The sequence below is a fragment of the Streptomyces siamensis genome (assembly GCF_039543605.1).
Classification (GTDB): Bacteria; Actinomycetota; Actinomycetes; order Streptomycetales; family Streptomycetaceae; genus Streptomyces; species Streptomyces siamensis.
Genome location: NZ_BAABKB010000002.1, coordinates 170,378 through 282,984 on the forward strand (window position 1 = coordinate 170,378; position 112,607 = coordinate 282,984).

Consider the following 112,607-nt stretch of genomic DNA (forward strand, 5'->3'; position numbering starts at 1 on the left):
CCGCGCCCGCGGCGAGATCACCATCCGGCAGCGCAAGAGCATCGGCTTCGGCATCATCGCCAGGACCGTGTTCGCGCACTATCCCAAGCGTGCCGTCCTCAGCCTCGCCCTGTTCATCGGCCAGGCCTTCCTCTACAACGCGATCACCTTCGGCTTCGGCGCCATCCTCACCAAGTTCTTCGACGTGCCCACCGGCGGCACCGGCTACTACTTCGCCGTCATCGCGGCCGGCAACTTCCTCGGCCCGCTGCTGCTCGGCAAGCTCTTCGACACCGTCGGCCGCCGGATCATGATCTCCTCGACGTACCTGCTCTCGGGCTTGCTGCTGTTCGGCACGGCCTGGCTCTTCGACCGCGGCTCGCTGAGCGCGGCGACGCTCACGGCCTGCTGGTGCGCGGTCCTCTTCTTCGCGTCCGCGGGTGCCTCCAGCGCGTATCTCACGGTCTCCGAGATCTTCCCGATGGAGACCCGCGCCATGGCCATCGCCTTCTTCTACGCCATCGGCACCGCCGCGGGCGGCATCAGCGGCCCGCTGGTCTTCGCCGACCTCACGGAGTCCGGGGTGGTCGGCGACACCGTGCTCGCCTTCCGGATCGGCGCGGCCCTGATGTGCGCGGCGGGCCTGGTCGCCGCGTTCCTCGCGGTGAACGCCGAGCGCCGTTCGCTGGAGGACATCGCCACGCCACTGTCGGTGGAACCGACCGGGGCCGCCGCGTCGTCCGCGTCGACGAGGAGCTGACCCCCCGCACGGGCCCCGGGCCGCGGCTGGGCTCCCAGCCCCCGGGGCCCGCGGCGGGCCCCGGCTTTCGGGCACGGCCCGGCAGACGCCCCCGGGCACACGGAACTGAGTACGGGCACCTGAGTACGCGTACTCTGTCGGCCCGCCGCCCGGACGGGAACCCTCGTACGCATGACCGAGAAGCTGTTGAGCCCCCTGCGAACGTGCCCCGGGCCGGAACGCCGGCTGACGCGCCTGCTCGGCGCCGTGCTCTCCTGCACGGCGTATCTCCTGTGCCTGCCCTGGGACCTGGGCAACCGCCGGACGACGGAGGGCTCCCTCACGGAGACGAGCCCCGTGACCGGCGCCGGCGTCGTGACCCTCGCCGTGGTCCTGCTGCTCCTGGCCGCCTACTTCGGCCACCGGGACGCGCTGGCCTGGGCGTTGCTGCTGGTCGCGGTCGGACCGGCGACGCTGCTGTACGTGTCGCTGCGCACGCATCCCGGCCCCCCGGACGGGTTCGCGGGCGCATGGCCGCTGGTATGGGCGTTCTTCACGCTGCTGATGGCGACCGGGGTGCTCGTCGCGGCGGCGGTGGCACGGCAGTTCAGGGCAGACTTGGCGGACGACTTCAACGAGGAACTGAGCCTGGCCCGCCGCCCGTGACGCGCGAGGAGCCGTCGCCGACGGCCACGAGGAGCCGTAACCGGCGGCCACGAAGGCGTGAGGAGCCGTAACTGGCGGCCACGAGGCGCGAGGAGCCGTCACCGGCGGCCACGAAGGTGTGAGGAGCCCCGCATGACCGTGCGCAGGATCGTCCCGGACGTCCACGTCGGGTCGGAGAAGGACATGGCCACCAGCCGGGACTTCTACGGCCTGCTCGGCTTCGAGGAGGTCATGCACCTGGGCTGGGTCATGACACTGGCCTCCCCCTCCAACCCCACCGCCCAGATCAGCTTCTTCACCGAGGAGCGCACCGCCCCCGTCGTCCCCGACCTGAGCGTGGAGGTCGAGGACGTGGAGGCGGTCTACGAGCAGGTCCTCGCCTCGGGCGCCGAGGTCGTACGCGAACTGCGCGAGGAGGAGTGGGGCGTACGGCGCTTCTTCGTACGGGACCCGAACGGGCGGGTGGTCAACGTGCTGGAGCACCGGACGTGAGCCGCTCGCGCCGGACGCCCGGAACCCGGGGAGCCCGGAACCCCGGGCGCCCCGGGGGGCGGTCGGTCACTGCCCGTAGAAGTACCGCGAACCCTTCTCGATGAAGTACGAGGCGTAGACGCGGCCGAGGGCCGGCTTCCCGCGGTACATCCCCACGTGGTTGCGCGAGCTGTCGACCACGACGGGCCGCGTCATGCAGGCGAACTTGATGCGCTGCTGCGCCTCCGCCCACTGCACGGCGGCCGGATCGACCCGGTCGCTGACGAGCAGCGGGAAGGCGCCGATGCCGTTCTGCATCCCCACGGGCAGACCGCCCTTGGTGTCCTTGGCGTACTTCATCACCTGGTCCGTGAAGGCCGAGACGACGGGCACGGTTATCTCCGGGACCGCCGCGGCCACCGTGAACAGATGCAGCCTGGTCGCCATCCAGCGCATCTTGAAGTCGGCCCGCCGCCCCACGAGGACGGGCACCCCGGCCCAGTCCTCCCAGCGCGTCGCGCATCCGTCGGCCGTCAACTGGCGCTCCACGAAGGCCAGGTAGGCCCCCGGCGCCGACTGTTCCTGCTGTGGGTACATGGGCGGGATCCTAAGCCCCCGTGGTGGACCCCGGCCGCACGATCATCAGGACGGTGACGGTCGCCCACAGGAGGTTGAAGATCCCGGTGAACATGGCGAGCCGTACGGTCGTCCGCCGGTCGCCCGTGCCCTCCACGAGCGCGCTCTGACGGGGCAGGACCAGCGCGCCCAGGACCACCGCCGCCAGCGCGGTCAGCGCGATCGAGACGATCAGCCAGGTGTCACCGAGGACCCCCATGTCGCTCGCCGTGGCGAAGCCGAAGACGGGGACGGCGACGCCGACGACCGCGTACACCTGGCAGATGCGGTGCAGCAGGCGCGTGGTGGCGAGGGCACGCTCGTCGTCCGGCGCGGCGAGGGCTCTGCGCGCGGCGGGCGGGAACATGCTCGCGGCGACCGTCACGGGCCCGACGGCGACGATCGCGGCGATGACGTGGACGGCGAGGAGGAACTTCGTCACGGGGTGACGGTAGGGCGGGGGAGGATCTTGCAGAAGTGGCGGTTCTGCCAGGCCCCAACGGATTCTCGCCAGTGGGCCCCCTGGATCCCGTGGAGGCCTCTCACCCGGCCAGAATCCCGGAGTCACACCGGAGGGGCCGTCCCGGCCAAGCACGGACACCCAGGTCACGGGAGTGACCGGAAACCGTTGTCCACGTACGCTCTCGCCATGCACACCGTGGCCGTACTGGCGCTCGACCAGGTCATCCCGTTCGATCTCAGTGCCCCGATCGACGTCTTCGGCTGGGCCCGGCTGCCCGACGGCAGGGAGGCGTACCGGGTTCGGGTCTGCGCGGTCGAGGCGGGCAGAGAGGTGGGCGCCGGACCGTTCACCCTGCGCGCCCCGCACGGTCTGCGGGCCCTGGCCGAGGCGGACACGATCATCCTGCCGGGCGTCGCCGACCCCACCGCCCCGCTCCCGCCGGGCGTCGCGGAGGCGCTCCGTGCGGCGGCCGCGAACGGCACCCGCATCGCGTCGGTCTGCGTGGGCGCCTTCGTCCTCGCCGCCACCGGGCTGCTGGACGGACTGCGCGCGACCACCCACTGGATCGCGGCCCCCGACCTGGCCGCCCTGCACCCGGCCGTCACCGTCGACCCGAACGTCCTCTACGTCGACAACGGCCAGTTCCTCACCTCGGCGGGCGCGGCGGCCGCCCTCGACATGTGCCTGCACATGATCCGCAAGGACCACGGCTCGGCCGTCGCCGCGCACGCCGCCCGGATGTGCGTCATGCCGCTGGAACGCGAGGGCGGCCAGGCCCAGTTCATCGTCCACACCCAGCCGCCGGTGCCGACGGGGACGACGCTGGAACCGCTCCTGGACTGGCTGGAGGAGAACGCCGCCCGCGACCTGACCCTGGAGGACATCGCGGCCCATGCCGGCATGAGCACCCGCACCCTCAACCGCCGCTTCCGCGAACAGACCGGCACGACGCCCCTCCAGTGGCTGCACCGTGCCCGCGTGCGGCGCGCCCAGTACCTGCTGGAGACGACCACGTATCCGGTCGAACGCATCGCGGCCCAGGCCGGATTCGGCTCACCGACGGCATTCCGGGAACGCTTCAAGCGGGTGGCGGGGACGAGCCCGCACGCGTATCGACGGGCGTTTCGGGGGGAGGGGGCGGGGCGGGTGGGGTGAGCCCGCGCCCACGCTCGGTGTCCGGCGGGGTGAGCCCGCGCCCGGGGGTGGGCGGTCGGCGTCACCCCCCCGCTTACCTCAGGCCTTGCGGTCGGCGACGGCCCAGGAGGCGAGGGCCACGGCCCCGGCGACGCCGAACACGGCGGGCCAGGCGCCGACCTTCTTGGCCAGCGGGTGGGACCCGGCGAAGGCGGCGACGTAGGCGGCGGTCAGCGCACCGGCGGCCTTCCCGCCGGCGGCCTGCCGCCACTGCTGCGCGGCCGTGGCGCCCGCGGCGGCGAGCACGACCCCGCCCAGCTGCCGCTTCTTGGTCCAGCGCGCCACGCCGTAGCCGCCGATGAGCCCGCTCGCGGCCACCACCGCGGCCGGTACCTTCGCCATCACTGCCTCCCGCTGCTGCGTCAGTCGAACGAACCGAGGCTAACCCGGCCCTTCCGTCACCCGGCGCCCACCCTCACCAAACGTGCATCGAGGTCAATCGAGGCATCAGGGCAGGGGCCGGCGCGGGCATCATGCAGACTGCCGGCTGGCCCCTCGCTGTCACCCGGTGAGTACGTCCGCGAAGAAGCCAAGACGACGATCGTCGGGGGTACCGACGAGCAGCGCGGTCCAACAGGATGTTGTTGTGCTCGCAGCTCGTCTCGGGCAGCATCACGCAGGCGTGGCAGGCGGCGAGGTTGGTTCCGCCGGCACCGGAGGCCTCGGTCTCCATGCAGAGCGGATCCGAGGAGCACCACTCGGCGCGGTGGACCGCCGAACGCACCGTGCGGTCCAGGAGCTCCGGTTCGCCTTGAGCGACGAGGCCGCCGAGGCTGCCCGCCGAGTCGCTCGTCGCCGTGTAGACGAGCACCCCCGCCATGTCGACGGCGGCGTACAGACGCTCACGCAGGGCCGCGGCCGGGTAGCCCGCCTCCAGACTCCACTCGTCGATGAGAACGTGGGCCAGAGTGTGCAGCAGCACCATGCGAGGAGTGGCCGGGGAGGGGACGACCCGGCTCGGATCGTCGGCCCGCCGCTCCAGCACCCGTTGGTGAGCCGCGCGTATCCGCTCGGTCCTGGCCGCCACCGCCGTGGTCTTCTCCCAGGCGCCGAGTCGCTCCTCGTCCAGGCAGAGGAAGACCCCCTCGCCACGCACCTCCATGGCCGGGAGCCAGCGCAGTGGGCGTTCGGAGAGAGGCATCTCCTTGGCATCGGTCGTCGACTCGGCGTCGACGAGCCGGGTGAACGCCTTCAGAGCCCGCACCTCGCGGAGCTTCTTGACCAGCATCGGACCGGTGACACCGAGCGGATCGAGCACGCTCTTGTCACCCAGCGGGGACTCGCACACGAACTGCTCGTCGCGGGAGTGCTCGCTCTCGTCGTTGCCCGAGCGGAGACGCTCGTACTCCTTGTGCCGCAGGGCGCGGTAGCGGTGGTCGAAGGAGGGCGCCTCGTCGCCGGTGGGGTCTTCCTCCCGCTCGGCGTCGAGGAAGGCCATGACTTCGTCGATCGGAACCGGGCTCTCACCCTTGAAGACGAAGTCGAGGCACATCTCGACCTCTGCGCGGCTGTTCAGCTTGCGCAGCTGCTCCCAGTGTTCGGCGAGCGGATCTGCGCGGCCATTGCTCCAAGGGGGGATGGAGAGCGCCGACTTCAGTACCGGCTGCCACACCGCCGACGAACCGCGCTGCAGGGTGCGCAGGGGAAGCCCACACTCGCCCGTTGCTGTGAACGCACCGAGCCACGGACGCTGAACTGGCACGCCCGCACGCCGACCGGGCATGTCCCTGCCCGCGCGCGAGCGAGTTGTGAAGGAACAGTGGGTGCGGAATAGATGTGCTCGATATCCCTGGACGTGTTTCGGGGACGGATGCCGAGAGAACGGCGCCGCCGGACTCAAGCCGCCGTGATCCCGTGGCACGCGTTGTACTGCCGGTTCGAGCCGCACCAGCAAGCCGCCGCCCGCTGCGGCGGCCACGCCTCCGCGCGGCCTCGGGCTGCCAGGGTCGTCGCGTACTGGGGGAGGAGGGCCGGGTCGGCGGGGGACGTGGCCTCCGAGGCGGCGAAGGCCTCGTAGGAGGGGACCGTGCCGGTGACGATGCCCAGGTTCGGGGTGCCCGAGGCGGACAGTTCGCGCAGGGAGGCTTCTATCGTCGCGAGGTGCTCCTCGTGCGAGGGGTACTCGGCGGAGAGGTCCGGGTAGGCGCTCACGAGCTCCGTGAGCTCCGGCGCCGTCCAGTGCAGGACCGCCACCGGGAAGGGACGGGAGAGTGCCTCCCGGTACGTGCCGAGCTCGGCCCGCAGCCGGCTGATCTCCGCCTGGATGTCCGCCGGGTTGTCGGAGCCCAGGGACCAGACCCGCTTGGGGTCGTGGAGCTCGTCCAGGGAGACCGACGACGAGTGCAGGGTGTCCGCCAGGGTGTCCCAGTCGTCGTGCGCCGCGCCCAGCATCCTGCGCACCCGGTGCCGGCCGAAGAGCACGGGCAGCGTCGAGTACGGGGGCTCGGCCACGTCCGCGAGCAGCAGCGTGGCCGCCTCCGTGAACGTCTCCTGCGCCGCCTCCAGCTCGTCGTGGTGCTCCAGCGCCTCCGCGACGATCACCCAGGGGGCGGCGTCGCGCGGGGCCGCGGCACGGACGCCGTCGATGATCGCGCGCGCCTCGGCCTCGTGGCCGTACTCCCACAGGTTCGACGCCTTCAGGGCGCGTACGAGGGAAGGGTCGTCGAGGGGCGTCGAGGAAGCGAGCAGACTGTCGTAGAGCGACGTGGCGCGGGCGCGGTCGCCGGCCAGTTCGAGGTGGGCCGCGGCCTGCACGAGCAGGTGTTCGGCGTCCTCGGGGTAGAGCTCGGCAGTCCGCTCCAGGCGTGCTGCTTCGGCGTTGTGGTCGACGTTCTCGGCAGGCGTGTCGGGGCGCATGGGGGACACCGTACTGCCGTCACCGTACGAAAGTGAGATACGGGCAGGCCAGGGCATTGGCCGGGAGCCGTCGGCGGCGCACCCGGGAGCCCGCTGCCGCAGCTCGGTACCGGAACCTCCTACGTGGCCCTGGTACCGGAACCTCGGAGCCCGACCCTGGTACCGGAACCTCGGAGCCTGACGGCGGGTACCGGAACCCCGGAGCCTGACCGCGGGTACCGGAACCCCGGAGCCTGACCGCGGGTACCGGAACCCCGGAGCCTGACCCCGGTACCGGAACCCCGGTACCCGCCCCCGGCGCGGATCAGTAGCCGTACCCCTCGGGCAGCAGCGTCGCGATGCGGATCAGGACGGCGGTCAGCGTGCCCGCGCACAGCAGGACTCCCGCCCAGGCGCCGACGACCGCCGACCGGTAGCGGTCCGGAGCGTCCAGGGTGACCGAGTCGGGGGCGCCGGGGACACACAGGAGGCGGACCCGGCTGCCTTCGGGCAGGGCGTGGGCGCCGATCGTGTCGGGGACGGCGCGCTCGTGCTCCACGCCGTCGTCGCCGGTCCAGCGGACCACCGGGTGCAGGGCGGCGTACGTCGCCTCGCGGGAGGCCAGATGCCCGGTGACCGTGCCCTCGACGCGGCGCGCGGTGCGGCGCACGACGCGCTCGGTCACGGCGACCATGCCCTGTTGGCCGGTCACCGCCACGCCCGCGAGGAAGGGGATCAGGGCCAGCAGCCAGTACGCGCTCATGGCCGGGGAGTCTATGGGGGTGAGCGGGCCTAGGGGGCCTGCGGGGCTGGGGAGTTGGGCATCCCCGAGTGCCGGGACGCGGGGCCGGGACATCACGCCCCGGCCCCGGCTCGGCCTCACCCTCGGCCCACCCCGGTCCCGACCCAATCCCGACCCCGCCCTCGGCCCACCCCGGTCCCGACCCAATCCCGACCCCGCCCCCTCAGACCGCCACCCCGTCCACCTCCAACGTCTGCACCGCTCCCGCCGCGAACGGCACGGCGACCGTCTTCCCGGTCAGGTACGTGTCCGTGTGGGCGGTGTAGCGGTCGCCGCCGCCTCCGGTGAGGGTGTTCCAGCGGCGCACCAGGCCGCCGGTGGAGCCGGTCACCGTGCCGAAGCGGGAGAGGTCGAAGGTGAGGGTCTGGGCGGAGGACGCCTTGTTGAGCGCGACGATCACCAGACGCCGGGCGCTCCGGTCCAGGGCCGCCACCGCGTGGTCCGCCCCCGTGTCGAGGATCGTCATGCCGGGCCGGATGTGGCGGCTGAACTGCGCCATGACGTAGTGCTTCGTCTGGACCGTGCCGGGGGTGAGGGTCCCGGCGTCGTACGCGATCATCGCCCAGCCCGCGGACGGGTCCATGACCTGCCAGTAGACCCAGGCGGTCGGGTGCAGCCAGCGGAAGTCCAGCAGGAGGTTGCTCGCGAGGGTGGCGCCGCTGCCGTCCGCGTCCCCGTACTCGGAGTTCCACAGGCTCTTGCGCGCGGTCGTCACGGCGTCCGTGTAGAGGAGGTCGCGGCGCCCGCCGGCCCCCTGGTAGCCGTGCACGTTGACGCGGTCGACCAGTGCCTTCGTCGTCGAGTCGAAGGAGTTCCACGTCGTACGGGCCAGGTCGTAGCCGGTCTCGTCGGACGCGGCGATCCGCGTGCCGGTCAGGCCCCGCTTGTCCAGCTCGCTCCTCAGGTGGGGCAGGACGGCGGCCTGGACGGAGGAATCCATGTGGCAGCCCTCCTGGGTGCCGGTGGCCGTCCACCAGTTGGAGGACGGTTCGTTGAAGGCCTCGACCGTCGCGAAGTCCACACCCCAGTCGTTCCTGGCGCGGAGGGCGACCGCGGCCAGGTGGGAGGCGTGCTGGCGGTAGTTCCAGGACTGGAGGTTGTTGCCGCCGCCGGACGCTCCGGACGGGTTGTGGTTCAGACACATCCACCACATGGGGGAGTTGGCGAACAGCTCGCTGATCGCGCCGCGCGCGGTCGCCTTGACGAGGGCGGCGCGCTGCGCGGCGTCGGCCGTCCACTTCCAGGCCGAGGAGGCGGGATCCTCGTCGTTCCAGTCCTGCCAGTAGCCCTCGATCTGCTTGAAGGCGGGGATGCCGGAGGAGGCGACCATGCTCTCGCCGTTCACGCTGTTCCAGCTGCACGCGCCCAGGTTGTAGCGGGCGATGTTCAGGCCGAGGCCCGGCAGTGAAGTGCCGCTGTACGTCGTCGACTTGGTGGTGAAGAAGATGTCGGCGAAGTCGTCCCGGGCGCCGAAGACGTTGGCCCACCAGGCCAGCGAGGTGCCCCAGCCCTCCCAAGTCCCGTACGTGGTGGCGGGGTTCACGGTGATCGTCGCGTCCGCGCGGGCGGTGCCCGTCGCCAGGGTGCCGGCGAGGGCGGTGCCGCCCGCGGCGGCCAGCAGTGTTCTGCGTCGGATCATGGCTTCTCCGTCCGGCCGACTCCCGGCCGTTCTCACGGGGTCGGCGTGTCGACTCGGCTGCCGGCCGTCCGCCGGCACTGGCCGTCGCGCTGCTGCCACAGGAAGGATCGGGTGTGGCGCGTGGGGTTGTCGAGAGTTGCGACAGCCCTTTCTAAAACCGGTGTACGAAGAGGAGTCCGGGGGCCGGGAGGCGCGGGTCTGGAGACTTGCGGGGGGATCGCCTACCGTGCGGGCCCGGCTGCCCGCCGGGCGGTGAAGGAGGCGTACGCATGCGGGCTCACCCAGGGGGCGTGCGCGGCCGGGGTCCCGGCGTCGTGCACCACGGCACCCGCAGACGGCGCGCACTGCTCCGCCGGGCCCTGTGGACCGGCGGCGAACTCCTCGTCACCGTCGGCCTCGTGCTGCTGCTCCTCGTCGTCCACCAGCTGTGGTGGACGAACCGACAGGCCCGGCACGACGCCGAGCGCAAGGTGCAGGCGCTGGAACGGGAATGGGGCGAACCCCGGGCGGACGCCTCCGCACCGGCCGGCGACCCCGGTGGCGGCGCGGCGGGCGACGGCGACTCCGCCGGCGGCCCGGACCCGGCCGAGGGCGCTTCCCCGGCCGGCGGCCGGCGGACCGCCACCGCCGGCGGCTCCGGGCAGCACCCCCGCTGGTCGCAGGCGTACGCCGTGCTCACCGTCCCCCGCCTCTCCCTGCGTGTCCCCGTCGCCGAGGGCGTCAGCAAGCCGGGCGTGCTCGACAAGGGATACGTCGGCCACTACAAGGGCACCCAACAGCCGGGCCAGGCAGGCAACTTCGCGCTCGCCGGGCACCGCAACACGCACGGTGAGCCGTTCCGGTACATCAACCGGCTGCGGCGCGGCGACACGATCACCGTCGAGACCAGGACCGCGCTGTACACGTACGTCGTCGACCGGACCCTGCCGCAGACCTCGCCGAGCGACGGCGGGGTCATCCGCAGCGTGCCGCGCAGCACCGTCCGGCCGTCGTACGGGTACAGCGAGCCCGGCTACTACATCACCCTCACCACCTGCACCCCCGAGTACACGTCCAGGTACCGGTTGGCGGTGTGGGGCGTACTGCGCTCCATGCGGCCCCGTTGAGGCTCTCGGGGAAGTCCGCGGCAGGGTCGTGACGAGAGGTCCGGGGCAGGGCCGCACGAGAGGTCCGGCCGGCCGGGCTGTGCCCGGGGAGCCGTCGGCTAGAGGCGGGGCGGCCCCGGCGGGGACACCGCCGGGCCCTTGCCCTGCGCGTGCAACAGCACCGCGAGTTCGTGCTGCGCCACCACGTCGCCCCCCTCCGCCTGCGGGCGGTACAGCTCCTCCGCCTCGGCGTACCGGCCCAGCGCCGCCAGGCAGGAGCCGAGGTCGCGCCAGGCGAAGCGGTGCCCGAGCGTGACGGCGAGGCGGTACCACTCCACGGCCGCCGTCAGGTCGCCGTCCAGCCGTCTCCAGTAGCCCAGTTGGCCCGCGGCCCGCGCGCTGCCCGCCCGCGCCATCCCGGCCACCAGCTCCTCGGCCTCGGCGACCCGGCCCGACGCCCACCGGCGCATCTCCTGGGCCATGGTCACCAGCCAGTCGGGGTCCCGGCGCACTTCCGCCTCACGGCGCAGCCAGTGCTCGGCCTCCGCCTCGTGAGCGGGGTCGGTGTGGGCGAGTCCGCTGGCCGTCCAGGCCAGTCGGCGTACCGCTTCGAGGTGGCCGGCTTCGGCGAGGGGCACGAGATACCGCTTCGCCTCCTCGTGACGCCCCTGGTCCATGAGGTCGCTGCCGAGCCGGTACTGGGCGGAGGCGTCGCCCTCCGCTGCCGAAGTCGCCATGACCGGCACCCTACGGGGGACCGCGGTCCCCCGGGCGTGCTCGGTCAGGTCCGTTCCCGCAGCACCAGCACGCCGGCCGCCGCCAGCAGGGACAGCCCCGCGGAGACGCCGATCGCGATGTCCGCGCCGTGTCCCGGCCCGCCGGTGGAGGTCACCAGGGCGATGGTGAGGGCGACCCCGGCGCAGGACCCGATGTAGCGGAACGTCTGCTGGGCTCCCGAGCCCATCGCGGCGCGCGCGGCCGGTACGGACTCCACCGCGAGCAGCGGCAGGGAGGCGTTGAGCAGACCGCTGCCCACGCCGGAGACGACGAAGCCGGGCAGCAGCCGGGTCCACGAACCGGCGTCGACCGCGCCGAGCATGGTCAGGACACCGGCCGCGTGCAGGGCGAAGCCCAGGACGAGCTGGTGGCGCGGGGAGACCCGGCCCGCGAGGCGCCGCGCCTGGAGGGCGACGGCGAAGGACAGTCCGGACCAGAGCAGGAACAGCCAGGCCGTGTCCATCGCGGACAGGCCGAGCGTCCGCTGGAGCAGTGCCGGCAGGAAGCTGAACAGGCCGATCACCGCGAGGCCCGTGAACATTCCGCCCGCGGACGAGGCGAGGAAGCGGCGGTGCCGCAGCAGGCCGAGGTCGATCATGGGAGTGGCGGTGCGGCGTTCGACGGCCACGAAGGCCGCCGTCAGGACGACGAAGGCGGCGAGCAGCAGGCCCACCGGTGCGCGCAGCCAGCCGTCGCGGCCCATCGTGAGCGCGGCGACGAGGGCCACCAGGGCGAGGCCGAACGTCAGGGCTCCGGCCAGGTCGGGTCGGCCGCCCCGGGGCGCGCGGGACTCGGTGAGGGCGCGGGTTCCCAGCAGGGCGACGACCAGTGCCGCCGCCCCCAGTACCGCGTAGGCCACCCGCCAGCTCAGCGTCGAGGCGATGCCGCCCGCGAGCAGCGGACCGACGGCGATGCCGCCGCTGACGAACGCGCCCCACACACCGGTCGCGTGCAGCCGGCCGCGCGGGGTGGGGAAGGCGTGGACGATCAGGCCCAGGCCGCTCGCGAGGACCGCCGCGCTCGCCGCGCCCTGCGCGATGCGGGTCAGCGTGAACAGCCAGGTCGAGTTCGCGAGCGCGCCCAGCGCCGTGGTGATGCCGAGGGCGACCGTGCCGGACAGGAAGATCCGGCGGCGCCCGTAGTCGTCCGCGAGGCTGCCGGCCACCAGGAGCAGCGCGGCCAGGCCGAGTGGGGTGCCGTTCAGCAGCCAGGCCTGGGCGGAGACCGAGGTGTGCAGCGCGGCGGCGGTGTCGGGCAGCGTGACCATCGGCGCCGTGTACGTCATCAGGGCCACCGCGGTGGCGGCGCTGGTGACGGCGAGGGTCGGGGCGGCGCGCGGGGTGGTGCCCGGCGGCGGGGGTGCGGGGGCCTCCCTTGATCTCGTGGAGTCCGAGGCCCGGGTGGTGTCGACGGCGATGGCGGCCCGGGCGGCCACGGTGGACCCGCCGGTCCCGGCGGCCCGGGTGGCCTCGGCGGTCGCGTCGGTGGAGGTGTCGGTCCGGTCGAGCCGGGTCATGGCCTGCCCCTTCGGAGCGTGAGTTCGTTCATTGAACCTTCGGATGTTCCGACCGTAGCACCCTAGGTTCGTTCACTGAACCAAGATGTCGGAAAGTGGCTACAGTGGGGGCATGGCTCTGGGCAAGGACTACGCGACGCAGGAGTGCTCGATCGCCCGCGCACTCGAAGTCGTGGGCGAGCGCTGGACGCTCCTCGTCATCCGCGACGCGCTCTACGGCGTGCGGCGCTACAACGACTTCCTCGTGCACCTCGGCATCCCGCGCGCCGTCCTGGCCGCCCGCCTCCAGACGCTCACCGCCGAGGGGATCCTCGAGAAGCGCCGCTACCAGCAGTCGCCGCCGCGCGACGAGTACGTCCTCACCGACCGCGGCATCGCGCTGTGGCCCACGCTGCGCGCACTCGGACTGTGGGGCCGTGAGCACTTCACCGAGACCCGACTGCGGACGTTCCGTCACGCGGACTGCGGCACTGAGCTCGGTCCGTACGGCGAATGCTCCGCCTGCGGAACCGTCGTGCCCGTCCCGGACGTCGAAATGGTGCCGGGACCCGGACTCGATCCGGACCCGGCGGATCCGGTCAGCCGGGCCCTGCTCAGGCCGAGAAGGCTGCTGCGGCCGATCGAGACGGATCCTGTATAACGGCAGGAACGTCAGACACGGCGGGAAGCCGTGGTGCGGGACGGCCGACGCGGGCCCGCCGCACCACGGGCACGAGCACGGGCACGTGTACCCGCACGGGTACGAGCACAGGCACGTGTACCCACACGGATACGAGCCCAGGCACGTGTACGCACGCGGGTATGAGCCCAGGCACGTGTACGCACGCGGGTACGAGCCCAGGCTCGCGTATCCGCACGGCCACAGGCATGCGTACGCGCACGAGCGGAGAGGGGAAGCGGTCCATGACACGGAGCTGGGCGAACGCGCGTCCCGTCGCCGTGCTGCTGGTGCTTCTCCTGGAGGTCGCGCTGCTCGACACGGGCAGCCTCTCCGCCGCCGTGGCCGTCGCGTTCACCGCGACCGCGGCGGCCGGCTCCGCACTCGCCGTCTGCGCCCTCACCGGCTCGCGCTGCGCGCCCGCCGTCCCCCGCACACGGGTCCGGACGGCCATCCGCGACCGTGAGCACCGTACGGCGTTCCTGCCCCAACGCGATCCCGACGCCGCCGGGCGCACCCGCCCGCGCGCACCCGGCCGTGCCCTCCTGACGGCCGCGTAGGGACGCACCGCGCCATCACGTCACCGGTCACGCCGACCGGCGCTCCGTGCACCCCGCGCGGGCCCGTCATGCCGCAACCCCGACACACGTCGCCCCCGACGCCGTCGAGGTGTCCGATTCCGGCACGACGAGACCCCCGGAGGGCTCACCCATGTCCACGTTCATGTCCGCCTTCGCCGACCTGGTCGAGCAGCTCGCCGACCTGCTCCGCCCGCTGTTCCACGACTCGGCGGCCGCCGCGGCGATCATCCTGTTCACCGCGCTCGTACGACTCCTCGTGCACCCCCTGTCCCGGGCGGCGGCGCGCGGGCAGCGGGCGCGCGCCGAACTCCAGCCGCGCATCGCGGAACTGCGCAAGAAGCACGGGAAGGACCGTGAGACGCTCCAGAAGGCGGTGCTGGAGCTGCACGCGCAGGAGAAGGTGTCGCCGCTCTCCGGATGCCTGCCCAGCCTGCTCCAGATGCCGGCCTTCTTCCTCCTCTACCACCTGTTCTCCAGCTCGACGATCGGCGGCGACGCCAACGCCCTGCTCGGTCACCGGCTGCTGGCCGCGCCGCTCGGCGGCCGGTGGGCGGACGCCCTGGGCGACGGCGGGCTCATCGGCGCCCCGGGACTCGTGTACCTCGGCCTGTTCGCGGTCGTCGCGGCCGTCGCCACCTTCAACTACCGGCGCACGAGGCGGACGATGGCGGCGGCCGCCCCGGCGGCCGGCGACGAGCAGCTGCCGGGACTCGCCTCGGTCAACCGGTTCATGCCGTTCCTGTCGTTCTTCACGCTCTTCACCGTGGCCGTGGTGCCGCTGGCCGCCGCGCTGTACGTGGTCACCAGCACGACGTGGAGCGCGGTCGAGCGGGCGGTGCTGTACCGCGACATGCCGGGCGCGGCACCCGCGGCGGCGGTCCTCACCTGAGCCCGGCCGCCGGGGTTACGGTCCAGTCCGTGAACGGGGTATTGCGGACTGGACGCCGAACTTGGAGGATCGACCAGTCCTCCGATGGCTGCACCCGTCGGTCGACAGCCCGCGATCGAGGGAGATTGTGATCATGAAGCTGCTGCGAGTCGGTACGGCGGGATCGGAGCGGCCCGCGCTGCTCGACGGCGAGGGGACCCTCCGGGATCTGTCGGGCATCGTCCCCGACATCGACGGGGCGCTGCTCTCCGACGACGCGGCGCTCGGCCGGATCCGGGCCGCCGCCGCGGCCGGGGAACTGCCCGCGCTGGACGCGGCCGGGCTGCGCGTCGGGCCGCCGCTCGCCCGCATCGGCAAGGTCGTGTGCATCGGGCTGAACTACCACGACCACGCCCGCGAGACCGGCGCCGAGCCGCCCGCCGAGCCGGTCGTCTTCTTCAAGGCGGCGGACACCGTCGTCGGCCCGAACGACACGGTGCTCGTGCCGCGCGGATCGGTGAAGACCGACTGGGAGGTGGAGCTGGCGGTCGTCATCGGCCGTACGGCCCGCTACCTGGAGACCGACGAGGAGGCGCTCGCGCACGTCGCGGGCTACGCGGTCGCGCACGACGTCTCCGAGCGCGAGTTCCAGATCGAGCGCGGCGGCACCTGGGACAAGGGCAAGAACTGCGAGACGTTCAACCCGCTGGGGCCGTGGCTGGTGACCGCCGACGAGGTCCCGGACCCGCAGAACCTGTCGCTGAAGCTTTGGGTCAACGGCGAACTCAAGCAGGACGGCACGACGGCCGAGCAGATCTTCCCCGTCGCCGAAGTCGTCCGCTACGTCAGCCGGTTCATGACGCTCTACCCCGGTGACGTCATCAACACCGGTACGCCCGCGGGCGTGGCCCTCGGGCAGCCCGAACCGAAGCCGTACCTGCGGGCCGGTGACGTCGTCGAGCTGGAGATCGAGGGGCTGGGGCGGCAGCGGCAGGCCCTCAAGAACGCGTAGGCGCTCCGCTCGGGCTGCGGTTTCTGAGGGCGGGGCCGGGGGCCGGGGTGCCGGGGGCTCTGGGGTGGGGTTTTTCGGGCGAGGGCCCGTGCGGGTCGAGTGTGGCTGGGCGCGCCGTTCCCCGCGCCCCTGGCGGGGCGCTCCCCGGTCCGGCGTTTCCTGCGGGGCGCTTCCGGCCCCGCCTGTCGGCGGGGCCGGGTGGGGTTGTTCAGGGGGTCCTGAGCTTTTCCAGGGCCTCCACGACCATGGCGTGGTCCTCGACCTGCGGCAGGCCCGACACCACCACCGTGCCGATGACTCCCGCGCCCTCGACGATGATCGGGAACGCGCCGCCGTGCGCCGCGTACGTGTCGGGGTCCAGGCGCGAGGACTCCTCGAACGTCGTGCCCTTGGCGCGGAAACGCGAGCCGACCAGGAGCGACGAGCAGCCGTAGCGCTCGACGACCCGGCGCTTGCGGTCGATCCAGGCGTCGTTGTCCGGGGTCGAGCCCGGCAGCGCCGCGTGGAAGAGCTGCTGCCCGCCGCGGCGGATGTCGACGGCGACGGGCGCACGGCGCTCGCGCGCGAGCTCCACGAGGAGCGTGCCCAGGGCCCACGCGTCGTCGTACGTGAAGTGCGGCAGCGTCAGACGGCGCTCCTGCTCCTCCAGCTCGGCGATCTCCGGCGCGTTCACAGGGACACCACCACGGACTCGCGGGCGGACCGGCGGGCCGCCTCCAGGACGTCGAGCGCGGCGGCCGCCTCGTACGCGGTGACCGGGTTGGGGCCGCCGTCGCGGAGGGCGGCGGCGACAGCCGCGTAGTACGCCGGGTAGGCGCCCGGGACCGTGGGCTCGGGGCGCCCGCCGCCGCTCAGCGGGGACTCCCCGGAACCGACGCGGCCCCACAGGGCCTCGGGCTCGACACCCCATTCCCTGCCCGCCGCGGGCCGCCTGCCCTCGCGCAGGTCCGCCTCCTGCGGGTCGAGGCCGTACTTCACGTAGCCGGCCTGCGAGCCCAGGACGCGGAAACGCGGGCCGAGCTGGGCGGTCGTCGCGGAGACGTAGAGGTGGGAGCGGACGCCGTTCGCGTGCGTGATCGCGATGAAGGTGTCGTCGTCGGCCGCGGCGCCGTCGCGGCGGACGTCCGACTCGGCGTACACCGAGGTCGCGGGGCCGAAGAGGACGAGCGCCTGGTCGACGACATGGCTGCCGAGGTCGTAGAGAAGACCTCCGATCTCTGCCGGGTCGCCGGACTCGCGCCAGCCGCCCTTGGGCTGCGGGCGCCAGCGCTCGAAGCGGGACTCGAAGCGCCAGACGTCGCCCAGTTCCCCCTCGGCCAGCAGCTTGCGCAGGGTCAGGAAGTCGTTGTCCCAGCGGCGGTTCTGGAAGACGGAGAGGAGCAGTCCGCGCTCGTCGGCCAGGGCCGCCAGCTCGCGGGCCTCGGCGGCCGTACCGGCGATGGGCTTGTCGACGACCACGGGCAGACCGGCCTTCAGCGCGGCCGTCGCGATCGGCACGTGGGTCTTGTTCGGCGAGGCGATGACGATCAGGTCCAGCTCGTCGGCGCGCGCCCACAGCTCGTCCGGCGTGGCGGCGATCCGGAGGCCGTCGCCGAACTCGGCGCGGGCCTGCTCCTGCCGCTCCGGGTTCGACGTGACGACCGTGTCGAGGGCGAGCCCTTCGGTCGCGGCGATCAGCGGGGCGTGGAAGACGGAGCCCGCGAGGCCGTAGCCGACGAGGCCCACACGGAGGGGAGTACGAGTCATGCCTCCCACTTTCGCAACGCTGTTGCCAAAGTGCAAGCGCGGGGGACAATGGCCGATGTGAACAGGACGAACGCGGGAGAGGCGGGACAGGCACCGGCGCCGACGGCGGCCGGGGGCCGCACACGGGCGGGCGCCGCCGGGTCGGCGGGCGGTGCGCACGGGGCTGCGGGGCCGGGCGGGGTCGGCGAGGCGGTCGGCTCGGGCGGCTCCTCGGGTGCGGGTGCGGGTGCGGGTGCGGGCGGGGCCGTGGGCATGGCAGGGCCCGCCGGGGCGAACCTGCTGGCGTTGCGCAGCCACAACGCCGCCCTCGTGCTCGACCTGCTGCGTGCCGCCGGGCCCGCCGGGATCAGCCGGCTCGAACTCGCCGAGCGGACGGGGCTGACCCCGCAGGCCGTCAGCAAGATCACCGCCCGGCTGCGGGCCGAGGGGCTCGCGGCGGAGGCGGGCCGCCGGGCCTCCACCGGCGGCAAGCCGCGCACGGTGCTGCGGCTCGTCCCCGAGGCCGGTCACGCCGTCGGACTCCATCTCGACCGGGACGAGCTGACGGCGGTGCTGTGCGACCTCACCGGAGCGGTGGTGGCGGAGCGCAGGGCCCCGCTGGACCTGGGCGCCGGGGGCGACGCGGTCGTCGAGGGCGCGGCAGGGGAGGTCGAGGCCCTGCTCGCCGGCGTGTCCGTGCTGGGCGTGGGCGTCGCCCTGCCCGGACCGCTCGACCACACGCGCGGGGTGCTGCACCGCGTCACCGGGTTCCCGCAGTGGGACGGGTTCCCGCTGCGGGACGCGCTGGCGGGACGGCTGGGCCTGCCGGTCGTGGTGGACAAGGACACCAACGCCGCCGCCCTGGGGGTCGCGGTGGCGGGGGGCGAGCCCGCCGGGTCCGCCGGCTTCGCCGCTCCGGCGGGCTCGGGCGGCGGGTCCTTCGCCTATCTGCATCTCGGTACGGGTCTGGGGGCCGGGCTCGTGATCGGCGGGGCCGTGCATCGCGGGGCCCGCACCGGGGCGGGCGAGTTCGGGCACCAGGTCATCCAGCTGGACGGACCGTTGTGCGGGTGCGGAAACCGGGGGTGCATCGAGGTGCTGTGCCTGGACGCGGTCAGGCGGGGAGCGCCGGAGGAGGCGGCCCGGGTGCTCGGAGCGGGGGCCGCGAACCTGGTGGGGCTGCTGGACATCGATCTCGTGCTGCTGGGCGGACGGACCGTCGCGGCGGCGGAGGACGTCTTCGTGCGCGGGGTCGGGGCGGTGCTGGAGGAGCGGGCCCTGCGTGAAGGGGTTGCCGCGGGAGTGCCCGTGCGGGTGGCTCCGGGCGGGGCGCGGGGCGTCGCCGAGGGGGCGGCCCAGCTGCTGCTGGCTCCGCTGTTCGGACGGGGGGAGGGGTAGGGGCGGGGCTCGCTCTGCCGTACCTGGACGGGCAGGGGTGGCAGCGCCGGGGACCCACCGGCCCGTCCGGCGCTTGAGGACGAGGCCGTCCAGGCCGATCCGGGGGTCTGCGGGCGGAGCCCCCGGAAACAAGGGACGGGCAGGGGTGGCGGGGGGCGAAACCTGTCCGGCGCACACCCGGCACACCCAGCGCACGCGGCACACCCAGCGCACCCGGCGCACCCGGCGCACCCGGCACACCGGGCACCGGCTCCAAACCCGCCTCCCGCCTCCCGCCTCCCGCCTCCCGCCCCCAGGCCGGAAGGACTTCGGAGTGCAGGCCGACGCCGTACGGACTGAGCGTCCCCTGGTGCCGAAAGGACTCGGCGAGCCGGCGCCGGCGTCGGACGGGTGCTGCGTTCCCCGGTGGAGAAAGGCCTCTGTCAACGGGAGCCGGCGCCCGGCGGCCGGATGGCCCCCGGCACTCGAAAGGGGCCGCCGTTCGGGCTATTTGTGCGACTTGTCCGGCGTGGTGGGGTGCCACGGGCGGAGCCGCATGGAACGGTCGGGGAGGCCGTTGCCCGGTACCCCTGCCGCCTTCGATCCCGCTCCCAGCCGCCCCCGATCGGCAAAGGCCCCTCATGCGACTGCGTTCCCTGCTTCCGTTCACCCTGACCGCCGCCGCCCCCGCCGCTCTGGGGAGTCTCGCCCCGGCGGCCTTCGCGTCGACCCCGGCCCCGGCGCTCACCGCCTCGGAGCCCCGTCCCGCCTGCGCCGCGCCCGACACCCGGGACTTCCCCATCAAGACCCGTATCCACGGTGGTCCGGCCGTGTACGACGTCGGCGGCGGCTTCTCGACCTGGTACATCGACCTCACCAACACCACCGCGCACGCCTGCGGCGGCATCCACCCGATCGTCGTGCTCGTGGACGAGAAGCGGGCGTTGCGGCCGGAGCAGGCGCGGCTGGAGTTCTACGAGGGAGAGAAGTCGCACGCGGTGACGTTCGACAAGAGCGACGAGGCCGAGAACGTGGGTGCGTTCGACGACGGGTTCCCGGGGTTCACCGTGGGCGCGGGCCGGACCCTCACCGTGAAGGTGCGGCTGTCGCTGACGTCGGACGCGCCCGTGCCGAACGAGGTCGTCGCCAACGCGGCCGTCGTGCAGCGGCAGGACGACGACGGCGACTGGGTGGGGGAGTCGAACGACTACCGCTTCCGCGTCGAGGACCAGGGCGAGGACCCGCAGGAGGACGAGGAGCGGGGCGAGGAGTCGCCGGGAGAGGAGCAGCAGGGGGAAGGGCGGGATCCGGAGCAGGGCGTCGGTGACGGCGAGAGCGCCGGGGCCGACCCCGGCGTCGGGGCCACCGCGAGTGCCGGGGACGGGACCGCCACCGGGGGCGCGAGCCGCGACGCCACCGGCACGGACGAGAACGCGAACCCGTCCGCGGACGTGCTGGCCAGTACGGGACCGGGCGCGCCGAACGCCGTCGGGGTGGCGGCGGGCCTGCTGCTGTCGGCCGCCGGGGCCGCCCTCTTCGTGGTCTTCCGCCGGGAGCGCCCGGGCCGGCACCGCTGACACCCGTACCGCGGGGCCCCGACGCCGTCTGCGACGATCCCCTCGTGGACCTGTACGTCACCCACGACCAGATCGAGGCACTCACGCTGGCCGACCGGATCGCGGTCATGGACAGGCCCGGCTCAGGGACGTCGGCACGCCCCGGCAGTTGTACCGGGGCCCGCGGACCGAGTTCACGGCGTCCTTCGTCGGCAACGCGAACCTGCTGCCGGTGACGGTGGGGGCGGACGGGGTCGTCTTCGCCGGGACCGAGCTGAAGGTGCCGACCGGGGGCGCCGCCCGGGGCGCGACCGCGACGCTGTGCGTACGGCCGCACCTCGTCGGTCTCGGTGCCGGGCCCAACGCCCTGACCGGGTCGGCCGCCGAGGTGCGGTGGCGGGGGCCACGCATCGGCTGTCCGTCGACGTGGGAGGCCACCGGGTCAAGGCGGACCTGCGGGAACTGCAGCGGCCGCCCGCCCTCGGGGACGAGATCACCGCCACCGACGCCGACGCCATCGCCCTGGCCAAGCTCATGGACGGCGTCGGGGTCTTCGAGCCCGACTGGGCGGACATCGACAAGAACCTGACCTCGTACGTCGAGGACTGGAAGTCCGCCACCGGCAGCTGAACCCCGCCCCACCCGCGACGCCCCTGGAACCACCGGGGCCGGGACCACGCCGTCGTGACCAGGGATGCCGTTCGGATCCGGGCTCGAACAGATCCGAACGGCACCCCCTAGGCTGGGGGCGCCGGCACAACGTCGTTCCGGCGCCCCCGGATCGAGTGCGTGCAGGTACGCCAGGACGGCAGGAGACCCAGCAGATGGCAGAGCGCAAGCCCATCGAATCGTGGCTCACCGACATGGACGGTGTGCTCATCCACGAGGGCGTGCCGATCCCCGGCGCCGACGCCTTCGTCAAGAAGCTGCGTGAGTCCGGGAAGCCGTTCCTGGTGCTCACCAACAACTCCATCTACACCGCCCGCGACCTGCACGCCAGACTCCGGCGCATGGGCCTCGACGTGCCGGTCGAGAACATCTGGACCTCGGCCCTGGCCACCGCCGAGTTCCTGGACGACCAGCGGCCGGGCGGCACCGCGTACGTCATCGGCGAGGCGGGCCTGACGACGGCGCTGCACGACATCGGATACGTCCTCACCGACCACGACCCGGACTACGTGGTCCTCGGCGAGACGCGCACCTACTCCTTCGAGGCCATGACGAAGGCGGTCCGGCTGATCAAGGAAGGTGCCCGTTTCATCGCCACCAACCCGGACGAGACGGGTCCGTCCACCGAGGGACCGCTGCCCGCCACCGGCGCGGTCGCGGCACTGATCACCAAGGCGACCGGCAAGCAGCCGTACTTCGCGGGCAAGCCGAACCCGCTGATGATGCGCACCGGCCTGAACGCGATCGGGGCGCACTCCGAGACCAGCGCGATGATCGGCGACCGCATGGACACCGACGTGCTGGCGGGGCTGGAGGCCGGGATGCAGACCTTCCTGGTCCTCACGGGCCTGACCACGCCCGAGGAGATCGAGCAGTATCCGTACCGGCCGTCGAAGGTCGTGGACTCGATCGCCGACCTCGTCGACCTGGTCTGATACCCACCGGACCGTTCGAAACCCGCACGAAGGCACACGGACTCGGACGGAGCAACCGGACCGCTCTGAAGATGCGCCCCGGCGCCGCTGGAGGGAACCTCCTGTTGTCTGGAGGTTCACGATGCGTTCCAAGAGAATCACTCTCTGCGCCGGGGCGGCGGTCGTGGCCGCGTTCGCACCCACAGCGTGGCTCGCCCCCCTCGCCTTCGCGGCCGACCCGGGTACGGGCGTGCTGCTGACGCCCGCGGCCCCCGCGCCCGGCACCGACGTCCGGCTTCGGGCGACCGGCTGCTCGGGCAGGACGGGCACCGCCACGTCCTCCGCGTTCGTCTCGGACGCGCGGCTCACCGCCGCCGGCGGGGGTGTCCTGACCGGCGACACCCGGGTGACCAGCGGGCTGGCGCCCGGCACGTACGCCGTCGAGGTCGACTGCGACGGCCGGGACGGCAAGGTCACGGGAGTCGCGCAGATCGTGCCGCGGAGCTCCGCCACCCAGGGCGCCGTGCCCGACCTCCTGCCGAACGACATCGTGCAGCACCTGCTGCCGCAGGACATCGGGCCGACCATCCGGGTGCCGCAGGGCATCCTCCCGACGGGCATCGTGCCGACCGGCATCGTGCCTACAGGCATCATCCCGACGGCTCTCCTGCCGCAGGACAGGCCGGACGCCGAGCCCGGGAGGGACTCCGACCCCGACGAGGACTCCGGCACCGACCACGGCTCCGGCTTCGCGTCCGCACCGGCCGACGTCCCGGCCTCGCCGGTCGCGCCCGTGCACGCGGGCGGCGGCGGCACCGTGCTCCTCGCCACCCCGGACGCGCGAGCGGCCGGCCCCGGCACCCGGCAGGCCGTGATCGGCCTCGTCCTGGCCGGCGTGGCCGCCGTCGCCGTCGCGATCCTCCCCCGGGTCCGGGGCTCCGCCCGGACCGTCACGCGCCGGGGGGACGACCGCGACTGACATGTCCGAGCACGAGCGTTCTTCCGGCACAGGGCGGCTGCTGACCGCGGTGGCCTGGCTGGTGCTGCTGTTCGGGCTGTGGTTGTGGGGCCGCGACGTGACCGATGTGCGGCAGGGCCTCACGACGCCCACCACCGGGGACATCGCAGCCGTCGGGCGCCCGGACGTCCCGCTGCCGCCCGCGCTGGAACCGCTCGGCAACGCGCGCCCGCAGCGCCTCGACATCCCGTCGATGGGGGTGCAGGCCCCCGTCGTGGCCCGCGGGCTCGACCGGCAGGGCGCGATCGAGCCGCCGCCCTTCGAGCAGCCCGGAGTGGTCGGCTGGTACGCAGCCGGCGTGCGGCCGGGAGCGGCCGGCGCCGCCCTGTTCGTCGGGCACGTCGACACCGACACCAAGCCCGCGGTCTTCTACAAGCTCAGCGCGGTGCGGCCCGGAGCGACGGTCCGTGTCGTCCGCGACGACGGGAAGGTCGCCGAGTTCACCGTGGACGAGGTCCAGGTGATCCCGCGCGATCACTTCGACGCCCAGCAGGCCTACGGTGCCCACGAGCCGGGGCGGGCCGAGCTGCGGCTCGTCACCTGCGGCGGCACCTTCGACCGTGCGAGCCGCACCTACACGGCGAACGTGGTGGTGTCGGCGTACCTCACCGGAAGCGGTTGACGAGCGGTACCGGGCCCGGTCGACGACACGCTCCCCCGGGAGCCGCCGACCGGGCTGGTCCTCGACCGCGCGCGCACGGGCTGCGGGAGTAACCCGGCGACCGGCGCGGGAGGTTCTGGATCCGTCCGCGCGGGTACGCGGGCGGAGGCAACCGGCTCGGGGCCGTGGCCATTTGTGGCAACTCTAGAACGGATGAGCGTTCCGGCCTAGAGGTCGTTTGACGCCAAGTCCACGACCCGTGGCTCTGTGTGATGGGCGCAGGTGGGCATGGCCACGGGAGGGGCCGGGGTGGCCCGGCGCCCGGAGCGTGCGCTGCGCGCGCCCGGGGCGGATGTCTCCGGGTCCCGGAAGGTCCGGGGCTGTAACAGCTCTCCGACAAGGGGTGGGCGACCTCGTGAGCCGCGCGACACCTATGTCAGGATTGAGACTTAGGACGGTGCACCCAAGGGGGAGTTGGATGTACGGCAGCAGGGGGGCCGGGGCACGGGCGTCCGTGGCGGTGGTGGGGGCGGCACTGCTTCTCGCGGGATGTTCCTCCTCCGGGGGAGACGGCAAGAGCGACGGCTCGGGTGCCAAGGTCACGCAACAGCCCAAGAATTCGGACCCGTTCTGGGTCAATCCGGACGGGAACGCGGCCGAGCAGGTCGCCGCCTACCTGAAGGCGGACAAGAAGGACGAGGCCGAGCAGATCCGCAAGATAGCGGAGCAGCCGACCGGCGAGTGGATCGGCCCGGAGAACCCGGAGTCGGAGGCACGCGGCTTCACGGAGGCGGCCGAGAAGGCGGACCGGGCCGCGATCCTGGTCCTCTACAACATCCCGCACCGCGACTGCGGACAGTTCTCGCAGGGCGGCGCCGCCGACGGCGATGCCTACCGGACCTGGATCGACGGGGTCGCCCAGGGCATCGGCGACCGGCCCGCCACGGTGATCCTGGAGCCGGACGCGGTCCTGCACCTGGTCAACCAGTGCACCCCGGACGAGTACCACGAGGAGCGCTACGACCTCCTCAAGGGCGCCATCGGCAAGCTCAAGTCGCTGAAGAACACGAAGGTGTACCTGGACGCGGGCAACGCCGGCTGGGGACACCCCGACCAGATCTTCCAGCCCCTCCAGTGGGCGGGCATCGACCAGGCCGACGGCTTCTCCGTCAACGTCTCCAACTTCTACTCGACCGAGGACTCCATCGCGTACGGCAAGCAGCTGTCCGCGAAGGTCGGCAACAAGCACTTCGTCGTCGACACCAGCCGCAACGGCAAGGGCCCGTACACGGGCGGCAAGGCGGACGAGAACTGGTGCAACCCGCCGGGCCGCGCGCTCGGTGAGACTCCGACGACGAAGACGGCCGACCCGCTCGTCGACGCCTATCTGTGGGTCAAGCGGCCGGGCGAGTCCGACGGCACGTGCAAGGGCGGGCCGAAGGCCGGCCAGTGGTGGCCGGAGTACGCGCTGAAGCTCGCACGGGCCACCGAGTAGCGCGTGGGCCGCCGGGCACCGACGGCCGAACACGAGGAAAAGGGGGCGCCCTCCGCTCGAAGCGGAGGGCGCCCCCTTCGTCCGTGGTCCTCGCCCTCCGGGGCGAGGCGCACCCGGTGCCGGGCGGCCGGGATCAGGGCACCCTGACCCACTGGGCCTTGCTCGGCGTTCCCTGGTCGTCCGTCACGAACAGCATGTACCAGCCGGACTCCACGAGATTCCGGCTCTTGGGAACCGTCACCGTGATGCCGTCCTTCGTCTTCGTGAAGTCCAGCGCGATGGAGCGCTGGTCGACGTCGGTGACGTGCGTGGAGGCGCTCGGCCTGATCAGCCGGGCCGTCTTGATCGACGACGTGTGCTGCGAGGAGAACGTGGCCGAGCCGCCGCGCGCGATCGTCTTCGGCCCGCCCGAGAGCGAGGGCCGCGAGTCCCGGTACAGGTACGGCGGCGTGTAGATCTCGATGCGCTGCTCGAACACGCCCGGCTTGGTGTCGGCCTTGTCGGCGTAGAGCGAGTCGGACCCGAAGAACATCACGCGGCCGTCGGGCAGCAGGAGCGAGCCCGAGTGGTAGTTGCGGCCCACCAGCGGGTCGGCCACCCGGTCGAAGGTGTTCGACTTCGGGTCGTAGATCCGCGCCTGGAGGATGTTGGAGTCACCGCGCCCGCGGTAGTCCTCGGAGCCGCCGGACACCAGCACGGTGTCGTCGGGCAGGATCGAGGACTGCGGGTAGCGGGTGCCCTTCTCCAGCTCGGGACCGTCCACGAACCTCGGGTTCTTGTCCAAGAGGTCGATGAGCCGGGTCTTCTTGCTGGACAGCTGGGACTCGCCGACCCCGCCGCCGCCGATCACCATGTACTTCTCGTCCTGGGCGGGCGGCAGCAGCACCGTGCCCGAGGTCTCCATCATGTTCGCGTCGCTCAGGCCCTTGAGCTTGGTGAACTTGTTGGTCTCCACGTCCCAGACACCGGGCTTGCGGCCCACGTCGTCGGGGCCGTACCCGGCGTTCGAGCCCGAGTAGAAGAGCTTGCCGTTCTGCATCAGGGAGATCGCCGGATAGGTCGGGAACTGCCGGATGCCCTTGGTGTAGGTCCACTTCTTGGTCTTGGGGTCGAACACCTCGTTCTTGCCCGGGACCAGCTGTCCGATCTCGTCGAGACCGGACAGGCTGAGCACCTTGCCGTCGGACAGGGTGGTCAGCGTCGGGTACCAGCGGGCCTCGTTCATCGGGTCGACCTTGATGTACTTCTCGGCGACCGGATCGAACTCGTAGGCGTCCCTGATCCCCTGGAAGTCCTTCTTGTCCAGGGCGAGTTTCTGCGCGATGCCGTACGTGTTGCGGGCGTCGGTGCCCGTCAGGCCCTGGACGCGGTAGTTGTCCTGGGTGCCGGTCTCGTGCTTCTGGCCGCTGCGCTGCGACTCGACGTAGATGCGGCCGAGGCCCGGGTCGTTGCGCAGGAACACGCCGGTCGCCGGGTCGAAGACCTTCTTGGCGCGCGGTACGAGCACCGGGTCCTTGGAGACGAACGTCTTGCCGTTCTTCTTGCCGGTGAACTTGGTGCCCGCGGGCAGGGTGATCGGCTTGTCCGGGTTCTCGTTGTGCACGATCATCAGGCCGCCGGCCTTGGTGACGTCGCCCTTGAGCTTCTCGTACCGCTTGGTGCCGCCCGCGATCAGCAGGTTGCCGTTGGACAGCTGGGTGTGGCCCGTGCAGAACAGGTCGCTCGGCGTGGGGATCTTCTTGATGGTGCCCTTGACCGGGTCCCAGATCCGCGTGTCGAACCTCTTCGCGTCGAAGTTGTTCTGGTTGTTGCCCGAGCCCGCGACGAGCAGGACCTTGCCGGTGTGCAGCAGGGCGGCGTGGATGGTGTTCTGCCGGTACTCCTTGGGGAACTGGACTATGTCCCAGTGGCCGTTGTCGGCTTTGTACTCGGGCTTGTTGATCGTGTACTGGTGGTACTTGTCCGTCCCGAAGCGATACAGCCAGGGCCCGTTCATCCCGGCCAGAGCGAGCACCACCACCCCGGTTATGCCGAGGCGGCGGGCACGGCGGCGGCGGGCACCGTCTTTCATTTCTTACGTCCCCCAAGGGCGATCTGCATGGTCTGGTCGTTGCCCCCGGCCGAGGCCCAGGTGGGCCGCTGCTGCGGCGCGTGCGGGGCGTGCTGCTCCTGCTGCGGCACGGAGGCCTGCGGCGGGACGCTGGCGGCCTCGGGCGGCGTCGGCGGCTTCTTCCGCTCCTGGCGCATGGTCCAGCGCCAGGCGAAGATCGGCGAGGCGGTGATCAGCAGGGCGAAGGTGGCCCAGGTGATCATCGCGGGGTGGGAGTGCCCGAGCACGAAGCCGGCGGTGATCGAGCCGGCGAAGACCAGGATGAAGAACAGGTGGATCCGGAAGGTCCCGAACAGTGTGTCGGGGCTGGCCGAATCGCCCTTGGGCGTCACCACGAACTTGCTCTTGCGGCGCAGCACCGCGTCCATCAGCGAGCGGGCGTAGATCGGCGCGGACAGCGCCGACATCACCATGCCCGCGACACCGCCGGAACCCTCGGGCTCGTGCGGCGAGACGTTGTGGCGCCGGTTCCAGATGTACAGGCCGATCTGCAGCGCGGACGCGTTGCCGTAGAGCATCAGCCAGACCGTCGGGTCGATGTTCACGCCGGAGGCGCCCAGGCCCAGGAAGAGGGCGCAGCTCAGTGCCGCGAGGATCCAGTTCAGCGCCGACATCGGGTAGAAGATGATCATCATCGTGTAGTTGAAGAGCTTGCCCGGAGGCATGGAGAAGAAGCCCTTCCAGTACTGCTTGAGGATCGTCTCGTAGGTGCCCCGGGACCAGCGCAGCTGCTGGGTGAAGAAGTCCGTCCAGGCGTTCGGCCCCTCGCCGACGGCGAGCACGTCCGGGGTGTAGACCGACTTCCACTTCCGGCCGGTGGCGGGGTTCTTCGCGCGGTGGATCTCGAAGCCGGTCGCCATGTCCTCGGTGATCGAGTCGTACAGGCCGCCGATCTGCTTCAGCGCCTTGATGCGTACGGCGTTCGAGGTGCCCACGAACATCGGGGCGCCGTAGAAGTTGCCGGCGCGCTGGATGAGGGCGTGGAAGAGGAACTGCTGGGACTCGGCGGCCTTGGTGACGAACGCGTCGTAGTTGCCGTACACCTGCGGGCCGATGACGAAGCCGACGTCCGGGTCACGGAAGAAGCCGAGCATCCGCTCCAGGTAGTTGGGCAGCGGCACGTGGTCGGTGTCGACCGAGGCGAAGTAGTCGTAGTCGTCGCCGTGCGCCTCCAGCCAGGCGTTGTAGTTGCCGTGCTTGGTCTTGGCGCGGTGCGGGCCCTTGGCCCGGTTCCACTTGGAGACACCCTTGCGGGAGAAGTGGTGCACGCCCAGACGCGCGCACACCTCCTTCACCTCGGGGTCGTCGCCCTCGTCGAGGAGCCAGACGTGCATCAGGCCCCGGTGGCGCAGCTTGACCGCCGCCTCCAGGGTCTTCGTCACCATGGCGAGGGGCTCCTTGCCGGGCACGAAGGAGGTGAGGAAGGCGACTCTGGTGCCGGTCTGCGGCACCACCGGGATCGGGTCGCGGGCGACCAGGGTGGCGTGCGCGTTCGACAGCACGTTCATGCAGCGGAAGAACTCGATCAGACCGATCGAGACCAGCATGACGATGTCGAGCGCGGGCAGGAAGTCGTAGGCCGGGTAGTCGCGTTCGGTCCAGTGCTCGGGCTGGAGCAGCCAGCCCAGCAGGATCAGCGAGAGCAGCGGCGCCGCGCCCAGCATGAGGGCCGCCCGTATGCGGTGCGGCTCCTGCGACAGCAGCGAGCGGTACTGCACTTTGTAGGGCTTGCCCGGGTCCGGCTGAGTGAGGGGCCCCGCGAGCCGGCTGTAGTGCTCGTAGTCGTACCTCGGAAGCGACTTCTTGATTCTCCGGAAGCCGCCCGTCCGGTGCGACGGCACACGGAGCTGGGTCGTCTCGGACGGGTCGAAATTCTGCCGGGCGCCCGTCGGCGTCGACGTCATGAGTCATCCCCCCGCACGCACGGTCACGTGCGTGTTCGTCGGTTCTTGGCGCCCGCTCAGGTCCCCCTCGACCTTCCCGGACGCATCACTGGCAGGCCGCAGTCACCACATCTTCCACACCCTATAGACATGGAACGACGACCTTCCGGTTGCATGATGCCCCCCTCGGCATCCGTTCATGAACGGGGCCCCCAACCCCCCATGCCCGCAACCGGCCCTGCCCCCAACTGTCATGTATCGACAGTCCCTTGAAGCCCAGGGTTCTACGCCGTTCATCATGATCGCAAGATGCGAAACGATGTGTTAACCGGTCATACGCGCTCATTGGGACGCGTGTACGACGGCGGGGGTGATGTGGCGTACGACGAAGGGCCCCCTCGCGGTGGCGAGAGGGCCCGTCGGTCGGTGCGCCGCCAGGGACTCGAACCCCGGACCCGCTGATTAAGAGTCAGCTGCTCTAACCAACTGAGCTAGCGGCGCCTGCTGACGGCAGAACTCTACCCGACCCGGGAGGGTGCTCCGGACCGCCGGACCGCCGGACCGCCCGGGCTGCAGGGTGGGCGAGGGGTGGGCCGGACGCATGCGGAGGGCTCCGGGGGGAGCGGCCGCGGGCCGGGCGGGCGTGGTCGGCGCCGGGGGAGGGGGCTCGGGCTCCGGCGGTCGCGGCCGGCTCCGGGTGAGGCGGGGGCCCCGGGTGGCGTACATCATTCGGACCGTCAACATGCGACACCGGGGCACAGTTGCCAGACTGGCGAATGTGCAGAAATGCGGACAATTTGACGGGGAGTGTGAGGGGAGTCGCATGGATGCTCCGGTGTTCGAGGAGATCGATCCCGCGAGCGACTGCGACTGTCCCGGATGCGTGCACTGGCGGCGTGTGATGCCCGCTTCCGTGCTGCCCGGACCCGTGGGCCATCCGGCGGCACGCAGGGCGCTCGTCCTGGCCGCCGCGGCGGGCACCGTCCTCGGCGCCGGCCAGTCGGTGCCGGCGCTCGCGGTCGCGCACGGACCCGCACGGCCGGGCGCCCCCGCGGCTGACGAGCCCGGTACCCCGCAGGGCGGCCGGGCTCCGCTGCACGGTCCGGCGGGCAGACCCGCGAAGCCGGCCAGGCCCGGGGCCGCGGTGCCCACCACCACCCGGGCCGCCATCATCAACCGGGCGAAGGCCTGGGTCTCCGGCAAGGTGCCGTACAGCATGAGCGCGTACTGGTCGGACGGGTACCGGCAGGACTGCTCCGGCTTCGTCTCGATGGCCTGGAACCTGCCCGGCAACGAATGGACGGGCAGCCTCGCGGGTTTCGGGGTGCGCGTCTCCCGCGACCAGCTCCAGCCCGGCGACATCCTGCTGTTCCACAATCCCGCCGACCCGCAGAACGGCTCGCACGTCGTCCTGTTCGGCGGCTGGACCGACTACACGCACACCTATTACATCGCCTACGAGCAGACCCGCCCGCACGCTCGCAAGCAGTCCACGCCGTACGCCTACTGGACGCACTCCACCGGCTATCTGGCCTACCGGTACAAGGGGCTCGCGGAAACCACGACCGGTGCGGGCGCGTCCTCCCCGGGCACCGCGACGGCACGCTATCCGGGCTCGGCGTACTTCGGACCCGGCGCGGACAACGCCTACGTCACCCAGTTGGGCCGCCTCCTCGTCGACCGGGGTGCGGCCCGCTTCTACGCCTCGGGGCCGGGGCCGCGCTGGTCGGACGCGGACCGGCGGGCGACCCAGGCGTTCCAGCGGGCGCAGGGCTGGACCGGGACGGCCGCGGACGGGCTGCCGGGGCCGCAGACCTGGTCGTACCTGGTGGGAAGCAAGGGCAAGGACATCCCCGGTGCGGCGGCGGGGGGTTCGGGGTCCACGGGGTCCTCCGGCGGCAAGGAGGGCACCGGACAGGACGGCGGCCGGGCGCCGGGCGGATCCTCGCACGGCGTGCCCGGCTATCCGGGGCGCGGCATGTTCCGCCCCGGGGCCGACAACGCCCATGTCACCCGGCTCGGGCGGCAGCTGGTCATAAAGGGGTTCGGCAAGTACTACACCTCGGGGCCCGGTCCGCGCTGGGGTGAGGCGGACCGGCGCAACGTGGAGGCGTTCCAGCGGTCCCAGGGCTGGCGCGGCGGCGCCGCGGACGGCTATCCGGGGCCGGAGACGTGGCGGCGGCTCTTCTCCTGAGCACCGTTCGGGGCTCGTGAACATCTGGTTCGTCCGTCGGTTCCGGGTCCGTCCGTCACGGCCCGGCGATTCCCGGGCCCGTCCCGGGTTCTCACGAAACTTCCAGGCGCGGAGGCATGGAGGCAGCTATGAGCACGACGACGTCACACACCCCGGAGTCGGAGGGGGCGTCCTCCCCGGCCTGCGGGTCCGATGCGGCCGCGGAGGGCGCCGGCGGTCCCCGGTCCGGGCGCCTCATCCAGAACGAGGTGACCACCGAGATCCCCGTCCACCTGCTCTTCCGGGACGACCCGGAGCCCGTCTCCGTGCCGCTCGCGCCCGCCGTCGTGGGCCGCAGGCGCGGCACCGGTGAACAGCCGAGGGTCAGACGGCCCGTTCCCGGGCGGGCGCCTCGCCCGGTGCCGGAGGTCGAGCCCGAGCTGGTGGAGCGGCCCGCCCGGGTGCTGCCCGGAGCGGCGGGGGTGCTGGCCGGGGCCTGCGGGGTGGCCGGGTGCGTGCTCACCTCGTGGTGGTCGGGTGCGCTGCCGCCGTCCGTGACCGGGGCGCTGGAGCTGCCGGCCGCCGCGGGCGCCGGGCTCGGGCCCGCGCAGTGGGCGGCGTACGCGGGGGCCGGTGCGCTCGGCCTGTTCGGCTTCGGCGGCCTCGCCCGCGGCCGGACCGGGCGGGCCTGGGTGCTCGGCCTGTTCGGGCGCTACCGCGGCACGGTCCGGCGCACCGGACTGATGTGGATCAACCCGCTGGTGCTGCGCCGCCGGGTGGACGTGCGGCTGCGGCACTGGCGCAGCGAGCCGATGTCGGTGGTCGACGCGAACGGGGTCGCGCTGCGCGTGGTGGTGCTCGTCGTCTGGCGGGTGAAGGACACCGCGCGGGCCACGCTCGGCATCGAGGACCACGAGGAGTATCTGCGGGCGTGTGTGGAGGCGGCGCTCACCCGGCTGCTGTCACAGCTTCCGGCGGAACTGCCGCCCGCCGTCGTGAAGGACGTGACCCTGCGCAACACGGACGCGGTCGGTGAGGCGCTGACCCGGCTGGTGGCCGCCGACACGACCCCGGTGGGCCTCGAGGTGTTCTCGGTGCAGCCGATCCGGATCGAGTACGCGCCCGAGGTCGCGGCCGTGATGCAGCGCCGCCGCGTCGCCGCCCTGGACGCCCAGCACCGCGACACCGTGCTGAGCTCCGTCGTCGACTCGGTCGAGGACACGGTGACCCGGCTGACCATGCGAGGGCTCGTGGAGCTCGACGACTACGAACGCAAGGCGTTGGTGAAGGACCTGACGGTGGCCTTCTACACCGGGCGCAGGGAGGCGTCCTCGTAGGCGTGGACCGGCCGGCCCTCCGGGATCCCGTGCGGCCGGGCCGAGGGAGGCGGCGCCGCGGCCGGGTCCCGGCGCGCGTGGCGGAGAGCTTCGCGATTGGTATGGACATGTTCAACTACCGGCAATAATCTGGGACTTGGTCTAGACCTGAAAATCGCGCGCACGGCTCACCGAGAACCTCCCCCACGTCCTCCAGGAGCGGCAGCATGCGCATACGGACGACCGAGATCCGTACCACCAGGAAAGCCAAGCTGTACGCGGCCGTGCTCGGCCTCGCCACCGCGGGCACCTTCGTGCTCTCGACCGGCGGCGCCGACGCCCACGGCTACACCGACCAGCCCCTCAGCCGGCAGAAGATGTGCGCCGCGAACGGCGGCACCGTCGCCAACTGCGGTGACATCCAGTGGGAGCCCCAGAGCGTCGAGGGCCCGAAGGGCTTCCCGGCCGCCGGCCCGGCCGACGGCCGGATCTGTTCCGCGAACCACACCAACTTCAGTCAGCTGGACCAGCCCAAGACCCCAGCGGGCACGGCCTGGCCGACGACAAAGGTGACCGCGGGTCAGAGCTACGGCTTCCGCTGGCAGTTCACCGCGGTGCACGCCACGACCGACTTCAAGTACTTCATCACCAAGAACGGCTGGAACCAGAACCACGCGCTGACCCGCGCGGACCTGGAGACCACACCGTTCCTGACCGTTCCCTACAACGGACAGCGCCCCCCGTCCACGTTCTCGCACACCGGCACGCTGCCGGGCGGCAAGAGCGGGCACCACATCATCCTCGGCGTGTGGACGATCAACGACACGGCGAACGCGTTCTACTCGTGCGCGGACGTCACGTTCTAGTCCGGCCCGCCAAGGGGCGGCTCGCGCGACGCCCGCATTCTGAGGCTTCCTTGAGCTGCCCCTCCTTCCCCGGAGGGTATGTTCCCCGCACGCCGACGGACCGCGGCGGCGTGCGGGGAACCGCACCGGACACCGGGGGAACGAGATGGACGCGCTGTTCTACGCCATTCCTGCACTGATCATGGCCGTGACGATGCTCATGGCCGTCAAGGTGGTCCGCCGCTCACTGGAGCTGAGGAGCGCCTGGAGCAGTGGACTGACCGCCGAGGCGCGCTGCCTGCGCTCGTACACGACCACCAGCGGCGGGGGCAGCACCTCGGTCACCACGACGCTGCACCACGTCTACGAGTACACGACGCGTGAGGGGCGCACGGTCCGCTTCGACGAGGCGGGTGGCCCCTCCACCGTCGTCGAGGGCGACATCGTCACCGTGCACTACGCGGCCGGACGCCCCGAGAAGGCCACGGCCCGGCCGCCGCACCCGGGCAGGGCCGCTGCCGGCACCGTCGGCTTCCTGGTGTTCTTCGGCGTGATCATCGCCTTCTGCATCGGCTTCATGGTCACGTATCACGAGGTCTTCGCGGCGAACGACGCCCTCGGCGGATTCTGAGGCGGCCGCCCGGGCTACGGCGTCGCACCCCTCCTCATCTGACGGTGCGTCAATTAAGGTGCGCGCCCATGGGGTCCATGAAGCGCACCGTCGCGGAGCTCGTGCGGGAACGGTGGGGCGACCACCGGCCGGGACTGTGGTTCGAGGGCCGGTTCCTGAGCCACCACCAGGTGGCCTCGGGCGCCGCCGCCCGGGCGGCGCTCCTCGCCGACCTGCTGCCGCCCGGTGCCGAACCGCACCTCGGCGTACTGCTCGACAACACCCCCGAGTACCCGCTGTGGCTGAGCGCGGCCGCCCTCGCCGGCGCGGCCGTCGCCGGAATCAACCCGACCCGGCGGGGCCCCGAACTGGCCCGCGACATCCTGCACACCGAGTGCCGGGTACTGGTCACCGAGCGGGCCCATCTGCCACTGCTCGACGGCCTCCACCTGCCCGGGGTACGCGTCCTGGTCACCGACACGGACGCCTACGCCGGTCTCCTGGCGCCCTACGCGGACGCCGGGCCCGACACCGGCACCGCCCGCGCCGACGACCGCCTCCTGCTCTACTTCACCTCCGGCTCGACCGGCGCCCCCAAGGCCGCGATCTGCACCCAGGGCAGGCTCGCCGCCGCGGGGCAGTCGCTCGTGGACCACTTCGGGGTGCGCCCGGACGACACGCACTACATCTGCATGCCGATGTTCCACGGCAACGCGGTGATCGCCGACTGGGCGCCCGCGCTCGCGGCGGGCGCGACCGTCGCGCTGCGGCGCCGATTCTCCGCCTCCGGGTTCCTCGCCGACGTACGCGCCTCGGGGGCCACGTACTTCACCTACGTGGGCCGCGCCGTCCAGTACCTGCTGGCCACGCCCGCCCGTCCCGACGACCGGGACAACCCGCTGCGGACCGGCTTCGGCACGGAGGCCGGCGCCGTGGACGCCGCCGCCTTCGAGGAGCGCTTCGGGGTGCGGCTGGTGGAGGGGTACGGCTCCTCGGAGGGCGGCGCGGCCATCCAGCGCGCCCCCGGCACACCCCCCGGCGCGATCGGACGGGCCGCGCCCGGCGACGACCTCGCGGTGGTCGACCCCGGCACCCGGCAGGAGTGCCCGCCCGCCGTCCTCACCGGCGACGGCCGGCTGCTCAACGGCACCGAGGCGATAGGCGAGTTGGTCAATCGCGGACCCAACCCCTTCGAGGGCTACTGGCGCAACCCGGACGCCGATGCCGCACGCCGCCGCGACGGCTGGTACTGGACCGGCGATCTCTTCTACCGCGACGCCGACGGCTTCCTCTACTTCGCCGGACGCACCGACGACCGGCTCCGCGTCGACAGCGAGAACCTCGCCGCGGCGATGATCGAGAACATCCTCTCCCGGTACGCGGACGCCGCCGCCGTGGCGGTGTACGCGGTGCCCGACCAGGCGGCCGGGGACCAGGTGATGGCGGCGCTGGCCCTGCGGTCCGGAGCCGCCTTCGACCCGCTGTCCTTCGGTGAGTTCCTGCTCTCCCAGCCGGACCTGGGGACCAAGATGGCCCCCCGCTACCTGCGGATCGTGGAGCGGATGCCCGTCACCGCCACCAGCAAGATCCACCGGGTGGGCCTGCGGCGGGAGGGCTTCCGCTGCCCGGACCCGGTGTGGTGGCGGCCTCCGGGCGAGCCGGCCTACCGGCCGCTGGACACGGCCGACGTCGACGCGCTGCTCGCCCAGTACCGGGCCCGGGGACGCGAGGAACTGCTCGCGGGGTAGGGCCGGCCCCACCCCGGGGACACCCGCTGCGCATATGGTCCGGGGCGCCCGCAGCCGCCTACCGTGACCGCATGATCAGCAGAGCCGGGCCGTGGCGTGCGGCCGGATACCTCGTCACCGGTGTGCTCGTCGGCGCCCCGCTCCTCGTGGCCCTGCTCGTGCTCGCGGTCGCGGGCGCGGCACTGACCCCGCTGCTCGTCGGGCTCCCGCTCCTCGCGCTCCTCGCGCTGGCCGGCGTGCCGGTGGGGGCCATGGAGCGGTGGCGGCTGCGGCTGGTCGACCCGGCTCCGGTGCCGGCCCCGCACCGCACCCCGGACGAGCCCGGCCTCGCCGCCTGGGCCGGGCTCCGGTTCACCGAGCGGGCGACCTGGCGCGAACTCGGGTACACGGTGCTGCTCGCGGCCGTGCTGTGGCCGCTGGACCTGCTGGTGCTGACGGGAGCGGCCGGGATACCCGGCGCCATGATCGGGGCGCCGGCACAGCTCGCCCTCGCCGGCGACGACACCCGCGTCGCCAAGCTCTGGCTGATCGACTCCTACGCCCAGGCGTGCCTGTGCGCGGCGGGCGGAGCCGTCCTCCTGCTCGTCCTGCTGCGGCCGCTCGCACGGTACGCCCGCGCCCGCGCCGCCGTGGCCCGGCTGCTGCTGGCACCCCGCGAGACCGAGCAGCAACTCGCCGAGGTGACCCGGTCCCGGGCCCGCCTGGTGGCCGCCTTCGAGGCCGAACGGCGGCGCATCGAACGGGACCTGCACGACGGCGCACAGCAGCGTCTGGTGGCGCTGAGCATGCAGCTGGGCCTGGCCCGCCTGGACGCCCCGCCCGAGCTGGCGCAGCGGCTCGCGGCCGCCCACCGCGAGGCCGACCAAGTGCTGGGAGAGCTCAGGGAATTGATCCATGGCATCCATCCGCAGGTGCTCGCCGACTACGGGCTCGGGGACGCCATAGCCGACGCCGCCGACCGCTCCGCCGTGCCGGTCGAGCTGGACGTGGAGCTGCCGCGGCTCGCCGAACCCGTCGAGTCCGCCGCGTACTTCGCGGTGCGTGAGGCGCTCGCCAACGTGGGCAGGCACAGCGGGGCGCGGCGGGTGTGGATCAGCGGACGGTACGCGGGGCGAGGGCCGGGGGAGGGCCGGCTGCGGATCGAGGTGCGCGACGACGGGTGCGGTGGCGCCGACGCGCGGGGCGGCACCGGCCTCACCGGACTCACGGACCGGCTCGCCGTCCTCGATGGCACACTGACCGTCGACAGCCCGTCCGGTGGGCCCACCGTGCTGCACATGGAGATCCCTTGCTGAGAGTGGTGCTCGCCGAGGACAGCGTGCTGCTGCGGGAGGGGCTGGTGGGACTCCTGGGCCGCTTCGGGCACGAGGTGGTGGCGGCGGTCGGGGACGCGCGGGCGCTGCGGGACGCGGTGGCGGCACACACGCCCGACCTCGTCCTCACCGACGTACGGATGCCGCCCGGATTCCAGGACGAGGGGCTGCGCGCGGCCCTCGCCCTGCGCGCCGCGGATCCCCGCCTGCCGGTCCTGGTCCTCAGCCAGTACGTCCAGCGGGCCTACGCCGCCGAACTCCTCGACACCGGGGACGGCACCGGCGTCGGCTACCTCCTCAAGGACCGTGTCGGGCAGGTCGAGCAGTTCGCCGAGGCGGTGGAGCGGGTCGGCGCGGGCGGGACGGTCGTGGACCCGGAAGTCGTACGGCAGTTGCTGCGCCGCAGACGTGATCCGCTGGAGGCGCTGACCCCGCGCGAACGTGAGGTGCTCGGTCTGGTCGCCGAAGGCAGGTCCAACAGCGCGATCGCCCGGGAGCTGGTCGTCACCGAGGCGGCCGTCGGCAAGCACATCGGGAACATCCTGGGAAAGCTGGACCTGCCCCCGGCGCAGGACACCCACCGGCGCGTGCTCGCCGTGCTCGCCTATCTGCGCGGCTAGGCCCAGTCCCGGTCCCCGCGGCGGGACCCGCTCTCGAAGGGGGGTGCGGGAGAGGAATTCCCACCGCTCCTCGGGGGGAGTATGCACCCGTACACCTGTGCGGAGGAGCCGAGGGAAGAGGGGGAACATGCGTCGCCTGATCCGGGTCGCGGACGTCGAAGCCATTCATGCCGGCGTGGTGCGGGGGCGTCGGAGCCTGCCGCTCCGGCTCGGGACGCCGTCCTCCCGGGCGCCGCTCGCGACGCACCGCCTTTGGGCACGGCTCGCGGTGCGCTCCGTGCGGGGGCGGCTCGTGGCGTGTTGCCGGTGACGGGCGACGGGCGTTACCGCGTCCTGGTCGCCGGGTACTCCGTCTCGTCGTACGGCACCTTCCTCAACATGGTGGCGCTCAACCTGTTCGTCTACGCCACCACCGGCAGCGCGCTCGCCATGGGCCTGTTCATGGCGGTCCGGCTCGGGGCGGGGTTCCTGGCCGGCACGGTCGCGGGGCGGCTGCTGGCCCGGTACGCGGTCAAGCCCGTGATGCTGTGGTCCACCGTCGCCCAGGCGCTTGTCATGCTCCTGCTGGTCGTGACGCCGGACGGCGGACTGCGCACCGGCGTGCTGTTCGCGGTGTCCGCGGCGGTCGGCGCGTGCGGCACCGTCTTCATGGTCGCGCTGCGCAGCTCCGTCCCGGACCTGGTCGGCGCGGACCGGCGCAGCTGGGCCAACTCCCTGATGGTCGGCGGCCGTTCACTGGCCATGGTGGCGGGCTTCGCCTCGTCCGGCGTCGTGGTGCCCTGGCTGGGATTCACCGCGGCCTTCCTGGTGGACGCGGCCAGCTTCCTGGTCTGTGCGGCCGCGGTGGGATGGCTCCCGGCGCCGGAACGGGACACGACGAAGGGCGCCCGGTCCGCCGCCGAGAAGTCGCCGGGCCGCGAACACCGGCGCGGCGAGGGCGTGTTCGGTGCGGCGACGGCCCTGACCGCCGCACCCGCACTGGGGCTGATGGTCCTGCTGCGCGGTGTCGACGCGCTGGGTTCCTCGTCGCACAACGCCGCCCTGCCCGTCTATTCGAGCGCGCTGGACCCGGACGACCCGGCCGCGTTCGTCAGCCGCTTCTGGCTGTTCTGGGCGCTGGGCAACGTCCTGGCGCAGCAGGTGATCCAGCGCTGGGCGCGGCGCACCGGCCGGTCCGTCGGAGCGCTCGGCTTCGGCCTGGGCACCACGGTGATGTCCTCCGCGTTCATCCTCGGATTCGCCGGGTTCCCCGTGGCCGTGACGATCGGGGTCGCGCTGGTCGCCGGGGCCGCGGACGGGCTCACCGAGGTGTCCTACACCTCGCACCTCCAGACCCTTCCGGAGACACTGCGCGGTCATGCCTTCGGTCTCTCGGCCACCGTCGAGAACCTCGGCTTCGGACTCGGCATGATCGCCGTGTCCGCGGCCCTCGAACGGTTCTCGGCGCTCACCGTCGTGGCCTGGTCCCACGGGGTCGCCGTCGTGGTCGCGGGCGTCTACCTGCTGCGGTTGTACGCCGTCCGAGGAGCCGACGCGGAGGGGGCGCCGAGTGCGTACAGCGAACGCCGGGACGACGCCGGGGTGCCCGGGCGCTGACCCGCCGGCCGGACACGGCCGGACACCACCGTGCCGTCCGTGGCGCGGGCCCGGACTCATCGCCCGGGCCCCGCCGTGCGTCCTTCCCGTCACCGGACACCGTCCGCACACGACGTTCAGGAGATTCCCGACGACCGGACCGCCGTACCGGCCGACCCGTGCACCCGGCCCGGCGCCCCGCTGCCGCACCACCTCGACCCTCGACAGCACCCGGAAGGCACCCATGTCCCCCACGCGTGACCGCAGTCACAGCGACGACCTGCTCTCCTTCGTCTCGGCCTGCCCCTCGCCGTACCACGCGGTCGCGAGCGCCGCGCAGCGCCTGGAGAAGGCGGGCTTCGCGGAGCTGCGCGAGACGGACGACTGGACGGCCGGTGCCGAAGGCGGCAGATATGTCGTACGGGGAGGGGCGTTGATCGCCTGGTACGTCCCCGTGGGCGCGCCGGCCCGTACCCCGTTCCGGATCATCGGCGCCCACACCGACTCGCCGAACCTGCGGGTCAAACCCACGCCCGACACCGGCGCCGCGGGCTGGCGGCAGATCGCCGTGGAGATCTACGGCGGCGTGCCGCTGAACACCTGGCTCGACCGCGACCTGGGGGTCTCGGGCCGGCTGGCACTGCGGGACGGATCGACCCGGCTCGTCCGCGTCGACAAGCCGCTGCTGCGCGTGCCGCAGCTGGCGATCCACCTCGACCGCAACGTCAACGAGGGCCTCGCCCTGGACCGGCAGCGCCACATGACCCCGCTGTGGGGGCTCGGCGACGTCGCACCGGGCGCGCTGCTCGGCCGGATCGCCGCCGAGGCCGACGCCGACGTCGCCGAGGTCCTCGGCTGGGACCTGATGCTGCACGACCTCCAGCCACCGGGCTACCTGGGCATGGACGAGGAGTTCATCGTCTCGCCGCGTCTGGACAACCTGATCTCGGTCCACGCCGGCGTCACCGCCCTGGTCGCCGCCGCCACCTCCCGGCCGCCCGCGTACGTCCCCGTGCTCGCCGCCTTCGACCACGAGGAGGTCGGCAGCGGCTCGGAGTCGGGCGCCCAGGGCCCTCTTCTGGAGCGGGTGCTGGGCCGGGGCGTCGCCGCGCGGGGCGGCGGCGGGGAGGACGTCAGCCGGGCCCTCGCGGGTGCCTTCTGCATCTCCGCCGACATGTCCCACGCCGTCCACCCGAACTATCCGGAACGCCACGACCCGGACCACCGGCCGTTGCCCAACGCCGGACCCGTGGTCAAGGTCAACGCCAACCAGCGGTACGCCACCGACGGCGCCGGGGTCGCCGCGTTCGCCGCGGCCTGCGAACGGGCGGACGTGCCGTGGCAGCCGTTCGTCTCGAACAACGTCATGCCGTGCGGCACGTCGATCGGCCCGATCACCGCGGCCCGCCTCGGGGTCGCCACGGTGGACGTGGGCGTGCCGGGTCTGTCGATGCACTCGGCGCGTGAGCTGTGCGGGGCGCGGGACCCGGGGCTGCTGGCCCGGGCGCTGACGGAGTTCGTGACGGCGCGCTGAGGGGCGGCGCACGGTAGGACCGGGACATGCGTGAAGGCCCCCCACTCGCGTGGAGGGCCTTCACCGATGTGCGCCGCCAGGGACTCGAACCCCGGACCCGCTGATTAAGAGTCAGCTGCTCTAACCAACTGAGCTAGCGGCGCATGACTCCCGCCTCCCGCTCCCGCGGTCGGCGACAAAAGAAATACTACCTGGTCCGAAGGGGTGCTCCCGACCACCCGTCCAGACCCTAGATCGCCAGGGAGAGCAGGACGGGTGCCGCGCCGCGGTTCAGCGTGTCCGCGGCCTGCCGGAGCCGGTGCGCGTGCTCGACCGGCAGCGACAGCGCGAGGCAGCCGACGGAGGAGCCGGCCGTGATGGGCACGGCCGCGCAGACCGTGCCGACCGCGTACTCCTGGAGATCGAGGACGGGCACGGTCGGCGCCTGCGCCTCCAGGCGGGACAGCAGCAGCCGCTCGTCGGTGATGGTCCGCGAGGTGAGGCGGGCCATCTTGTGGCGGGCCAGATGGTCGCGCCGGCCGTTGTGGTCGAGCTGGCCGAGCAGGCTCTTGCCGACCGCGCTGGCATGGGCGGAGGAGCGGAAGTCGACCCATTCGTTGACCGCCGGTGCCGCGGGGCTGTCGGCGTACTGGGTGACGTGCACCTCGCCGTCGATGTAGCGGCTGATGTAGATCGCCGCGCCCACCGAGTCCCGCAGCCGGTCGAGGGTGCGCTGGAGCTTCTCGCGCAGGGCCCGGTCACGCTGCTGGGAGGAGCCGAGGCGGCTGAGCGACGCACCGGTGACGTACGCGCCGTCGGCGATCTGCTCGACGTATCCCTCCCGGCGCAGCATCCGCAGGAGTGCGGTCAGGCGTTCGATGCCGAGGCGGGTCTGGCGGGCGAGGTCGGTGTCGGTGACACCGGCGGAGTGCCGTGCCACCGTCTCCAGGACGCGCAGGGCGTCCTGGGCCGAGTGGTACGGCGCGGTCGGCTCGTTCTTCAGCGCCACGGTTTCCCCCTGCGCTTCATGGGACCGGCTCAAAAACGACACGGCCCGGACGGCCGGGCTCACTCCACGATAACCGTCAAAGAGCGGGCTGTGAGCGTCCGTTGACGAGATTGATGCCGTACCCGGACGCCCTCAGCAGCGGCGCGACACCCTGGCATATGCCCCGGTCACGACACGCGGGGCATGACCCGACTGCCGGACCTCGGGCCTTGCCCCGCGCGCTCCCCGCCCGCCCCTCGTTCACTCCCGGTAATCAAAGAACCGCGCTGAGGAATTCGCGGGTGCGGTCCTGCTCCGGATCGCTGAAGATCTTCTCCGGCGGGCCGGACTCGATGACGTGGCCGGAATCGAACATCAGGACCTGGTCCGAGATGTCCCGGGCGAAATTCATCTCGTGGGTCACACAGAGCATCGTGATGTCGGTGGTGTGGGCGATGTCACGGAGGACGTCGAGGACACCGGCGACCAGTTCGGGGTCGAGCGCGGACGTCACCTCGTCCAGGAGCAGCACCTGCGGCCGCATCGCCAGCGCCCGCGCGATCGCGACGCGCTGCTGCTGGCCGCCGGACAGCCGGCTCGGACGCTCGTCGCACTTGTCGGCGAGCCCCACCAGGTCGAGCAGTTCACGGGCCCGCGTCTCGGCCTCGTCCTTGGACATCCCGAGGACGGTGACGGGCGCCTCGGTGACGTTCCTGAGGACGCTCATGTTCGGGAACAGGTTGAACTGCTGGAAGACCATCCCGATCTTCTTGCGGACCTCCCGGACCTCCTTCTCGCCCGCCGGGAAGAGCCGGTCCCCGGCGACCGTGATCGTGCCGGCGTCCGGCTTGGCCAGCGTCATCAGCAGACGCAGGATCGTCGTCTTGCCGGAACCGGACGGGCCGATCAGGGTGACGTGCTTCCCGGAGTCGACGCGGAAGTCCAGCTCGTCGAGGACGGTGTTGTCGCCGAAGCGCTTGGTGACCTTCTCGAAGCGGATCAGCTCGGCACCGTCCACCGGCGGATTGGCGTTCAGTTCGTTCGCGGGTACGGGATTGGTGTCAGCGGACAAGACGTCGCTCCAGGGCTCGCAGCAGCAGGGAAGCCGGATAGGAAATGAGGATGAAGGCCACGCCGATGACCGTGAGGGGCTCGGTGAACTGGAAGTGCTGCTGCGAGTACAGCCGCGCCTCGCCGAGCATCTCCAGCACGGTGATCGTCATCAGCATCGGGGTGTCCTTCAGCATCGCGATGACGTAGTTGCCGAGCGCGGGCACCACGCGGCGGATCGCCTGCGGCAGGATCACCGCGGTCCAGGTGCGCCGCACGGGCAGGCTGAGCGCCGTGGCCGCTTCCCACTGGCCGACCGGCACGCCCTCGATGCCGGCCCGGTAGACCTGCATCGTGTACGTCGAGTAGTGCAGCCCGATCGCGACGACACCCGTGGTCAGCGCGGAGAACGTGATGTTCCACTCGGGCAGCACGTAGAAGAGGAAGAACAGCTGCACCAGCAGCGGGGTGTTCCTGACGAACTCGGTGACGACACCGACCGGCCAGCGCACCCACCGCGTCGGCGTCCGCATCAGCAGCGCCCACACCAGACCGAGGGCGAAAGCGATCAGCGAGCCGAGCGCCAGCGCCTGCAGGGTGACCAGCAGGCCGTCCCAGAAGTGCGGCATGAAGTCACCGACCGCGCTCCAGTCCCAGTTCATGCGCCACCTCCCGCCGCGCCCGCACCGGCGCCCACGCCGGTGCTCTCCGCCCGGCGCAGCTCACGCCGGTTCGCGCCGCGCTCCGGTTCCTTGCCTATGCCGGCCTTCAGCCGCTTCTCCAGACCGCGCATGACCCGGGTGAGCAGGAAGGCGATGACGAAGTAGATGAGCAGCACGTACATGTAGACCTCCGCGCTCTGCTGGAGCGCCAGCCGCACCAGGTTGGCGCTGAAGGTCAGATCACCCATCCCCATGACGGAGACCAGCGCCGTGCCCTTGAGCAGCTCGATCAGCAGGTTGCAGAAGGAGGGGATCATCTCGGGCACCGCCTGCGGCAGCAGGATCAGCCGCATCCGCTGCCAGGGCGTGAAGCTGAGCGCGATACCGCCCTCACGCTGTGCCGGATCGACCGCGTTGAGCGCGCCGCGCACGATCTCCGAGCCGTACGCGCCGTACGTCAGCCCCAGCGCCAGCGTGCCCGCCCACATCGGGACGAGCTGCCAGCCGAAGGCGAGCGGCAGCACGAAGTACACCCAGAAGATCATGATCAGCGCGGAGGTGCCGCGGAACACCTCGGTGTAGAAGCCCGCGAGGAAGCGGACGATCCACAGCCGCGAGGTGCGCGCGATCCCGACCGCGAAGGAGACGGCGCCGGCCAGCAGGGCGCTGAAGAACAGCAGCTGGACGGTGACCCATATGCCTTCGAGTACGAGTTCCCAGAGTCCCGATGTCATCCGCGGCAGAGCTCCTTCGCGGTCATGTCGGTCATCTCCGCCTTGGTGAATCCGAACGGCTGGAGGATGCGGAACAGTTCGCCGCTCGCCTTCATCTTCCGCAGCTCCACGTTGAAGGCGTCCCGCAGCCGCGTCTCGCTCGACCGGAAGGCGAAGCCACCGCCGTCGACGTGCGGTTTGCCCTTGACCAGGGGCGCGAAGGGTTTGGTGCTCTCCGTCTTGCGGGACTTCTTGACCACCTCACGCGTGGTCAGCGCGGTCCCCGCGAACACGTCGGCCCGCCCCGCCTCGACGGCGTTCAGCCCGGCGACCTGGTCGGGCACGATCAGGATGTCGCTCTCCTTGTACCCGGCCTCCACCGCGTACTGGATCTCGGCATAGCCCGTGCCGGTCGCGAACTTCGCCTTCTTCGCCACGACGTCCTTGTAGTCGTGCAGATCCATGGGATTGCCCTTGCGCACGATGAAAGCGTCGAGCATCTGGTAGTCCGGGTCGGCGAAGATGACCTGTTCGCAGCGCTCGGGGTTGATGTACATCCCGGCCGACACGACGTCGAACTGCTGCGAGTTGAGTCCGGGGATGAGCGAGCCGAACTCGGTGGGGACCGGCTGGACGCGGTCGATTCCGAGCCGCTCGAAGACGGCCTTCGCGAGCTGCGGCGCCTCCCCTGTCAGCTCGCCGTTCCTGTCGATGTAACCGAAGGGGATCTCGCCCGCGATGCCGAGCCGTACGACGCCCTGCGCCTTCAGCCGGTCGAGGAGATCACCACCGTCCGTGCCGGACGCCGTGGCGACCCGGCTGCAACCGGCGGCGCCCAGCGCGCCGACGGCACCGAGCGCGGAGACACCCGCGAGCAGCGACCGCCGGCTCGGGCCTTCGCCGGGGGCCCTGAACGGGCCTCGTTTCTCCGCGCCATAACCGTCCTTGCCAAGTGGTGGAGCCATGGCCGCGCGGCTACCCGATGCCATGCGATCCATGCGGATCGATTTGCGCCCGTACACGCCGCCGGATGTCCGGGGCCCTCTTGACTCCCGCGGGACCATGGAATGCATGGCTGATCGCTACATCGAAGTCTCCCTGGTCAAAAGGGGAGTCGACTGCACGGCGAAACTGCTCGACGACCGGGCGCCGATCACCTGCGCGGCGGTGTGGGACGCGCTTCCGCTGAGCGGAGACGTCTACCACGCGAAATACGCGCGCAATGAGATCTACGCCCTTTTCCCGCCTTTCGCGAAATCGGAGCCACCTCTGGAAAATCCGACAGTTACCCCTATTCCGGGAGACCTTTGTTATTTCTCCTTCGCGGGCGCGGAACTGGGCACGCAGGCCTACGGATACGACCGTGAGGTCCGCGCCGGGACGACGGTGGTGGACCTGGCCCTGTTCTACGAGCGCAACAACCTGCTCCTGAACGGGGACGTCGGCTGGGTGCCGGGGATCGTCTGGGGCCAGGTGGTCGAGGGCCTCGACGCGATGGCCGAGGCCTGCAACGACCTGTGGCGCACCGGCGCGCAGGGCGAGGCGCTCCGGTTCCGCCGGGCGTGACCGTCCCGGCGCGGCGGTCGCGGCCGGCCGGGCGCCGAAGCACCGGGGGAGTGCCCCCGGTGCGGTACCGGAAGCGCCGGTAGGCGTCCCACGGCCCGGTGGCAGAGCGCCGGCGGGCGTCCCCGGCCGGCTGTCAGAGCACCGGGGCGGCGACCCCGGCGACACCCGCCTCGTACAGCGTCTGCGCCGTCCGCAGGACGAGGTCGTCACGGTGCCGCGCCGCCACGATCTGCAGGCCCACCGGCAGGCCGTCCCCGTCCACCCCGACGGGCACGGTCGCCGCGGGCTGCTGCGTCATGTTGAACGGGTACGTGAACGGGGTCCAGCCCGTCCAGCGCCGGTGACCGGAGCGGGCGGGCACCTCCGCGCCCGCCTCGAAGGCCGTCAGCGGCAGCGTCGGCGTGACCAGGACGTCGTAGGACTGGTGGAACCGGCCCATGCGCCGGCCCAGTTCCATGCGGACGTCCACCGCGGCGAGGTAGTCCAGTGCGCCGAACCGCGCGCCGCGCGCGCAGATCTCGCGCAGGCCGGGGTCGAGCAACTCCCGCTGGTGGGGCCCCAGCCGCTGGGTCACCCGGGCGGCCCCGCTGAACCAGAGCGTGTGGAAGGCGTCCACCGGATCGGTGAAGTCGGGGTCGTCCTCGGCGACGTACGCGCCGAGACCCGCCAGCCGTTCCACCGCCCCCCGCACCACCGCCGCGACGGCGGGCCGGACCGCGACCTGCCCGCCGAGCGAGGGCGAGTACGCGACCCGCAGCCCCCGCACCCCGCCCTCCAGCGCGTCCACGAAGGAACCGGCCGCCGGCCCGAGCGCGGACCAGTCCCGGGCGTCCGGACCGCTGATCACGTCCAGCAGCAGCGCCGCGTCGGTGGCGTCCCGCGTCATCGGACCCACGTGCGACAGCGTCCCGAAGGCGCTCGCGGGATACAGCGGCACCCTTCCGTACGTCGGCTTCAGACCGAAGATCCCGCAGAGCGCGGCCGGGATGCGGACGCTGCCGCCGCCGTCCGTGCCCAGGGACAGCGGGCCCGCGCCGAGCGCCACGGCCGCCGCGCTGCCCCCGCTGGAGCCGCCGGCGGTGCGCGAGAAGTCGTACGGATTGCGGGTCACCCCGGACAGCGGCGAGTCCGTGACACCCTTCCAGCCGAACTCGGGCGTGGTCGTCTTGCCCACGAGGACCGCGCCGTGCTCGCGCAGCCGGGCCACCGACGGCGCGTCCTCCTCCCAGCGGCCCCCCGGGTCGACGGTCCTCGATCCGCGCAGTGTGGGATGCCCGCGCTGCAGCAGGATGTCCTTCACGGTGACGGGGACACCGTCGAGCAGGCCCGCCGGCTCGCCGCGCCGCCAGCGCGCCTCCGACTCCCCGGCCCGGGCGAGAGCCTCCTCGGCGTCCAGCCGTACGAACGCGTTCACGGCCGTCTGGACGTGTTCGGCCCGCTCCAGGACCGCCCGCGTCGCCTCCACGGGGCTGAATTCGCCCTTGCGGTAGCCGTCGACGAGTTGTACCGCGGTCAGCTCGGTGAGTTCCGACATCGGCCCCTCCAAAGGGAGTTCAGTGTCCCGGCACGTACCCGCGCTTCTTGTCGACGACGTTCTGCAGCGGCATGCCCGCCGCCCACCTCTCGTACAACTCCACGAACTGCATACCCAGTTCGTCCCGCCAGCCCACTGTGTCCCCGCTCATGTGCGGCGACACGATCAGTCCCGGGACCTGCCACAACGGGCTCTCGGGGCCGAGCGGTTCGTGTGCGAAGACATCGAGGGCCGCGCCCGCGATCCACCGCTTCCTCAGCGCCTCGGCGAGCGCCTCCTCGACCACCAGCTGACCCCGTCCGATGTTGATGAAGCGGGCGGAGGGCTGCATCATGCCGAACCGCCGCGCGTCGAACATCCCGTACGTGTCCTGCGTCAGCGGCGCCGCGGACACCACCCAGTCGGCGCGCGCCATCAGCCGGTCCAGTTCCCCGGGGCCGTGGATCCCGGTGCGCGGGGTCCGCCCCACCAGCGCCGTCGTGATGTCGAGCGCCTTGAGCGTGCGGACGATCGCCCGCCCGATCGGCCCGGAACCGACCACACAGGCGCGGGTGCCCGCCACCCGCTGCGACTCGCGGTGCCGCCACTCCCGCTGCCGCTGGAGGTCCCAGGTGCGCGGCAGGTCCTTCGCCATGGCGAGCACCAGCGCGGCGACGTACTCCGCGATCGGCTGGTCGAAGACACCGCGCGCGTTGGTCACCACCGTGTCCGATTCGGTGAGCTCGGGGCACATCAGATGGTCCACGCCCGCGCTCGCCGTGTGCACCCAGCGCGGCCGCGGGCCCCCGCCCGGCCAGGCACGGCGTACGGCGTCCGAGGTGAAGTCCCACACCAGCAGCACGTCCGCGTACGGCAGCCGCTCGGCCAGCGTGGTCGCGTCGGCGTGCTCGATCTGCACCCGGCCGGTGAGTCTGCCGAGCCTGGGCGGCGGCTCGGCGTCCAGGACGAGCAGCCGGGTCGGGGACTGCGGGCCGGGTCCGTGAGGTGACGTGGAGGCGTTCATCGGGTGAAACCGTTTCGCAACGCGGGTCCGCTTTCCTGGGAAGGTGTGAGGCGGTTCTCCGGGGCGCCGGAGGCGGGATCCCCGGGCGGATCATGAGGTCGGACGTGCGCTCGGGGCCGTCTGAGATGCGCGGATTGACCACGCTCGCACCCGAACCTACCTTCGTCAACACGGGCCCACCTACGGTCCGTTGTCCACCCGTTTCCCTTCGTGAGGCCGGTGACTGCGATGGATGTCTCCTTTCTCGGCGGTCCCCGCGAACAGCGCGGCATCGGCGTCGTCGCGCCCTTCGACTTCGCTCTCGACCGTGAGCTGTGGCGATGGGTGCCCGACGACGTCTCCCTGCATCTGACGCGTACGCCGTTCGTGCCGGTCGAGGTGAGTCTCGACCTGGCCCGGCTGGTCTCCGAGCACGAGACGCTCGGCGACGCGGTGCGTGCGCTGAACGCCGTCGCGCCCGAGGTCGTCGCGTACGCCTGCACCTCCGGCAGCTTCGTCGGCGGTGTCGCGGGCGAACGGGCGATGTGCGAGGCGATGACCCGGGCGGGCGCGGTCCCCTCGCTCACCACCTCCGGTGCCCTCCTCGACGCGCTGCGGGAGCTCCACGCCCGGCGGATCGCCCTGGTCACCCCGTACACCGTCTCGGTCACCCAGTCCCTGGAGGAGTACCTGGCCGAAGCCGGCATCAACGTCACCGGGCGGTCCTCGCTGGGCCTGACGCGGCACATCTGGAAGGTGCCGTACCGCGACGTGGTGACGATGGCCCGGCACGCGGCGCGCACCCCCGCCGACGCCCTCTTCATCAGCTGCACCAACCTTCCGACGTACGACGTCATCCCCCAATTGGAGGCCGAACTGCGCATCCCGGTGATCTCGGCCAACCAGGTGACGATGTGGGCGGCGCTGCGCCAGCTGGGTACCCGGGCGGTGGGCCCTTATCAGCGGCTGATGGACCAGTCCGCCCGTGGGGGACCGGTACTGCCGGAAGAACAGGAAGGTTGGGCATGACCGCACTCGGATTCCTCTACCCCGGTCATTCGGCCGAGGACGACTACCCGCGCATGGAGCAGCTGCTCGGCAGCGACATCCGCCTGGCCCTGGTCCACACGGACATCGGGGAGGACGCCCACCGCGTGGACGCGCTGCTGGAGATGGGCTCGGAGGCCAGGCTCGCGGCGGGCGTCGAGGAGCTGCGCCTGTCCGGTGCCGAAGCGGTGGTGTGGGCCTGCACCAGTGCCAGCTTCGTGTACGGCTGGCAGGGCGCCCACGACCAGGTCCGCGCCCTCGCCCGGGCGGCGGGTCTGCCCGCCTCCTCCACCTCCTTCGGCTTCGCGCACGCCGCGGGGGAGGTCGGCGCCCACCGCGTCGCGGTCGGGGCGACCTACCCCGACGACGTGGCCGCGCTCTTCGCCGCGTTCCTGAAGGACGCGGGGGTGGAGGTCGTCGGCGTGCGCGGCTCGGGGGTCGTCACGGCCGCGGAGGTCGGCACCTGGGGGCCCGACCAGGTCCTCGCCATGGCCCGCGCGGCCGATCATCCCGACGCGGAGGCCGTCCTGCTGCCGGACACGGCCCTGCACACCGCCTCGCACATCCCCGCCCTGGAGGAAGCCCTGGGCAAGCCGGTCCTCACCGCCAACCAGGTCACCGTGTGGGAGGCGCTCCGCCTTGCGGACCGCCGGGTCAACGCCCCCGACCTCGGCACGCTCTTCACGCGGGAGCCGATCGTGCAGATGCCGTAGGGCCCGCCCGTGCCGGACGGTCCGGGTCCTGGCCCGTCCGGCGCCGGGGAAGGGCCCGGTGAGCGGTTCCCGGTGCCGGGCCACGGCCCGGCACCGGGAATAAACGGAGACACCCTCCTGTTCGTACTCCGCGAACCACGCGTCGTACGCAAGCGAAAGCAGGAGGCACCCCGGTGGACGAGACGGACGAGACCCGAGGCACCGCGCACGGCAGCGCGCCCGTACCCCTGTCCGTACTGGACCTGGTCACGGTCGGTGCCGGCCGCACCGCGACGGACGCGCTGCGGACCAGCGTCGCCCTCTCGCGCCTCGCGGAGTCCCGCGGCTTCCACCGCTACTGGGTCGCCGAGCACCACTCGATGCCCGGCGTGGCCTCCTCCTCGCCCGCGGTGATCCTCGCCCACCTGGCCGCCCACACCACCCGCATCCGCCTCGGGTCGGGCGGAGTGATGCTCCCCAACCACGCCCCCCTGGTGATCGCGGAGCAGTTCGGCACCCTGGAGGCGCTCGCGCCGGGCCGGGTGGACCTGGGCCTGGGCCGCGCCCCCGGCACGGACGGCGCCACGGCGGCGGCCCTGCGCCGCGCCGACCGCCTCGACGAGGGCGCCGACGACTTCCCGCAGCAGCTCGCGGAACTCACCCGCTTCCTCGACGACGACTTCCCGGACGGCCACCCCTACGCCCGGATCCATGCCGTCCCCGGACCCGTCCAGGCGACCTCCCCGGGTGGCGTCCAGTCCCCGCACCGCCCGCCGATCTGGCTGCTGGGCTCCTCCGGCTTCAGCGCCCGCCTCGCCGGCGTTCTCGGCCTGCCGTTCGCCTTCGCCCACCACTTCTCCGCGCAGAACACGATCCCGGCCCTGGACCTGTACCGCGAGTCCTTCCGGCCGAGCGCCGTCCTCGACGCCCCGTACGCCCTCATCGGCGTCTCCGCCCTCGCCGCGGACGACGAGCGGGAGGCCCGCCGCCAGGTCATGGCCGCCGCCCTGAACATGGTCCGTCTGCGCACCGGCCGCCCGGGTCTGGTCCCGACGCCCGAGGAGGCGGAGGCGTACGACTACAGCCCGATGGAGCGGGAGTTCATCGACTCCTGGAACGTCAACGTCGTCCACGGCACGGCGGACGAGGTGCGGTCGGGTCTGGACGACCTGCACAAGCGCACCGGCGCCGACGAGCTGATGATCACGAGCCACGCCCACAGCGGCGACCTGCGGCTGCGCTCGTACGAGCTGATCGCGGACGCCTACGGCCTGCCGAAGGCCTGACCCCGGCGGCCTCAGGCCTGCGCGCAGGCCTTGGTCAGCAGTGCGGAGATACGATCCGGCGCCACCGGCCGCGAGTACAGCCACCCCTGGCCGGTGTCGCAGCCGATCCCGCGCAGCCGGGAGGCCTGCGAGGCGGTCTCCACGCACTCGGCGGTGACCGTCAGGCCGAGCCGGTGGGCCAGCTGGATGAGTGCCTCGACGATGACCTCGTCGGCCGCGCCCGCCTGCGCGGCCGCGCCGTCGTCGCCCTGGGCACCGCCGTCGGGGGCCTCGTACTGGAAACCGCGGACGAACGAGCCGTCCAGCTTCAGCACGGACACCGGCAGACGGCTGAGGTAGGCCAGGTTCGAGTAGCCCGTGCCGAAGTCGTCGATGGCGATGCGGACGCCCATGTCGCTGAGCGACTGGAGGGCCTGCAGCGGGCGGCCCGCCGAGCCCATCACCGCGGACTCGGTGAGCTCCAGCTGGAGCAGGTGCGGCGCGAGGCCGGTCTCCGCGAGGATCTCCGCCACGTCCGCGACCAGGTCGGAGTCCCACACCTGCCGGACCGCGACGTTGACGCTGACGAAGATCGGCGGCGCGTCCGGGTGGTCCAGCTGCCAGCGGCGGGCCTGCCGGCACGCCGTGGCGAGCACCCAGCGGCCGAGCTGCACGATCGAGCCGTCCTCCTCCGCCAATCCGATGAACCGATTCGGCGTCAGCATGCCGAACTGCGGGTGGTGCCAGCGGACGAGCGCCTCGACCCCGCGCACGCCGCCGTCCTCCATGCCCACCAACGGCTGGTACTCCAGGGCGAATTCACCCCGGTCCACGGCCGCCCGCAGCGTGGAGGAGAGGGCCTGGCGGGTCATGCGGTGGGCGTTGCGCTCCGGGTCGAACAGGGTCCAGCGGCCCTTGCCGTCGGCCTTCGCCCAGTACAGCGTCGTGTCGGCGGCCTGCATCAGACCGGTCGCGGTCGTGCCGGTGGCGCGCCGCTCGACGACCCCGATCGACGCGGACAGCGACAGCCGCTGGCCGGAGAGGTCGAAGGGGGCCTGGAGTGCCTTGAGGACGGATTCGGCGAGGTCCGCCACCTGGTCGGTCCCCGTGGAGTCCTCGACGAGCAGTGCGAATTCGTCGCCGCCCAGTCTGGCCACCAGGGGAGTGGCCGCTCTCGTGTACCCCGCCTCGTCGGCGCAGCGCGTCAGTCGTTCGGCGACGGCCGCGAGCAGCCGGTCCCCGACCCGGTGGCCGAGTGTGTCGTTGACCGCCTTGAACCCGTCGAGGTCCAGATAGCAGAGCCCGATCCGGCCGGTGCCGCCCTCCTCGTACGCCTCCGCCTCCAGCGCGGCCGACAGGCGCTCGAAGAACAGCGCGCGGTTCGGCAGCCGGGTCACCGGGTCGTGCATCTGCAAGTGGCGCAGACGGGCCTGGAGTTCACGCCGTGCGCTGATGTCGGTGACGGACAGCAGGACCGCGGGCTCCTGGGGCGACAGCGGAGCGACGGTGACCTGGACCCAGAGGGAGTGGCCGTCGGGATGCTTGAGACGGCGGGTGAAACGCAGCCGTGCCTGGCGCCCGCGCAGCACCTCGCGGTACGCGTGCCAGGTGCGGGCGTCGGACGCCAGGTCGACGAGGTCGGCGGCGTTCTTGCCGGGGAGAGTCCCGGCCCCGGCGCCCAGCAGCGTGCTCAGCGCCGCGTTGGCGGTGACGACGAGACCCTCGCGGTCGACGACGGCCATGGCGAGGGGAGCGGCGGCGAACGCGGCTTGATGGGTGCGGGGTGACGTTCCGTCGGATGCGGCGGCCGCACCGGGGAGGGGCTCGCCCGGGACGTACGAGGCGTCAGGGGCCCCAGGTGCGACGGATGTGCCCGCAGGGGAGGCAGGGGATCGGGACGTGCCGTGATGCGCCTCGGCCGACGCACGAGGAGATGACTCGATGTGACGCTCTGTGACGGCCGGCCGGACGAGGTCTGCCGCGGGCGCCTGCCCTTCGGAGGTTCCGCTCACCGCTCGCTCCCGCAGTGCACTCGTTCGTCGTATGGGTCTCTCGGGGCGGTCGACCGGTGAGGTACGGCCGCACAAGCCGTGTCCGTGCAGGAAAGTGCCGATCATAGAGGCTGGCCTCGGGGCATCGCAGCCACTGTCCAGTGTCCCGGAACAACCACCCGTTCTGACAGATCGTTTCTGCCTGCATCTGGACGGGTTCCTTCCTTGCGCCGACCGCATGTGACGTTGCGTGAGTGTTCGGGGTGTCGGCCCCGGACGGCCCTCACCCTTCTGGTGCAGACAAACAGGGCGAAGTATGGCGAACTCGCCCAGGCTGGGTGCGGTATCCCCGAATCCGCATCCGGAGGTCCACGTGCCGTGTCCGCTCCCCCTGCGGGGTCCCGTCCGGGAGACCCGTCGCGGTTTCACCCGCGGGGCCCGCCGGGGTTTCACCCGCGAGGCCTTGCGGGGCCTGGCTCGTGACGGGGCGCCACGCTGGCGCAGCACCGCGGCCGTGTTCACCTCGATGACGGCGCTCGCCGCGACCTCCCTGGTGCCGGGACCCGCGCTGGCCGAACCCCACGCGGCCCCGTGCGCGCTGGAGCGGACCGCCGCGCACCACTCCGAGGGCGTCGACACCTGGAACTCCGCCTATGTGCGCCCGACTCATCCGCTCGACGCGGTGATGGTGTTCCTGTCCTTCCCGGACGCACGTCCGCTCACCACCCCCGCCGAACTGGCCGCCGACCATTTCCCGGCCACCAGCGACTTCTTCGAGCGCGCCTCGTACGGCAGGTTCACCCTGCGCGCGCATCCGCAGCCCCGCTGGATCCGGATGCCGCACCCCTCCACGTCGTACGCCATACAGCGCGACTGGGACGCGGAGGACCGCGCCGCCTATCTGCGCGACGCGCTCGCCGCGGCCGACAAGCAGGTCGACTTCTCCCGCTACGACATCGTCTACTTCGTCGCCGACCCGGACGCGCCGGGCGTCGACTCGGACGCCACGAAGGTCGTGAACCTCGACACGCCCCTGCACGCCGACGGCAAGGACATCCGCCGGGTCGTCACGGTCTTCGAGAAGCACCCGCCGGACCGGCTCGTCCTCGCGCACGAGACGGGCCACGTCTTCGACCTGCCCGACCTCTACCACCGGCCCTCCGACGGCAAGGGCGACTGGGACACCTACGTCGGCGACTGGGACCTCATGGGCAGCCAGTTCGGGCTCGCCCCGGACCTGTTCGCCTGGCACAAGTGGAAGCTGGGCTGGCTGGATCCGCACCAGGTTGCGTGTGTCCAGGGCCCGGGCAGTACCCGGCTGACGCTGGAGCCGCTGGGGCAAGGACCGGACACCGTCGGTCCGGGTGTGGGCGCGGCTGCGGGTGCCGGTGCCGGTGCCGGTGCCGGTGCGGGAGCGGGTGCCGGTGCGGCGGGTGCTGCCGCCGGTGCGGCCGCGGCTGCCGGTGCCGCCGCCAGGGGTGCTGCCGCCGCGGGGTCGGCCGCCAGGGGTGCCGCCGCCGCGGGTGCGCTCGCGGCCGGGTCGGGCATCTCCATGGCGGCCGCGTCCAAGGGTGTCCGTGCGGGAGCCTCCGACCCCGGCGCTTCAGGACCGGGCGGCGGCTCGGACGTCCCTCTCCCGGGTGTGAGCGGCTCGGGCGCCCACCTCCCGGGTGTGAGCGGCTCGGACACCTCCGGGCCGGACGCCTCCGGGCCGGACACCTCCGGATCCGGTGCCTTCGCGGCGCCGTCGACCGGCGCGGGCCTCCCGGACGGGCGGAACTTCGGGGCCGGCCGGGGCGCCAAGCTGGCGGTGGTCCCCACCGGCCCGGACAGCGCCCTCGCCTTCGAGGTGCGCGCCCCGGGCGGGAACGACGGCGCGACCTGCGCCCAGGGAGTGCTCGTCTACCGCGTGCACAGCGGGGCCGCGTCGGGCGGCGGCCCCATCGAGGTCGTCGACGCGCACCCGCACACCGAGTCCTGCTGGGAGGAATCGGTGTACCCGCCGCTCGCGGACGCCCCCGTGGGGCTCGGGGAGAGCTTCACGGTGCCGGGTGAGAACGTCCGCGTCGAGGTCGAGGGCCGCACGCCCTCGGGGGAGTGGACGGTGCGGATCACGACCGGCTGAGGCGGATCGCGCCGACTGGGGGGATTGCGTCGGCTGGGGGGAGCGCGTCGACCGAGGGGGATTGCGCCGGGCGGGGCGGAAGACGATCGGCACGGGCGGGTGGCCGGCGCCGACGGGGCGGGCGGCACGGAGGGGCGGGACGATCCGCTGTACGCCGTTCGGGTGACTATGGCGCGGTTGTCGTGCGCGAACATGACGATGGCGAGACCGGATGCGTTTCCGCGATCCTGCCTCGCCATCGTGAGCGTGCGCCGCCAGGGACTCGAACCCCGGACCCGCTGATTAAGAGTCAGCTGCTCTAACCAACTGAGCTAGCGGCGCCTGCTGACGTCGTAGACCTTAGCATCCTGATCGGCGGGAGGAAAAATCGATATGCGGACCGCGGCGGAGGCGGCCGCACGGGCCGCCCGGACGGCCGCCCAGAGCAGGATCTCGGGGCCCGGGAGCCACGGATGGCGGGTGTCGGGCGCGACGAGCCAGCGGGATTCCAGCCGCTCGGCGGGGTGTGGTCCCGAGGTGTCGGGGATCGGCGCGGGCACGGTCACCGCGTCGCCCGTGCCGTGGCAGAGCAGGGGCGGGACCGCTCCGCACCGGCCCGCGTGCACGGTGCTCCCCGGGTGTCCGGCGTCACGGGAGCCCCACTCCTCCCACTCGAAGAGCGAAGGCAGCCGTTGCGCCGTGCCGGGCGCGGCGAACAGCATCATCCGCCCGCGGTACGCGGCCACCGGCCCGGAGCCCGGTCCCTCCTCCCACAGCCGGTCGAGCATCCGGCGCCCGAAGATCGCGGGGGCGCTGACCACGTCGAAGGCGGTGCCGCAGGGCAGGACGACCGGGGCGTGCGGGCGCTCCGCCCAGAGGGCGAGGGTGCTGCGCGGATACGTCCCCGCGGAGGCGAGCCAGGCGGCCCCCTCGGGGGTGGCCCCGCAGATGTCGGACCGGTCGGGCAGCGTCGGCGGGGCGCCGGGGGCGTGGGGGGTGGTGAGTTCCGGGTTCCGAGTGCCGCTCATGCCGACTACATCTACCGGCGGTGAGCGGTCCGTCTCCGAGGGTTGCCGGAAACCGGGACAGGGAGGGGCGGGGTGGAGTATTTTGCGTGCCCCTCTGGCATATGCCGAAGGGTGGCCGTGCCGGGCCGGGGCGTGACCCGCGCCGTGCGCGCGGGCCGGCCCGGCCGGGCCACGGGCTCACAGAGGGTCGACGACCCCGTGTCCGTGCCCGTTCCCCTCGACGCCCCGCAGCAGATCGCGGCCGAACTCGACCATCTTCTTCGCGTAGTCCTCGGTCCATTCGGCGCGCTCGCCGATGGCGGCAGGGGTGAGCCGGTCGAACCGGCGCGGGTCGGCGAGCTGTGCCGCGGCGATCGCCTGGAACTCGACGGCGCGGTCGGCGGCGGCCCGGAACGCCTGCGTCAGCTCCGTGGCGCGGTCCAGCAGCGCGCGCGGGTCGTCGATCGACTCCAGGTCGAAGAAGTGCTCCGGATCCCCGGCGGCCTCCGCGGGCTCGAAGAGCAGGGGCGCGGGGCGTAGCCGCGGTTCGTTCCGACGCGGCGTGGGCTCCGCCATGTCTTCTCCTCCTCGTACGGTTGGGAACCCGCCTTGTGGGTGGGCCATCGTCCATTGTCCCCCGGCCGCGCAAGTGGGCCGCGGACGGCGGGACCCGAGCGCGGAACGGGCCTGTGCGCTCCGCCGCCGCGGTCGCCGACGGCCGTACGCGGTCACCGGCGATCGTGCGTGGTCACCGGACCGCGTGCGTCCCCGGCGGGTGCGCGGGTCCCCGGTCGGCCCCGGTCGGCCCCGGTCGGCCATCCGCGTCCACGCGCGATCGCCCGTTTCCTGCGCCGGTGCCGCCCCTTTCCCGCGCCGGGGCCGCACGGGTCCCGCACCACGGCTGCCCGCGTCCGGTGCCGCGGCCGGTCAGGGCCGCCAGCTCACCCGATGCTCCGCCAGGTGCGACAACACCGCGTGATTGGCTTCCCAACCGTCCGGAAACTTCACCGTGACGCCCAGTTGCACGGGCTCGGTCGACGGATGGTCGTCCAGCAGCTCCGTCACGCCCTCCCGGCACACCACGATGCACGCGTGCCGGTGCCGGGACGCCAGTACGCACAACCGGCCCGTCTCCAGGTGGAAGGCGGTCGCGTCGGGGCGCCCGGACAGCGGGTGCAGCACCACCGTCACGTCGAACTCCCGGCCCTGCAGCCGGTTCGCCGTGTCCACGGTGACGTCGGCGACACCGAGATCCGTCAGCGCGGCCCGCACGGCCGCGGCCTGGTCCCGGTGCGCCGTGCCGACGGCGATCCGGTCGGCGGTCAGCGGCACGGGCTCCTCCGACCGCTCCGAGGTGGCGGCGCCGCCCCGGTCCAGCAGCCGCCGCACGACCCGCGCCACGGCCCGCACCGCCTCGGGGTCGGTGCGCGGAGTGTGCCGGGCCGGCAGCTCCAGCAGCCCCCAACCGGCGCGCGCCGCCTCGTCGATGACGCGGTCGGGACCCGAACCGTCCGAGGCGACCGCGAAGTCGAGCCGCCGGTCCTCGTGTCCCGTCCCGCTGCGGAACGGCGTGTACGGGTAGAACGCGTCGGACACCAGCGGTGCCGCGGACGCGGGCAGCCGCCAGGACACCGGCAGACGGTGCTGCGGGAGCTCGGGATTGTGGGCGAGCAGGGTGGTCACCGCGGAGGCCGACGGGTCGTACGACAGCCCTGCCCACTGCTCGGCGCCGACGATGGCGAACGGGTCCAACTGGCCCGGGTCGCCGACGAACAGGGCCCGCTCGAAGAGCCCCGCCACGGCCAGCAGCGCGTCCGACCGCATCTGGTACGCCTCGTCGACGATCGCGTGCCGCCACGGCTCCACGCCCTTGACATGGGCCCACTTGGCCGCGGTGGAGATGACCACGTCGAGGCCCGCCAGGTCGGCGGCCTTCGTCGACTTGCGCACGTTGTCCAGGCCGTCGAGGGCCTTGTCGTAGGGGTCGGAGTCGCTGCTGTGCAGGCGGCCGACGGACACGTCGGCGTCCTTCTCGGCGAGCCGCAGCACCAGGTCGTCGACCTGGGCGTTGGTCTGTGCGATGACCATCAACGGCCGTCCCGCGGACGCGAGTTCGAGGGCGGCCCGGACGACCAGCGTGGACTTCCCGGCACCGGGCGGGGAGTCCACCACGACACCGCGGTGCGTGCCGTGCAGTGTGTCGTGCAGGATCGCGCTGGTGGCGCGGGCCGCCGCGGCACCGGGATCGAAGACGGTGGTCACAGGATGTCCTCCGGCGTCGTCGGATCCGGCAGGGGCACCGCGTCGGGCTCGCCGGGAGGCCCGCCGTGCGTCCACGGTGTCTCCTCCGGGTCGGGGAGCTTCGCGCCGCCCCGCTGCTCGTGCTCGAAGAGCGTGAAGCAGACGATCTCGCCCTTCTCGGGCACGGATCCGGCTTCGGGCTCCTTGCCGCGGCCCATCTTGTCGACGATGCGCAGCACCACGAGGACGTCGCCGCCGTCCAGGTCCTGGGCGGACGTCACGTCCCCGCCGGACGGCGCGGTGCCGTCGGAGTCGTCGGCTCCGTCGGACTTCCCGGCCCCGGGGAGCGTCTCGTAGCCGACGAACTCCGCGGACTGCGGCTTACCGCCCAGTGAGCGGTACACCTTGACGCGTTCCCCCAGATACGGCCGGTCGTCCGTGCGCACCGTCACCAGCGGGCGCGGACTGGGACGCTTGCCCTCGCTGTACGCCATGACCACATCGACGACCTCACCCGCGAAGGCCTCCCCGGCGAGCCGGCGGCCGGCCATGACGAGCGGGTCGTCCAGGGCTTCCTGGGCTTCCAGGCGGGCCTGTTCGCGCTCGCGTGTCGCGAGTTTGTTCGCCGCGGTGACCGCGTCGTCCCGGCGGGGCTGCGGCGGCTCTCCGGCGGACACCCGGTCGCGGTGCCCGGTGAACGACCAGCGGTCGCGGGTCCAGCGGTCGGCGGCGTGCGCGCCCTCGGGCAGCCCGCGCAGCAGGTCGAGGCCGCGCCACACCGCGTCCCAGGTGGGACGGGTGACGTCGGCCACCAGGTCGCGGATCTGCTGCTCGGCGGCGGTGACGAGGCCGAGCCGGTCGTCGGCCTCGACACCGTCCTCGGCGGCGGCGAACGCGGCACGCGCGCGGTCGTAGCGCTCGATGGCCGGAGCCAGCAGCTGGTTGTCGAAGGCGGGGTCCGTGGCCGGTCCGGCCGCCGGGCGGACGAGCTGCCCCCGTGCGTCGCGCGTCGTCCCCGCGCGCAGCGCGGCCTCCGCGCCCAGCATCCCCTCGGGCGGGTCGATCCATGCGAGCAGCGCGCCCAGGTGCTGGTCCTCCAGACTGCTCTGGCCGGTGGCCCAGTGCCGGGACAGTACGTCGGTGAGGGCGAGCAGCAGTGCGGAGCCGGGCACCCGGGCCCGCTCCGCGTAGTGCGTGAGCCACCGGCCGAACAACGGGACCCGGGGCGGTGCCGGATGGGGCGTCTCGGGGTCCTGCTCGGCGGTGCGCCGGAAGCGGGTGGAGCGGCCGAGCAGCCGTACGAACTCGATGCCCGGCCGGCTCGGGACGATCAGCTGCGGGGCGTCCGCGCACAGTTCGACCTCGACCTTGACGCGCTTGCCGGTCTCCGGGTCCGTCTCGCTGCGCTCGGCCGGCTCGACGGCGTCCGCGTACGTGTCGATGTACGGGAGTACGACGTCGGCCAGTTCGGCGAGGAACGCGGACCGCAGGTCCCGGTCCCGGGGCTGTGGCACGACCAGCAGCCGGGGGGCGTCCCGGTCGGTTCCGACGAGCGCGCCGAGCGGTGCCCCGGCCTCGCCCGCGGTGGTCAGCGGCACCAGCACCAGCGGCCGTTCGGTGAGGTGCCGGTGCCGCACGGTGGCGGCGGGCTGGGCCCGCCCGCTCTCCACGGCTTCGAGCCGGGCGAGGGTGGCGATCAGCGACATGCGGCGCCCTCCCGGACTTCGGACGCACCCGCGCCGGCGGGGTGGCCGTCCAGAGCCTCGGCCCGCAGCCGGGCCGCCCGCCGCAGCATGGCGACCGCCGGGTCGCGCGGGTCGCCCGCCTCGCCGTGCGCCGCCGCGAGGACGTCCGTGACCGAGGTCAGGCCGCCGAGCTCCGAGCGCAGCGAGCGGCCCAGGGACGTGACCGCGCCCTCCGCGAGCGCGCGGTCGCGGCAGTGGAAGGCCAGGTCGCAGGCGGACAGGCACTCGGGGGCGTACGCCGCCGGGACCGCTTCGACGGCGGTCGTCAGTTCGGCGGCGGGGAGGTCGGGGGAGAAGCAGGTGCCCTCGGGCAGGGCGGCGGCGATGTCCTCGACGCGGGTGAGGCGGGCGAGCTGGCGCCTGGTGACCGCGCGCTGCTTGCGGATGTCGACGGCGGAGGCGGCCGGCAGGTTGGAGAAGTCCTTGGGGCACACCAGGAGGATCCGGTGGGAGACCTCGGGGGCGCCGGTCCGGGCGCCGTGCGCAACGGGCGCCCCGGCCGGGACTGCCGTGCCCGGTGCCTCGGCCGGCGCGGGAGGGGCGGCCGTGTCCGGCTCCCCGGCCCCCCGCGCGGCCGCGGCGTGCTCCTGCGGCGGTGTGCCGAGGCGGGCGGCGACCTCCTCCAGGGCCAGGACGTACACGGCGGACTGCCGGGCGGCGGCGCCCACCTTCGCCGGGTCCGCCGAACCGTCGAGCATCGGGAAGGACTTGATCTCGACGACCGTCCAGCGGCCGTCGGGGTGCACGACCACGGCGTCCGGCTCCAGGAAGGCGGGGGAGCCGGCGACGTCGAGGGCGACCATGGGGTGGTCGAGCAGCGTCCAGACCCCGGCCCCGGTGGCCTCGCGCAGCGCGAGCGCCGTCCGGGCGGCGCGTCCCTCGGGGCCGACGGCGCTCAGGTCGGGCACGACACCGGTCGTGGGAGGCTCGGCGCGCGGGTCCAGCCGCTCGTGCACCAGCCGCAGCAGCTCCGCGCCGCCGTCGGCCTTGACCCGTGCCTCGAACGCGTTGCCGCGCATGAAGGCGAACTGCGACTGCCCGAAGCCGGACGGCGCCCCCAGCGCGCCGGCCAGCTTCGCCTTGTCCACGCCCGCGCCGTCGAGCAGGGCGCGACGCTCGCACCCGGGGTTCGCGGCGAGCGCCGCGAGGGCGCGCGCGTCGAGGGACTTGGGCGGTACGTCCGGGCCGCGCAGCTCAGCGAGCCGCTGCCGGAGCCCCGTCCCCCGCGTCCGTGGGAGAGGCACCCGGTTCGGCTCCCGGCCCGGTTCGGGACTCGCGCTGTCGGGGAATTCGCTCACCCGCGGAAGTCTGGCACCCCGCACTGACAATTGAGGAACCTGTGGTGCCCGAGGCGGTGGCGGACCGCGGGAACCGCGCGACCAGCCGTGTCCTCGCCCGGTCCGCGAGCCGCATCACGACGGGGGTCAGCAGCAGACCTGCCCCCATCACCGCGGCACCGGCGACGGCGTCGAGGAAGTAGTGGTTCGCGGTGCCCATCACGACGATCGTGGTGAGCAGCGGATACGCGACACCCGCGAGCCGGGCGAGCGGTGTGCGGCCGTGGCGCCACAGCATCACCCCGCACCACAGCGCCCAGCCCACGTGCAGGCTCGGCATCGCCGCGTACTGGTTGGTCATGCCGCCCATGCCCCGTGGCGCGCTCGCCTCGCCGCCCCACCAGCCGTACGAGCTGTACTGGGCCATCGTGTCGACGAAGCCGTGACCCTCGGACAGCAGCCGGGGCGGGCAGGTCGGCAGCAGCGTGAAGCCGATCAGGCCGATGAAGGTCGAGGTCATCAGCCAGGTGCGGGCCGCACGGTAGTGCGCGGTCCGGGAGCGGAAGAGCCAGACGAGGAGCACGGGCGTCACCAGGTAGTGCAGCGACGCGTACCAGAAGTCGGCCGGGACGCCGAGCCAGGCCTCGCGGGTGAACAGCCGGTTCAGCGGGTGTTCGGCGTTGAGGTGGAGGACCTTCTCGATCCGCAGGATCTCCAGGCCGTGGTCGACCGCGCTGGAGGTGTCGCCGCGGGCGAGCAGCCGGCCCGCCGAGTACGACGCGTACACCAGCAGGATCAGCGGCAGTTCGGTCCACCAGCGCAGGCGCGCGTGCGCTCCCGAGACGTCGCGCAGGTCGGTCCACCTGCGAAACCGGGCGCGTGGTGCCGTCCCGGTACGCGGTGCATCGGTCTGCGGCATCCGATCGCCCTCCCCCATCTGCTTCTGCTGTGACCCCACAGTCTGCACAGTGTCTGGAGACGATCGGTGGCCGCATGCGATTTTACGGTGTATGTGAACGCCCTCGGTGGGCGCCCCGGTCCTCAAAGACGCGGAGATCGCCCGCCGGGTTGCTCCGCGGACCCGTGAGCGATGATGGAGTGACCCCCTCGCTCGTCGCCGAGTGACCCGTTCCCCCTCACCCACTCGTCCCGGAAAGGTCCTCTTCCATGGCACCGCGCATCCTGCTGGCCCGGCACGGACAGACGGAATGGTCGCTGTCCGGCAAGCACACCGGCAGGACCGACATCCCGCTCCTGGAGGAGGGCCGGCGCGGCGCCAAGCTGCTGGGGGAGCGGCTGCACCGTCCGCCCTTCGACGGCCTCGACGGGGTCGAGGTGCGCACCAGCCCGCTCACGCGCGCGCGTGAGACCTGCGAGCTCGCCGGGTTCGGGGACCGCGCGACCACCTGGGACACGCTCATGGAGTGGGACTACGGCGCCTACGAGGGCATGACCCCGGCGGACATCCAGGCCGTCCGGCCGGGCTGGTTCATCTGGCGCGACGGCGTTCCCGGGGGAGAGTCCCTCCAGGAGGTCTCCGCGCGCGCGGACGAGGTCGTCGCCTGGGCGCGAGCCGAGGACCGTGACGTCCTGGTCTTCGCCCACGGCCACATCCTGCGCTCCATCGGCGCCCGCTGGCTCGGCCTCCCCCTCGACTTCGCGGCCCGCATCCGCCTCAACCCGACCTCGCTGTCGGTCCTCGGCTGGGCCTACGGAGAGCCCGCGATCGAGGTGTGGAACGACTGCGGGCACCTGTCCGCGTAGGGCGGCCCGGTGCCGTCGGCCCTCCCTCAGGCCGGGCGCGGCAGGCTCGCGTGGCGCTCCAGGAACGTCGAGACACCCGACGCCCTGCGGTGCGGGAGCAGGACGCGCGCCGTTCCCGCGAGCATCGTCTGGATGCGGGAGGACTGGACCTCGTTCAGCAGGTCCAGGACGCGCAGACCGGCGAGGGCGGCCTCGTCGGGGCGGCCGCCGCGCGCGAGGTCGTCGGCCAGTTCCGCCGTGTAGAGGGCGATGTTGCGGGTGAAGTGCGGGTCCTGGAGCTCGGCGGCGCGGCGGGCGTGCCGGGCGGCACGGGGCCAGTCGCCCAGCGTCGACCAGCACTGCGCCTCCAGTCCCTCCAGTTCGGCCTCTCCGTAGAAGGTCATCCACTCGGGGTCGGCCTCGGAGGGGCCCCGCTCGAAGAGGGCCTGCGCACGGGCCAGGGCCTGCTCGCAGCCGGCGCGGTCGGCGAGCCCCGCCCAGCCGCCCGCCTCGCGCAGCGCGAGCAGGGAGAGCAGGCGGGGGGAGCCCAGGGGGCGCGCGGCGCGCTGCGCGGCCTGTGCGGCACGCACGGCCTCACGCGGACGCCCGGCGTCGCGCGCGAGGAACGCCGTGTTGCAGAAGGCGTGGGCCTCCAGGCCCGGGTCGCCCGCCATCCGGGCGGTCGCGAGCGCCTCCGCGTAGTGCGAGCGGGCGTCGTCGAAGCGCCCCGAGTCGTGGGCCAGCCAGCCCACCGAGATGGCCAGTTCACCGGCGCCCGCGTACAGCCGCTCCGCGATCGACTGCCGTGTGGTGCCCGCGTCGAGCAGCGCGTACGCCGTCCGCAGCGGGGCCGCCGCGCGCCGGTAGAGGCCGTCGGCCCCATGGCGGTCGTCGAGCAGCCGGATCTTGCGTACGGCCTCTTCGAGGGCGCCGGCCTCGGACGTGCCGGCCCGGTGGACGCGCCGTTCGGCGGCCGCGGCGCTGCCGCCGAACGCGCCCGCGAAGGGCCCCAGTGAGGCCGCCGCCATGGTGGCGGTGCCTCCGGTCATGAATGCGCGACGTTGCACGTCGCTCTCCTCGTGGTTCTGATCGTGGTCCTCGTACGGGTCGCACGGATCGCACGTGTGGTGCGGGTGGTGCCTGTCATGCGGGTCGTACGGGTGATGCGGATCGTGCGGGTGGTGCGGTGCGTGCTGCGCCGGAACGCGGTGCGGTTCCGGAGTCTCATACGTCTCGTACGCCTCCTCCGTCTCATGCAGGGCGTACGACAGGCTCGCGGAGTGCGAGGAGGGCGCCTCTCCCGTGCCCCGCGCCCCGCGCCCGCGTACCCATGAGCGGGGAGTGAAGCCCAGGTCCGTGAGCGTGCGGCCGGGGAACATGTGCAGGAACACCCGCTCGTACGCATAGTTCGGGCAGCGGATCTCGCCCGCCTCGACGCGCCCGATGTAGCGCGCGTCGCAGCTGACCCGCTCCCCGATCTCGCGCGCCGCCCGCCGGACCGCCGCCGCGAACTCGCTCGGCGAGCGCTGTCCGCGCAACCGCCGGAAGGCGAGGTTCGGCCGCGGTGGCCGGGGGGACGGGGACGAGGTCACCGCTGACGACGCCATGGCCGGGCCCTCTCTTGCGAACCGTCGAACCATGCCGGACCAAGGACGAGTTGCACTGGTTCGTGACCAGTGGTGCCCTGCTTCCGGCGCGGCAAGAACGTACCTGCTGTGACAGGGCCGCCACGCTGGGTTTGGCTACAAACCGGATATCTCATCCACGATCTGCCATGAACTGCCATCCTTTGCGGCGGTGTTACGCCGTAGCCGTTGACGTCCCGGAGCGTTGAACCCTGTGGACCGGGAGCCACCCGAACTCCCGACCCACTCGTCAAGAGGAGGGGTTCCGTTGGAGGCGGGGATGGAGACCAGGCAGAGCACCGATTTCCGTACGTCGACGACGACCGCGCAGCACAGGCCGTCCCCGGAGTGCAGCGCCCCGCCGGAGCCTGCGTCCGAGTGCGAGCTGGTGACCGTTCCCGCACGTCAGGGCCTGGAGGCGGTCGACATCATCCGCCGCGGTGCCTGCGAAGCGGTCGGCCCCGTGCTCCACGACGACGGCTGCGACACCCTCGGCTTCCTGGTGCCGCCCGGCACCGCCGACGCCTGGGACGTGCCCGGCAGCACCTGCACGCAGACCAACGGCCGCGGTCTCAGCCTGCCCCCCGAGCCCCCGGTCGAGGGCTCCGACTGGCTCCTGCCGCCCGGCGAGGCGGACCTCGCGACCGACCCGGCCGTCCTGCGGGCCGCGCTGGGAGAGGCGGCCCGGCTCATCGAGGCCGCGGACAACTGCCGCTGACCCCGGACCGGCCGCCGCCCCTGGACGCCCGCCGCCGGTGGCGACTGCCGTTCCCGGAGCCGCGCCGCCACCTCCGGACAGCGCCCGCCGGACCCAGGCACCGCCCTCGGGGCCCCGCCCCGGCCCGCCGGGCCCCGGCCGGTGGGCCGAGCCGCCCGTACCCCCGGATAATGGTCTGATGGCAAGGGCGAGGAACAAGCGGTCGGACGAAGGCCGTGAGACGGGGCGGGGCGCGCGGCGCGGACAGCGGGCGGCCGACGCGGTCGTCGAGCCCGTCGACGGCGGACTCGCCGAACTGCTGCCCGACCGGGACCGGGCACGCGCCTGGACGCTGCTGATCGACGGCGCCCCGCAGTCGCACGTCGACCTCGACGACCCCACCTACCTGAGCTTCGAGTACCAGCGCCGCCTCGGCCACGTCATCGACCTCGTCGCCCCGCCCGGCAGGCCCGTGCACGCCGTGCACCTCGGCGGCGGCGCCCTCACCCTCGCCCGCTACACCGCGGCGACCCGCCCCCGCTCCACCCAACAGGTCGTCGAGCGTGACGCCGCCCTCGTCCAACTCGTCCGCCGCGAGTTGCCGTTGGATCCGAGCGCGCGGGTCCGGGTGCGCTCCGCTGACGCCCGAGCCGGTCTCGCCAAGGTGCCCGACGGGTGGGCGGACCTGGTGATCGCGGACGTGTTCAGCGGGGCGCGCACACCGGCCCACCTGACATCCGTCGAGTTCGTCACGGAGGTGCGACGGGTGGTGAAGCCCGACGGCTTCTACGCCGCGAACCTCGCCGACGGGCCCCCGCTCGCCCACCTCCGCGGCCAGATCGCCACCGTCGGGGTCGTCTTCCCCGAACTCGCGCTGGTCGCCGACCCCACGGTGCTGCGCGGCAAGCGCTTCGGGAACGCCGTCCTGGTGGCCGCCGCCCGGCCGTTGCCGGTCGCCGAACTGACCCGGCTCGCGGCCTGCGACCCGCACCCCGCGCGGGTCGAACACGGCAGGCAGCTCACCGGGTTCACCGGAGGCGCGGCCCCGGTCACGGACGCGGCGGCGGTCGCCTCACCGGCGCCGCCCCCGTCCGTCTTCCGCTAGGGCCGTCGGCCCCGCCGCCCCGGAGGGCGGCCCGTCGCTCAGTAGGTGCCGACCTCCACACGCGGCGGCCCGTCGTGCCACGTGCAGAACACCGACACCCGGTCCGCGCCCGAGCTGAACTCCACGCGGATCCACGCCTCCGTCTTCCACACCTGCATCGACCAGCCGGCCCCCGGGGTCGCCGACACCAGCGTCGCGGACGTCTTCCCCAGGTCGAAGACCGCCCGCCCTCCGTCGGTGTCGTAGCTCCTGACCCGGCCGGAGGCGGAGGCCGAGGGGCTCGGGCCGGGGGTCGCCGAACGGGACGGCGACGCGGTGGCGCCGGGGCGCCGGCTCGCGCTCGGCCGGCCCGACGAGCTCGGCGACGGCTCGGCCCGCCGGGTCGAGGAGGCGAGCGGCTTCGACTCCTGGGTCGTCGCGTCGCCCGCCGTGATGGGCAGGGCGCGCGGAGGGTCGTACGCCGTCCCCGCCATCACCGTGTGGACACCCCACCACGACAGCGTGACCGCCGCGCCCGTGGCGAGCGACCAAGCAAGTCCGTGTACGAGTCCTCTGCGCATTTCCCGGCCATACTGCACCACCGGCCCCACGCGTGTCTCTCGACCGCGTCACAACGGGGGTTGTCCACAGGTGCCGGACCGGCATCCCCCGGATGGCGTACGGTGCCGCCCATGGCAAGTGTGCTCGTGGTCGAGGACGACCAGTTCGTGCGCTCGGCCCTCATCCGGCATCTGACCGACGCCGCACACACCGTGCGCAGTGTCGGCACCGCCCTCGAGGCGCTGCGCGAGGTCGCCCATTTCTCCTTCGACGTGGTCATCCTCGACCTCGGCCTGCCGGATCTCGACGGGGCCGAGGCGCTGAAGATGCTGCGCGGAATCACCGACGTGCCGGTGATCATCGCCACCGCGCGGGACGACGAGAGCGAAATCGTCCGCCTGTTGAACGACGGGGCGGACGACTATCTGACCAAGCCGTTCTCGGTCGAGCACCTGTCGGCGCGGATGGCCGCCGTGCTGCGCCGTTCACGCGGCGGCACGGGGGACGTGCCGCCGTCGACCGTCATCCGTGTCGGCGGGCTCGCCATCGATCCGCTGCGGCGCCAGGCCGAACTGGACGGCGCCCGACTGGACCTCACCCGCCGCGAGTTCGATCTGCTGGCCTTCCTGGCGGGGCGGCCCGGCGTGGTCGTGCCGCGCAAGGAACTGCTCGCCGAGGTGTGGCAGCAGGCCTACGGCGACGACCAGACCATCGACGTCCATCTGTCGTGGCTGCGGCGGAAACTGGGCGAGACGGCCGCCCGGCCGCGCTATCTGCACACCCTGCGGGGCGTCGGCGTGAAGCTGGAGCCACCGAGAGCGGAGCCGCCGCTATGAGGCGGGCACCGGCGGGGAAGTGGGCGTCATGAGGTGGGCGCTGGTCAAGGTGTGCGTGGCGGTGACCACGATGGTCGTCGTCGCCTTCGCGGTGCCGCTGGGCCTCGTCATCAAGGAGATGGCCCGGGACCGTGCCTTCTCGAACGCCGAGCGCGAGGCCGCCGCCATCGCCCCCGCGCTCTCCATCACCACCGAGCGGGACAAGTTGGAGCGGGTCGTCGCCTCCGCCGGCTCGGACTCGGGGATGGCCGTGCACATACCCGCCGCCGACGGCACCGCCGCGGTGGAGATCGGCAAGCGGCGCGCGGCCGGCAAGGACATCGCCACCACCCGCAAGCTGGGCCGCGCCTCCACCACCGAGGTCCCCGGCGGCTCCACCCTGCTCCAGCCCGTCGCGCTGAGCTCCGGAGAGATCGCGGTCGTCGAGGTCTACGTCCCCGAGTCCGCGGTCAGCAACGGCGTCGGTACGGCCTGGGCGGTGCTCGCCGCGGTCGGCGTCGCCCTCATCGTCGGCTCCGTCGCGGTGGCCGACCGGCTCGGCGTGCGCATGGTGCAGCCCGCCCAGCGGCTGGTCGAGAGTGCGCACGAGCTGGGGGAGGGGAAACTGGGCGCCCGGGTGCCCGAAGAGGGTCCCATCGAACTGCGGCTCGCCGCCGTCGCGTTCAACTCCATGGCCGACCAGGTCGTCCAGCTCCTGGCGAACGAACGGGAGCTGGCCGCCGATCTGTCGCACCGGCTGCGCACACCGCTGACCGTGCTGCGCCTCAACACGGCCTCGCTGGGCGACGGTCCGGCCGCCGAGCAGACCCGGGCCGCCGTCGCGCAGCTGGAGCGTGAGGTCGACACGATCATCCGGACCGCCCGCGAGGCCAAGCCGCAGACCGCGGCGAAGGGAGTGGGCGCCGGCTGCGACGCCGCCGAAGTCGTCCGCGAACGCATGGACTTCTGGTCCGCGCTGGCCGAGGACGAAGGGCGCAAGGTACGCATGGCCGGGGTCGAGAGGCCGGTCCGGATACCCGTCGCCCGCGCCGACCTCGCGGCGGCGCTCGACGCCCTCCTCGGCAATGTGTTCCGGCACACGCCCGAGGGCACGGCCTTCGCGGTCGACGTGCACAACGGCGAGGACGCCGTGATCGTGCTGATCTCGGACGCGGGCCCCGGCATCGTGGACCCCGAGGCGGCGATGGCGCGCGGCCGCGGGTCGGGGAGCGACGGCTCGACCGGCCTGGGGCTGGACATCGTGCGGCGCCTCGCCGAGTCGACGGGCGGTGACGTGCGCATCGGTTCCTCCGTACTGGGTGGCACCGAGGTGCGCATCTGGATCCAGCTGGACGGACGGACCCCGGAGCGGCGGGGGCACCGGGGATCCGTACGGCGCAGGAGGCGGGGCGGCGTCGGGGTGCGCTGACCCCCGCGGCACCTTCAATTGGTCTCGACCTTTAACCGCCCCCGATGCCTTCCTTAAGCGCACCCTAAGATCCTCGACCCTCGTCCGGATGAAGCGGTTTGCCCGATTCCGGATCGCTAGCGTGCTGCCGCACCCACCCCTGGGAATCCCCGTGAACCCCCGTGAAACCGCGAAGGCAGGCACGCGATGAGCAGCACGCACCGGCGCAAGGTCAGTGGCAGGAACAAGGCGATAGGCGGCCTCGTCGCCGCGGCCGTGGTCGGCGGCGGCGCCCTCCTGTTCACCGGAACCGCCCAGGCCGCCGGCGTCGGCGCCGCGTACACCAGGACCAGCGACTGGTCGACGGGCTACACCGCGCAGTACGTCATCACCAACGACAGCGCCCAGGTGAAGGCCGACTGGACGCTGGAGTTCGACCTTCCCTCCGGCGCCACCCTCAGCTCCCTGTGGAACGGCGAGTCGAGCGTGAGCGGGAAGCACGTCACCGTGAAGCCGCCCTCCTGGGACAAGGACGGCCTGAAGGCAGGCGAGTCCGTCACCGTCGGCTTCGTCGTGAACGGCACCGCCGACCCGACGGGCTGTCTCGTCGACGACACCAAGTGCTCGGTGGACGACGGCGCGACGCCCGAGCCCAGCGGCCGCCCGACGCAGTCCGCGACCCCCACGCCCACCCCGACCGCGACCGCCTCGCAGAGCGCCACCCCGACGCCGACCGCGACGGCCACCCCCTCCCCCTCGCAGAGCTCGGGCAGCGGCAACACGACGACGGCCGGCTTCGCGCCCTACGTCGACACCTCGCTCTACCCCGCCTTCGACCTGGTCGGCAGCGCCGCGGCCACCGGCGTGAAGAACTACAACCTGGCCTTCGTCACCGACGGCGGCGGCTGCACCCCCAAGTGGGGCGGCGTCACGGACCTCGCGAGCGACGGCGTGGCATCGCAGATCGGCGCCCTGCGCGCCAAGGGCGGCGACGTCCGTGTGTCCTTCGGCGGGGCCTCCGGCACCGAGCTGGCGACGAGCTGCTCCTCGGCCGACACGCTGGCGGCGGCGTACGGGAAGGCGGTGGACGCGTACGACCTCACGAAGGTCGACTTCGACGTCGAGGGCGGCGCGCTGCCCAACACCACCGCGAACACCAACCGGGCGAAGGCGATCGCCAAGCTCCAGCAGCAGCACCCGGACCTGGACGTGTCCTTCACCCTGCCGGTGATGCCGGAGGGTCTGACCCAGGACGGCGTGAACCTGCTGTCCAACGCCAAGTCGAACGGCGTGAAGATCAACACCGTCAACATCATGGCGATGGACTACGGTCCGGCGTACAGCGGTGACATGGGCACCTATGCCGAGCAGGCGGCCACGGCCACGCAGGCCCAGGTCAAGAGTGTCCTCGGTCTCTCCGACAGCGCCGCCTGGAAGGCCGTCGCCGTCACCCCGATGATCGGCGTCAACGACGTCTCCTCCGAGATCTTCAAGGTCGACGACGCCTCGCAGCTGGTGACCTTCGCCCGGTCCAAGGGCCTCGGCTGGCTCTCCATGTGGTCCGCCACCCGCGACAAGCAGTGCCCGGGCGGCGCCAAGAACTCCGCCGACGCGACGTGCAGCTCCGTCGTCCAGGACGCGAACGCCTTCTCGAAGGCCTTCGCCGCCTTCAAGTAGCCATCCCCCCACGGGGGTTGCGCGCCCCGGCCGGACCTCCCCCCACCCGGCCGGGGCGCCGACACGCGGGCGGGGCGCGGCACCCCCCTCGGGCGCCGCGCCCCGTCCCCCGTGTGCCCGGTGGGCCGGGGCCTACTCGGCGGTCGTCACCGGCGGCAGCGCGCCGGTCCGCGCGGCCTGTGCGTACCAGTGGGCGCTCGACTTCGGCGTACGGGCCAGCGTCGCGTAGTCCACGTACACCGCGCCGAAGCGCTTCTCGTAGCCGTACGCCCACTCGAAGTTGTCCATCAGGGACCACAGGAAGTAGCCGCGGACGTCCGCGCCGTCGGTGATCGCGCGACGCACCGCGGACAGGTGGCCGTGCAGGTACGCGATCCGCTCCGGGTCGTGCACCCGGCCGTCCGGGTCCGGCTTGTCGTCGTAGGCGGCGCCGTTCTCCGTCACGTACAGCGGCAGGCCCGGGGCCTCGCGCGTGTAGCGCATGATCAGGTCGTGCAGGCCCGTCGGGTCGATGGTCCAGCCCATCTCCGTGCGCTCGCCCGGGGTCTGGTGGAAGGCGACGTCGTCCGCGCCCGGCCAGGGGGAGTACGAGCTGGCGCCGTGGCCGTCCGCGCGGTTGCCCGCGACGGCCGAGTCGGCGGCCGACACCAGCGTCGGGGTGTAGTAGTTGAGGCCGAGCGCGTCCAGCGGCTGGTGGATCGCCGCGAGGTCCCCGTCCTGGACGTACGACCAGTCCGTGATCGGGGCGGTGGCCGTGAGCAGGGTCTCGGGGTAGGCGCCGTGCAGCATCGGACCGTGGAAGACGCCGTTGGCGAGGTCGTCGATGCGGCGGGCCGCCGCCAGGTCCGCCGGCTCCTGCGACAGCGGCCGGACCACCGACGAGTTCAGGCTCACCGCGACCGAGTTGCGGGCGGGCATGACCGACCGGAGGGCCTTGGCGCCGAGCCCGTGGGCCAGGTTCAGGTGGTGGGCCGCCCTCAGCGACGCCTCCGCGTCGGTGCGGCCGGGGGCGTGCACGCCGGAGCCGTACCCCAGGAAGGCGCTGCACCACGGCTCGTTGAGGGTGATCCACTGCTCGACGCGGTCGCCCAGCGCCGCGCCGACGATCTGCGCGTACTCGGCGAAGCGCAGCGCGGTGTCGCGCTCCGGCCAGCCGCCCGCGTCCTCCAGCTCCTGCGGCAGGTCCCAGTGGTAGAGGGTGATCGCGGGCTTGATGTCGTGGGCGAGGAGCTCGTCGACGAGCCGCCGGTAGAAGTCCAGGCCGCGTTGCACGGCGGGGCCGCGCCCGGTCGGCTGCACCCGGGACCACGAGACCGAGAAGCGGTACGCACCCAGGCCCAGGTCCGCCATCAGCGCCACGTCGTCGCGATAGCGGTGGTAGTGGTCGACGGCCACGTCGCCGGTCTCACCGCCTGCCGTCTTGCCGGGCGTATGACTGAAGGTGTCCCAGATCGAGGGGGTGCGGCCGTCCTCCCGCACCGCCCCCTCGATCTGGTACGCGGAGGTCGCGGCGCCCCAGAGGAAGGCCTGGGGGAAGGTCACGGGGGTAACGGGCTCAGACATGGAAGCGCTCCCATAGGGGGTCGAGGAGACCGACGGAACGGAAGTAGGGGAGAAAAGAAACAGGAAGAAGGGGGAGGGGAGGGGGAGGGGAGGGGGAGGGGAGAAGGGGGCCGGGGCGACGGTGACCCGGCCCCGAAGGGCCCCGGTGCGGCCCGTCAGCCCTTGATCGCGCCCTGCATGATGCCGCCCACGATCTGCTTGCCGAACAGCAGGAAGGCGATGAGCAGCGGCAGTGTGCCGAGCAGCGCGCCCGCCATGATCACCGACTGGTCGGGGATGTAGCCGGTGCCGAGGCCGTTCAGGGCGACCTGGACGGTGGGGTTCTGCTGGTTGAGCGCGATGATCGGCCAGAGGAAGTCGTTCCAGGCCATCACGAAGGTCAGCAGCCCGAGCACCGCCATCGCCGGCCGCGCCGCCGGGAAGACCACGTGCCACACGACGCGCAGACTGCTCGCTCCGTCGACCCGCGCGGCCTCGATCAGCTCGGTGGGCAGCGCCTGCACCAGGTACTGCCGCATGAAGAACGTGCCGAAGGCGCTCACCAGGGTGGGCAGGATGACCGTCTGCAGCTGGTTGGACCAGCCCAGGTCGCTCATCCACAGATAGAGGGGGACCACGGCCAGCTGCGGCGGGATCATCATCGTGCCGATGGTGAGCAGCAGCAGGGTGCTGGAGAACTTGAACCGCAGCTTGGCGAAGGCGAACCCGGCGAGCGTGGAGAACAGGACCGTACCGAAGGTGATGGTCCCGGCGACGATCACGGAGTTGACCATCGCGGTGCCGAGCCCGGCCTGGTCCCACGCGGTCTGGAGGTTCTTGAACAGGTTCCCGCCGAACCACAGCGGCGGCGGTGTCTGGGCGAGCCGCGCGTTGTTGCGTGAGGCCGCGATCGCGGTCCACAGCAGCGGCGCCAGCGAGACCAGCGCGAGAACCGCCAGGACGACGTAGGTGACCGGGCCCGCGTGCAGCTGCTTGCCCGCACCGAGCACACGGCGCCGTCCGGGCCTCCCGCCGTCCGCGCGGCTCCCCTTCGCCTCGGGGAGCGTCAGTTCACTTGTGGTCATTGGGATTTCCTCAGCCGTCGGGTGATCAGCAGATTGATCGCGGCGACGATCAGCAGGATCAGGAACATCGTCCAGGCGATCGCGGACGCCTTACCGAGGTTGCCGATGCCCCAGCCCTGGTCGTACATGTACAGGCCGAGCGTCTGGTACTGGTGCGCGGAGCCGCCCTTCGAGCCGCTCACCCCGCCGAACAGCAGGGGCTCGCCGAAGAGCTGGGTCGCGCCGATCGTCGAGACCACCACCGTGAACAGGATCGTCGGCCGGAGCATCGGGACCGTCACATGGCGGAACTGCTGCCAGCGGCCCGCCCCGTCGAGCGCGGCCGACTCGTACAGGTCGGTGGGGATCGCCTGCATCGCCGCCAGATAGATCAGCGCGTTGTAGCCGGTCCACCGCCAGATCACGATCGAGGAGACGGCGAACTGGCCGCCCCAGTCGGACTCGCGCCAGTTGATCGGGTCGATCCCGACGAAGTGCAGCAGCCAGTTGATCATGCCGCCGTCCCACGAGTACAGCAGCGTGAAGACCAGCGTCGCCGCCGCCACCGAGGTGGCGTACGGGGTGAGCATCACGACCCGCCACACGGTCGAGCCGCGCAGCCGGTAGTTGAGCAGATGCGCGATCCCGATCGCCATCAGCAGCTGCGGAACCGTGGAGATCACACCGATGGTGAAGGTGTTCTCCAGGGCGTTCCAGAAGAACTCCGAGGACAGCAGGTTCTTGTAGTTGTCCAGGCCCACCCAGGTCTGGTGGTCCAGGCCGGACAACTGCACGTTGTGCAGCGAGTACCAGGCCGTGTACAGCAGCGGCACGAGCCCGAAGGCGCCGAAGACGATGAAGAAGGGGGCGATGAACGCGTACGGCGACGCCTTCATGTCCCAGCGGTACAGCCGGCTGCGCCACGAGCTCGGGCCCGGGGGCGGCGTACCGCGACCGTGAGCGCGGCGGGCCGCGCCCGGCTGGTCACCGGGCGCGGCGTCGGCGCTCGACGCGGTCTGCGCGAGAGCCTGCTTGGAGCTGGTCACTGGCCGAGCACGTCCTTGATCTCCGACTTGGCCGCGTTCCAGCCCTGGTCGGGCGTCTTGCCCTTCTGCTCGACCTGGAGGATGCCGACGTCGGTGATGGCGGTGCCGATCGGCTGGTCCTTGACGCCGAATATCTGCGTCGGGATGGTCTTCGCCGAGTCGGAGAAGATCTGGGTGATCGGCGCGTCGGAGAAGTACGCCGTGGTGGCGGCCTGCGGCTTCAGCGCCGAGTACGCCGACGGGGTCGACGGGAAGCTCGCCTGCTTGCCGAAGACCTTCGCCTGCTGCTCGGGGGCGGTCAGCCACTTCGCCAGCGCGACGGCCTCCTTCTGGTGCTTGGTCGCCGTCGGCACGCCGATGAACGAACCGCCCCAGTTGGCCGCGGTCGGCGCCGCCGCCACGTCCCACTTGCCCTTGCCCGAGTCACCGGACTTCTCCTGGATGTAGCCCATCATCCAGGCGGGGCAGGCCACCGTGGCGAACGAGCCCTTGGCGAAGCCCTGGTCCCACGTCGGGTCGAACTGCTTCAGCTTCGCCGACATGTTGCTGGTCGCCACCGACATCGCGGTGTTCCAGGCCGTCTTCACGCCCGAGGACTTGTCCCAGATGACGTTGCCGTCCTTGTCGTAGTACCGCTGGCTCTCGCCGCCGAGCGCCGCGTTGTAGACCGAGGAGGCGGAGTCCACGAACTTGGTGCCGCTCGGCGCCTTCTTCATGTAGTCCTTGCCGACGGCGACGTACTTGGACCAGTCGCCGTTCCACTGCTCGGCGAGCTTGGTGCGGTCCGTCTCCAGACCGGCCTTCTCGAACAGGTCCTTGCGGTAGCAGATCGCCATCGGGCCGATGTCGGTGCCGAGCCCGATCAGCTTGCCGTCCTTGGTGGTGGCCTGGGCGTTCTTCCAGTCCAGCCACTGGGACTTGTCGACCTCCTTGCCGAGGTCGACGAACTTGTCGGCCTGGGTCTGGACGGCCTCGGTGATGTTGCCGACCTCGATCGCCTGGATGTCGTCGGTGCCCGAGCCGGCCTGGAGGCGGGTCAGGGTCTTCGGCCAGTAGACGTCGGTACGGGTGGTGACGTTCTCCTTGATGGAGATGTCGGGGTGGAGCTTCATGTACTCGTCGTAGAGGCCGGCCTGCTTGTAGCCGAAGACGCCGAAGGTCCCGATGGTCAGAGTGGTCTTACCCTTGCCATTGCCGCCGTCCGAGTTCGACGAGCCGTCGTCCGAGTCGTTGGCGCAGCCGGCCAGCAGCCCTGTGGTCAGCGCGGCGACGGCCGCGAGGGCCCCCAGCCTGCGGGACCGACGGGTACTCGTGCGCATTGAGTCCTCCTGTTGCCTGACGTGCCGACCCCCCGGCCAACTGCTCTGTTGGGCCCGTTGGTTCTCGCTGCGGCTCGGGCGGGGAACGTGCGGGATGTGTATGTGTCAGGTACTGTGGGAGCGCTCCCACAGGTGATGTGTTGAAGAGTCGTCGGTTCGCGCGGGGGTGTCAAGGGTGGGAGCGCGGAGATATGCGTTCAGTTATCGGCCCGTTAGCTAACTCCGGGGCCGGAGCCGGGGACCGCCCCGGGACGGGTGAGCTGGCTCGTGTCAGTGTGCCCGCCCGGTGCGGGAGGATGAAGTCCGGCGGGACCGGCACCCCGCGCCGGGACTCCCGTCCATGAACACGACTGTTAGATTCCAGGCCAGTCGCGGAGCGCGCGGTGTCGACGGGAGGCGGACCATGGCAAGCCACGGAGCGCGGGGCCGGGGTGGCGGCCGGCCGACCTTGGAAGAGGTCGCCGCGCGCGCCGGAGTGGGCCGCGGCACGGTCTCCCGGGTGATCAACGGCTCCCCGCGGGTGAGCGACGCGACCCGCGCCGCCGTCGAGGCGGCGGTCGCGGAGCTGGGCTACGTCCCGAACACGGCGGCCCGCGCCCTGGCCGCCAACCGCACGGACGCCATCGCCCTGGTCGTCCCCGAGCCGGAGACCCGCTTCTTCGCCGAGCCGTACTTCTCCGACATGCTGCGCGGTGTCGGCGCGGAGCTCTCGGACACCGAGATGCAGCTGCTGCTGATCTTCGCGGGCAGCGACCGGGAGAGGCAGCGCCTGGCCCAGTACCTGGCGGCGCACCGGGTGGACGGCGTCCTGCTCGTCTCGGTCCACGCGGACGACCCGCTCCCCGACCTCCTCTCCCAGCTGGAGATCCCGGCGGTGATCAGCGGTCGCCGCTCGGCGGACGAGACGCTGCCGTCGGTGGACTCGGACAACTACGGCGGGGGCCGCGCGGCCGTCGAGCACCTGATGGCCCAGGGGCGGCGCAAGGTGGTCCACCTCGCCGGACGCCTCGACGTCTACGGCGCCCAGCGCCGTGTGGACGGCTACCGCCAGGCCCTGCTCGACGCCGGCCAGGAGGTGGACGACCGGCTGATCGTCCCCGGTGACTTCACCGAGGAGGGCGGTCGCCGCGCGATGAGTCTGCTGCTGGAGCGCTGCCCCGACCTCGACGCGGTCTTCGCCGGCTCCGACGTCATGGCGGCGGGCGCCCGCCAGGTGCTCCGCGAGGCGGGCCGCCGCATACCCGACGACGTGGCGCTGATCGGCTACGACGACTCCGCCATCGCCCGCCACATGGACCCGCCGCTGACGAGCGTCCGACAGCCGATCGAGGAGATGGGCCGCGCGATGATCGACCTGCTGCTCGGTGAGATCGCGGACCGGCGTCCGGCGGTGTCGCGGGGCCTGGAGAAGCGGCAACTCGTCCTGCCGGCGGAGCTGGTGGTGCGCGCCTCCTCCTGAGGACCGTGCCGCGGTGCGGCCGGTGGACCCCTGCCGCACCACGGGGACCGGCCGGCGGTCCGTCCGCCCGCCGCCGGTGGGGCAGGCTGGTGACCATGGTCCTGCATCCTTTGCTCGGAGTCGGTGAAGTGCCCGCGGTGGAGCCGTATCTGGGCCGCGTCGGCGAGGTGTTCAGGGCATTTCGGGGGCAGGACTCGGGGTGTGTGTCGTACGGCGTGCGGCTGCTCGACGGCGCTCGCTGGTTCGTCAAGGAGGCGGTCAACGACCGGGCCCGTCGTTCCCTCGAACGAGGATGGGCGTTTCACCGCGCCGTCCGGCACCCGGCGATCGTCCCCCAGGTGCACCGGATCGCCGTCGGCGACAGCTGGGCGGTGGTGATGCCCTGGCGGGAGGGCGAGGTGCTGTACCGGGCGACCGCGGCCGGGCGCCGGGACCGTACGGGACCGTACGGTCCCGGCGCCCGGTTCCGGGCCCTGCCGCCGGCCCGTGTGCTGGCCGCCTTCGACCGGGTCCTGGACGCGCACCTCGCGGTGGAGGCCGCGGGTCATGTCGCGGTGGACTTCTACGACGGGGCGCTGCTGTACGACTTCGCGGCCGATGTGGCCCACCTGATCGACCTCGACGAGTACCGTCCGGGCCCCTTCGTGGTGGAGGAGGAGCGCCTGCCGGGCTCGCGGCGCTTCATGGCCCCCGAGGAGTTCGTGCGGGGGGCGGTCGTGGACACCCGGACCACCGTCTTCACGCTCGGCCGTACCGCCCGGCTGCTGCTGGACGGGGGAGACGAGGAGCGCGCCTGGCGCGGTACGTCGCGGCAGCTGGCGGTGGTGGCGCGCGCCACGTTCCCCGATCCGGACGACCGCTTCGCCGACGTCCACCGTTTCGCGGCGGCCTGGCGGGCGGCCGACCCGCGCGGGGACGCGTGAGGCCGGGGCGCCGGACGGTGCCGCCCGGCTGCGGAAACGCAGTCAGCCGGTGACCTGTCGATCAGGTCACCGGCTGACTGTTCAGGGTGAGTGACGGGACTTGAACCCGCGACATCCTGGACCACAACCAGGTGCTCTACCAGCTGAGCTACACCCACCACGACCGGTCCTTGGGTTTCCCCGACCGGCCGAGAAAAAGTGTACAGGGTCCGAAGGGGTGCTCGCGCACGGCTTTTGCGGGGGCCCGGGAGGGGCCCCGTCGCAGGGCTATTCCGCGGGCAGGACGTGCTTCGCCGCGATGGTGCGGGCGGTGTCCGAGTCGGGGCCGGGCTGCGGGACGAAGATCGCCTCGCGGTAGTAGCGGAGCTCGGCGATGGACTCGCGGATGTCGGCCAGGGCGCGGTGGTTGCCGTTCTTCTCCGGGCTGTTGAAGTACGCCCGCGGGTACCAGCGTCGCGCCAGCTCCTTGATGGAGGAGACGTCCACGATCCGGTAGTGGAGGTAGTCCTCCAGGGTCGGCATGTCGCGGAGCAGGAAGCCGCGGTCCGTGCCCACCGAGTTGCCGCACAGCGGGGCCTTGCCCGGCTCCTTGACGTGCTCACGTACGTAGGAGAGGACCTGCTCCTCCGCGTCCGCCAGGGTCGTGCCCGCGGCGAGCTCGGAGAGCAGGCCGGAGGTGGTGTGCATCTGGCGCACCACGTCCGGCATCGTCTCCAGCGCCGCGTCCGGCGGGCGGATCACGATGTCCACGCCTTCGCCGAGCACGTTCAGCTCCGAGTCGGTGACCAGCGCGGCCACCTCGATGAGCGCGTCGTCCGACAGCGAGAGCCCGGTCATCTCGCAGTCGATCCACACCATGCGATCGTTCATACGTCTCACCCTACGGCCCGCTCCGGCCGGGTGGACCCGCCCGTACCTGCTCGCCCGCACCGAAAAGCGCGGTCCGCCGCGGCGACCGCGCTCCGCCCGGTGGGCGGACGGGAGGCGGACGGCCTCCGAAGGGCAGGTGTACGGCGTCCGGAGCGTGGGCGTACGGCGTCCGGAGCGTGGGCGTACGGAAGGGGGCCCGCACCCGAAGGCACGGACCCCTCCCGTCACATACGTCCCCGCCGGCGCTCGGCTAGGGCGCGCTGCGCTGCCCGGGCAGGCTGGGCCTGCCTCCCGCGTACAGCTCCTGGCCGTGCTTGCCCGGGTCGGGGCCCAGCGCCGCGGCGGACGCGGCCGGGCCCAGGGCGCCGGCCGCCGCCGTGCGGCGCGTCTGCATCGGGACCGGGCTGTCCTGGTGCACGACCGGTGGCGGCCCGAGCGGTCCCGCCGCGCCGTCCATGTCCGACGGGCGCTCGGTCTGCGGCCTGCGGGCGCGGTACGCCGCCCGGTACGCGGCCGGGGACGAGCCGAGCTGGCGCCGGAAGTGACCCCGCAGCGCGACCGGCGAGCGGAATCCGCAGCGCCCGGCGACCTCGTCGACCGAGTAGTCGGAGGTCTCCAGGAGGCGCTGTGCCTGCAGGACGCGCTGAGTGATCAGCCACTGCAGGGGCGCGCTCCCGGTGAGCGAGCGGAACCGGCGGTCGAAGGTGCGGCGGCTCATGTACGCACGGGCCGCCAGCGTTTCGACGTCGAACTGCTCGTGGAGGTGCTCCAGCGCCCAGGCGACGACCTCCGCGAGGGGGTCGGCGCCGATCTCTTCGGGTAAAGACCTGTCGAGGTAGCGCTCCTGCCCGCCGCTCCGGCGCGGCGGGACCACCAGACGCCGGGCCAGCGCGCCCGCCGCCTCGTTGCCGTGGTCCGTCCGCACGATGTGGAGACAGAGATCGATTCCGGCCGCCGTGCCCGCCGACGTCAGGACGTCTCCGTCGTCCACGAAGAGTTCCCGTGGATCCACGTGCACCGACGGGTAGCGCTTGGCCAGCGTCGGCGCGTACATCCAGTGGGTCGTGGCGGGCCGTCCGTCCAGCAGGCCGGCCGCGGCCAGGACGAAGGCCCCGGTGCACAGCCCGACGATGCGGGCGCCCTCCTCGTGCGCTCGCCGCAGTGCGTCGAGCGCCTCCTCCGGTGGTGGCGAGGTGATCGACCGCCAGGCGGGCACGACGACCGTGCCTGCCCGGGAGATCGCTTCCAGGCCATGTGGTGCGGTGAGTTCCAGGCCCCCTGTGGTCCGCAGTGGGCCTTCCTCGCCCGCGCTCACCAGAAGTCGGTAGCGCGGTACGCCGGCGTCCTGGCGGTCAATCCCGAACACCGACAGCGGTATGGAACTCTCGAAGATGGGGCCGCCGCTGAACAGCAGCACCGCGACGATCTCCTTGCGGCGTCGCCCGGAAAGCTTCCGGGCCGCGGCTTCCGGCGCGGCAGTGGAGTCGTGGCTCATCCTGCTAAGCCCCCCTCGGTGGTCGCGGCTCCTCGGTTGTGTCGCTCCTGCACGTTTCCCCTCGGTCCTGCACGAGTCCCCCGCCGTAAGACAAGATCGAATCTACTGTGTCGCGTAGCGCCAAGGTGACCAGTTCGGTACTCCGCAGAATGTCGACATGGCAACTTGGCGTAAAGCATTCGATCACGAAGCGTTGCACTCGTGGGCCGTGCAGGGAAGTGCGCCTCGTGGCAGTGGCCAATCCACGTAGGGTGCGCGAGCCGCCCAGGACCCTTTCGGTGCAGGTCGAACGGGGGTTGGGGGGTCGTTCGGGCAAGGGAGGGACGGTTCCCAGAAGTTGGCCGAAAACTACCGGGGGCGTGCGCACAAACCGGTCAGTCAACCGGCTTGTTTCCCGTACCGCGCCGACCACCTCTGTGCGCCCCGGTGCCACTCCAGCCGCGCAGATCGGCCACCGTGCCCGTTCCGCTCCTGCCCCGCGGATCGGGCATCACGCCCGGCCGGACCCCGCCGGGCGGGCGGGCCGGCCGCTCCGGGATCCCGCCCCCGCGCGGTTCGGCCACGATGGCCGACGCGGCCCTGCCGTGCCGGCCGCGCGGCGCGGACCGTTCCCCAGTGGGTCGCGCGTCCCGCTCCGCGGCGCGCAGCCGTGCCGCGCCCCGCTCGGACTGTCTCATCAGCAGCCGGCAGGCGCCGGTCACGGTGGCCAGCCCCAGGGCCGTCCCGGTCGCACCCGCGAGCGAGGCGCCGAACCAGACGAGGATCACGGGGACCAGGACACAGCTGAAGGCGGCCCAGCCCACCACGGCGCTCGCCGTGTCCGGCACCGGCGGTGCCGGGGAGCGCGCCCCGGGGGAGGGACGGGGCGCGGTCTCGGGTCCGGGCACGCTCTTCTCCCTAGTGCTCCAGTGCTCCCCATGGCGAGCGGCGCGGTCCGGGGGCCGGTCGTCCGCTCTCCATGCTGTCCGTGGCGGTGGCTCTCCTGTTCAACGCGTGTTCGACCGGCCGGTCACTGCCCGGTATGGGCGCCTCGTCCCGGGAGATCGCGGCCGTACCACGAGAAAAGTCCCCGTCGCCGGGTGAACCCTGTGCAAACCGCCTGTACGGGGCAGCAACCATTGCGTTACGGGCGCCTCTCATGCATGCTCCGGGGAACGCCGCACAGCGCGCGCGGGATCTGGGCAGAGGAGGCGTGCCGCCGTACCCTTGGGGGTATGGGGTTGGGAAGATGATTCCCGGACACTGCTCTGCCGCACGTCGTCCCCACCACGAGGATCCAAACGCCGAGATACCCATGGCCGGTCACGAATTCTTCGATCCCGCGAACCGCAAGCGCCCGCTCGCCGACCCCACGGCGGCCGAGCCCCTGGCGGCGGAAGAACCCCGCCAGTCCTGCGATCCCGCCTTCAAGCACGGTGTCGTCGTCGGCTTCGACGGTTCGACGTCCAGTGAGCGCGCCCTCGCCTACGCGATCGGCATGGCTCACCGCTCCGGCTCGGGCCTGATCATCGTGCATGTCGCCAACCGGCTGCCGACCACCGTGTGGGCGGGCTGCGAGCCACCGGTCTTCGTCGACGTGCCGGACCACCGCACCGAGGTGCTGGGGCTGGAGCTGGCCTGCGCCGAGTATCTGGCCGAGGTGCCGTGGATCCTCGTCGAGCGCGGCGGTGACATCTGCCACGAGCTCGAAGAGGTGGGCCGGGAGTACGAGGCGGACGCCATCGTCGTCGGCTCCACGCACGGCATCGTCGGGCGCATCTTCGGCTCGGTGGCCGGCCGGCTCGCCAAGCGCGCGCAGCGCCCCGTCGTCGTCATTCCGTAACTCGCCGTCGTCCCAGGTGAGATGAGCCCCGGGGCAGTGCGGTGCTCCTGCTGTGCAGCGTGAAACTACCCGCGCGTAGAGGTGTTTGTGCCCTTGTGAAGGGCATATATCGCTCACCGCACAACTGCACATGCATGAAGGGAGCCCGCCGTGGACAACGACGTCTCTGCGGGAAGCACCACCACGGTCGTCGGCCGACTCGCCCTGGGAATCACCCTGTTGGCCTTCGGCCTCGGGTCCACCGACGTGATCGACGGCGTGACGGCGGCTGACGCCGTATCACTGGCCCACTACGTAGGCGGCGTTGCGCTCTTCGTCGCCGGTCTGCTGGCCTTCCGTGACCGCGACGCGGCGAACGGCACGGCCTTCTCGGCGCTCGGCGCCCTGTGGTTCACCTGGGCCGTCTCGGCCGGGAACCAGATCTCCGACAATGCCGCAGGACTCTTCCTGCTTCTGTTCGCCCTGGTGGCACTCTCCTTGACGCTCGCCGGCGGCGACACGCTCGGCCAGGGCGCCTACGGGCTGTTCTTCGTCTCCCTGCTGCTCCTCGCCGTCGCCCGGTTCGCGGACAGCGGCAGCCTCACCAAGGCGGGCGGCTGGTTCGCCGTGGCGGCGGGGGCGGTCGCCTGGTACGCCGCCACCGCGGCCCTCGCCCACTGGCCCACCACGCTTCCGCGACGCGCCGCCGGCCGGGGGGTGACGGCCACCGGCTGAGCCAGGCGCGGGCCGGGGTTTTGGGCGGCTCCGGCCCTTGGAAGAACGATCCCTGTGCGCGGGTGGCACGCACAGGGATCGTTCATGTCCGGCCGTCGGCCGGGGAGTTGACGGAGGGTCTACTCGACGGTGACCGACTTCGCCAGGTTCCGCGGCTTGTCGATGTCCCGGCCCAGGGCCAGCGCCGTGTGGTAGGCGAGGAGCTGGAGCGGGATGCCCATGAGGATCGGGTCGAGCTCGTCCTCGTTCTTCGGCACCACGATCGTCTGGTCGGCCTTCTCCTGCTCCTGGTGCGCCACGGCGAGGATCTTGCCGCTGCGGGCCTTGATCTCCTCCAGGGCGGCGCGGTTCTTCTCCAGGAGGTCGTCGTCGGGGACGATCGCGACCGTCGGCAGGGCGGGCTCGATGAGCGCCAGCGGACCGTGCTTGAGCTCGGAGGCCGGGTAGGCCTCGGCGTGAATGTAGGAGACCTCCTTGAGCTTCAAGGAGGCCTCGCGGGCCACCGGGTAGCCCCGGACGCGGCCGATGAAGAGCATCGAGCGGGCCTCGGCGTACTCCTCGGCCAGCTTCTTGATCTCGTCCTCCTGCTCGAGGATCTCGGAGATCTGGGCCGGCAGCTTGCGCAGGCCCTCGATGATCCGCTTGCCGTCGCGCACGGACAGGTCACGGGTGCGGCCGAGGTGCAGCGCGAGCAGCGCGAAGGCGACGGTGGTGTTCGTGAAGCACTTGGTGGACACCACGCAGACCTCGGGACCCGCGTGGACGTACATGCCGCCGTCCGCCTCGCGGGCGATGGCGCTGCCCACGACGTTGACGACGCCGAGGACCCGGGCGCCCTTGCGCTTCAGCTCCTGGACGGCCGCCAGCACGTCGTACGTCTCACCGGACTGGGAGACCGCGACGTACAGCGTGTCGGGGTCGACGACGGCGTTGCGGTAGCGGAACTCGGAGGCGGGCTCGGCGTCCGCGGGGATGCGGGCCAGCTCCTCGATCATCTGGGCGCCGATCATGCCCGCGTGGTACGAGGTACCGCAGCCGAGGATCTTCACGCGGCGGATCTGGCGCGCCTCGCGGGCGTCCAGGTTCAGGCCGCCGAGGTGCACGGTGGAGAACCGGTCGTCGATGCGGCCGCGCAGCACGCGGTCCACGGCGTCGGCCTGCTCGTGGATCTCCTTGTGCATGTAGGTGTCGTGGCCGCCCATGTCGTAGGAGGCCGCCTCCCACTCCACGGTGGTCGGCTCGGCCGTCGTGCGGGTGCCCTCGGTGGTGTACGTGCGGAAGTCGTCGGCCTTGAGGGTGGCCATCTCGCCGTCGTCCAGCGTCACTATCTGCCGGGTGTGGGCGACCAGGGCGGCGATGTCCGATGCGACGAACATCTCCTTCTCGCCGATGCCGAGCACGACCGGGGAGCCGTTGCGGGCCACCACGATGCGGTCGGAGAAGTCGGCGTGCATCACGGCGATGCCGTAGGTGCCCTCGATCACCCGGAGGGTCTCGCGGACCTTGTCCTCCAGCTTCTCGGCCTGCGAGCGGGCGATCAGGTGGGTGAGGACCTCGGTGTCGGTCTCGGAGAGGAACTCCACGCCGTCCGCTTCGAGCTTCCGGCGCAGGTCGGCGGCGTTGTCGATGATGCCGTTGTGGACGACCGCGACCTTGTTGTCGGTGGACATGTGCGGGTGCGCGTTCACGTCGGAGGGAGCGCCGTGGGTGGCCCAGCGGGTGTGCGCGATGCCGGTGGTGCCCTTGAAGCGTGCGGGGACCTTGGCCTCCAGGTCGCGGACCCGGCCCTTGGCCTTGACCATCTTCAGGCCGGCCGACTTGGGGGTCGTGACGACTATCCCCGCGGAGTCGTAGCCGCGGTACTCCAGGCGCTGGAGGCCTTCGAGCAGCAGCGGCGCCACGTCACGCCTGCCGATGTATCCGACGATTCCGCACATACAGGAGTACCTCTGTCCCTCGGTCGTTCAGTTCTGTTCTCGCCCGGCACTCAGCCGTAGACGATGCGGCGCAGCTGGCGGAGGGTGAGCTCCGGCGGCGCGACCGCGCGGTACTTCAGGTCCGCCTCGATCCGTTCGAAGATCGACGCGTTCACCAGGCCCTGGCCCTGGAGCTCGCGGTGGCGGCGACGGACGTACTCCTCGGTCGTCTCGTCGAAGTAGGCGAGCACGTCCTGGACCACGCGCAGTGCCTCGCCCCGGTTCAGGGGCGTGGACCGCGTCAGATGATCAACAAGTTCGTCGTGCACCCGATGATCCTGGGGTACCGGAAAGCGATCCGCAAGAATCCTGCCCGATATCGGGCAGCGCTGTGTTGAAACTCTTATGGTGGTCTGTTCGGGAGCTGTCCATCCTGTGTCTTGCGCCACGTCGATTGCCGGGAGCAACTTTTCGGCCATGGACACTCCACGTATGGGCGTACCGGAGCAGCTCGCCGAGCGCATGACCATGGCCGAGCAGCACGAGTACCTCCGCGCCAAGTTCTCCCGGCGCAACATGATCAGAGGCGGCGCCGTCACCCTCGGCGCCGTCGCGGGCGGTGCCTTCGTGCCGGGCGCCGTCGCACAGGCCGCGGTCCCCACCCAGCGGACGGCCGCGAGCACCGAGACGGTCGACGGCGCGCTCGTCGCCCCCTTCGGCCGCCACCTCGCCTACGGCAACGACCCGCGCACCGAGATCACGGTCTCCTGGCAGGTCCCGGCCGCGGTGAAGAAGCCGTACATCCGCATCGGCGCCCACCCCTGGGACCTCTCCCGCAAGATCGAGGCCGAGGTCCGCACCCTCTACACCCCGGCGGGCGTCGGCGCCAGCGGCGACCACACCCAGTACTACCTGCACGCCCAGCTCACCCACCTGCGCCCCGGCAAGACCTATTACTACGGCGTCGGCCACGCGGGCTTCGATCCGGCCGAGCCCCACCTGCTGGGCACGCTCGGCACCTTCACCACCGCCCCCGCGCACGCCGAGCCGTTCACCTTCACCGCCTTCGGCGACGAGGGCGTCGGCTACCACGGCCTCGCCAACGACGCCCTGCTGCTCGGCCAGAACCCGGCCTTCCACCTGCACGCGGGCGACATCGCGTACGCGGACCCGTCCGGCGCGGGCAAGAAGGAGGACACCGGCTTCGACTCCCGCATCTGGGACCAGTTCCTGGCCCAGACCGAGACGGTCGCCAAGCAGGTCCCGTGGATGCCGGCGTACGGCAACCACGACATGGAGGCCTGGTACTCGCCCAACGGCTACGGCGGCGAAGAGGCCCGCTGGAACCTCCCGGACAACGGTCCGGACGCGAAGAACCTCCCGGGCGTGTACTCCTTCGTCTACGGCAACACGGCGGTCATCTCGCTGGACGCCAACGACATCTCCTTCGAGATCCCGGCGAACCTGGGCATCTCCGGAGGAACCCAGACGAAGTGGCTGGAGCGGCAGCTCAAGACCTACCGGGCGTCGAAGGACATCGACTTCATCGTCGTCTTCTTCCACCACTGCGCGTACTGCACCTCCACGGCGCACGCCTCGGAGGGGGGCGTGCGCCAGGAGTGGGTGCCGCTGTTCGAGAAGTACACCGTGGACCTGGTCATCAACGGCCACAACCACCAGTACGAGCGCACCGACGTCATCAAGGCGGGCGAGGTCTCCAAGAAGCTGCCGATCGGCGGCACGGCGTACCCCGAGACCGACGGCGTCGTCTACGTGACGGCGGGTGCCGCGGGCCGCAGCCTCTACGCGTTCAGCGCCCCGCAGTCCTACGAGGGCCACGAGAACGAGGTCGACTCCGTCGCCTCGTTCATCAACCTCAAGGACGGCCGGCAGAACGAGACGGTGGCCTGGTCGCGCGTGCGCTACCTCAACTACTCGTTCCTGCGGGTCGACGTGACGCCCGCGCCCAAGGGCCGGACCGCGACCCTGAAGGTGCGGGGCATCGCGGAGACCGGGGAAGAGGTCGACCACTTCACGGTGGCCCGCCGGGCGCGCTGACGCACCGGTGGACGGCGGGCGGTCCTCACATGCGCCTGAGGACCGCCTGCTTGGCCAGCGAGAACTCCTCGTCCGTCAGCACCCCCGAGCTGTGCAGCTCGCCGAGCTCGCGCAGGCGGCGCAGCAGCGCGTCGTGGTCGGCCTCGGCCGCCGCGGGCTCGGGCGCCGTCGGTGACAGCTCCTTCGGCCGCGCGTCCGCCTCGGCGGGCGGCGCGGCCGGATGCGGCAGCCGCGCCTGCACCGCCGCCGCCACCAGCGCCATCAGCGGATCCTTCTTGAAGCCCCACAGCTCCACCGAGTTGGGGTCGTACTTCGGCGGCGCCTTGGTCTCCGCGCCGCGTACGGTGAAGCGCAGACAGCCGTTCTCCAGGCCGACCGCGGGATGCCACTCGACGGCCGTGATGTCACCCACGGCGAGCGTCCGGGCGCCGGCGGCGGCCTTCGCGTCCTCGGTCTTCCAGTTCCACTCCAGGCGTACGTGATCGCCGTCGAAGCCGGCGGTGCCGTCACCGGCGGAGGCGGACAGCGGCACGGCGGGGCCGGGGAGCAGATAGCCGTCGACCGGGCCGGCGGGCACCTGGTCGAGCAGCAGCGCGTTGCGGACCTCGTCGACGAAGTACTCGGCGACCCCGTAGCGGTCGGACTCGACGGCCAGCTGGTAAGGGTCGTTGGGCTCCGTGAGCTTGCCGCCCGTCGCCTGGAGCAGCGGGTCGGCGCCGTCGCGCAACCGCAGCCTCAACCGCCCGCTCTTCTTGCCCTGTTCGAAGGAAACGCCGGCCAGGGCGCCCAGGGGGACGGCCAGTTCACCCAGAGCCCTGCGGAGCAGGCTGACGTTCTTGTCGCGTCCGGGAGTCAGTCGCAGCGCGTCGCCGTCGAAGGCCCACGTGCCGTCCTTCTGGATGATTTCCGCCATGAGATGGATTGTTTCACCGGTGCTGCGGGAGAGTGGTCTTTACCAATTTGAAGGGAGCGCATGTGAGACAGCACCACAGAACGCCCCGCCTTCTCGGTACGCTGCTGCTCGTGGCGGCAGCCGGAATATCCCTCGTCGGTGCGGCACCCGCCGCGACCCCTCGTCCCCTCGGGCAGGTCGTCCCCGCCCCCGCCTCGGTCCACCCGGGCGGTTCCCCCTACCGCATCACCGGTGACACCCGCATCCGCGTCGACGACACGCGCGAGGCACGCCGGGTCGGCGAGTACCTCGCGGACATCCTGCGGCCCTCGACCGGCTACCGGCTCCCGGTCACCACGCACGGCGACAGCGGCATCCGCCTGCGGATCGGCTCGAAGCAGGCGGCCGGGTCCGCGGGCGACGAGGGCTACCGGCTCGACAGCGGACCGTCCGGCGTCACCATCACCGCCGCCCGGCCCGCCGGCCTCTTCCACGGCGTCCAGACCCTGCGGCAGCTGCTGCCGGCCGCCGTCGAGAAGGACTCCGCGCAGCGCGGCCCCTGGCTGGTCGCGGGCGGCACCATCGAGGACTCCCCGCGCTACGCCTACCGCGGGGCCATGCTCGACGTCTCCCGGCACTTCTTCACCGTCCCCCAGGTCAAGCGCTACATCGACGAACTGGCCCTCTACAAGGTCAACAAGCTGCATCTGCACCTGAGCGACGACCAGGGCTGGCGCATCGCCATCGACTCCTGGCCGCGCCTGGCCGAGTACGGCGGCTCCACCCAGGTCGGCGGCGGCACCGGCGGCCACTACACCAAGGCCGACTACCGGGAGATCGTCCGGTACGCCGCCTCGCGGTATCTGGAGGTCGTCCCGGAGATCGACATGCCGGGGCACACCAACGCCGCTCTCGCCTCGTACGACCGGCTGAACTGCGACGGCGTCGCCCCGCCCCTCTACACCGGCACGGACGTCGGCTTCAGCTCGCTGTGCGTCGGCAAGCAGGTGACGTACGACTTCGTCGACGACGTCATCCGCGAACTGGCCGCGATCACGCCGGGCAAGTACCTCCACATCGGCGGGGACGAGGCCCACTCGACCAGCCACGCCGACTACGTGGCCTTCATGGACAAGGTGCAGCCCGTCGTCGCCAAGTACGGCAAGACGGTGGTCGGCTGGCACCAGCTGACCGGGGCGCACCCCGTGAAGGGGGCCATCGCGCAGTACTGGGGTCTCGACGACACCGGCGCGCAGGAGAAGGACCAGGTCGCCCAGGCGGCGCGGAACGGCACGGGCCTCGTGCTGTCGCCCGCCGACCGGGTCTACCTCGACATGAAGTACACCGCGGACACCCCGCTCGGGCAGGACTGGGCGGGTCTGGTGGAGGTCAGGCGCTCCTACGACTGGAATCCCGGTGACTACCTTCCCGGCGCACCCGCCTCGGCGATCCGGGGTGTCGAGGCACCGCTGTGGACGGAGACGATCGTGACCGGCGCCGACATCGACGTCATGGCGTTCCCGAGGCTGCCGGGCGTCGCCGAGCTCGGCTGGTCGCCGGCCTCGACGCACGACTGGGACACCTACCGGGTGCGGCTCGCGGCGCAGGGCCCGCGCTGGGACGCGCTGGGCATCGGGTACTACCGGTCGCCGCAGGTGCCCTGGCCGGGCAACTGACGCACCGGGCCGGGCCGTCCGCGGCCGGCGGCACGACGAGATCGACGGGCGTCCCGGAGGACCGTACTCCGGGACGCCCGTCCGTCCGGCTCAGAACCCCGCGATGGGGTTCTTGAGGTTCCCGACCAGCTGGAGCGCGCCGGACGGGTCGGCCAGGTCCACCATCTGCCTGTTGTCGCGCAGCTGGAGCCGGTTGAGGCAGGACAGCGCGAACTCGGGCGCGAACATGTCGTACTGCCGGAACTTGTCGGCGAGTTCGGGCGCCGCGTCCTGGTAGTCGCGCACGCACCCGGCGACCGTCCGCCAGAAGTCCGCCTCGTCCAGGACGCCCTCGGCGGCGAGGTTCGCCGCGAGGAAGCGGAAGAAGCAGTCGAAGACGTCCGTGAACAGGGACAGCAGCTTCATGTCGTCGGGGACGTCGACCCGGATCCGCTCGACGGAGGGCGGCAGCACCGCGTCCGGGTCCATCACCGCGATCTCCTCGGCGATGTCCTTGTAGATCGCGCGCCGCACCGCGCCGTCCTCCAGGACCAGGATGACGTTCTCGCCGTGCGGCATGTAGACGAGGTCGTACGCGTAGAAGCTGTGCAGCAGCGGGGTCAGGTAGGCGCGCAGATAGCGGCGCAGCCATTCCACCGGGGTCAGCCCCGATTGCTCGATCAGCGCGCCCGCGAACGAAGCGCCCTCGTGGTCGACATGGAGGAGGCAGGCCATGGTGGCCAGGGTCTCGCCGTCCTGGAGCGAGGGCACCGGGCTCTCCCGCCACAGCGCGGCGAGCATCTTGCGGTACGGGGAGTAGCGGTCGGTGGCGGCCTCGTACTCCAGGTGCCGGTAGCCGACCGCGGCACGCTCGCGGATGATCGACAGGCCGGTGGACTTCAGCACCGGGTCGTTGTCGACGAGCTGCGCCAGCCAGTCGTTGATGGCCGGAGTGGCCTCCATGTACGCGGCCGACAGGCCGCGCATGAAGCCCATGTTGAGGACCGACAGCGCGGTCTTCACATAGTGCTTGCCGGGGGCGCTGCGGTTGAAGAACGTCCGGATCGACTGCTGGGCGAGGTACTCGTCGTCGCCCTCGCCGAGGCAGACGAGGTGCCGCCGGGCGACCTCGGCGGCGAAGGTCACGGACAGCTTGTTCCACCACTGCCAGGGGTGGACGGGTATGAGCAGGTAGTCGTCGGGGTCGAGGCCCTGCTCGGTGAGCGTGCGGGCGAACCGTTCGACCGTCCCGTCGCCCAGCTCCTCACGGACGAACGACTCGTAGTCGATGCCCACGCCCGCCGTGAAGGCGGCCCGGGAGCGGTGCGCGGCCAGCCACACCAGCCGGACCGCGCTCGCGGTCTCCGGCGCGTACGAGAGGTACTCGTGCACCCCGAAGCCGAGCCGCCCGTTGTTGGCGACGAAACAGGGGTGGCCCTCGGTCATCCCGGTCTCGATCGCCTGGAAGCCGGCGCGGGCCAGCTCGGCGGAGGGGACCTGCGGCTTGGTGAGTTTGAAGCAGGTACCCGAGAGCGTGGAGGAGATCTCCTCCAGATAGACCGGCAGGACCTCGTCGCTCAGACCGAGGGACTCCTTCAGCTCGATGAAGAAGTCGAGTGCGGCGAGGGGCAGTTCGGTTCCGTCGCGGTGCCGGGTGACCGTCTCGGCGTCCACCTGCCAGTGGTCGAGCGAGCGGACGACGGCGGCGTAGCGGTAGCGGGTGAGGCCGTCGTCGCTGCGGACCTCGTAGCGGCCGTCGGGCAGCAGCTCGGGGCTGATCAGCCGTTCGTGGGCGAACTCGGCGAGGGCCTTGCGGACGAGCAGCCGGTTGGCGCGTGCCCAGCGTTCGGGGGAGAGGTGGGCGACGGCGTCGGCGAGGGTCATGCGGACACCGCCTTCTCGAACTGCTCGCGGGTGCAGAAGCTCAGCAGCGCCTTCTTCTCCGGCTTCTGGATCTCGCGCTCGGGCACGAAGCCGACGGCCTCGTTGAGGGCGTGCACGGCCGTGTTGCGCACGTCGGGCTCGACGACGACGCGTACGGTCGCCGGATCGGCGAACAGGTGCCGCATCACGGCGGTGATCACGGCGCGGGTGAAGCCGTGCAAGGGGGTGTCGGTCGGCGCCACCAGGAAGTGCATGCCGACGTCGCCCGGCCGCGGTTCGTACAGGCCGACGAGCTCGACGTGCGCCGGGTCGTAGCGCTCCATGAGGAAGACGGGCTCGCCGTCGCGCAGGCCGAGGAACGCGTCGTGGTGCTCGCTGGCCGCGATGGCCATGTACTCGCGCTCCACGTCCGGCAGTTTCGCCTCCTGCATCATCCAGAAGGCGGCCTTGGGGTGCGTGACCCACCGGTGCAGCAGTTCGGCGTCCTCGACCGGGTCGAGCGGGCGGACGGTGAAGGTCTCTTCGAGGGCGGTGCTCATACGGCGAACTCCTGGAACGCGATGGTCTTCTCGACCGGGTAGTACTCGGTGCCGAGCAGCTCCCGGATGATGGACGCGTTGCGGTACGCGCCCATGCCGAGGTCCGGCGACGTGATCGAATGCGTGTGGACGCCCGCGTTCTGCAGGAAGATCCCGCGTCCCGTGGTGTCGACGGCGTAGTTGCGGGCCACGTCGAAGTTGCCCCGCGTGTCGTAACGCAGCCGGTCGCGGACCGGCTTCAGGAACTCCGGCTCGGCGTACTTGTAGCCGGTGGCGAGGATCAGGCCCGCGGAGTGCAGCTCGTAGTCCTTGCCCTGCTCCTCCTGGCGCAGCCCCAGGGTGTACGTGCCGTTCTCGTACCGGGCGCTGTCGAGGGAGGAGTTGGTGAGCAGACGGGTGGGGACCGGGCCGCCGAGGTTCTTCTGGTACAGCAGGTCGAAGATCTCGTTGATCAGGTCGCCGTCGATGCCCTTGAACAGGCCCTTCTGTTCCGTCTGGAGGCGGTACCGGGTGGGCTCGGGCAGCGCGTGGAAGTAGTCGATGTACTCCGGGGAGGTCATCTCCAGAGTGAGCTTGGTGTATTCGAGCGGGAAGAAGCGCGGGGAGCGGGTGACCCAGTTCAGCTGGTAGCCGTGGACGTCGATCTCGCTCAGCAGGTCGTAGTAGATCTCGGCGGCGGACTGGCCGCTGCCGACGAGCGTGATCGACTCCTTCGCCTGGAGCTCCTGCTTGTGCTGCATGTAGCGGGAGTTGTGGATGAAGTCGCCGCCGAGGTCCGCGCAGGCCTGAGGGACGTGCGGCGGGGTGCCCGTGCCGAGGACCAGGTGCCGGGCGCGGAACGTGTCGCCGTCCCGGGTCCGCACGGCGTACACCCCGGCGCTCTCGTCGTAGGTGACCTCGGCGACCGTGGTGTCGAAGCGGACGCTGCTCAGCTTGGACGCGGCCCAGCGGCAGTAGGCGTCGTACTCGACGCGCAGCGGGTAGAAGTTCTCGCGGATGTAGAACGAGTACAGACGGCCCGATTCCTTCAGGTAGTTGAGGAAGGAGTAGGGGGACGTCGGGTCGGCGAGGGTGACCAGGTCCGACATGAACGGCGTCTGGAGGTGGGCGCCCTCCAGGAACATCCCGGAGTGCCACTCGAAGTCCGGCTTGGACTCCAGGAAGACGCCGTCCAGTTCGGCGATCGGCTCGGTCAGACAGGCGAGGCCGAGGTTGAAGGGACCGAGCCCGATCCCGACGAAGTCGTGGACGCGGGTGGCTTCAGGAAGCGCGGTCAAGGGACTCTCCCAGGTACTGCTCGGCGTGGCCGGCGATCAGATCGAGGACGGCGGTGATGTCGTCCGCCGTGGTCTCGGGATTGAGCAACGTGAACTTCAGGTACTGGCGGGCGCCGACCTTGGTGCCCGCGACGACGGCGTCGCCGGAGGCGAACAGGGCCTTGCGGGCGTACAGGTTGGCGCGGTCGATGTCGGCCGGGTCGGTGACGGCGGACGGGATGTGGCGGAAGACGAGGGTGGACAGCGACGGGCGGACGACGACGTCGAAGCGGGGGTCGGCCGCGAGGATCCGCCAGCCCTCCTCCGCCAGGTCGCACACCTCGTCGAAGAGTTCGCCGATGCCGTCGGCGCCCATCACGCGCAGCGTCATCCACAGCTTGAGGGCGTCGAAGCGGCGGGTGGTCTGCAGGGACTTGTCGACCTGGTTGGGGATGCGCTCCTGGACCATGCGGCGGGGGTTCAGGTACTCCGCGTGATAGGTCGCGTGGCGCAGGGTGGCCGTGTCCCGGACCAGCAGGGCGGACGAACTCACCGGCTGGAAGAAGGACTTGTGGTAGTCGACCGTGACGGAGTCGGCGCGTTCGATGCCGCCGAGGCGGTCCCGGTTCCTCAGCGAGGTGAGCAGGCCGCAGCCGTACGCCGCGTCGACGTGCATCCAGACGCCGTACTGCGAGCACAGTTCGGCGATCTCGGGCAGCGGGTCGATGGAGCCGAAGTCGGTGGTGCCGGCGGTGGCGACGACGGCCATGGGGACGAGGCCGTCCCGCTTGCAGCGGTCCAGTTCGCGGGCGAGGGCGACCGTCTGCATGCGCTTGTCGTGGTCGACGGGGACCGATACGACGGAGTCCGCGCTCAGGCCGAGGAGTTTGGCGGACTTCTTGACGCTGAAGTGGCTCACCTCGGAGGCGAAGATCCGCAGTTTCGCGGGGTTGTCGGACTTGGCCTCCTCGCGGGCGAGGAGCAGTGCCTGGAGGTTGGACTGGCTGCCGCCGCTGGTGAAGACGCCGTCGGCCGCCGGGCCGAGGCCGACCCGCTCGTTCGTCCAGTCGATGAGCTTGCGCTCGATGAGCGTGCCGCCGGCCGACTGGTCCCAGGTGTCCAGAGAGGAGTTGACCGCGGAGAGGACGGCTTCGCCGAGCACGGCCGGGATGACGACCGGGCAGTTGAGGTGTGCGAGGTAGCGCGGGTGGTGGAAGTAGACCGCGTCGCGGAGGTAGACCTCTTCGAGTTCGTCGAGGACGGCCGTGGTGTCGTGCAGCGGGCGGTCCAGGTCGATGCGGTCGATGCGCGGGGCGAGGTCGTCGACGGCGATGCCGGTGAACGGTCGGTCCGTGGCGGCGAGTTTGGCCGCCACCCGCTCGATTCCCTCGGTCACGGAGCGGCGGTACCGATCCGCGGTCGTGTCATTGAGCAGGTGCGTGCGCATGTGGGGGTCCTCCGTGCGGGAGAGCGTCCGGGGCGGACGGGGGCGGGGACTGAACGGAAGCGGGACGGAGTCGCGGCGTTCGACTTAGGTTAGCCTAACCTAAGTTGGTCGTGCGACCCCGCCCCACGTGTGTCGTCCGTGCGTGCGCCTCTGCGCGAAACGACGTTCGAGGCCCGGGAGTACGGATCCCTCAGGCTGCCGACGTCACATCAACGGCCCGTGCGGGAGGGCTACTCGCCCTGCTCGCGCAGCTCTTCCTCGCTCAGCCCGCGCCGCCAGTACCCGACGAAGGTGACCTGTCTGCGGTCGATGCCGCGCTCGTGCACCAGATGGCGGCGCAGCTCCTTCACCTGACCGGACTCGCCCGCGATCCACGCGTACGGGGCCCGGGCGGCCGGGAGTTGCGCGGCCCGCAGGGCTTCGAGGGCGGAGGGGGCGCGGCCGCCTTCCGCGTCGTGCGGGGTCTCGCCGCGCACGAGCCAGGTGATCTCGGCGTCCGCCCGGGTCTCCAGGTCCTGGATGTCGCCCGGGTGATGGGCCTCCAGCCAGGCCCGCACGCGGACGCCCGGAGGGAGGGACTCGACGATGGCGGAGGCGGCCGGGACCGCCGTCTCGTCGCCCCACAGGACCACCAGGTCGCAGTCCTCGGGCGGACGGAATCGGATGGCGCGGTTGTCGCGGACGGCCGGCCCGAGCAGCAGCACGCGGTCGCCGGCGGCCGCCGCGGACGCCCAGCGGGAGGCGGGGCCCGCCGGTGCGGCCGCTCCCGGCTCCACGCCGTGCAGGACGAAGTCGATGTCGATCTCGTCGGGATTCCGCCGCAGCGCGCGCAGGGTGTACGAGCGCATCACCGCCCGTACGTCGTCGGGGAGGTCCCGCCAGCCCTGCCACCAGCCGTCGCCCAGCTCCACGGGGACGACGGGCGCGGACTGGCCCGGGTGCGGCAGGAAGAGGGAGAGCGACTGGTCGCGTCCGTCGGAGTGGAACGCCCGCAGATCGTCGCCGGCGAAGGTGACGCGGACCAGGGACGGACCGAGCCGCCTCGTCCGTACCACCTGGAGGGAGAAGAAACGGAACGGGGCGGCTACGGCCGTCGTCATATGTGCTCCTGAGTCGTCGTCAGGGGGCTGTTGTGGAGCCGTCGGGCTCAGGCGACCTTCTTGGCCTTCTCGATGGCCTCGGCGAGGTTGTCGAGGATCGGGGTGCACTTGTCGTAGGACAGGATCGGCTCGGGGGTGCGCGCGATGACCTGGCCGGCCTTCACTGCGGGCAGCTTCTTCCAGGTGGCCTCGGTGATGTCGGCCGGCTGGATGGTCGAGGTGCGGTCGTCCATGATGATGACGTCGGCCGGGTACTTGTCGACGTTCTCCCAGCTGAGGTTCTCGAACCAGCCGCCGCTCGCCTTCAGGGCCTTCGCGGAGGGCTCGACGATGTTCACGCCGAGCGCCTTGAAGTACTCCAGGTCGATGGAGAGGTTCGAGCCGGAGACGTAGAAGATGTCCTGGCTCGCGGAGCCGGCCAGCACCTTGATCTCGGGGCGGGCCTTGGCGGCCTTGCGCAGGCGCTCGGCGGCCGCCTCGAACTTCTTCTTCGCCTCGGTGATCTTGGCGGACTTCACGTCGGCGCCCAGCGACTCCGCGAGCGCCAGCATGCGCTCCAGCGGCTTGGGCATCTGGACGTCGTAGACGGAGATGCCGACGCTCGGTGCCAGCTTGAGGATCTTGTCCTTGGACTCCTCGGGCACGTACCAGAGGGTGCCGGCGCCGTCGAACATCGTCGAGACGAGGACGTCGGGCGCGAGGCCCGCGTACTTCTCGATGTTGAACTGACCCCATTCGTTGCCGAGCACGGTCACCTTGCTGACGTCCATGTCGCCGGCCTGGACGTCGGCCTTGCCGTCCTTGGTCCTGGTCGGCCCGAAGACACCCTTGACCTCGATGCCGTAGTCGTACAGGGCGGCGGCGACACCGGTGAACGCGACGATGTTCGCCGGGATCCTGTCCGTCTTCACCGTCGTGCCGCGGTCGTCCTCGAAGGTCCAGGGGCCGGACTTGGCGGCGGCCTTCGTCGAGTCCGAGCCACCGTTTTTCTTGTCGTCGTCGCCGCAGGCGGCGAGCACGGCCCCGAGGCCGAGAGCGCCTCCGGCGGCGAGGATGCCGCGACGGGTGAGGTGGGTGGCACGGGCGTTGGACATGAGTGTGGCTGCTTTCGGCACGGGGCTGAGGGCCCGCCGGACAAGTTCGAAGGTAGGTTAGCCTAACCTCACCGATTGTCCAGGGGGCGGGGTCGCGGGCCCGGGCGCGAAGCCGCGCCGACACGCCCTGCCCGGACCGTGTCTGACGCCCCGCCGGGCCCCGCGCACGCCCCGCCGGGCACGCGCGTCCGGTCCGTGCCCGGCGGCCCGTCGGGTTCTCCACACCCGAGCCGCACCCGGGCCGTGCCCGGGGTCCGCCGTTCCGGTCACCTCATCGGTCAGGCCTTGTCCTTGGTGACCACCCACCGGCCGTCGACCCAGTTGCCGACGGTCTCGTACCCGGAGCGGAACGAACCGAGCCACCTCGGTGCGAGGTTCGCCTCGGCCGCGGACCTGACCGGCCGGGATGTGCTGATCGCCCAGGCCGTGCCACAGGATCAGCTTGCTGCCGGCCGCCCTGAACGCCCTGAGGTCGGGGTCGGTCGCGTCGTACATGCCCTGGTTGGGCCGCATGATCTTCTCGCACGACGCCTCGGTGAACTCGACGTCACCGGTGGTGCCGTCGGCCGTGGCCGGCACGATGATCCCGGCCCAGTTCAGCTAGGAGACGCGCAGTCAGGTGTTTGTGTGCCGGGGAGCGGGGATGCGCCACCCTGTGGTCCGAGTCACCCCGCGTGCTCCCGGATATCAGTTGTCGATCACTTCGGCTGTCTCTAGCGTTCCGATCAACAACTCTGGCCACACGCGGAGTTGACCGACCGTGAGCCGAAGAGGGGAACGAACGTGGGCAGATACAAGCAGGGGCTCGCAGTGGCGGTCGCGGGGGCCGCGCTGACCGTGGGGATGTCGGCCGCGCCGGCTTCCGCGACTTCGTACACGCTGTACTGCGACACGTCGTCGGCGTCGGGCGCCGGCACGATCAACGGCTGGGCCAGCGGTGCGACGAACCTCGGCGTGATCCTGTCCGTGTACGACGCCAAGGCGGACGGCCACCACGTGGCCATCCGCCTGATCGCCAAGAACGACGGCGGCGGGGTGCTCACGCCCTGGCCGTGGCACCACAACTACGACGGGTACGGCGAGAGCCTGACCCTGAGCACCACGGCGAGCTACTCCGCGGGCATGTACGACGTCGGCATCGAGGTCGCCACCTTCGAGGGCGGCACCGAGCTGAACTACTGCCGGGACTGGCTGCGCTCCGACCAGACCTGACGGACCGCCGGGCGCCCTCGGCTCCCGGCGGACCGGCGGCTCCCGGCATGGTCCGGGAGCCGCCGGTCCGATTTCGGGCTCAGCCCGCGAGACCCAGCTCCCGGGCGATCAGCATGCGCTGCACCTCGCTGGTGCCCTCGCCGATCTCCAGGATCTTGGAGTCGCGCCACATACGGGCCACCGGGTACTCGTTCATGAAGCCGTAGCCGCCGTGCACCTGTGTGGCGTCGCGGGCGTTGTCGACGGCGATCGTGGACGAGTACAGCTTGGCGAGCGCCGCCTCCTTCTTGAAGGGCTCGCCGCTGACCAGACGGGAGGCGGCGTCACGCCATGTCACGCGGGCCGTGTGCGCCTTCATCTCCATGTCGGCGATCTTGAACTGGATGGCCTGGTTCGCGCCGATGGGACGCCCGAACGCGTGCCGCTCCTTGGCGTACTTCACCGACTCGTCGACGCAGCCCTGCGCCAGTCCCGTGGCGAGCGCGGCGATGGCGATGCGCCCCTCGTCGAGGATCCGCAGGAACTGCGCGTAGCCGCGGCCCCGCTCGCCGAGCAGGTTCGCCGCCGGTACGCGCACGTCGGAGAACGACAGCTCCCGGGTGTCCGAGGCGTTCCAGCCGACCTTGGAGTACGGGGCGGCGACGGTGAAGCCCGGGGTGCCGGACGGGACGATGATCGAGGAGATCTCCGGCTTTCCGTCGGGCTTGCGGCCGGTGACCGCGGTGACCGTCACCAGGCCCGTGATGTCCGTACCGGAGTTGGTGATGAAACACTTGCTGCCGTTGATCACCCACTCGTCCGTGTCGGGGTCGAGCCGGGCCGTCGTGCGCGTGGCGCCCGCGTCCGAGCCGCCGTCCGGCTCGGTCAGCCCGAACGCGCCGAGGATCTCCCCGGAGCACAGACGCGGGAGCCATTCCCGCTTCTGGGCCTCGGTGCCGAACAGGTGGATCGGCATGGCCCCGAGGGAGACACCCGCCTCCAGGGTGATGGCCACGGACGAGTCGACCCGGGCGAGCTCCTCCAGGGCGATGCCGAGGGCGAGGTAGTCGCCGCCCATGCCGCCGTACTCCTCGGGGAAGGGCAGGCCGAACAGCCCCATGCGGCCCATCTCCCGCACGATCTCGTACGGGAACTCGTGCCGCTCGTAGAAGTCGCCGATCTTCGGCGCCACGACGTCGTGTGCGAACTCCTCCACCGTGCGCCGGAGTTCTTCGAGCTCGGGGGAGAGGCGGTGGTCCAGGGACATGGGGATCACTCCTGGTGGGAGAGGGCTTTGACGGTGCGGGACGGGCTGGGTCGGCCCAGTTGTCCGGCCATCCACACGCTGGTGGCGGTGAGACGGCCGAGGTCGACCCCGGTGTCGATACCGAGGCCCTGGAGCATCCATACGAGGTCTTCGGTGGCGAGGTTGCCGGTCGCGGACTTCGCGTACGGGCAGCCGCCGAGGCCGCCCGCGGAGGCGTCGACGGTCGTGACGCCGTGCTGGAGGGCGGCCAGGGTGTTGGCGAGCGCCTGGCCGTAGGTGTCATGGAAGTGCACGCCGAGCGCGCTGGTCGGCACGCCCTCCTCGTTGAGTTCGGCGAGCAGGCTCTGGACGTGACCGGGCGTCGCGACGCCGATCGTGTCGCCGAGGCTCAGCTCGTCGCAGCCCATGTCCATGAGGGCCTTGCAGACCCGCACGACCTGGTGGACGGGGACGGCGCCCTCCCAGGGGTCGCCGAAGCACATCGAGAGATAGCCCCGGACGTGCAGCCCGTGGGCGCGCGCCTTCTCCACGACGGGCGCGAACATGGCGAGCGCCTCGTCGACGGTGCGGTTCAGGTTGGCCTTCGCGAAGGACTCGGTGGCGCTGGCGAACACGGCGATGCGGCGCACGCCGAGGGCGAGCGCGCGGTCGAGTCCGCGCTCGTTCGGTACGAGGACCGGCAGGTGCACGCCCGGCAGGTCGGCGACGAGCGGGAACAGCTGCTCGGCGTCCGCCAGTTGGGGCACCCACTTGGGGTGCACGAAGCTGGTGGCCTCGATGGTGGTCAGGCCCGCGTCGGCGAGGCGCCGCACGAACTCCGCCTTGACCTCGGTCGGCACCGTCGACTTCTCGTTCTGCAGGCCGTCGCGGGCGCCTACCTCGTGGATCCGGACCCGCGCGGGGAGTCCCTGCGCAGGCACGACCATGGGGAGGCCGGGTACGGGGGTGCTCATGCCGTCTCCTCCTCGGCGGGCGTGATGACCGCGAGGACCTGGTCCATGGCGACCGTCGCTCCCGGCGTGACGTCCAGCTCGCTGACGGTGCCCGCGTGCGGCGCGGAGATGACGTGCTCCATCTTCATCGCCTCGACGACCAGCAGGCTCTGCCCGGCGGCCACCTCGTCGCCCACGGCGACCTTCACGACCGTCACCGTGCCGGGCATCGGCGCGGTGAGGGAGTCGGCGCCCGCGTGGCCGGCGCCGGTGAGGGACGCGGCCACCGGGTCGTGGTCGCGTACGTGCCAGGCGTCGCCCTCACGGCCGAGCCAGTCCCCGGCGCGGTGGAAGGTGTGGCGGACGCCGTCGAGGGTCACCGACACCCGGTCGGCGGTGACGGTGTGAGCGCCGCGCGGGGTGTACTCCACCGGGTCGAGCACCCGCAGCGGGAAGCCGACCGGCCGGGGCGCGCCGCCGAGCCGCCAGCCGCTCGGCACGGAGAACGGGTCGGTCCAGCCCTCGCCGGAGGGACGCAGCGCGTCCAGACGCACGGCCGCCGCGGCCTCGTACACCTCGTCCGGTACGGCGCCGTCGATCAGGGAGTCCGCCTCGCGTTCCACGAGCCCGGTGTCCAGGTCGCCCGCCACCACCGCCGGATGGGCCAGCAGTCGACGCAGGAATCCGGCGTTCGTCTGGACGCCGAGCGTGACGGTCTGAGCGAGTGCCGCCCGCAGCTTGCGCAGCGCGGTCGCCCGGTCCGGGCCGTACGCGATGACCTTGGACAGCATCGGGTCGTACAGCGAGCCGACCTCGGTGCCCTCGCTGAGCCCCGAGTCGGTGCGTACGCCAGGGCCTTCGGGCTCGTGCAGCGCCAGAATGGTGCCGCCGGAGGGGAGGAAGCCGCGCGCCGGGTCCTCGGCACAGATGCGGGCCTCCACCGCGTGTCCGGTGAGCGTGACGTCCTGCTGTCCGTAGGGCAGGGCCTCGCCCGCCGCGACGCGCAGCTGCCACTCGACCAGGTCGAGGCCGGTGATCAGCTCGGTCACCGGGTGTTCGACCTGGAGCCGGGTGTTCATCTCCATGAAGAAGTACGACGAGGGGTCGCCGCCGGGCACGATGAACTCGACCGTGCCCGCGCCGCGGTAGCCGCAGGAGCGGGCCGCCTGGACGGCCGCCTCGCCCATCGCCGCCCGGGTGTCCGCGTCGAGCAGGACGCTCGGCGCCTCCTCGATGATCTTCTGATGGCGGCGCTGGAGCGAGCACTCGCGCTCGCCCAGGTGCACGACATTGCCGTGCCCGTCCGCGAGGACCTGGATCTCGATGTGCCGGGGCCGGTCGATCCACCGCTCCACGAGGAGGGTGTCGTCGCCGAAGGAGGCGCGGGCCTCGCGCCGGGCGGCGGCGATCTCGTCGGACAGCGCCGCCGGGTCGCGCACCAGCCGCATGCCCTTGCCGCCGCCGCCCGCGGAGGGCTTCAACAGCACCGGCACGCCGATCTCGTGGGCGGCCTCGGCCAGCTGGGCGTCGGTGAGCCCGCTGCCGCTGGAACCGGGCACGACCGGGACCCCGGCCGCCTCGACCGTCTCCTTGGCGCGGATCTTGTCGCCCATCAGCTCGATCGCCGAGGCGGGCGGTCCGATGAAGACGAGGCCCGCGTCCGCGCAGGCCTGCGCGAAGGCCGCGTTCTCCGCGAGGAAACCGTATCCGGGGTGGACCGCCTGGGCTCCGGTCCGCGCCGCGGCCTCCAGCAGCCGCTCGGCGGACAGATAGCTCTCGGCCGCCGGGGCCGGACCGATCCGTACGGCCGTGTCCGCCTCGCGCACGTGCCGGGCGTCGGCGTCGGCGTCCGAGAAGACGGCGACCGAGCGGACGCCGAGCGCGCGCAGCGTACGGATGACGCGTACGGCGATCTCGCCCCGGTTGGCCACAAGCACCGTGTCAAACATGGGTCCCCTCACATCCGGAATACGCCGAACTGGGGGTCACCCAGGGGCGCGTTGGCGCAGGCGGTCAAGGCGAGTCCCAGCACCTGCCGGGTCTCCGTCGGGTCGATCACGCCGTCGTCCCAGAGCCGGGCCGTCGCGTAGTAGGCGTTCCCCTGGTGTTCGTACTGGGCGCGGATCGGGGCCTTGAAGGACTCCTCGTCCTCGACGGGCCAGGACTCGCCACGCCCCTCCAGCTGGTCGCGCTTGACGGTCGCGAGGACCGAAGCGGCCTGCTCGCCGCCCATCACGGAGATCTTGGCGTTGGGCCACATCCACAGGAAGCGCGGCGAGTAGGCCCGGCCGCACATCGAGTAGTTGCCCGCGCCGTACGAGCCGCCGATCACGACTGTGAGCTTCGGGACGCGGGTACAGGCCACGGCCGTCACCATCTTGGCGCCGTGCTTTGCGATGCCCCCCGCCTCGTACTGGCGGCCCACCATGAACCCGGAGATGTTCTGCAGGAACACCAGGGGGATGCCCCGCTGGTCGCACAGCTCGATGAAGTGGGCGCCCTTCTGGGCGGACTCGGAGAACAGGATGCCGTTGTTCGCGACGATGCCGACCGGGTGTCCGTGGATCCGGGCGAAGCCGGTGACCAGGGTCTGCCCGAACTCCGCCTTGAACTCGGCGAAGCGGGAGCCGTCGACCACGCGCGCGATGACCTCGCGCACGTCGTACGGGGTGCGGGAGTCGACCGGCACCGCGCCGTACATCCCGTACGGGTCGACCTTGGGCTCGGCCGAGGGTTCCACGGACCAGGGCATCGGGCCGCGCGCCGGCAGGGTCGCCGCGATGTTCCGGACGATCCGCAGGGCGTGGGCGTCGTCCTCCGCCAGGTGGTCGGTGACGCCCGACACGCGCGAGTGGACCTCGCCGCCGCCCAGCTCCTCGGCGGTGACGACCTCGCCGGTGGCGGCCTTCACCAGGGGAGGACCGCCGAGGAAGATCGTGCCCTGATTGCGCACGATCACGGCCTCGTCGCTCATCGCGGGCACATAGGCGCCGCCCGCCGTGCAGGAGCCGAGGACGGCCGCGATCTGCGGGATACCGGCGCCCGACATCCGGGCCTGGTTGTAGAAGATCCGCCCGAAGTGCTCGCGGTCGGGGAAGACCTCGTCCTGCATGGGCAGGAAGGCGCCTCCGGAGTCCACGAGATAGATGCAGGGCAGGCGGTTCTCGAGGGCCACCTCCTGGGCGCGCAGGTGCTTCTTCACCGTCATCGGGTAGTACGTGCCGCCCTTGACGGTGGCGTCGTTGGCGACGATCACGCACTCGCGTCCGCTGACCCTGCCGATCCCGGCGATGACGCCCGCGGCCGGTGCCTGCCCGTCGTACAGCCCGTCGGCGGCCAGCGGGGCCAGTTCCAGGAAGGGCGACCCGGGGTCGAGGAGGGTGTCCACGCGGTCGCGCGGGAGCAGCTTTCCGCGCGCGGTGTGCCGCTCGCGGGCCCGCTCGCCGCCGCCCAGGCGGGCCGCGGCCAGCTTCCGGCGCAGCTCCTCGCCCAGCGCGCGGTGCGCCTCCTCATTGGCCCGCCAGGCCTCCGACGCGGGATCGGCCGCGCTCGTCAGCTCCGGTGCCTCGTGCATCCTGCGGTCCCCTCACCAGTGGTCGACCAGTTAATGAGCGTTAACGCATTTCCTTCAGGTTAACGACCGCTAACCTCCCTGTCTAGAATTGGTTCCATGGCCACCAGAACCGACGCCCCCACCCGCCGTGAGCAGATCCTCAAGGAGGCCGCCCGGCTCTTCGCCGAGCGGGGCTTCCACGGCGTCGGCGTGGACGAGATAGGAGCGGCCGTCGGCATCAGCGGCCCCGGTCTCTACCGCCACTTCCCCGGCAAGGACGCGATGCTCGCCGAGCTGCTGGTGGGCATCAGCGGTCAGCTGCTCACGGGCGGCAAGCGCCGTGTGGCGGAGGCGGACGGGGATGCCGAGGCGGTCCTCGACTCGCTCATCGAGGGGCACATCGACTTCGCGCTCGACGACCGTCCCTTGATCACCCTGCACGACCGGGAGCTGGACCGCCTCCGGGACAGCGACCGCAAGCTCGTGCGGCAGCTCCAGCGGCAGTACGTCGAACTGTGGGTGGAGGTCGTCCGCGAGGTGTATCCGGCGCTGCCGGAGCCCAGCGCGCGGTCGGCGGTGCACTCGGTCTTCGGCCTGCTGAACTCCACGCCGCACCTGGGCCGGCCGGGTGCCCTGCCGGGCCGCGCGGGGACCGCGGAGCTGCTGCACCGCATGGCCCGCGGCGCCTTCGCGGCCGCCGGGGCGTGACGAGCGTCTCGGGGGGATGACTCTGGACGGCGCTTGCGACCCACCGGTAACCTGAAATCTGAGCAAGCGCTTAGACATGCATCCGGTGGAGGTGGCGGCAGTGCGCCGTACGGTGTTCAACGAGGATCACGAGGCGTTCCGGGAGACCCTGCGGGCCTTCATCGAGGCCGAGGTCGTTCCCGTCTACGACGAGTGGTTCGCCGCGGGCCAGGCGCCGCGCGACTTCTACTACAAGCTCGCCGAGCTCGGCGTCTTCGGCATCCGCGTCGACGAGGAGTTCGGCGGCGCCGGCATCGACTCGTACAAGTTCGAAGCCGTGATGTACGAGGAGACCGCCCGCGCCGGTGTCCAGTTCGGCGGCTCCGGCGTGCACGTGCTGCTCGGCCTGCCGTACATCAAGATGCTCGCCACCGACGAGCAGAAGAAGCGCTTCCTGCCGAAGTTCGTCTCCGGCGAGGAGATGTGGGCCCTCGCGATGACCGAGCCGGGCACCGGCTCCGACCTCGCGGGCATGAAGACCACCGCCAAGCTCTCCGAGGACGGCACGCACTACGTCCTCAACGGCGCCAAGACCTTCATCACCGGCGGCGTCCACGCCGACCGCGTGATCGTCTGCGCCCGCACCTCCGCGCCCACCGCCGAGGACCGCCGCTTCGGCATATCCCTCTTCGCCGTGGACACCAAGGCCGAGGGCTACTCCGTGGGCCGCAAGCTCGACAAGCTCGGCCTGAAGACCTCCGACACCGCCGAGCTCGCGTTCGTCGACGTCAAGGTGCCGGTCGAGGACCTCCTCGGCGAGGAGAACAAGGGCTTCTACTACCTCGGCCACAACCTGGCGTCCGAGCGCTGGGGCATCGCCTTCGGCGCGTACGCGCAGGCCAAGGCGGCCGTCCGGTTCGCCAAGGAGTACGTCCAGGACCGCACCGTCTTCGGCAAGACCGTCGCGTCCTTCCAGAACACCAAGTTCGAGCTGGCCGCCTGCCAGGCCGAGGTGGACGCCGCCGAGGCCGTCGCCGACCGCGCCCTGGAGGCCCTCGACGCGGGCGAGCTGACCCCGGCCGAGGCCGCCAGCGCCAAGCTGTTCTGCACCGAGGTCGCGCACCGCGTCATCGACCGTTGCCTCCAGCTGCACGGTGGCTACGGCTTCATGAACGAGTACCCGATCGCCCGCCTGTACGCGGACAACCGCGTCAACCGCATCTACGGCGGCACCAGCGAGATCATGAAGACGATCATCGCCAAGGACATGGGCCTGTAAGGCCCGCGAAAAAAGTTCACGGTACAACTGACGACATGAGTCAGGCACTTCAGTCCCTGCTCGATCTGCTCGACCTGGAGCGGATCGAGCAGGACATCTTCCGCGGCCAGTCCCGCTCCGCCGTCGTCCCCCGGGTCTTCGGGGGACAGGTGGCGGCGCAGGCACTGGTCGCCGCCGGGCGCACGGTCCCCGAGGACCGCCACGCGCACTCCCTGCACGCGTACTTCCTGCGTGCGGGCGACCCCGGCGCGCCCATCGTGTACTCGGTGGACCGCATCCGCGACGGCCGCTCCTTCACCACCCGGCGTGTCGTCGCCGTCCAGCACGGCCAGCCGATCTTCCACCTCTCCGCGTCGTTCCAGACGTACGAGGAGGGCATGGAGCACCAGGCCCCGATGCCGTCCGCGCCCGACCCGGAAACCCTGCCGACGGGCGCCGAACTGCTGCCGCGGTACGCGGACGTGTTCGCCGACCCGGTCATCGCCGAGCGCCTGCTGGAGGCGCGCGAGTCCGTCGACCTGCGCTACGTCGACGCACCGCCGTACGGCACCGTCGGGGAGATCCGCGAGCCGCGTTCCCAGGTGTGGTTCCGCACCAACGGCAAGCTCGACGGGGCCATCGACGAACCGCTGCTGCACGTCGTCCTCGCCACCTACGTCTCCGACATGACGCTCCTCGACTCCATCCTGCTCGCGCACGGGCGCGGCGGCTGGGCGGTCGGTGACGTCGTCGGGGCCTCCCTGGACCACGCGATGTGGTTCCACCGCCCCTTCCGCGCCGACGAATGGCTGCTGTACGACCAGGAGTCGCCGTCCGCGTCGGGCGGCCGGGGCCTGGGCCAGGCCCGCATCTACACCCAGGACGGCCGACTGGCGATCTCGGTGATCCAGGAGGGCGTGGTCCGCATCCCTCGGTCAGACTGAGGCATGGCTGAAGAGGCTGGGGCACAGCGCGGCGACGGCGGCGGCGAGAGCACCTTCACGGTGATCGTCGCCGCCGTCGCCAATCTCGGCATCGCGCTCGCCAAGGCGGTCGCCGGCATCATCAGCGGTTCCAGCGCGATGCTGTCGGAGGCCGCGCACTCCGTCGCCGACACCGTCACCGAGGGGCTCCTGCTGACGGCGCTGAAGCGCAGCGAGAAACCGGCCGACGAGGACCATCCACTGGGATACGGTCCGGAGCGCTACATCTGGGCGCTGCTCGCCGCCGTCGCCACCTTCGTGGGCGGTGCCGTGTTCTCCCTGTACGACGGCATCCACACCCTGGTCGCGGGCGAGGAACTCGGCGACCCGCTCGTCTCCTACATCGTGCTCGGCATCGCCTTCGTGCTGGAGGCCTTCTCCCTGCGGACGGGCGTGCGGCAGGCGCGGGGCGAGGCCGAGCGTCACGGCGCGCCGTTCCAGCGGTACCTCAGGCGCACACCCGACACCGCCGTGAAGGCCGTCGTCATGGAGGACTCGGCCGCGCTGGTGGGTCTGCTGCTCGCCGCGGGCGGCCTGCTGGGCGGTCAGCTCACAGGCTCGGGTGTCTGGGACGGCGTCGCGTCGCTGTGCATCGGCCTCCTGCTGCTGTACGTGGCCTGGGTTCTCGGCCGCTCCAACGCGGAGCTGCTCATCGGCCGCCCCCTGCCCCGGCCGGTGCGGGAGCGGATCAGGGCCGAACTGCTGGCCGTCGAGCACGTGGAGGCCGTACTGGAGCTGACGACCCTGCTGCAGGGGCCGCGGGAGGCGTTGGTCGCGGCCAAGGTCGACTTCCGTGACGTGTCGACCGCCGCCCAGGTCGAATGGGCCTGCGAGCGGGCCGAAGAGCGTCTGCGGGCGGCGTTTCCCATGGTGAGCCGGGTGTACCTCGACCCCACGCCGGGCCCCGGCAGCGGCGGGCCGACCGGGGCGCATGATGCCTGAGTTGCTCTCGAGATGACGTGTGACGGGTGCGGGATTAGTCTTTATGGGTGAAATGCCGCGACGCACGGCATACCGTCCGACGAGGTTCCGTCACCGCGGAAACCCGGTCACAGCGGTCACCAGCGCAACCTGGCGCAGGGGACTCTGGAGACGTCGGCGGCAGGGCCGTGCTCCTCAGAATGCCGCGGTAAGCCCATAGACCGCGCCGCACGTTCTTCCTGCTACTGCGGCGGCGGCCATCCACCTCGCGTCGGTCCTTCTGGGAGCCGCGAGAGACGATGGAGAGGTACTTTCCCATGCGATCACAACGCGCCAGGCGCGTCTTCGTGATGTCGGCTGCCGGTCTGCTGATGGCCGGTGGTGCCGCGATCGGCACGGCGGGCACCGCTTCGGCGAGCTCGAACCACGACTCCAGTTACAGCAGTTCCTGGAACGACGACGACGACAACGGCTACGGCTACGGCGGCTACGACGACGACGATTACGGCTACGGCGGTGACCACGGCGGCGGTTACGGCGGTGACCACGGTGGCGGCTACGGCGGCGACCACGGTGGCGGCGGTTACGGCGGCGGTGGCCACGGCGGCGGTGGCGGCGGTGGTCACGGCGGCGGTGGCGGCGGCCACGGCGGCGGCGGTGGCGGCGGCCACGGCGGCGGCGGTGGCGGCGGTGGCGGACACTGATCCCGACCGCACCGAATAGGACGATGTGCGACTCCGTCAGCGGAGTCGCACATCGCGCCGGTTCACGGCCCGGCGGCCGTGGACCCGGCTACGCCAGGCCCGCCTCGGCCAGCAGATAGGCCGTCATGGGGTCGTAGTACCGAGGGCTCTTGACATGGTCGTCCAGGGGGATCGTCACCTGGAGCGTCCCTTCGGCCTCCGCGAGGAACAGCGCGGGGTCGTTGCAGTCGGCGTACCCGATGGAGTCCAGGCCGAGCTGGCCGGCGCAGCCCGCCCACCCGTGGTCCGCGACGACCAGGTCGGGCAGCGGACGGCCCTCGCGCTCCAGACCGGTGAGGATCGCCCGCATCGGCTCGCCCGAGTGGGTGTGCCAGAGGGTGGCGCCGTGCTCCAGGACGGCGACGTCCGCGAACTGGAAGACATAGCCTTCGTCGGTCTGCAGACCGTCCGGGACGACGACGATCTCGCAGCCGGCGCCACGCAGGGCCGCGGCGGTCGCGCGGTGCACGTCGAGCAGACCCCCCGGGTGCCCGGTCGCGAACAGCACCCGCTGCTCGCCGTCGGCCGCCTTGCGCAACCGGGCCGCGGCCCGCTCCAGCGCGTCCACCGTCAGCTCGGGGTCGATGGTGTCCTGCCCGTACCGGTACTCCGGGTCGTCGCTCACGCCGCAGCGCTCCGCCATCACCGCGAGGACGTCCTGCTCGTCGGTCCAGCGGTCGCCGAGCTCCAGGCCGAGCCAGAAGTTGCGGTCGCCGTTCGCGAGCTTGCGGTAGTGGGAGAGGTTGTTCTCGCGGGGCGTGGCGACGTCACCCGCGATGCGGGTCCGTACGAGGTGGTCGACGAGCTCGGCGCGGCTGGGGGTCCCGGGTATCGGCATGCCTCCCATTGTGCCGGTGCGCCGGGTCCCAGGGGTGGCCGTCCCGACCGCTGGGACACGGGTCACTCGGCGGCCGACGGGCACTCATGTGCGCGTGCCGGCCCGCGGACCTGCGGCCTCGCGGACGCGCCGGGACGAACCTCCCGGCTGCGTCAGTCCTGCCGCAGGGCGAACCACAACTCCATCCGCACATCCGGATCGTCGAGGTCCGCCCCGAGCAACGCGGCGCACCGTGCGATGCGTTGGCGGACCGTGTTGCGGTGCACCGACAGGGCCACCGCCGTGCGGTCCCAACTGCCGTGCAGGGAGAGCCAGGTGCGGAGGGTCTCGGTGAGCGCGGGGGTGCCGGCGACGGGGGCGAGCAGGGTGCGGGCGTGGGCCTCGGCGTCCGCAGGGGGGACGAGGTCGGCCAGCACCGGACGTTCGCCGTGCCGGACCAGCGCGGTGCGCGTCGCGCGGGCGCGGGCCAGGGCGCGGGCGGCCTGGGTGTCGGCGGTCGGCCACTCCTGCGGGTCGACGGGCGCGCTGACCCCGCACGTCCAGCCCGCCGGCTCGGCGGGCAGGCGGTCGCCGGGGACCAGGACGCGGACGACGTCACCGCCGGTGTCGACCAGCGCGGAGCCCAGCGCCGCCCCGAGCGCGGACGCGGCGACGGCGTCCGGCGCGGGGCCGTCGGCGGCGGGCCGCGCGTGCACGACGACCCAGCGGTCGTCGCCGAGCAGCGGGGCCACGTCCTGCGGCGCGGCCCCGAGAAGCATGCGGACGAGCGCCGCCGTGCGCGCCGCGCCGCTGCCGCTCTGGTGCTCCCCGGTGAGCAGGGAGAGCAGCACGGCCGCCACGGAGGCGATGGTGTGGTCCCCCGGCTCCCGGTGCGGTGTGCCGATGCCGAGCACGAAGCCCCGCCCGGCGCCGAGGGCGTAGGCGGACAGGTGCAGACCGCCCGCGGTGTCGGCGGCGGAGGTGGGGCCGGCGCCCTTGCCCTCTTCGGGCCGCACGACGCCGGCGAGCTCCGCGAGCGCAGTCGCGGCCGGGGACTTCGCGGCGGGGGCCGCCCGGCCCGCCGTGGCCAGCACCGCGCCGTCCGGTCCGTACAGCACGGCCCAGCCGCTCACGCGCCGGGCGAGCTGCCGCAGTACGGCGGGCACCGGGTCCGGCCGTGCCGCCGCGGCGGCGAGGCTCTGCTGGGCCTCCGTGGTGCGCCGCAGCTCCGCCATGCGGGCCTGGGCCATCAGCTGCCAGACGGCGCGCGCCACCCCGGAGAAGGTGGTCTGGGGCGGGACCTCCAGCAGGGGAAGCCCGTGGGTGTCGCAGGCGGCGACCAGCGCGCGCGGCACGGTGTCGTGCACCGGGGCCAGCCCGAACCCCAGTGCCGCCCCGCCCGCCGCCACGATCCGCGAGACGTAGGCGTCGAAGTACTCCTCCAGGCCGCCGGCCCCGCCCGGCCGGGGCGGATCCCCGTCCGGGCCCGCCGTCTCCGGGACGTGCACCCCGGCGGTCAGCAGCAGCTCGCCGCCGAGCAGGTACGGATAGGGGTCCGCCATTTCCGACGTGTGCGCCCAGTGGATCAGCGTGTGCTCGTCCACCGGTCCGGCGATCTGGCGCAGCCCGAGGTCCTCCCGGGCGGTCAGCGCGCTCAGCGGCACCGGTGTGGTGGGTGGGGTGGGAGGTGCGAAAGGGGCAGATGGGTCCGGCATGGTGGACGTTCCCTCCATCCGGTTCAGGAACAGTGGATGAAACGTACACTTCAGCGCCGCTTTTCGGCCACCTAGGGTCAGTGCCGTCGGCAGCCGCGGGTACGGGCGTATGTCCCCGCGATCCGCTGTCGGTCTCCCGGCCGGGGCGTTGCTCCCGGCCGCGTCCCCCAACCATCTGCACGACACGCCACCGAGAGTGCGCGAAGGAGGGCCCAGCATGGCCGTCGACTACACAGTGATCGTCGTCTACCTGGCCGGCATGCTTGCCATGGGCTGGTGGGGCATGCGCCGCGCCAAGTCCAAGAGTGAGTTCCTGGTGGCGGGACGACGGCTGGGCCCGGCCATGTACTCCGGCACCATGGCCGCCATCGTCCTCGGCGGCGCGTCCACCATCGGCGGCGTCGGCCTCGGCTACCAGTACGGGCTCTCCGGCGCCTGGATGGTGTTCACCATCGGGCTCGGCCTGCTCGCCCTGTCGATCTTCTTCTCGGCGCGCATCGCCCGGCTGAAGGTCTACACCGTCTCCGAGATGCTCGACCTGCGCTACGGCGGCCGGGCCGGCGTGATCTCCGGCGTCGTCATGTGGGCGTACACCCTCATGCTCGCGGTCACCTCGACCATCGCGTACGCCACGATCTTCGACGTCCTGTTCGACATGAACCGCACGCTCGCCATCGTCCTCGGCGGCTCCATCGTCGTGGCGTACTCGACGCTCGGCGGCATGTGGTCGATCACCCTCACCGACATGGTGCAGTTCGTCGTGAAGACCATCGGTGTGCTGTTGCTCCTGCTGCCCATCGCGGTGGTCAAGGCCGGCGGCTTCAGCGAGATGAAGGCCAAGCTGCCCACCGAGTACTTCGACCCGCTGGGCATCGGCGGCGAGACGATCTTCACCTACGTGCTCATCTACACCTTCGGCATGCTGATCGGGCAGGACATCTGGCAGCGCGTGTTCACGGCGCGCAGCGACAAGACGGCCAAGTGGGGCGGCACCGTCGCGGGCACCTACT

98 protein-coding genes, 4 tRNA genes and 2 pseudogenes (2 of these 104 running past the window's edge) are annotated in these 112,607 nt (G+C 72.0%); 49 read left to right on the forward strand and 55 right to left on the reverse strand.

All coding sequences use genetic code 11. The annotated features are described in order from the left end of the window. From ABEB03_RS03530 to ABEB03_RS03540, 3 genes are all read left to right on the forward strand, one after another. Positions 1-739 carry the final stretch of an MFS transporter gene (locus ABEB03_RS03530; protein ID WP_345640974.1) on the forward strand. It extends 767 nt beyond the left edge of the window, so the window shows 739 of its 1,506 coding nt (coding positions 768-1,506); its start codon lies beyond the left edge, outside the window; it ends in the stop codon at positions 737-739. Between the two features lie 171 nt (positions 740-910). After that, the gene (locus tag ABEB03_RS03535) at positions 911-1,384 is read left to right on the forward strand and encodes a hypothetical protein (RefSeq protein ID WP_345640977.1); all 474 of its coding nucleotides are present in this window, start codon (positions 911-913) and stop codon (positions 1,382-1,384) included. A 132-nt stretch (positions 1,385-1,516) separates the two neighbouring features. Then, positions 1,517-1,876 (forward strand): VOC family protein, encoded by a 360-nt coding sequence (locus ABEB03_RS03540; protein WP_345640980.1) that lies wholly within the window; start codon positions 1,517-1,519, stop codon positions 1,874-1,876. Between the two features lie 66 nt (positions 1,877-1,942). Here the strand turns inward: ABEB03_RS03540 and ABEB03_RS03545 are convergent, their stop codons facing one another. Beyond that, positions 1,943-2,452, reverse strand: a complete 510-nt coding sequence (locus ABEB03_RS03545; protein ID WP_345640983.1) for a levansucrase — start codon at positions 2,450-2,452, stop codon at positions 1,943-1,945. A gap of 10 nt (positions 2,453-2,462) precedes the next feature. Then, complete coding sequence (locus tag ABEB03_RS03550) at positions 2,463-2,912, reverse strand: hypothetical protein (RefSeq protein ID WP_345640986.1); 450 nt, start codon at positions 2,910-2,912, stop codon at positions 2,463-2,465. Positions 2,913-3,119: 207 nt separating this feature from the next. Between ABEB03_RS03550 and ABEB03_RS03555 the strand changes: the two genes are divergently transcribed. After that, positions 3,120-4,088 carry a GlxA family transcriptional regulator gene (locus tag ABEB03_RS03555; RefSeq protein ID WP_345640989.1) on the forward strand — a complete coding sequence of 323 codons (969 nt, stop codon included), beginning with the start codon at positions 3,120-3,122 and terminating at the stop codon, positions 4,086-4,088. A gap of 78 nt (positions 4,089-4,166) precedes the next feature. Here the strand turns inward: ABEB03_RS03555 and ABEB03_RS03560 are convergent, their stop codons facing one another. The 5 genes and pseudogenes from ABEB03_RS03560 to ABEB03_RS03580 all read right to left on the reverse strand — a co-directional run bounded on the left by ABEB03_RS03560 (position 4,167) and on the right by ABEB03_RS03580 (position 9,403). Further along, positions 4,167-4,469 (reverse strand): hypothetical protein, encoded by a 303-nt coding sequence (locus ABEB03_RS03560; protein ID WP_345640991.1) that lies wholly within the window; start codon positions 4,467-4,469, stop codon positions 4,167-4,169. A gap of 159 nt (positions 4,470-4,628) precedes the next feature. After that, positions 4,629-5,817 (reverse strand): annotated as a pseudogene (drmB, locus tag ABEB03_RS03565) (DrmB family protein); the annotation flags it as partial. A 146-nt stretch (positions 5,818-5,963) separates the two neighbouring features. Further along, complete coding sequence (locus ABEB03_RS03570; RefSeq protein WP_345640993.1) at positions 5,964-6,983, reverse strand: YecA family protein; 1,020 nt, start codon at positions 6,981-6,983, stop codon at positions 5,964-5,966. Positions 6,984-7,287: 304 nt separating this feature from the next. Continuing rightward, positions 7,288-7,725, reverse strand: coding sequence for a DUF3592 domain-containing protein (locus ABEB03_RS03575; protein ID WP_345640996.1), 438 nt, complete (start codon positions 7,723-7,725; stop codon positions 7,288-7,290). 202 nt (positions 7,726-7,927) lie between these two features. Beyond that, complete coding sequence (locus tag ABEB03_RS03580; protein WP_345640999.1) at positions 7,928-9,403, reverse strand: glycoside hydrolase; 1,476 nt, start codon at positions 9,401-9,403, stop codon at positions 7,928-7,930. Between the two features lie 269 nt (positions 9,404-9,672). On the opposite strand from ABEB03_RS03580, the gene ABEB03_RS03585 reads away from it, so the two are divergent. Beyond that, the gene (locus ABEB03_RS03585; RefSeq protein WP_345641001.1) at positions 9,673-10,509 is read left to right on the forward strand and encodes a class E sortase; all 837 of its coding nucleotides are present in this window, start codon (positions 9,673-9,675) and stop codon (positions 10,507-10,509) included. A 98-nt stretch (positions 10,510-10,607) separates the two neighbouring features. Here the strand turns inward: ABEB03_RS03585 and ABEB03_RS03590 are convergent, their stop codons facing one another. Next, on the reverse strand, positions 10,608-11,225 hold the full coding sequence (locus tag ABEB03_RS03590) for a tetratricopeptide repeat protein (RefSeq protein ID WP_345641003.1): 618 nt from the start codon (positions 11,223-11,225) through the stop codon (positions 10,608-10,610). Between the two features lie 44 nt (positions 11,226-11,269). Continuing rightward, positions 11,270-12,781, reverse strand: coding sequence for an MFS transporter (locus tag ABEB03_RS03595; RefSeq protein ID WP_345641005.1), 1,512 nt, complete (start codon positions 12,779-12,781; stop codon positions 11,270-11,272). 112 nt (positions 12,782-12,893) lie between these two features. Between ABEB03_RS03595 and ABEB03_RS03600 the strand changes: the two genes are divergently transcribed. From ABEB03_RS03600 to ABEB03_RS03615, 4 genes are all read left to right on the forward strand, one after another. Then, complete coding sequence (locus ABEB03_RS03600; RefSeq protein WP_345641007.1) at positions 12,894-13,421, forward strand: winged helix-turn-helix transcriptional regulator; 528 nt, start codon at positions 12,894-12,896, stop codon at positions 13,419-13,421. Between the two features lie 263 nt (positions 13,422-13,684). Next, positions 13,685-13,999, forward strand: coding sequence for a DUF6412 domain-containing protein (locus ABEB03_RS03605; RefSeq protein ID WP_345641010.1), 315 nt, complete (start codon positions 13,685-13,687; stop codon positions 13,997-13,999). 163 nt (positions 14,000-14,162) lie between these two features. Beyond that, on the forward strand, positions 14,163-14,909 hold the full coding sequence (locus ABEB03_RS03610) for a YidC/Oxa1 family membrane protein insertase (protein ID WP_345644015.1): 747 nt from the start codon (positions 14,163-14,165) through the stop codon (positions 14,907-14,909). A 133-nt stretch (positions 14,910-15,042) separates the two neighbouring features. Next, on the forward strand, positions 15,043-15,900 hold the full coding sequence (locus ABEB03_RS03615) for a fumarylacetoacetate hydrolase family protein (RefSeq protein WP_345641012.1): 858 nt from the start codon (positions 15,043-15,045) through the stop codon (positions 15,898-15,900). A gap of 208 nt (positions 15,901-16,108) precedes the next feature. Here ABEB03_RS03615 and ABEB03_RS03620 read toward each other — a convergent pair whose 3' ends face one another. Further along, complete coding sequence (locus ABEB03_RS03620) at positions 16,109-16,573, reverse strand: heme-degrading domain-containing protein (RefSeq protein ID WP_345641014.1); 465 nt, start codon at positions 16,571-16,573, stop codon at positions 16,109-16,111. Then, the gene (locus ABEB03_RS03625; RefSeq protein WP_345641015.1) at positions 16,570-17,646 is read right to left on the reverse strand and encodes a Gfo/Idh/MocA family oxidoreductase; all 1,077 of its coding nucleotides are present in this window, start codon (positions 17,644-17,646) and stop codon (positions 16,570-16,572) included. Before ABEB03_RS03625 ends, ABEB03_RS03620 begins: the two co-directional genes overlap by 4 nt. Positions 17,647-17,898: 252 nt before the next feature. Between ABEB03_RS03625 and ABEB03_RS03630 the strand changes: the two genes are divergently transcribed. The 7 genes and pseudogenes from ABEB03_RS03630 (at position 17,899) to ABEB03_RS03660 (ending at position 25,255) form a co-directional block, all read left to right on the forward strand. Beyond that, complete coding sequence (locus ABEB03_RS03630) at positions 17,899-19,023, forward strand: ROK family transcriptional regulator (protein ID WP_345644018.1); 1,125 nt, start codon at positions 17,899-17,901, stop codon at positions 19,021-19,023. Between the two features lie 620 nt (positions 19,024-19,643). Continuing rightward, positions 19,644-20,579 carry an LPXTG cell wall anchor domain-containing protein gene (locus ABEB03_RS03635; RefSeq protein ID WP_345641017.1) on the forward strand — a complete coding sequence of 312 codons (936 nt, stop codon included), beginning with the start codon at positions 19,644-19,646 and terminating at the stop codon, positions 20,577-20,579. 50 nt (positions 20,580-20,629) lie between these two features. Next, positions 20,630-21,188, forward strand: a pseudogene (locus tag ABEB03_RS03640) (ATP-binding cassette domain-containing protein); the annotation flags it as partial. A 194-nt stretch (positions 21,189-21,382) separates the two neighbouring features. Continuing rightward, positions 21,383-22,162 (forward strand): HAD-IIA family hydrolase, encoded by a 780-nt coding sequence (locus ABEB03_RS03645; protein WP_345641021.1) that lies wholly within the window; start codon positions 21,383-21,385, stop codon positions 22,160-22,162. A gap of 121 nt (positions 22,163-22,283) precedes the next feature. Continuing rightward, positions 22,284-23,120 carry a hypothetical protein gene (locus tag ABEB03_RS03650; protein WP_345641024.1) on the forward strand — a complete coding sequence of 279 codons (837 nt, stop codon included), beginning with the start codon at positions 22,284-22,286 and terminating at the stop codon, positions 23,118-23,120. 1 nt (position 23,121) lies between these two features. Then, a complete protein-coding gene (locus ABEB03_RS03655; protein ID WP_345641027.1) occupies positions 23,122-23,781 on the forward strand; it encodes a class F sortase in 660 nt (219 codons plus the stop codon). Between the two features lie 457 nt (positions 23,782-24,238). After that, positions 24,239-25,255 (forward strand): glycoside hydrolase family 6 protein, encoded by a 1,017-nt coding sequence (locus ABEB03_RS03660; RefSeq protein WP_345641030.1) that lies wholly within the window; start codon positions 24,239-24,241, stop codon positions 25,253-25,255. Positions 25,256-25,388: 133 nt separating this feature from the next. On the opposite strand, the gene glxA is transcribed toward ABEB03_RS03660, so the two are convergent. The 3 genes from glxA to ABEB03_RS03675 all read right to left on the reverse strand — a co-directional run bounded on the left by glxA (position 25,389) and on the right by ABEB03_RS03675 (position 29,749). Beyond that, positions 25,389-27,326, reverse strand: a complete 1,938-nt coding sequence (gene glxA / locus ABEB03_RS03665; protein WP_345641033.1) for a radical copper oxidase GlxA — start codon at positions 27,324-27,326, stop codon at positions 25,389-25,391. Next, positions 27,323-29,269: a glycosyltransferase family 2 protein gene (locus tag ABEB03_RS03670; RefSeq protein WP_345641036.1), complete on the reverse strand. Its 1,947-nt coding sequence runs from the start codon at positions 29,267-29,269 to the stop codon at positions 27,323-27,325. The genes glxA and ABEB03_RS03670 overlap by 4 nt, the downstream gene beginning before the upstream one ends. A gap of 406 nt (positions 29,270-29,675) precedes the next feature. Next, positions 29,676-29,749, reverse strand: a tRNA-Lys gene (locus ABEB03_RS03675). A 322-nt stretch (positions 29,750-30,071) separates the two neighbouring features. On the opposite strand from ABEB03_RS03675, the gene ABEB03_RS03680 reads away from it, so the two are divergent. From ABEB03_RS03680 to ABEB03_RS03720, 9 genes are all read left to right on the forward strand, one after another. Then, complete coding sequence (locus tag ABEB03_RS03680) at positions 30,072-31,442, forward strand: peptidoglycan-binding protein (protein ID WP_345641039.1); 1,371 nt, start codon at positions 30,072-30,074, stop codon at positions 31,440-31,442. Between the two features lie 128 nt (positions 31,443-31,570). Beyond that, positions 31,571-32,758 (forward strand): SPFH domain-containing protein, encoded by a 1,188-nt coding sequence (locus ABEB03_RS03685; RefSeq protein ID WP_345641042.1) that lies wholly within the window; start codon positions 31,571-31,573, stop codon positions 32,756-32,758. Positions 32,759-32,964: 206 nt separating this feature from the next. Further along, entirely contained in the window at positions 32,965-33,603 is a 639-nt protein-coding gene (locus tag ABEB03_RS03690) for a lytic polysaccharide monooxygenase auxiliary activity family 9 protein (RefSeq protein WP_345641045.1), read from the forward strand. Positions 33,604-33,748: 145 nt separating this feature from the next. After that, the gene (locus tag ABEB03_RS03695; protein ID WP_345641047.1) at positions 33,749-34,213 is read left to right on the forward strand and encodes a DUF3592 domain-containing protein; all 465 of its coding nucleotides are present in this window, start codon (positions 33,749-33,751) and stop codon (positions 34,211-34,213) included. Between the two features lie 68 nt (positions 34,214-34,281). Further along, on the forward strand, positions 34,282-35,940 hold the full coding sequence (locus tag ABEB03_RS03700; RefSeq protein WP_345641049.1) for a long-chain-fatty-acid--CoA ligase: 1,659 nt from the start codon (positions 34,282-34,284) through the stop codon (positions 35,938-35,940). 71 nt (positions 35,941-36,011) lie between these two features. Next, positions 36,012-37,235: a sensor histidine kinase gene (locus ABEB03_RS03705; protein ID WP_345641051.1), complete on the forward strand. Its 1,224-nt coding sequence runs from the start codon at positions 36,012-36,014 to the stop codon at positions 37,233-37,235. Beyond that, a complete protein-coding gene (locus tag ABEB03_RS03710) occupies positions 37,229-37,873 on the forward strand; it encodes a response regulator transcription factor (protein ID WP_345641054.1) in 645 nt (214 codons plus the stop codon). Before ABEB03_RS03705 ends, ABEB03_RS03710 begins: the two co-directional genes overlap by 7 nt. A 300-nt stretch (positions 37,874-38,173) precedes the next feature. After that, positions 38,174-39,469, forward strand: coding sequence for an MFS transporter (locus tag ABEB03_RS03715; protein ID WP_425589197.1), 1,296 nt, complete (start codon positions 38,174-38,176; stop codon positions 39,467-39,469). Between the two features lie 223 nt (positions 39,470-39,692). Continuing rightward, positions 39,693-40,982: a M18 family aminopeptidase gene (locus tag ABEB03_RS03720; protein WP_345641060.1), complete on the forward strand. Its 1,290-nt coding sequence runs from the start codon at positions 39,693-39,695 to the stop codon at positions 40,980-40,982. A 69-nt stretch (positions 40,983-41,051) separates the two neighbouring features. Here ABEB03_RS03720 and ABEB03_RS03725 read toward each other — a convergent pair. The 6 genes from ABEB03_RS03725 to ehuB form a co-directional block, all read right to left on the reverse strand. Next, a tRNA-Lys gene (locus tag ABEB03_RS03725) sits at positions 41,052-41,125 on the reverse strand. An 86-nt stretch (positions 41,126-41,211) separates the two neighbouring features. Continuing rightward, the gene (locus ABEB03_RS03730; protein WP_345641064.1) at positions 41,212-41,970 is read right to left on the reverse strand and encodes an IclR family transcriptional regulator; all 759 of its coding nucleotides are present in this window, start codon (positions 41,968-41,970) and stop codon (positions 41,212-41,214) included. A 253-nt stretch (positions 41,971-42,223) separates the two neighbouring features. Next, positions 42,224-43,021, reverse strand: coding sequence for an ectoine/hydroxyectoine ABC transporter ATP-binding protein EhuA (gene ehuA / locus ABEB03_RS03735; RefSeq protein WP_425589174.1), 798 nt, complete (start codon positions 43,019-43,021; stop codon positions 42,224-42,226). Further along, positions 43,011-43,661: an ectoine/hydroxyectoine ABC transporter permease subunit EhuD gene (ehuD, locus tag ABEB03_RS03740; RefSeq protein ID WP_095934559.1), complete on the reverse strand. Its 651-nt coding sequence runs from the start codon at positions 43,659-43,661 to the stop codon at positions 43,011-43,013. Before ehuD ends, ehuA begins: the two co-directional genes overlap by 11 nt. Beyond that, a complete protein-coding gene (gene ehuC, locus ABEB03_RS03745) occupies positions 43,658-44,395 on the reverse strand; it encodes an ectoine/hydroxyectoine ABC transporter permease subunit EhuC (protein WP_345641071.1) in 738 nt (245 codons plus the stop codon). Before ehuC ends, ehuD begins: the two co-directional genes overlap by 4 nt. Next, positions 44,392-45,339, reverse strand: coding sequence for an ectoine/hydroxyectoine ABC transporter substrate-binding protein EhuB (gene ehuB, locus ABEB03_RS03750; protein WP_425589175.1), 948 nt, complete (start codon positions 45,337-45,339; stop codon positions 44,392-44,394). Before ehuB ends, ehuC begins: the two co-directional genes overlap by 4 nt. Positions 45,340-45,445: 106 nt before the next feature. Here ehuB and ABEB03_RS03755 point away from each other — a divergent pair, with 106 nt between their 5' ends. Beyond that, the gene (locus ABEB03_RS03755; protein ID WP_345641077.1) at positions 45,446-45,940 is read left to right on the forward strand and encodes a DUF3830 family protein; all 495 of its coding nucleotides are present in this window, start codon (positions 45,446-45,448) and stop codon (positions 45,938-45,940) included. A gap of 133 nt (positions 45,941-46,073) precedes the next feature. Here ABEB03_RS03755 and ABEB03_RS03760 read toward each other — a convergent pair whose 3' ends face one another. After that, on the reverse strand, positions 46,074-47,474 hold the full coding sequence (locus tag ABEB03_RS03760) for an amidase (RefSeq protein ID WP_345641080.1): 1,401 nt from the start codon (positions 47,472-47,474) through the stop codon (positions 46,074-46,076). A 19-nt stretch (positions 47,475-47,493) separates the two neighbouring features. Beyond that, on the reverse strand, positions 47,494-48,477 hold the full coding sequence (locus ABEB03_RS03765) for a D-2-hydroxyacid dehydrogenase (protein ID WP_345641083.1): 984 nt from the start codon (positions 48,475-48,477) through the stop codon (positions 47,494-47,496). A 228-nt stretch (positions 48,478-48,705) separates the two neighbouring features. Between ABEB03_RS03765 and ABEB03_RS03770 the strand changes: the two genes are divergently transcribed. The 3 genes from ABEB03_RS03770 (at position 48,706) to ABEB03_RS03780 (ending at position 51,481) form a co-directional block, all read left to right on the forward strand. Next, positions 48,706-49,485, forward strand: a complete 780-nt coding sequence (locus ABEB03_RS03770; protein WP_345641085.1) for a maleate cis-trans isomerase family protein — start codon at positions 48,706-48,708, stop codon at positions 49,483-49,485. Beyond that, positions 49,482-50,216: a maleate cis-trans isomerase family protein gene (locus ABEB03_RS03775; RefSeq protein ID WP_345641088.1), complete on the forward strand. Its 735-nt coding sequence runs from the start codon at positions 49,482-49,484 to the stop codon at positions 50,214-50,216. The genes ABEB03_RS03770 and ABEB03_RS03775 overlap by 4 nt, the downstream gene beginning before the upstream one ends. Positions 50,217-50,389: 173 nt before the next feature. Beyond that, positions 50,390-51,481 (forward strand): LLM class flavin-dependent oxidoreductase, encoded by a 1,092-nt coding sequence (locus tag ABEB03_RS03780; protein ID WP_345641092.1) that lies wholly within the window; start codon positions 50,390-50,392, stop codon positions 51,479-51,481. An 11-nt stretch (positions 51,482-51,492) separates the two neighbouring features. On the opposite strand, the gene ABEB03_RS03785 is transcribed toward ABEB03_RS03780, so the two are convergent. Continuing rightward, a complete protein-coding gene (locus ABEB03_RS03785; RefSeq protein WP_345641095.1) occupies positions 51,493-53,472 on the reverse strand; it encodes a putative bifunctional diguanylate cyclase/phosphodiesterase in 1,980 nt (659 codons plus the stop codon). A 493-nt stretch (positions 53,473-53,965) separates the two neighbouring features. On the opposite strand from ABEB03_RS03785, the gene ABEB03_RS03790 reads away from it, so the two are divergent. Then, the gene (locus ABEB03_RS03790; protein ID WP_345641098.1) at positions 53,966-55,576 is read left to right on the forward strand and encodes a M6 family metalloprotease domain-containing protein; all 1,611 of its coding nucleotides are present in this window, start codon (positions 53,966-53,968) and stop codon (positions 55,574-55,576) included. A gap of 247 nt (positions 55,577-55,823) precedes the next feature. Here ABEB03_RS03790 and ABEB03_RS03795 read toward each other — a convergent pair. The 7 genes from ABEB03_RS03795 to ABEB03_RS03825 form a co-directional block, all read right to left on the reverse strand. Further along, positions 55,824-55,897: transfer RNA gene (locus ABEB03_RS03795), tRNA-Lys, on the reverse strand. Further along, a complete protein-coding gene (locus tag ABEB03_RS03800) occupies positions 55,888-56,583 on the reverse strand; it encodes a bifunctional DNA primase/polymerase (RefSeq protein WP_345641101.1) in 696 nt (231 codons plus the stop codon). Before ABEB03_RS03800 ends, ABEB03_RS03795 begins: the two co-directional genes overlap by 10 nt. Positions 56,584-56,760: 177 nt before the next feature. Beyond that, the gene (locus tag ABEB03_RS03805; protein WP_095934547.1) at positions 56,761-57,138 is read right to left on the reverse strand and encodes a hypothetical protein; all 378 of its coding nucleotides are present in this window, start codon (positions 57,136-57,138) and stop codon (positions 56,761-56,763) included. Positions 57,139-57,489: 351 nt separating this feature from the next. Beyond that, positions 57,490-58,824, reverse strand: coding sequence for an AAA domain-containing protein (locus ABEB03_RS03810; protein WP_345641106.1), 1,335 nt, complete (start codon positions 58,822-58,824; stop codon positions 57,490-57,492). Then, positions 58,821-60,509: a hypothetical protein gene (locus tag ABEB03_RS03815; protein WP_345641109.1), complete on the reverse strand. Its 1,689-nt coding sequence runs from the start codon at positions 60,507-60,509 to the stop codon at positions 58,821-58,823. The genes ABEB03_RS03810 and ABEB03_RS03815 overlap by 4 nt, the downstream gene beginning before the upstream one ends. Continuing rightward, entirely contained in the window at positions 60,500-61,792 is a 1,293-nt protein-coding gene (locus ABEB03_RS03820) for a hypothetical protein (protein WP_345641112.1), read from the reverse strand. The genes ABEB03_RS03815 and ABEB03_RS03820 overlap by 10 nt, the downstream gene beginning before the upstream one ends. Further along, positions 61,743-62,744 carry a phosphatase PAP2 family protein gene (locus tag ABEB03_RS03825; protein WP_345641115.1) on the reverse strand — a complete coding sequence of 334 codons (1,002 nt, stop codon included), beginning with the start codon at positions 62,742-62,744 and terminating at the stop codon, positions 61,743-61,745. Before ABEB03_RS03825 ends, ABEB03_RS03820 begins: the two co-directional genes overlap by 50 nt. 248 nt (positions 62,745-62,992) lie before the next feature. On the opposite strand from ABEB03_RS03825, the gene ABEB03_RS03830 reads away from it, so the two are divergent. Then, entirely contained in the window at positions 62,993-63,589 is a 597-nt protein-coding gene (locus ABEB03_RS03830) for a histidine phosphatase family protein (protein WP_345641118.1), read from the forward strand. Between the two features lie 26 nt (positions 63,590-63,615). Here the strand turns inward: ABEB03_RS03830 and ABEB03_RS03835 are convergent, their stop codons facing one another. Beyond that, positions 63,616-65,175 (reverse strand): hypothetical protein, encoded by a 1,560-nt coding sequence (locus ABEB03_RS03835; RefSeq protein ID WP_345641121.1) that lies wholly within the window; start codon positions 65,173-65,175, stop codon positions 63,616-63,618. Between the two features lie 298 nt (positions 65,176-65,473). Here ABEB03_RS03835 and ABEB03_RS03840 point away from each other — a divergent pair, with 298 nt between their 5' ends. Both ABEB03_RS03840 and ABEB03_RS03845 read left to right on the forward strand, forming a co-directional pair. Continuing rightward, positions 65,474-65,911 (forward strand): hypothetical protein, encoded by a 438-nt coding sequence (locus ABEB03_RS03840; protein WP_345641124.1) that lies wholly within the window; start codon positions 65,474-65,476, stop codon positions 65,909-65,911. A gap of 178 nt (positions 65,912-66,089) precedes the next feature. Next, the gene (locus ABEB03_RS03845; RefSeq protein WP_345641127.1) at positions 66,090-66,995 is read left to right on the forward strand and encodes a spermidine synthase; all 906 of its coding nucleotides are present in this window, start codon (positions 66,090-66,092) and stop codon (positions 66,993-66,995) included. Positions 66,996-67,033: 38 nt separating this feature from the next. Here ABEB03_RS03845 and ABEB03_RS03850 read toward each other — a convergent pair whose 3' ends face one another. After that, a complete protein-coding gene (locus ABEB03_RS03850; RefSeq protein WP_345641130.1) occupies positions 67,034-67,555 on the reverse strand; it encodes a hypothetical protein in 522 nt (173 codons plus the stop codon). A 111-nt stretch (positions 67,556-67,666) separates the two neighbouring features. Between ABEB03_RS03850 and ABEB03_RS03855 the strand changes: the two genes are divergently transcribed. The 3 genes from ABEB03_RS03855 to ABEB03_RS03865 all read left to right on the forward strand — a co-directional run bounded on the left by ABEB03_RS03855 (position 67,667) and on the right by ABEB03_RS03865 (position 71,435). After that, complete coding sequence (locus tag ABEB03_RS03855) at positions 67,667-68,371, forward strand: response regulator transcription factor (RefSeq protein ID WP_345641133.1); 705 nt, start codon at positions 67,667-67,669, stop codon at positions 68,369-68,371. 28 nt (positions 68,372-68,399) lie between these two features. Next, positions 68,400-69,779: a sensor histidine kinase gene (locus tag ABEB03_RS03860; protein WP_345641136.1), complete on the forward strand. Its 1,380-nt coding sequence runs from the start codon at positions 68,400-68,402 to the stop codon at positions 69,777-69,779. A 186-nt stretch (positions 69,780-69,965) separates the two neighbouring features. Further along, a complete protein-coding gene (locus tag ABEB03_RS03865) occupies positions 69,966-71,435 on the forward strand; it encodes a glycoside hydrolase family 18 protein (RefSeq protein ID WP_345641139.1) in 1,470 nt (489 codons plus the stop codon). A gap of 132 nt (positions 71,436-71,567) precedes the next feature. Here the strand turns inward: ABEB03_RS03865 and ABEB03_RS03870 are convergent, their stop codons facing one another. The 4 genes from ABEB03_RS03870 to ABEB03_RS03885 all read right to left on the reverse strand — a co-directional run bounded on the left by ABEB03_RS03870 (position 71,568) and on the right by ABEB03_RS03885 (position 76,406). Beyond that, positions 71,568-72,998 (reverse strand): GH1 family beta-glucosidase, encoded by a 1,431-nt coding sequence (locus tag ABEB03_RS03870; protein ID WP_345641142.1) that lies wholly within the window; start codon positions 72,996-72,998, stop codon positions 71,568-71,570. A 155-nt stretch (positions 72,999-73,153) separates the two neighbouring features. Continuing rightward, entirely contained in the window at positions 73,154-74,062 is a 909-nt protein-coding gene (locus ABEB03_RS03875; protein WP_345641145.1) for a carbohydrate ABC transporter permease, read from the reverse strand. After that, the gene (locus tag ABEB03_RS03880) at positions 74,059-75,087 is read right to left on the reverse strand and encodes a carbohydrate ABC transporter permease (RefSeq protein WP_095934533.1); all 1,029 of its coding nucleotides are present in this window, start codon (positions 75,085-75,087) and stop codon (positions 74,059-74,061) included. The genes ABEB03_RS03875 and ABEB03_RS03880 overlap by 4 nt, the downstream gene beginning before the upstream one ends. Continuing rightward, complete coding sequence (locus tag ABEB03_RS03885) at positions 75,084-76,406, reverse strand: ABC transporter substrate-binding protein (RefSeq protein ID WP_345641151.1); 1,323 nt, start codon at positions 76,404-76,406, stop codon at positions 75,084-75,086. The genes ABEB03_RS03880 and ABEB03_RS03885 overlap by 4 nt, the downstream gene beginning before the upstream one ends. 403 nt (positions 76,407-76,809) lie before the next feature. Here ABEB03_RS03885 and ABEB03_RS03890 point away from each other — a divergent pair, with 403 nt between their 5' ends. Beyond that, complete coding sequence (locus tag ABEB03_RS03890; protein ID WP_345641154.1) at positions 76,810-77,865, forward strand: LacI family DNA-binding transcriptional regulator; 1,056 nt, start codon at positions 76,810-76,812, stop codon at positions 77,863-77,865. A gap of 95 nt (positions 77,866-77,960) precedes the next feature. Beyond that, on the forward strand, positions 77,961-78,788 hold the full coding sequence (locus tag ABEB03_RS03895) for a serine/threonine protein kinase (RefSeq protein WP_345641156.1): 828 nt from the start codon (positions 77,961-77,963) through the stop codon (positions 78,786-78,788). A gap of 85 nt (positions 78,789-78,873) precedes the next feature. On the opposite strand, the gene ABEB03_RS03900 is transcribed toward ABEB03_RS03895, so the two are convergent. From ABEB03_RS03900 to ABEB03_RS45275, 4 genes are all read right to left on the reverse strand, one after another. Next, positions 78,874-78,946: transfer RNA gene (locus ABEB03_RS03900), tRNA-His, on the reverse strand. 109 nt (positions 78,947-79,055) lie between these two features. After that, positions 79,056-79,658: an oligoribonuclease gene (gene orn, locus ABEB03_RS03905; protein WP_095934529.1), complete on the reverse strand. Its 603-nt coding sequence runs from the start codon at positions 79,656-79,658 to the stop codon at positions 79,056-79,058. 250 nt (positions 79,659-79,908) lie between these two features. Further along, positions 79,909-81,153: a helix-turn-helix domain-containing protein gene (locus tag ABEB03_RS03910; protein WP_345641161.1), complete on the reverse strand. Its 1,245-nt coding sequence runs from the start codon at positions 81,151-81,153 to the stop codon at positions 79,909-79,911. Positions 81,154-81,527: 374 nt separating this feature from the next. Further along, positions 81,528-82,040: a hypothetical protein gene (locus ABEB03_RS45275; protein ID WP_425589176.1), complete on the reverse strand. Its 513-nt coding sequence runs from the start codon at positions 82,038-82,040 to the stop codon at positions 81,528-81,530. Positions 82,041-82,447: 407 nt separating this feature from the next. On the opposite strand from ABEB03_RS45275, the gene ABEB03_RS03920 reads away from it, so the two are divergent. Both ABEB03_RS03920 and ABEB03_RS03925 read left to right on the forward strand, forming a co-directional pair. Then, positions 82,448-82,975, forward strand: a complete 528-nt coding sequence (locus ABEB03_RS03920; protein WP_095934526.1) for a universal stress protein — start codon at positions 82,448-82,450, stop codon at positions 82,973-82,975. A 150-nt stretch (positions 82,976-83,125) separates the two neighbouring features. Beyond that, entirely contained in the window at positions 83,126-83,689 is a 564-nt protein-coding gene (locus ABEB03_RS03925) for a GPR1/FUN34/YaaH family transporter (RefSeq protein WP_345641165.1), read from the forward strand. Between the two features lie 119 nt (positions 83,690-83,808). Here ABEB03_RS03925 and glmS read toward each other — a convergent pair whose 3' ends face one another. Together glmS and ABEB03_RS03935 are read right to left on the reverse strand one after the other, a co-directional pair. After that, the gene (glmS, locus tag ABEB03_RS03930; RefSeq protein ID WP_345641168.1) at positions 83,809-85,626 is read right to left on the reverse strand and encodes a glutamine--fructose-6-phosphate transaminase (isomerizing); all 1,818 of its coding nucleotides are present in this window, start codon (positions 85,624-85,626) and stop codon (positions 83,809-83,811) included. A 50-nt stretch (positions 85,627-85,676) separates the two neighbouring features. Beyond that, a complete protein-coding gene (locus ABEB03_RS03935; protein WP_028803509.1) occupies positions 85,677-85,934 on the reverse strand; it encodes a hypothetical protein in 258 nt (85 codons plus the stop codon). Positions 85,935-86,097: 163 nt separating this feature from the next. Here ABEB03_RS03935 and ABEB03_RS03940 point away from each other — a divergent pair, with 163 nt between their 5' ends. Then, on the forward strand, positions 86,098-87,663 hold the full coding sequence (locus tag ABEB03_RS03940) for a purple acid phosphatase family protein (protein ID WP_345644027.1): 1,566 nt from the start codon (positions 86,098-86,100) through the stop codon (positions 87,661-87,663). Positions 87,664-87,688: 25 nt separating this feature from the next. Here ABEB03_RS03940 and ABEB03_RS03945 read toward each other — a convergent pair whose 3' ends face one another. Beyond that, the gene (locus ABEB03_RS03945; RefSeq protein WP_345641175.1) at positions 87,689-88,576 is read right to left on the reverse strand and encodes a DUF4429 domain-containing protein; all 888 of its coding nucleotides are present in this window, start codon (positions 88,574-88,576) and stop codon (positions 87,689-87,691) included. Between the two features lie 62 nt (positions 88,577-88,638). Here ABEB03_RS03945 and ABEB03_RS03950 point away from each other — a divergent pair, with 62 nt between their 5' ends. Then, on the forward strand, positions 88,639-90,231 hold the full coding sequence (locus tag ABEB03_RS03950) for a beta-N-acetylhexosaminidase (protein WP_345641177.1): 1,593 nt from the start codon (positions 88,639-88,641) through the stop codon (positions 90,229-90,231). A gap of 90 nt (positions 90,232-90,321) precedes the next feature. Here the strand turns inward: ABEB03_RS03950 and ABEB03_RS03955 are convergent, their stop codons facing one another. The 6 genes from ABEB03_RS03955 to ABEB03_RS03980 all read right to left on the reverse strand — a co-directional run bounded on the left by ABEB03_RS03955 (position 90,322) and on the right by ABEB03_RS03980 (position 97,530). Then, a complete protein-coding gene (locus tag ABEB03_RS03955) occupies positions 90,322-92,094 on the reverse strand; it encodes an IucA/IucC family protein (protein WP_345641179.1) in 1,773 nt (590 codons plus the stop codon). Then, entirely contained in the window at positions 92,091-92,633 is a 543-nt protein-coding gene (locus ABEB03_RS03960) for a GNAT family N-acetyltransferase (RefSeq protein ID WP_345641182.1), read from the reverse strand. The genes ABEB03_RS03955 and ABEB03_RS03960 overlap by 4 nt, the downstream gene beginning before the upstream one ends. Continuing rightward, positions 92,630-93,910, reverse strand: a complete 1,281-nt coding sequence (locus ABEB03_RS03965) for a lysine N(6)-hydroxylase/L-ornithine N(5)-oxygenase family protein (protein ID WP_345641185.1) — start codon at positions 93,908-93,910, stop codon at positions 92,630-92,632. The genes ABEB03_RS03960 and ABEB03_RS03965 overlap by 4 nt, the downstream gene beginning before the upstream one ends. Then, positions 93,894-95,336 (reverse strand): lysine decarboxylase DesA, encoded by a 1,443-nt coding sequence (gene desA, locus ABEB03_RS03970; protein ID WP_345641188.1) that lies wholly within the window; start codon positions 95,334-95,336, stop codon positions 93,894-93,896. Before desA ends, ABEB03_RS03965 begins: the two co-directional genes overlap by 17 nt. A 230-nt stretch (positions 95,337-95,566) precedes the next feature. Continuing rightward, positions 95,567-96,436, reverse strand: a complete 870-nt coding sequence (locus ABEB03_RS03975) for a siderophore-interacting protein (protein WP_345641190.1) — start codon at positions 96,434-96,436, stop codon at positions 95,567-95,569. Between the two features lie 47 nt (positions 96,437-96,483). Next, the gene (locus ABEB03_RS03980; RefSeq protein WP_345641193.1) at positions 96,484-97,530 is read right to left on the reverse strand and encodes an ABC transporter substrate-binding protein; all 1,047 of its coding nucleotides are present in this window, start codon (positions 97,528-97,530) and stop codon (positions 96,484-96,486) included. A gap of 783 nt (positions 97,531-98,313) precedes the next feature. Between ABEB03_RS03980 and ABEB03_RS03985 the strand changes: the two genes are divergently transcribed. Further along, a complete protein-coding gene (locus ABEB03_RS03985) occupies positions 98,314-98,742 on the forward strand; it encodes a hypothetical protein (RefSeq protein ID WP_345641196.1) in 429 nt (142 codons plus the stop codon). Between the two features lie 79 nt (positions 98,743-98,821). Here the strand turns inward: ABEB03_RS03985 and ABEB03_RS03990 are convergent, their stop codons facing one another. From ABEB03_RS03990 to ABEB03_RS04005, 4 genes are read right to left on the reverse strand one after another with little or no spacing between them, the layout of a single operon-like run. After that, positions 98,822-99,982 (reverse strand): acyl-CoA dehydrogenase family protein, encoded by a 1,161-nt coding sequence (locus tag ABEB03_RS03990; protein ID WP_095934673.1) that lies wholly within the window; start codon positions 99,980-99,982, stop codon positions 98,822-98,824. Between the two features lie 11 nt (positions 99,983-99,993). Further along, positions 99,994-100,941, reverse strand: coding sequence for a hydroxymethylglutaryl-CoA lyase (locus ABEB03_RS03995; protein ID WP_345641199.1), 948 nt, complete (start codon positions 100,939-100,941; stop codon positions 99,994-99,996). Continuing rightward, positions 100,938-102,869, reverse strand: coding sequence for an acetyl/propionyl/methylcrotonyl-CoA carboxylase subunit alpha (locus ABEB03_RS04000; protein WP_345641202.1), 1,932 nt, complete (start codon positions 102,867-102,869; stop codon positions 100,938-100,940). The genes ABEB03_RS03995 and ABEB03_RS04000 overlap by 4 nt, the downstream gene beginning before the upstream one ends. Positions 102,870-102,877: 8 nt before the next feature. Continuing rightward, positions 102,878-104,494 (reverse strand): carboxyl transferase domain-containing protein, encoded by a 1,617-nt coding sequence (locus ABEB03_RS04005; RefSeq protein ID WP_345641205.1) that lies wholly within the window; start codon positions 104,492-104,494, stop codon positions 102,878-102,880. A gap of 96 nt (positions 104,495-104,590) precedes the next feature. Here ABEB03_RS04005 and ABEB03_RS04010 point away from each other — a divergent pair, with 96 nt between their 5' ends. From ABEB03_RS04010 to ABEB03_RS04030, 5 genes are all read left to right on the forward strand, one after another. After that, on the forward strand, positions 104,591-105,181 hold the full coding sequence (locus ABEB03_RS04010) for an SACE_7040 family transcriptional regulator (RefSeq protein WP_345641208.1): 591 nt from the start codon (positions 104,591-104,593) through the stop codon (positions 105,179-105,181). 100 nt (positions 105,182-105,281) lie between these two features. Then, the gene (locus tag ABEB03_RS04015; protein ID WP_028803523.1) at positions 105,282-106,439 is read left to right on the forward strand and encodes an acyl-CoA dehydrogenase family protein; all 1,158 of its coding nucleotides are present in this window, start codon (positions 105,282-105,284) and stop codon (positions 106,437-106,439) included. Between the two features lie 35 nt (positions 106,440-106,474). Next, positions 106,475-107,362, forward strand: coding sequence for an acyl-CoA thioesterase (locus ABEB03_RS04020; RefSeq protein WP_345641212.1), 888 nt, complete (start codon positions 106,475-106,477; stop codon positions 107,360-107,362). 3 nt (positions 107,363-107,365) lie between these two features. Then, positions 107,366-108,343 carry a cation diffusion facilitator family transporter gene (locus tag ABEB03_RS04025; RefSeq protein ID WP_345641215.1) on the forward strand — a complete coding sequence of 326 codons (978 nt, stop codon included), beginning with the start codon at positions 107,366-107,368 and terminating at the stop codon, positions 108,341-108,343. Positions 108,344-108,639: 296 nt separating this feature from the next. Continuing rightward, on the forward strand, positions 108,640-109,026 hold the full coding sequence (locus tag ABEB03_RS04030; RefSeq protein ID WP_345641217.1) for a hypothetical protein: 387 nt from the start codon (positions 108,640-108,642) through the stop codon (positions 109,024-109,026). Positions 109,027-109,114: 88 nt separating this feature from the next. On the opposite strand, the gene ABEB03_RS04035 is transcribed toward ABEB03_RS04030, so the two are convergent. Continuing rightward, positions 109,115-109,903 (reverse strand): phosphatase, encoded by a 789-nt coding sequence (locus ABEB03_RS04035; protein ID WP_345641219.1) that lies wholly within the window; start codon positions 109,901-109,903, stop codon positions 109,115-109,117. Positions 109,904-110,055: 152 nt separating this feature from the next. Then, on the reverse strand, positions 110,056-111,597 hold the full coding sequence (locus ABEB03_RS04040; RefSeq protein WP_345641221.1) for a PucR family transcriptional regulator: 1,542 nt from the start codon (positions 111,595-111,597) through the stop codon (positions 110,056-110,058). Between the two features lie 217 nt (positions 111,598-111,814). On the opposite strand from ABEB03_RS04040, the gene ABEB03_RS04045 reads away from it, so the two are divergent. After that, on the forward strand, positions 111,815-112,607 hold the 5' portion of the coding sequence (locus tag ABEB03_RS04045) for a sodium:solute symporter family protein (protein ID WP_345641224.1). Its footprint extends 668 nt past the window's final position; 793 of the gene's 1,461 nt are visible here — the first part of the coding sequence; it begins with the start codon at positions 111,815-111,817; its stop codon lies beyond the right edge, outside the window.

Bases quoted from the DNA above. Each gene is read 5' to 3' on its own strand.
- ABEB03_RS03535 (WP_345640977.1), top strand. From the start codon at position 911: ATGACCGAGAAGCTGTTGAGCCCCCTGCGAACGTGCCCCGGGCCGGAA.
- ABEB03_RS03540 (WP_345640980.1), top strand. From the start codon at position 1,517: ATGACCGTGCGCAGGATCGTCCCGGACGTCCACGTCGGGTCGGAGAAG.
- ABEB03_RS03545 (WP_345640983.1), bottom strand. From the start codon at position 2,452: ATGTACCCACAGCAGGAACAGTCGGCGCCGGGGGCCTACCTGGCCTTC.
- ABEB03_RS03555 (WP_345640989.1), top strand. From the start codon at position 3,120: ATGCACACCGTGGCCGTACTGGCGCTCGACCAGGTCATCCCGTTCGAT.
- ABEB03_RS03560 (WP_345640991.1), bottom strand. From the start codon at position 4,469: ATGGCGAAGGTACCGGCCGCGGTGGTGGCCGCGAGCGGGCTCATCGGC.
- ABEB03_RS03570 (WP_345640993.1), bottom strand. From the start codon at position 6,983: ATGCGCCCCGACACGCCTGCCGAGAACGTCGACCACAACGCCGAAGCA.
- ABEB03_RS03575 (WP_345640996.1), bottom strand. From the start codon at position 7,725: ATGAGCGCGTACTGGCTGCTGGCCCTGATCCCCTTCCTCGCGGGCGTG.
- ABEB03_RS03580 (WP_345640999.1), bottom strand. From the start codon at position 9,403: ATGATCCGACGCAGAACACTGCTGGCCGCCGCGGGCGGCACCGCCCTC.
- ABEB03_RS03585 (WP_345641001.1), top strand. From the start codon at position 9,673: ATGCGGGCTCACCCAGGGGGCGTGCGCGGCCGGGGTCCCGGCGTCGTG.
- ABEB03_RS03590 (WP_345641003.1), bottom strand. From the start codon at position 11,225: ATGGCGACTTCGGCAGCGGAGGGCGACGCCTCCGCCCAGTACCGGCTC.
- ABEB03_RS03595 (WP_345641005.1), bottom strand. From the start codon at position 12,781: ATGACCCGGCTCGACCGGACCGACACCTCCACCGACGCGACCGCCGAG.
- ABEB03_RS03600 (WP_345641007.1), top strand. From the start codon at position 12,894: ATGGCTCTGGGCAAGGACTACGCGACGCAGGAGTGCTCGATCGCCCGC.
- ABEB03_RS03605 (WP_345641010.1), top strand. From the start codon at position 13,685: ATGACACGGAGCTGGGCGAACGCGCGTCCCGTCGCCGTGCTGCTGGTG.
- ABEB03_RS03610 (WP_345644015.1), top strand. From the start codon at position 14,163: ATGTCCGCCTTCGCCGACCTGGTCGAGCAGCTCGCCGACCTGCTCCGC.
- ABEB03_RS03615 (WP_345641012.1), top strand. From the start codon at position 15,043: ATGAAGCTGCTGCGAGTCGGTACGGCGGGATCGGAGCGGCCCGCGCTG.
- ABEB03_RS03625 (WP_345641015.1), bottom strand. From the start codon at position 17,646: ATGACTCGTACTCCCCTCCGTGTGGGCCTCGTCGGCTACGGCCTCGCG.
- ABEB03_RS03630 (WP_345644018.1), top strand. From the start codon at position 17,899: ATGGCAGGGCCCGCCGGGGCGAACCTGCTGGCGTTGCGCAGCCACAAC.
- ABEB03_RS03635 (WP_345641017.1), top strand. From the start codon at position 19,644: ATGCGACTGCGTTCCCTGCTTCCGTTCACCCTGACCGCCGCCGCCCCC.
- ABEB03_RS03645 (WP_345641021.1), top strand. From the start codon at position 21,383: ATGGCAGAGCGCAAGCCCATCGAATCGTGGCTCACCGACATGGACGGT.
- ABEB03_RS03650 (WP_345641024.1), top strand. From the start codon at position 22,284: ATGCGTTCCAAGAGAATCACTCTCTGCGCCGGGGCGGCGGTCGTGGCC.
- ABEB03_RS03655 (WP_345641027.1), top strand. From the start codon at position 23,122: ATGTCCGAGCACGAGCGTTCTTCCGGCACAGGGCGGCTGCTGACCGCG.
- ABEB03_RS03660 (WP_345641030.1), top strand. From the start codon at position 24,239: ATGTACGGCAGCAGGGGGGCCGGGGCACGGGCGTCCGTGGCGGTGGTG.
- glxA (WP_345641033.1), bottom strand. From the start codon at position 27,326: ATGAAAGACGGTGCCCGCCGCCGCCGTGCCCGCCGCCTCGGCATAACC.
- ABEB03_RS03670 (WP_345641036.1), bottom strand. From the start codon at position 29,269: ATGACGTCGACGCCGACGGGCGCCCGGCAGAATTTCGACCCGTCCGAG.
- ABEB03_RS03680 (WP_345641039.1), top strand. From the start codon at position 30,072: ATGGATGCTCCGGTGTTCGAGGAGATCGATCCCGCGAGCGACTGCGAC.
- ABEB03_RS03685 (WP_345641042.1), top strand. From the start codon at position 31,571: ATGAGCACGACGACGTCACACACCCCGGAGTCGGAGGGGGCGTCCTCC.
- ABEB03_RS03690 (WP_345641045.1), top strand. From the start codon at position 32,965: ATGCGCATACGGACGACCGAGATCCGTACCACCAGGAAAGCCAAGCTG.
- ABEB03_RS03695 (WP_345641047.1), top strand. From the start codon at position 33,749: ATGGACGCGCTGTTCTACGCCATTCCTGCACTGATCATGGCCGTGACG.
- ABEB03_RS03700 (WP_345641049.1), top strand. From the start codon at position 34,282: ATGGGGTCCATGAAGCGCACCGTCGCGGAGCTCGTGCGGGAACGGTGG.
- ABEB03_RS03705 (WP_345641051.1), top strand. From the start codon at position 36,012: ATGATCAGCAGAGCCGGGCCGTGGCGTGCGGCCGGATACCTCGTCACC.
- ABEB03_RS03720 (WP_345641060.1), top strand. From the start codon at position 39,693: ATGTCCCCCACGCGTGACCGCAGTCACAGCGACGACCTGCTCTCCTTC.
- ehuD (WP_095934559.1), bottom strand. From the start codon at position 43,661: ATGAACTGGGACTGGAGCGCGGTCGGTGACTTCATGCCGCACTTCTGG.
- ehuC (WP_345641071.1), bottom strand. From the start codon at position 44,395: ATGACATCGGGACTCTGGGAACTCGTACTCGAAGGCATATGGGTCACC.
- ehuB (WP_425589175.1), bottom strand. From the start codon at position 45,339: ATGGCTCCACCACTTGGCAAGGACGGTTATGGCGCGGAGAAACGAGGC.
- ABEB03_RS03755 (WP_345641077.1), top strand. From the start codon at position 45,446: ATGGCTGATCGCTACATCGAAGTCTCCCTGGTCAAAAGGGGAGTCGAC.
- ABEB03_RS03760 (WP_345641080.1), bottom strand. From the start codon at position 47,474: ATGTCGGAACTCACCGAGCTGACCGCGGTACAACTCGTCGACGGCTAC.
- ABEB03_RS03765 (WP_345641083.1), bottom strand. From the start codon at position 48,477: ATGAACGCCTCCACGTCACCTCACGGACCCGGCCCGCAGTCCCCGACC.
- ABEB03_RS03770 (WP_345641085.1), top strand. From the start codon at position 48,706: ATGGATGTCTCCTTTCTCGGCGGTCCCCGCGAACAGCGCGGCATCGGC.
- ABEB03_RS03775 (WP_345641088.1), top strand. From the start codon at position 49,482: ATGACCGCACTCGGATTCCTCTACCCCGGTCATTCGGCCGAGGACGAC.
- ABEB03_RS03800 (WP_345641101.1), bottom strand. From the start codon at position 56,583: ATGAGCGGCACTCGGAACCCGGAACTCACCACCCCCCACGCCCCCGGC.
- ABEB03_RS03805 (WP_095934547.1), bottom strand. From the start codon at position 57,138: ATGGCGGAGCCCACGCCGCGTCGGAACGAACCGCGGCTACGCCCCGCG.
- ABEB03_RS03815 (WP_345641109.1), bottom strand. From the start codon at position 60,509: ATGTCGCTGATCGCCACCCTCGCCCGGCTCGAAGCCGTGGAGAGCGGG.
- ABEB03_RS03825 (WP_345641115.1), bottom strand. From the start codon at position 62,744: ATGCCGCAGACCGATGCACCGCGTACCGGGACGGCACCACGCGCCCGG.
- ABEB03_RS03830 (WP_345641118.1), top strand. From the start codon at position 62,993: ATGGCACCGCGCATCCTGCTGGCCCGGCACGGACAGACGGAATGGTCG.
- ABEB03_RS03835 (WP_345641121.1), bottom strand. From the start codon at position 65,175: ATGGCGTCGTCAGCGGTGACCTCGTCCCCGTCCCCCCGGCCACCGCGG.
- ABEB03_RS03840 (WP_345641124.1), top strand. From the start codon at position 65,474: ATGGAGACCAGGCAGAGCACCGATTTCCGTACGTCGACGACGACCGCG.
- ABEB03_RS03845 (WP_345641127.1), top strand. From the start codon at position 66,090: ATGGCAAGGGCGAGGAACAAGCGGTCGGACGAAGGCCGTGAGACGGGG.
- ABEB03_RS03850 (WP_345641130.1), bottom strand. From the start codon at position 67,555: ATGCGCAGAGGACTCGTACACGGACTTGCTTGGTCGCTCGCCACGGGC.
- ABEB03_RS03855 (WP_345641133.1), top strand. From the start codon at position 67,667: ATGGCAAGTGTGCTCGTGGTCGAGGACGACCAGTTCGTGCGCTCGGCC.
- ABEB03_RS03860 (WP_345641136.1), top strand. From the start codon at position 68,400: ATGAGGTGGGCGCTGGTCAAGGTGTGCGTGGCGGTGACCACGATGGTC.
- ABEB03_RS03865 (WP_345641139.1), top strand. From the start codon at position 69,966: ATGAGCAGCACGCACCGGCGCAAGGTCAGTGGCAGGAACAAGGCGATA.
- ABEB03_RS03870 (WP_345641142.1), bottom strand. From the start codon at position 72,998: ATGTCTGAGCCCGTTACCCCCGTGACCTTCCCCCAGGCCTTCCTCTGG.
- ABEB03_RS03875 (WP_345641145.1), bottom strand. From the start codon at position 74,062: ATGACCACAAGTGAACTGACGCTCCCCGAGGCGAAGGGGAGCCGCGCG.
- ABEB03_RS03885 (WP_345641151.1), bottom strand. From the start codon at position 76,406: ATGCGCACGAGTACCCGTCGGTCCCGCAGGCTGGGGGCCCTCGCGGCC.
- ABEB03_RS03890 (WP_345641154.1), top strand. From the start codon at position 76,810: ATGGCAAGCCACGGAGCGCGGGGCCGGGGTGGCGGCCGGCCGACCTTG.
- ABEB03_RS03895 (WP_345641156.1), top strand. From the start codon at position 77,961: ATGGTCCTGCATCCTTTGCTCGGAGTCGGTGAAGTGCCCGCGGTGGAG.
- orn (WP_095934529.1), bottom strand. From the start codon at position 79,658: ATGAACGATCGCATGGTGTGGATCGACTGCGAGATGACCGGGCTCTCG.
- ABEB03_RS03910 (WP_345641161.1), bottom strand. From the start codon at position 81,153: ATGAGCCACGACTCCACTGCCGCGCCGGAAGCCGCGGCCCGGAAGCTT.
- ABEB03_RS03920 (WP_095934526.1), top strand. From the start codon at position 82,448: ATGGCCGGTCACGAATTCTTCGATCCCGCGAACCGCAAGCGCCCGCTC.
- glmS (WP_345641168.1), bottom strand. From the start codon at position 85,626: ATGTGCGGAATCGTCGGATACATCGGCAGGCGTGACGTGGCGCCGCTG.
- ABEB03_RS03940 (WP_345644027.1), top strand. From the start codon at position 86,098: ATGGGCGTACCGGAGCAGCTCGCCGAGCGCATGACCATGGCCGAGCAG.
- ABEB03_RS03945 (WP_345641175.1), bottom strand. From the start codon at position 88,576: ATGGCGGAAATCATCCAGAAGGACGGCACGTGGGCCTTCGACGGCGAC.
- ABEB03_RS03955 (WP_345641179.1), bottom strand. From the start codon at position 92,094: ATGACCCTCGCCGACGCCGTCGCCCACCTCTCCCCCGAACGCTGGGCA.
- ABEB03_RS03960 (WP_345641182.1), bottom strand. From the start codon at position 92,633: ATGAGCACCGCCCTCGAAGAGACCTTCACCGTCCGCCCGCTCGACCCG.
- desA (WP_345641188.1), bottom strand. From the start codon at position 95,336: ATGCGCACGCACCTGCTCAATGACACGACCGCGGATCGGTACCGCCGC.
- ABEB03_RS03975 (WP_345641190.1), bottom strand. From the start codon at position 96,436: ATGACGACGGCCGTAGCCGCCCCGTTCCGTTTCTTCTCCCTCCAGGTG.
- ABEB03_RS03980 (WP_345641193.1), bottom strand. From the start codon at position 97,530: ATGTCCAACGCCCGTGCCACCCACCTCACCCGTCGCGGCATCCTCGCC.
- ABEB03_RS03995 (WP_345641199.1), bottom strand. From the start codon at position 100,941: ATGAGCACCCCCGTACCCGGCCTCCCCATGGTCGTGCCTGCGCAGGGA.
- ABEB03_RS04000 (WP_345641202.1), bottom strand. From the start codon at position 102,869: ATGTTTGACACGGTGCTTGTGGCCAACCGGGGCGAGATCGCCGTACGC.
- ABEB03_RS04005 (WP_345641205.1), bottom strand. From the start codon at position 104,494: ATGCACGAGGCACCGGAGCTGACGAGCGCGGCCGATCCCGCGTCGGAG.
- ABEB03_RS04010 (WP_345641208.1), top strand. From the start codon at position 104,591: ATGGCCACCAGAACCGACGCCCCCACCCGCCGTGAGCAGATCCTCAAG.
- ABEB03_RS04020 (WP_345641212.1), top strand. From the start codon at position 106,475: ATGAGTCAGGCACTTCAGTCCCTGCTCGATCTGCTCGACCTGGAGCGG.
- ABEB03_RS04025 (WP_345641215.1), top strand. From the start codon at position 107,366: ATGGCTGAAGAGGCTGGGGCACAGCGCGGCGACGGCGGCGGCGAGAGC.
- ABEB03_RS04030 (WP_345641217.1), top strand. From the start codon at position 108,640: ATGCGATCACAACGCGCCAGGCGCGTCTTCGTGATGTCGGCTGCCGGT.
- ABEB03_RS04035 (WP_345641219.1), bottom strand. From the start codon at position 109,903: ATGCCGATACCCGGGACCCCCAGCCGCGCCGAGCTCGTCGACCACCTC.
- ABEB03_RS04040 (WP_345641221.1), bottom strand. From the start codon at position 111,597: ATGCCGGACCCATCTGCCCCTTTCGCACCTCCCACCCCACCCACCACA.